The 115,343-nt window shown below is 59.7% G+C and carries 94 protein-coding genes, 1 tRNA gene and 5 pseudogenes (3 of these 100 running past the window's edge); 46 read left to right on the top strand and 54 right to left on the bottom strand.

Annotated elements, in window-relative coordinates; genetic code table 11:
- On the bottom strand, window positions 1-9 hold the 5' end (the start) of the coding sequence (locus tag EJ072_RS10040; protein WP_126079551.1) for an SDR family oxidoreductase. Its footprint begins 756 nt before the window's first position; only the first 9 of its 765 coding nucleotides appear in the window; its start codon is at window positions 7-9; its stop codon lies beyond the left edge, outside the window.
- A protein-coding gene (locus EJ072_RS10035; RefSeq protein ID WP_189343282.1) for a GntR family transcriptional regulator crosses the window boundary here: on the bottom strand, window positions 1-871 show its 5' portion. 8 nt of this gene lie to the left of the window's left edge; 871 of the gene's 879 nt are visible here — the first part of the coding sequence; it begins with the start codon at window positions 869-871; its stop codon lies off the left edge, out of view. The genes EJ072_RS10040 and EJ072_RS10035 overlap by 17 nt, the downstream gene beginning before the upstream one ends.
- Between EJ072_RS10035 and EJ072_RS10030 the strand changes: the two genes are divergently transcribed.
- The 3 genes from EJ072_RS10030 (at window position 870) to EJ072_RS10020 (ending at window position 5,495) form a co-directional block, all read left to right on the top strand.
- A complete protein-coding gene (locus EJ072_RS10030) occupies window positions 870-1,829 on the top strand; it encodes an ABC transporter substrate-binding protein (RefSeq protein ID WP_126079549.1) in 960 nt (319 codons plus the stop codon). The two genes, EJ072_RS10035 and EJ072_RS10030, sit on opposite strands and share 2 nt — an antisense overlap.
- Entirely contained in the window at window positions 1,808-3,841 is a 2,034-nt protein-coding gene (locus tag EJ072_RS10025) for an ABC transporter permease subunit (protein WP_126079548.1), read from the top strand. Before EJ072_RS10030 ends, EJ072_RS10025 begins: the two co-directional genes overlap by 22 nt.
- Before the next feature lie 223 nt (window positions 3,842-4,064).
- Complete coding sequence (locus EJ072_RS10020) at window positions 4,065-5,495, top strand: aldehyde dehydrogenase family protein (RefSeq protein ID WP_126079547.1); 1,431 nt, start codon at window positions 4,065-4,067, stop codon at window positions 5,493-5,495.
- 76 nt (window positions 5,496-5,571) lie between these two features.
- Here EJ072_RS10020 and EJ072_RS10015 read toward each other — a convergent pair whose 3' ends face one another.
- Window positions 5,572-6,345: a helix-turn-helix transcriptional regulator gene (locus tag EJ072_RS10015; protein ID WP_189343281.1), complete on the bottom strand. Its 774-nt coding sequence runs from the start codon at window positions 6,343-6,345 to the stop codon at window positions 5,572-5,574.
- A gap of 222 nt (window positions 6,346-6,567) precedes the next feature.
- Between EJ072_RS10015 and EJ072_RS10010 the strand changes: the two genes are divergently transcribed.
- The 8 genes from EJ072_RS10010 to EJ072_RS09975 all read left to right on the top strand — a co-directional run bounded on the left by EJ072_RS10010 (window position 6,568) and on the right by EJ072_RS09975 (window position 15,620).
- Complete coding sequence (locus EJ072_RS10010) at window positions 6,568-8,259, top strand: amidohydrolase (protein ID WP_189343280.1); 1,692 nt, start codon at window positions 6,568-6,570, stop codon at window positions 8,257-8,259.
- Window positions 8,259-9,395 (top strand): ABC transporter ATP-binding protein, encoded by a 1,137-nt coding sequence (locus EJ072_RS10005; RefSeq protein WP_126079544.1) that lies wholly within the window; start codon window positions 8,259-8,261, stop codon window positions 9,393-9,395. The genes EJ072_RS10010 and EJ072_RS10005 overlap by 1 nt, the downstream gene beginning before the upstream one ends.
- A gap of 4 nt (window positions 9,396-9,399) precedes the next feature.
- Complete coding sequence (locus EJ072_RS10000; protein WP_126079543.1) at window positions 9,400-10,299, top strand: ABC transporter permease subunit; 900 nt, start codon at window positions 9,400-9,402, stop codon at window positions 10,297-10,299.
- The gene (locus EJ072_RS09995; protein ID WP_126079542.1) at window positions 10,296-11,090 is read left to right on the top strand and encodes an ABC transporter permease; all 795 of its coding nucleotides are present in this window, start codon (window positions 10,296-10,298) and stop codon (window positions 11,088-11,090) included. The genes EJ072_RS10000 and EJ072_RS09995 overlap by 4 nt, the downstream gene beginning before the upstream one ends.
- Window positions 11,091-11,132: 42 nt before the next feature.
- Window positions 11,133-12,224 (top strand): extracellular solute-binding protein, encoded by a 1,092-nt coding sequence (locus tag EJ072_RS09990; RefSeq protein ID WP_126079541.1) that lies wholly within the window; start codon window positions 11,133-11,135, stop codon window positions 12,222-12,224.
- 3 nt (window positions 12,225-12,227) lie between these two features.
- A complete protein-coding gene (locus EJ072_RS09985) occupies window positions 12,228-13,814 on the top strand; it encodes a carboxylesterase family protein (protein WP_126079540.1) in 1,587 nt (528 codons plus the stop codon).
- A 109-nt stretch (window positions 13,815-13,923) separates the two neighbouring features.
- Window positions 13,924-15,171 (top strand): flavin-dependent oxidoreductase, encoded by a 1,248-nt coding sequence (locus tag EJ072_RS09980; RefSeq protein WP_126079539.1) that lies wholly within the window; start codon window positions 13,924-13,926, stop codon window positions 15,169-15,171.
- Between the two features lie 5 nt (window positions 15,172-15,176).
- Window positions 15,177-15,620 carry a DUF3237 domain-containing protein gene (locus EJ072_RS09975; protein ID WP_126079538.1) on the top strand — a complete coding sequence of 148 codons (444 nt, stop codon included), beginning with the start codon at window positions 15,177-15,179 and terminating at the stop codon, window positions 15,618-15,620.
- A 669-nt stretch (window positions 15,621-16,289) separates the two neighbouring features.
- Here EJ072_RS09975 and EJ072_RS09970 read toward each other — a convergent pair.
- On the bottom strand, window positions 16,290-17,036 hold the full coding sequence (locus tag EJ072_RS09970) for an SDR family NAD(P)-dependent oxidoreductase (RefSeq protein WP_126079537.1): 747 nt from the start codon (window positions 17,034-17,036) through the stop codon (window positions 16,290-16,292).
- The gene (locus tag EJ072_RS09965) at window positions 17,033-18,367 is read right to left on the bottom strand and encodes an aspartate aminotransferase family protein (protein ID WP_189343279.1); all 1,335 of its coding nucleotides are present in this window, start codon (window positions 18,365-18,367) and stop codon (window positions 17,033-17,035) included. The genes EJ072_RS09970 and EJ072_RS09965 overlap by 4 nt, the downstream gene beginning before the upstream one ends.
- 145 nt (window positions 18,368-18,512) lie before the next feature.
- Between EJ072_RS09965 and EJ072_RS09960 the strand changes: the two genes are divergently transcribed.
- The 7 genes from EJ072_RS09960 (at window position 18,513) to EJ072_RS09930 (ending at window position 26,480) form a co-directional block, all read left to right on the top strand.
- Window positions 18,513-19,865 carry an aminotransferase gene (locus tag EJ072_RS09960; RefSeq protein WP_126079535.1) on the top strand — a complete coding sequence of 451 codons (1,353 nt, stop codon included), beginning with the start codon at window positions 18,513-18,515 and terminating at the stop codon, window positions 19,863-19,865.
- Between the two features lie 53 nt (window positions 19,866-19,918).
- Window positions 19,919-21,049, top strand: a complete 1,131-nt coding sequence (locus tag EJ072_RS09955; RefSeq protein WP_126079534.1) for an ABC transporter ATP-binding protein — start codon at window positions 19,919-19,921, stop codon at window positions 21,047-21,049.
- Window positions 21,050-21,061: 12 nt separating this feature from the next.
- On the top strand, window positions 21,062-22,504 hold the full coding sequence (locus tag EJ072_RS09950; protein ID WP_245467269.1) for an amidase: 1,443 nt from the start codon (window positions 21,062-21,064) through the stop codon (window positions 22,502-22,504).
- Between the two features lie 137 nt (window positions 22,505-22,641).
- Window positions 22,642-23,580, top strand: coding sequence for an ABC transporter substrate-binding protein (locus tag EJ072_RS09945; RefSeq protein ID WP_245467268.1), 939 nt, complete (start codon window positions 22,642-22,644; stop codon window positions 23,578-23,580).
- Window positions 23,581-23,669: 89 nt separating this feature from the next.
- Complete coding sequence (locus EJ072_RS09940; protein ID WP_210211642.1) at window positions 23,670-24,881, top strand: ABC transporter permease; 1,212 nt, start codon at window positions 23,670-23,672, stop codon at window positions 24,879-24,881.
- Between the two features lie 10 nt (window positions 24,882-24,891).
- The gene (locus tag EJ072_RS09935; protein WP_245467267.1) at window positions 24,892-25,659 is read left to right on the top strand and encodes an ABC transporter permease; all 768 of its coding nucleotides are present in this window, start codon (window positions 24,892-24,894) and stop codon (window positions 25,657-25,659) included.
- A gap of 119 nt (window positions 25,660-25,778) precedes the next feature.
- A complete protein-coding gene (locus tag EJ072_RS09930; protein ID WP_245467266.1) occupies window positions 25,779-26,480 on the top strand; it encodes a GntR family transcriptional regulator in 702 nt (233 codons plus the stop codon).
- 61 nt (window positions 26,481-26,541) lie between these two features.
- On the opposite strand, the gene EJ072_RS09925 is transcribed toward EJ072_RS09930, so the two are convergent.
- The 7 genes from EJ072_RS09925 to EJ072_RS09900 all read right to left on the bottom strand — a co-directional run bounded on the left by EJ072_RS09925 (window position 26,542) and on the right by EJ072_RS09900 (window position 31,789).
- Window positions 26,542-27,564 (bottom strand): transketolase C-terminal domain-containing protein, encoded by a 1,023-nt coding sequence (locus EJ072_RS09925; protein ID WP_245467265.1) that lies wholly within the window; start codon window positions 27,562-27,564, stop codon window positions 26,542-26,544.
- Entirely contained in the window at window positions 27,485-27,967 is a 483-nt protein-coding gene (locus EJ072_RS09920) for a hypothetical protein (RefSeq protein WP_281061017.1), read from the bottom strand. Before EJ072_RS09920 ends, EJ072_RS09925 begins: the two co-directional genes overlap by 80 nt.
- Window positions 27,964-28,317: a hypothetical protein gene (locus EJ072_RS37275; RefSeq protein ID WP_281061016.1), complete on the bottom strand. Its 354-nt coding sequence runs from the start codon at window positions 28,315-28,317 to the stop codon at window positions 27,964-27,966. The genes EJ072_RS09920 and EJ072_RS37275 overlap by 4 nt, the downstream gene beginning before the upstream one ends.
- Before the next feature lie 874 nt (window positions 28,318-29,191).
- Complete coding sequence (locus EJ072_RS09915) at window positions 29,192-30,886, bottom strand: recombinase family protein (protein WP_126079531.1); 1,695 nt, start codon at window positions 30,884-30,886, stop codon at window positions 29,192-29,194.
- Window positions 30,883-31,356, bottom strand: coding sequence for a DUF2924 domain-containing protein (locus EJ072_RS09910; protein WP_126079530.1), 474 nt, complete (start codon window positions 31,354-31,356; stop codon window positions 30,883-30,885). The genes EJ072_RS09915 and EJ072_RS09910 overlap by 4 nt, the downstream gene beginning before the upstream one ends.
- Window positions 31,346-31,537, bottom strand: a complete 192-nt coding sequence (locus tag EJ072_RS09905; protein ID WP_281059396.1) for a DUF3489 domain-containing protein — start codon at window positions 31,535-31,537, stop codon at window positions 31,346-31,348. The genes EJ072_RS09910 and EJ072_RS09905 overlap by 11 nt, the downstream gene beginning before the upstream one ends.
- Window positions 31,538-31,546: 9 nt before the next feature.
- Window positions 31,547-31,789: a hypothetical protein gene (locus EJ072_RS09900; protein ID WP_126079528.1), complete on the bottom strand. Its 243-nt coding sequence runs from the start codon at window positions 31,787-31,789 to the stop codon at window positions 31,547-31,549.
- A gap of 242 nt (window positions 31,790-32,031) precedes the next feature.
- Between EJ072_RS09900 and EJ072_RS09895 the strand changes: the two genes are divergently transcribed.
- The 7 genes from EJ072_RS09895 to EJ072_RS09860 all read left to right on the top strand — a co-directional run bounded on the left by EJ072_RS09895 (window position 32,032) and on the right by EJ072_RS09860 (window position 41,995).
- On the top strand, window positions 32,032-32,484 hold the full coding sequence (locus EJ072_RS09895; protein ID WP_126083575.1) for a MucR family transcriptional regulator: 453 nt from the start codon (window positions 32,032-32,034) through the stop codon (window positions 32,482-32,484).
- A 299-nt stretch (window positions 32,485-32,783) separates the two neighbouring features.
- A complete protein-coding gene (locus EJ072_RS09890) occupies window positions 32,784-37,088 on the top strand; it encodes a GAF domain-containing protein (protein ID WP_126079527.1) in 4,305 nt (1,434 codons plus the stop codon).
- Between the two features lie 40 nt (window positions 37,089-37,128).
- Complete coding sequence (locus EJ072_RS09885) at window positions 37,129-37,953, top strand: transporter substrate-binding domain-containing protein (protein ID WP_245467352.1); 825 nt, start codon at window positions 37,129-37,131, stop codon at window positions 37,951-37,953.
- Between the two features lie 257 nt (window positions 37,954-38,210).
- Window positions 38,211-38,861, top strand: a complete 651-nt coding sequence (locus EJ072_RS09880) for a transporter substrate-binding domain-containing protein (RefSeq protein WP_189343277.1) — start codon at window positions 38,211-38,213, stop codon at window positions 38,859-38,861.
- 229 nt (window positions 38,862-39,090) lie between these two features.
- Window positions 39,091-39,951 (top strand): transporter substrate-binding domain-containing protein, encoded by an 861-nt coding sequence (locus EJ072_RS09870; RefSeq protein ID WP_189343275.1) that lies wholly within the window; start codon window positions 39,091-39,093, stop codon window positions 39,949-39,951.
- 96 nt (window positions 39,952-40,047) lie between these two features.
- Window positions 40,048-40,437 carry an Hpt domain-containing protein gene (locus tag EJ072_RS09865; RefSeq protein WP_126079523.1) on the top strand — a complete coding sequence of 130 codons (390 nt, stop codon included), beginning with the start codon at window positions 40,048-40,050 and terminating at the stop codon, window positions 40,435-40,437.
- Window positions 40,421-41,995 (top strand): response regulator, encoded by a 1,575-nt coding sequence (locus tag EJ072_RS09860; RefSeq protein WP_126079522.1) that lies wholly within the window; start codon window positions 40,421-40,423, stop codon window positions 41,993-41,995. Before EJ072_RS09865 ends, EJ072_RS09860 begins: the two co-directional genes overlap by 17 nt.
- Window positions 41,996-42,671: 676 nt before the next feature.
- Here EJ072_RS09860 and EJ072_RS09855 read toward each other — a convergent pair.
- Together EJ072_RS09855 and EJ072_RS09850 are read right to left on the bottom strand one after the other, a co-directional pair.
- Window positions 42,672-42,890, bottom strand: coding sequence for a hypothetical protein (locus EJ072_RS09855; RefSeq protein ID WP_126079521.1), 219 nt, complete (start codon window positions 42,888-42,890; stop codon window positions 42,672-42,674).
- The gene (locus EJ072_RS09850) at window positions 42,887-43,075 is read right to left on the bottom strand and encodes a DUF3606 domain-containing protein (RefSeq protein ID WP_126079520.1); all 189 of its coding nucleotides are present in this window, start codon (window positions 43,073-43,075) and stop codon (window positions 42,887-42,889) included. Before EJ072_RS09850 ends, EJ072_RS09855 begins: the two co-directional genes overlap by 4 nt.
- A gap of 128 nt (window positions 43,076-43,203) precedes the next feature.
- On the opposite strand from EJ072_RS09850, the gene ligD reads away from it, so the two are divergent.
- A complete protein-coding gene (gene ligD / locus EJ072_RS09845; RefSeq protein WP_126079519.1) occupies window positions 43,204-44,973 on the top strand; it encodes a DNA ligase D in 1,770 nt (589 codons plus the stop codon).
- 770 nt (window positions 44,974-45,743) lie between these two features.
- Here ligD and ctaD read toward each other — a convergent pair.
- On the bottom strand, window positions 45,744-47,402 hold the full coding sequence (gene ctaD / locus EJ072_RS09840; RefSeq protein ID WP_126079518.1) for a cytochrome c oxidase subunit I: 1,659 nt from the start codon (window positions 47,400-47,402) through the stop codon (window positions 45,744-45,746).
- 247 nt (window positions 47,403-47,649) lie between these two features.
- On the opposite strand from ctaD, the gene EJ072_RS09835 reads away from it, so the two are divergent.
- Window positions 47,650-48,516, top strand: a complete 867-nt coding sequence (locus tag EJ072_RS09835; protein WP_245467264.1) for a DUF2243 domain-containing protein — start codon at window positions 47,650-47,652, stop codon at window positions 48,514-48,516.
- Between the two features lie 348 nt (window positions 48,517-48,864).
- Here the strand turns inward: EJ072_RS09835 and EJ072_RS09830 are convergent.
- Window positions 48,865-49,599: pseudogene (locus EJ072_RS09830) on the bottom strand (MBL fold metallo-hydrolase); the annotation flags it as partial.
- Between the two features lie 8 nt (window positions 49,600-49,607).
- On the opposite strand from EJ072_RS09830, the pseudogene EJ072_RS09825 reads away from it, so the two are divergent.
- The 4 genes and pseudogenes from EJ072_RS09825 to EJ072_RS09805 all read left to right on the top strand — a co-directional run.
- Window positions 49,608-50,168, top strand: a pseudogene (locus tag EJ072_RS09825) (NADH-quinone oxidoreductase subunit D); the annotation flags it as partial.
- 1,061 nt (window positions 50,169-51,229) lie between these two features.
- The gene (locus EJ072_RS09815; protein ID WP_126079515.1) at window positions 51,230-52,090 is read left to right on the top strand and encodes an SIR2 family protein; all 861 of its coding nucleotides are present in this window, start codon (window positions 51,230-51,232) and stop codon (window positions 52,088-52,090) included.
- A 244-nt stretch (window positions 52,091-52,334) separates the two neighbouring features.
- Entirely contained in the window at window positions 52,335-53,621 is a 1,287-nt protein-coding gene (locus EJ072_RS09810; protein WP_126079514.1) for an SDR family oxidoreductase, read from the top strand.
- Window positions 53,621-54,097 (top strand): DUF2269 family protein, encoded by a 477-nt coding sequence (locus EJ072_RS09805; RefSeq protein WP_126079513.1) that lies wholly within the window; start codon window positions 53,621-53,623, stop codon window positions 54,095-54,097. Before EJ072_RS09810 ends, EJ072_RS09805 begins: the two co-directional genes overlap by 1 nt.
- Before the next feature lie 145 nt (window positions 54,098-54,242).
- Here EJ072_RS09805 and EJ072_RS09800 read toward each other — a convergent pair whose 3' ends face one another.
- The 4 genes and pseudogenes from EJ072_RS09800 to EJ072_RS09765 all read right to left on the bottom strand — a co-directional run bounded on the left by EJ072_RS09800 (window position 54,243) and on the right by EJ072_RS09765 (window position 59,379).
- Window positions 54,243-55,205, bottom strand: a complete 963-nt coding sequence (locus tag EJ072_RS09800) for a manganese catalase family protein (protein ID WP_126079512.1) — start codon at window positions 55,203-55,205, stop codon at window positions 54,243-54,245.
- Window positions 55,206-55,521: 316 nt separating this feature from the next.
- Window positions 55,522-56,294: pseudogene (xth, locus tag EJ072_RS09795) on the bottom strand (exodeoxyribonuclease III).
- 314 nt (window positions 56,295-56,608) lie between these two features.
- Window positions 56,609-57,637: an NAD(P)/FAD-dependent oxidoreductase gene (locus EJ072_RS09785; protein WP_245463172.1), complete on the bottom strand. Its 1,029-nt coding sequence runs from the start codon at window positions 57,635-57,637 to the stop codon at window positions 56,609-56,611.
- 1,400 nt (window positions 57,638-59,037) lie between these two features.
- Complete coding sequence (locus EJ072_RS09765) at window positions 59,038-59,379, bottom strand: hypothetical protein (RefSeq protein ID WP_245467263.1); 342 nt, start codon at window positions 59,377-59,379, stop codon at window positions 59,038-59,040.
- Between the two features lie 495 nt (window positions 59,380-59,874).
- Between EJ072_RS09765 and EJ072_RS35915 the strand changes: the two genes are divergently transcribed.
- Window positions 59,875-60,015 (top strand): hypothetical protein, encoded by a 141-nt coding sequence (locus tag EJ072_RS35915; protein ID WP_189343274.1) that lies wholly within the window; start codon window positions 59,875-59,877, stop codon window positions 60,013-60,015.
- Between the two features lie 864 nt (window positions 60,016-60,879).
- Here the strand turns inward: EJ072_RS35915 and EJ072_RS09755 are convergent.
- From EJ072_RS09755 to EJ072_RS09740, 4 genes are all read right to left on the bottom strand, one after another.
- Window positions 60,880-61,167, bottom strand: coding sequence for a hypothetical protein (locus EJ072_RS09755; RefSeq protein ID WP_126079507.1), 288 nt, complete (start codon window positions 61,165-61,167; stop codon window positions 60,880-60,882).
- A 148-nt stretch (window positions 61,168-61,315) separates the two neighbouring features.
- The gene (locus EJ072_RS09750; RefSeq protein WP_126079506.1) at window positions 61,316-61,558 is read right to left on the bottom strand and encodes a hypothetical protein; all 243 of its coding nucleotides are present in this window, start codon (window positions 61,556-61,558) and stop codon (window positions 61,316-61,318) included.
- Window positions 61,559-61,609: 51 nt separating this feature from the next.
- Complete coding sequence (locus EJ072_RS09745) at window positions 61,610-61,801, bottom strand: hypothetical protein (protein WP_126079505.1); 192 nt, start codon at window positions 61,799-61,801, stop codon at window positions 61,610-61,612.
- 118 nt (window positions 61,802-61,919) lie between these two features.
- Window positions 61,920-62,222, bottom strand: coding sequence for a hypothetical protein (locus tag EJ072_RS09740; protein WP_126079504.1), 303 nt, complete (start codon window positions 62,220-62,222; stop codon window positions 61,920-61,922).
- 323 nt (window positions 62,223-62,545) lie between these two features.
- Here EJ072_RS09740 and EJ072_RS09735 point away from each other — a divergent pair, with 323 nt between their 5' ends.
- Window positions 62,546-62,854 carry a hypothetical protein gene (locus tag EJ072_RS09735; RefSeq protein ID WP_126079503.1) on the top strand — a complete coding sequence of 103 codons (309 nt, stop codon included), beginning with the start codon at window positions 62,546-62,548 and terminating at the stop codon, window positions 62,852-62,854.
- A 223-nt stretch (window positions 62,855-63,077) separates the two neighbouring features.
- Entirely contained in the window at window positions 63,078-63,350 is a 273-nt protein-coding gene (locus tag EJ072_RS09730) for a DUF768 domain-containing protein (protein ID WP_126079502.1), read from the top strand.
- 459 nt (window positions 63,351-63,809) lie between these two features.
- Here EJ072_RS09730 and EJ072_RS09725 read toward each other — a convergent pair whose 3' ends face one another.
- From EJ072_RS09725 to EJ072_RS09715, 3 genes are all read right to left on the bottom strand, one after another.
- Complete coding sequence (locus tag EJ072_RS09725) at window positions 63,810-64,031, bottom strand: hypothetical protein (protein WP_126079501.1); 222 nt, start codon at window positions 64,029-64,031, stop codon at window positions 63,810-63,812.
- A 259-nt stretch (window positions 64,032-64,290) separates the two neighbouring features.
- Window positions 64,291-64,527 (bottom strand): hypothetical protein, encoded by a 237-nt coding sequence (locus tag EJ072_RS09720; protein WP_126079500.1) that lies wholly within the window; start codon window positions 64,525-64,527, stop codon window positions 64,291-64,293.
- A 261-nt stretch (window positions 64,528-64,788) separates the two neighbouring features.
- Window positions 64,789-64,992, bottom strand: a complete 204-nt coding sequence (locus tag EJ072_RS09715) for a hypothetical protein (protein WP_126079499.1) — start codon at window positions 64,990-64,992, stop codon at window positions 64,789-64,791.
- A 275-nt stretch (window positions 64,993-65,267) separates the two neighbouring features.
- On the opposite strand from EJ072_RS09715, the gene EJ072_RS09710 reads away from it, so the two are divergent.
- Window positions 65,268-65,720, top strand: a complete 453-nt coding sequence (locus EJ072_RS09710) for a YidB family protein (protein ID WP_126079498.1) — start codon at window positions 65,268-65,270, stop codon at window positions 65,718-65,720.
- A gap of 405 nt (window positions 65,721-66,125) precedes the next feature.
- Here the strand turns inward: EJ072_RS09710 and terL are convergent, their stop codons facing one another.
- The 16 genes and pseudogenes from terL to EJ072_RS09630 all read right to left on the bottom strand — a co-directional run bounded on the left by terL (window position 66,126) and on the right by EJ072_RS09630 (window position 88,014).
- Window positions 66,126-66,974, bottom strand: coding sequence for a phage terminase large subunit (terL, locus tag EJ072_RS09705; protein WP_126079497.1), 849 nt, complete (start codon window positions 66,972-66,974; stop codon window positions 66,126-66,128).
- Window positions 66,975-66,993: 19 nt separating this feature from the next.
- A complete protein-coding gene (locus EJ072_RS09700; RefSeq protein WP_189343273.1) occupies window positions 66,994-67,605 on the bottom strand; it encodes a hypothetical protein in 612 nt (203 codons plus the stop codon).
- An 806-nt stretch (window positions 67,606-68,411) separates the two neighbouring features.
- Window positions 68,412-70,709 (bottom strand): annotated as a pseudogene (locus tag EJ072_RS09695) (AGE family epimerase/isomerase).
- Window positions 70,710-70,767: 58 nt separating this feature from the next.
- A pseudogene (locus EJ072_RS36695) lies at window positions 70,768-71,028 on the bottom strand (phosphomannomutase/phosphoglucomutase); the annotation flags it as partial.
- 317 nt (window positions 71,029-71,345) lie between these two features.
- A complete protein-coding gene (locus EJ072_RS09685; RefSeq protein WP_126079495.1) occupies window positions 71,346-72,770 on the bottom strand; it encodes an HlyD family type I secretion periplasmic adaptor subunit in 1,425 nt (474 codons plus the stop codon).
- Complete coding sequence (locus EJ072_RS09680; protein ID WP_189343272.1) at window positions 72,757-75,399, bottom strand: type I secretion system permease/ATPase; 2,643 nt, start codon at window positions 75,397-75,399, stop codon at window positions 72,757-72,759. Before EJ072_RS09680 ends, EJ072_RS09685 begins: the two co-directional genes overlap by 14 nt.
- Before the next feature lie 108 nt (window positions 75,400-75,507).
- Window positions 75,508-77,151: a glycoside hydrolase family 16 protein gene (locus EJ072_RS09675; RefSeq protein WP_189343271.1), complete on the bottom strand. Its 1,644-nt coding sequence runs from the start codon at window positions 77,149-77,151 to the stop codon at window positions 75,508-75,510.
- 1,020 nt (window positions 77,152-78,171) lie between these two features.
- On the bottom strand, window positions 78,172-78,564 hold the full coding sequence (locus EJ072_RS09670) for a hypothetical protein (RefSeq protein WP_126079493.1): 393 nt from the start codon (window positions 78,562-78,564) through the stop codon (window positions 78,172-78,174).
- Window positions 78,524-79,231: an SIS domain-containing protein gene (locus EJ072_RS09665; RefSeq protein WP_126079492.1), complete on the bottom strand. Its 708-nt coding sequence runs from the start codon at window positions 79,229-79,231 to the stop codon at window positions 78,524-78,526. The genes EJ072_RS09670 and EJ072_RS09665 overlap by 41 nt, the downstream gene beginning before the upstream one ends.
- On the bottom strand, window positions 79,228-80,229 hold the full coding sequence (locus EJ072_RS09660; protein ID WP_126079491.1) for a GHMP kinase: 1,002 nt from the start codon (window positions 80,227-80,229) through the stop codon (window positions 79,228-79,230). Before EJ072_RS09660 ends, EJ072_RS09665 begins: the two co-directional genes overlap by 4 nt.
- Window positions 80,226-82,148: an HAD-IIIA family hydrolase gene (locus EJ072_RS09655; protein ID WP_145970240.1), complete on the bottom strand. Its 1,923-nt coding sequence runs from the start codon at window positions 82,146-82,148 to the stop codon at window positions 80,226-80,228. The genes EJ072_RS09660 and EJ072_RS09655 overlap by 4 nt, the downstream gene beginning before the upstream one ends.
- Complete coding sequence (locus EJ072_RS09650) at window positions 82,148-83,125, bottom strand: NAD-dependent epimerase/dehydratase family protein (protein WP_189343270.1); 978 nt, start codon at window positions 83,123-83,125, stop codon at window positions 82,148-82,150. The genes EJ072_RS09655 and EJ072_RS09650 overlap by 1 nt, the downstream gene beginning before the upstream one ends.
- Window positions 83,126-83,471: 346 nt before the next feature.
- A complete protein-coding gene (locus tag EJ072_RS09645; protein ID WP_126079488.1) occupies window positions 83,472-84,371 on the bottom strand; it encodes an NAD(P)-dependent oxidoreductase in 900 nt (299 codons plus the stop codon).
- Between the two features lie 7 nt (window positions 84,372-84,378).
- On the bottom strand, window positions 84,379-85,998 hold the full coding sequence (locus tag EJ072_RS09640; protein WP_126079487.1) for a GMC family oxidoreductase: 1,620 nt from the start codon (window positions 85,996-85,998) through the stop codon (window positions 84,379-84,381).
- Window positions 85,999-87,153 carry a glycosyltransferase family 2 protein gene (locus tag EJ072_RS09635; protein ID WP_126079486.1) on the bottom strand — a complete coding sequence of 385 codons (1,155 nt, stop codon included), beginning with the start codon at window positions 87,151-87,153 and terminating at the stop codon, window positions 85,999-86,001.
- A gap of 519 nt (window positions 87,154-87,672) precedes the next feature.
- Window positions 87,673-88,014, bottom strand: coding sequence for a hypothetical protein (locus tag EJ072_RS09630; RefSeq protein ID WP_126079485.1), 342 nt, complete (start codon window positions 88,012-88,014; stop codon window positions 87,673-87,675).
- Window positions 88,015-88,293: 279 nt separating this feature from the next.
- Here EJ072_RS09630 and EJ072_RS09625 point away from each other — a divergent pair, with 279 nt between their 5' ends.
- The 8 genes from EJ072_RS09625 (at window position 88,294) to EJ072_RS35910 (ending at window position 98,028) form a co-directional block, all read left to right on the top strand.
- On the top strand, window positions 88,294-89,889 hold the full coding sequence (locus tag EJ072_RS09625) for a hypothetical protein (RefSeq protein WP_126079484.1): 1,596 nt from the start codon (window positions 88,294-88,296) through the stop codon (window positions 89,887-89,889).
- Between the two features lie 660 nt (window positions 89,890-90,549).
- Window positions 90,550-91,356 (top strand): glycosyltransferase family 2 protein, encoded by an 807-nt coding sequence (locus tag EJ072_RS09620; RefSeq protein ID WP_126079483.1) that lies wholly within the window; start codon window positions 90,550-90,552, stop codon window positions 91,354-91,356.
- A gap of 5 nt (window positions 91,357-91,361) precedes the next feature.
- Window positions 91,362-92,507 (top strand): glycosyltransferase family 4 protein, encoded by a 1,146-nt coding sequence (locus EJ072_RS09615; protein ID WP_126079482.1) that lies wholly within the window; start codon window positions 91,362-91,364, stop codon window positions 92,505-92,507.
- Complete coding sequence (locus EJ072_RS09610) at window positions 92,504-94,486, top strand: hypothetical protein (protein WP_126079481.1); 1,983 nt, start codon at window positions 92,504-92,506, stop codon at window positions 94,484-94,486. Before EJ072_RS09615 ends, EJ072_RS09610 begins: the two co-directional genes overlap by 4 nt.
- Window positions 94,473-95,231, top strand: a complete 759-nt coding sequence (locus EJ072_RS09605) for a DUF1616 domain-containing protein (RefSeq protein WP_126079480.1) — start codon at window positions 94,473-94,475, stop codon at window positions 95,229-95,231. The genes EJ072_RS09610 and EJ072_RS09605 overlap by 14 nt, the downstream gene beginning before the upstream one ends.
- A gap of 15 nt (window positions 95,232-95,246) precedes the next feature.
- Window positions 95,247-96,509, top strand: a complete 1,263-nt coding sequence (locus EJ072_RS09600; protein ID WP_126079479.1) for a glycosyltransferase family 4 protein — start codon at window positions 95,247-95,249, stop codon at window positions 96,507-96,509.
- A 2-nt stretch (window positions 96,510-96,511) separates the two neighbouring features.
- Window positions 96,512-97,849, top strand: coding sequence for a hypothetical protein (locus tag EJ072_RS09595; RefSeq protein WP_126079478.1), 1,338 nt, complete (start codon window positions 96,512-96,514; stop codon window positions 97,847-97,849).
- Window positions 97,850-97,881: 32 nt separating this feature from the next.
- Complete coding sequence (locus EJ072_RS35910; protein ID WP_189343269.1) at window positions 97,882-98,028, top strand: hypothetical protein; 147 nt, start codon at window positions 97,882-97,884, stop codon at window positions 98,026-98,028.
- A gap of 234 nt (window positions 98,029-98,262) precedes the next feature.
- Here EJ072_RS35910 and EJ072_RS09590 read toward each other — a convergent pair whose 3' ends face one another.
- Window positions 98,263-99,030 (bottom strand): FkbM family methyltransferase, encoded by a 768-nt coding sequence (locus EJ072_RS09590; protein WP_189343268.1) that lies wholly within the window; start codon window positions 99,028-99,030, stop codon window positions 98,263-98,265.
- Between the two features lie 661 nt (window positions 99,031-99,691).
- On the opposite strand from EJ072_RS09590, the gene EJ072_RS09585 reads away from it, so the two are divergent.
- Entirely contained in the window at window positions 99,692-100,537 is an 846-nt protein-coding gene (locus tag EJ072_RS09585) for a glycoside hydrolase family 16 protein (RefSeq protein WP_126079476.1), read from the top strand.
- 338 nt (window positions 100,538-100,875) lie between these two features.
- Here EJ072_RS09585 and EJ072_RS09580 read toward each other — a convergent pair whose 3' ends face one another.
- The 7 genes from EJ072_RS09580 to EJ072_RS09550 form a co-directional block, all read right to left on the bottom strand.
- Window positions 100,876-102,048, bottom strand: coding sequence for an acyl-CoA dehydrogenase family protein (locus EJ072_RS09580; RefSeq protein WP_245467262.1), 1,173 nt, complete (start codon window positions 102,046-102,048; stop codon window positions 100,876-100,878).
- A 75-nt stretch (window positions 102,049-102,123) separates the two neighbouring features.
- Entirely contained in the window at window positions 102,124-104,136 is a 2,013-nt protein-coding gene (locus EJ072_RS09575) for a non-ribosomal peptide synthetase (RefSeq protein ID WP_126079475.1), read from the bottom strand.
- A 35-nt stretch (window positions 104,137-104,171) separates the two neighbouring features.
- Window positions 104,172-105,188: a thioesterase domain-containing protein gene (locus EJ072_RS09570; RefSeq protein WP_126079474.1), complete on the bottom strand. Its 1,017-nt coding sequence runs from the start codon at window positions 105,186-105,188 to the stop codon at window positions 104,172-104,174.
- A 92-nt stretch (window positions 105,189-105,280) separates the two neighbouring features.
- Window positions 105,281-105,892, bottom strand: a complete 612-nt coding sequence (locus EJ072_RS09565) for a 4'-phosphopantetheinyl transferase superfamily protein (RefSeq protein WP_245467261.1) — start codon at window positions 105,890-105,892, stop codon at window positions 105,281-105,283.
- A 525-nt stretch (window positions 105,893-106,417) separates the two neighbouring features.
- A tRNA-Asn gene (locus EJ072_RS09560) sits at window positions 106,418-106,502 on the bottom strand.
- 125 nt (window positions 106,503-106,627) lie between these two features.
- Complete coding sequence (locus EJ072_RS09555) at window positions 106,628-107,770, bottom strand: GNAT family N-acetyltransferase (protein ID WP_126079472.1); 1,143 nt, start codon at window positions 107,768-107,770, stop codon at window positions 106,628-106,630.
- Between the two features lie 294 nt (window positions 107,771-108,064).
- The gene (locus EJ072_RS09550) at window positions 108,065-109,921 is read right to left on the bottom strand and encodes a polysaccharide biosynthesis/export family protein (protein ID WP_189343267.1); all 1,857 of its coding nucleotides are present in this window, start codon (window positions 109,919-109,921) and stop codon (window positions 108,065-108,067) included.
- A gap of 667 nt (window positions 109,922-110,588) precedes the next feature.
- Here EJ072_RS09550 and EJ072_RS09545 point away from each other — a divergent pair.
- Window positions 110,589-111,419 (top strand): response regulator transcription factor, encoded by an 831-nt coding sequence (locus EJ072_RS09545; RefSeq protein WP_126079470.1) that lies wholly within the window; start codon window positions 110,589-110,591, stop codon window positions 111,417-111,419.
- 353 nt (window positions 111,420-111,772) lie between these two features.
- On the top strand, window positions 111,773-112,129 hold the full coding sequence (locus EJ072_RS35905; protein WP_189341961.1) for a hypothetical protein: 357 nt from the start codon (window positions 111,773-111,775) through the stop codon (window positions 112,127-112,129).
- A gap of 267 nt (window positions 112,130-112,396) precedes the next feature.
- On the opposite strand, the gene EJ072_RS09535 is transcribed toward EJ072_RS35905, so the two are convergent.
- The 3 genes from EJ072_RS09535 to EJ072_RS09525 all read right to left on the bottom strand — a co-directional run.
- Window positions 112,397-113,143 (bottom strand): response regulator transcription factor, encoded by a 747-nt coding sequence (locus EJ072_RS09535; RefSeq protein WP_189343341.1) that lies wholly within the window; start codon window positions 113,141-113,143, stop codon window positions 112,397-112,399.
- Window positions 113,144-113,453: 310 nt separating this feature from the next.
- Window positions 113,454-114,158: a Crp/Fnr family transcriptional regulator gene (locus EJ072_RS09530; protein WP_126079468.1), complete on the bottom strand. Its 705-nt coding sequence runs from the start codon at window positions 114,156-114,158 to the stop codon at window positions 113,454-113,456.
- A gap of 877 nt (window positions 114,159-115,035) precedes the next feature.
- Window positions 115,036-115,343: the 3' end of an SDR family oxidoreductase gene (locus tag EJ072_RS09525; RefSeq protein WP_126079467.1), read on the bottom strand. Its footprint extends 454 nt past the window's final position; 308 of the gene's 762 nt are visible here — the last part of the coding sequence; its start codon lies beyond the right edge, outside the window — the gene reads right to left on this strand; its stop codon occupies window positions 115,036-115,038.

Genomic DNA, 115,343 nt, shown 5'->3' with positions numbered 1-115,343 from the left:
TTTCGGCATATTGTTCCTTGATCCTCTTTTTTGCTTTTGGTTTCATTTTCTGATCTTGATCCATTTCAAGGAACAGGTTTACGCCTTTGCAGGCATAGTGCAGGGCCGAGGTCAGAATTTCTTTGGCCCTAGCCGCGTCGGCCACCTCCAAGGCGTCGATGATCGCAACCAAGGCCGCATTCAGTCGCGTGACGATGCCTCTTTCCTCGAAGGCCTCGCGCGACGGCGGAGCCGTCTTGATCCAGACGCTTTCGATCATCTCAATGAGCGCCTGAGATTCTCCTCGCACGTAGATTTTCATCAGAAGGCCGTTGAACCGAGGGGCGTATCCAACGGTGTCGCCAGCCTCGATGTCGCGCTGCATGCACTCGACTTCACTTCGGAGCGCCTGGATCGTTTCACTCGATATGCGCCCGGCGGCCCTCTCCAGGGCCAGGCATTCGAGTCTCACCGAGATCTCAAGGTATTCGTTGAAGCTCTGCCGGGAAACGAAGGGGACACGCGCCGACCGGTTTTCCTCGACGATAAGAATACCCTCTTCGCCGAGACGCCGGAACGCCGTACGGACTGGCATCGGACTGACGCCCAGCTCGGCGGCAATATCGCGGATCTTCAGTCGCTGGCCAGCCCTCCAGCGGCACTCAAGGATATCCTGACGGACAAGCTTGTACACACGGTCCGAGGCGGTCGTGCTTTGCTCGTCTTTTTTCGCCATCTGTGACTCATTTGTGATATCTGACATTCGCGCCGATACCCTATCTATCCCGATAATCTCCGGCAATGCAATCTCCTTTTCCAATTTTGTGATTGACATGTGATAATAAGTGCGCCCTACTTTGGCTCGTCGGTCATTTAAAAGGGGTTTCGCCATGCGTTTTCCACTCTCAGCAGTCACGTTGGCGTCCGCGCTTTGCGTCAGCCTGTGCATTTCTTCCGGGAACGCGCTGGCCGCCGCTGAGTCCCAGGACCCGGTGCGGATGGCGGTCGTTAGTGCGCCCGACGCGGACTTTATCACGAACGTGTTCGGGAGCTTGCTCAAGAAGGCCGGATACAACGTCCAGTACGTGCATACCGACTATACGGCGCAGTTCACGGCCATCGAACTTGGCGATCTCGAGATCAGTCCCGCAATCTGGTCGTCTTCTCCCGAATTGATCGCAGCTGCGCTTGCTTCGGGTTCTGTGACGAAGGTGGGGTCGGTCGGCGTCAAGATCAGGGAAACCTGGTGGTACCCCAACTATGTTGCCGAGCTATGCCCGGGGTTGCCGGATTGGAAGGCGCTCAAGAATCCTGCCTGCATCAAAGCGCTATCCAACCCAGAGACAGATGGAAAGATCAACTATCTAGGAACACCCGCGGATTTTGACGCCGATGACGAGCGCCGCATAGCGGCGCTCGGGCTCGATGTTCACATAACCTTGCCGGGCACAATGGCGGCCATGGTCGCCACAATGCAGGGCGCAGTCGAGAGGAAAAAGCCGATCATCGGGTTTGGTTTCGTGCCCCACTGGCTCTACGGTTCCGGCGTTGGCACCTTTGTCGATTTCCCGCCCTATGAGGACGCATGCCGCAGCGATCCCGCCTGGGGCATCAACCCTAATCTCGTGGGTGACTGCGCGTTGCCCACGGGAGATATCATCGAGTTGATCAACAATGATTTCGCCAAGCGAGAGCCCAACGTAAGCGGTCTCTTGAAGAAATTTGTTCTGACCAATGACGATGTTGCATGGGGCATCCTCAAGCAAGATAAGGGCGGGCTTACGCCCGAAGCTGCCGCGGCTGAGTGGATCTCTGCGAACGAGAAAAAGTGGTCGCCGTGGCTTCAATAAGCTTCGGCCCGACATCTTTGGCGCCGCTCTTTCGCCCCAAATGGCTGCCGAGCAGCCGTTTGTGGGTAGCACTCGGCCTTGTTTTGCTGTTCGCGGCCTATGTCGGGCGGGATCTGCTTCCCGATGGGCTGTATGTATGGCCGAAGCAATGGCTGTTGCCATTGCTCAAGATATCCAATGATGTGCTCAACCAGTTGCTTCGCCGAACTGAAATTTTTGGCGAACCTCTCCGGATGTGGACGCGTGCGGGCGGTGAGGCGTTCGGTCTTCCGATGCGTGGCCTTCAGAACCTATTAACGACCGGCTGGACCTTTCCAGGAAGCACCCCCGCCGAAACGCTTACGCTGCCGCCATTGTCGTGGGTGTCGGTCGTTCTTGCCGCAACCTACCTGGGTTGGCTCGCTGGCGGGCGTCGTCTGGCGGTCCTGGCGTTCGCTACTTTCGCGTATTTTCTCATCTTCGACCTTTGGGCTGCAGCGACATTGACGCTCGCATCCGTGGCGTTTGCAATCGTCGTCGGCGTGGTCTTTGGCCTGGTGCTTGGCGTGATGCTGTTTCGCTGGGGTTGGCTTGAAGCCGTATTGAACCCCGTCTTCGATGTCATGCAGACGATTCCGCCATTTAGCTATCTGGTGCCGGTCCTGATCCTCTTCGGCTTTGGTCCCGTCGCGGCACTCGTGGCAACACTGATCTTCGCCTTGCCGCCCATGGCGCGAGCGGTGGTCTATGGCCTGCGCCGGCTACCGGACCATACGTCCGAGCTATCCAGCATGACCGGTGCCTCCCGTTGCCAGGGTACATCGAAGATCCTTTTGCCAAGCGCGAGGGACGACCTCCTCCTGGGCGTCAATCAACTGGTGATGATGGCGCTGGCTATGGTCATTCTGGCTTCGATGATCGGCGCAGGAGGTCTGGGAGCGGAAGTGCTTCGCGCGATCCAGTCCCTCAAGATCGGCCGCGGGTTGGAGGCGGGGATTGCGATAACTCTGCTCGCCGTACTGCTCTACGGCTACGGACATTCAATTGCCGTGCGTCGGCCTTCGCATCTGTCTCGGCCTCAGCCGGTGAGGCACCTCGCGATCCTGGCCGCCATCCTGATCATCCCCACAGGCGCAGGAATCGCGATTGCACCTCTGGCGCAATATCCCGCCGCGTTGACGATCTCGACCGCCGATTTCTGGTCACGCGTCATCAGCTGGCTGAACAGCAATTGGGGCGACGGTTTCGAAGCCACCCGGCTGATCATCACGCTCGGCGTCATCCGGCCCTTGTTGACGATACTGAGAGATCTCGGCTGGGTGTCGATTGCTGCCTGCATCCTGTGTTTCGGCTTTGCGCTGCGGCGACCCTCTCTTGCTGTCCTGTCTTGCGCCACACTCATCCTCATCGCTGCCATCGGCTATTGGGATAAGTTGCTGATCACCTTCAATCTGGTGATGATCGGAACGCTGCTCTCCCTTTTTGTCGGAGCGCCTTTGGGAATCTGGGCGGGATCTTCTCGCCGCGTACACGCGGTGTCGGAGGTTATCGTCACGACCCTGCAGACGTTGCCTTCTTTCGTATACCTGGTGCCCGTCGTCATGCTTCTGGGTCCGGGCGATGCAACCGCGGTGATTGCCATCGCGCTCTACTCCGTGGCGACGACGGTGCGATACACCGACCATGCCATCCGCAATGTCGATCCCACCACGATCGAAGCCGCGGTGGCGTTCGGGGCCACTCCGCTTCAAACGTTCTGGAAGGTTCGTCTGCCTCTTGCCCGACCTGGCCTGATGCTAGGTCTCAACCAGACCATCCTCATGTGCGTTGGGATGGTGGTCATCACGGCGCTTGTTGGCTCACAGGGGCTTGAACTGGAGACCGTGGATGCCATCGCTCGCGTCGAGCCCGGCAGAGGATTGCTTGCAGGCCTCGCGATTTCCGCACTGGCGATCATCCTGGACCGCTATGTAGGCGCGGTCGCGGAGAAATTGAACGCACCCGGCTCGCCTCGCGCCAATTCATCATCATGATCTTTGGGCCGGCTGCCTCTAGGCTGCGGCTCAGCAGGGGGCTGAAGGAGGCCGATTTTGCCGGCGCAGACGTTGTCGCAGGGGCCCCGCAATACGACCCGACAAACCAACACAGCGCAGGTCGGGGCTCGGTGCTCATTGAAATTCTAAGCCTGCTCACGTTTTGCCCTTCGCTCGCATGAATCGGCTGTGAGCCCTTTTCGAATAAAGGAGGAGCCTTGTCATGCTCGATAAGCGGAAGTTCTATATCGGTGGCGAGTGGGTATCGTCCATCGCGGCGATGAACCTCGAAGTCCTGAACCCTGCAACCGAAAAGCCGATTGCCGTCATTTCAATGGGGTCCAGGGAGGATGTCGACAAGGCGGTCGAGGCAGCCAGGAATGCGTTCGCGTCCTACAGTCGAACTACTCTGGAAGAGCGGCTCCGGCTGCTCGAAAGGTTTCTGGCCATTTACAAGCGTCGCTACGACGAGATGGCGGAAACGATCACCTTGGAACTGGGCGCCCCGATCACTATGAGCCGCGAGCAGCAGGCCGATGTTGGTGTCGGCCATCTCCAGGGGTTCATCGATGCGCTGCGCGATCTGAAAGTTCGCGAGGAACTGCCAAACGGCGATGTCGTTCTGCGCGAGCCTATCGGCGTCTGTGGTCTGATTACGCCATGGAATTGGCCGATCAATCAAATCGCATTGAAGGTGGTGCCGGCCCTCGCGACAGGGTGCACATGCATCCTGAAGCCCAGCGAACTCACGCCTCTCAACGCCATGTTGTACGCTGAGATGATTGATGAGGCAGGCTTTCCCGCGGGTGTGTTCAATTTGGTCAATGGTGGCGCCGATTGCGGCGCGGCGCTTTCGAAGCACAAGGACGTCGACATGATGTCCTTCACCGGCTCAACGAGAGCAGGGATCGCAGTCAGCAAAGATGCTGCGGACACTGTCAAAAGGGTGACCCTGGAGCTTGGTGGCAAGTCTCCAAACATCGTTTTCGAAGATGCGGATCTCGAAGAGCGCATTTCCGCCAGCGTCGCTGACTGCTTCAACAACTCAGGCCAATCCTGCGATGCGCCAACGCGCCTTCTCGTGCAGCGCTCCGTCTATCAAAGGTCAATCGAGATAGCGGGTCGAGCCGCCCTGGCTGCCGAAGTTGGAGATCCCATGAAGGAAGGGACCCACATTGGACCTCTGGTGAGCGCCATTCAGTTCGACCGTGTGCAAACCTTGATCAATGCGGCAATCGATGAAGGTGCGAACCTCATCGTCGGCGGCCCAGGCAAACCGGAAGGCTTCGAAACTGGCTACTTCGTAAAACCAACAATCTTCGTCGACGTCGAGAACGGGATGCGCATCGCACGGGAAGAGGTTTTCGGGCCGGTTCTTGCGATTATCCCTTTTGACGGCGAAGAAGATGCCATCACGATGGCGAATGACACGGCTTACGGCCTTGCCGCCTATGTGCAAACCGGCGATCCGAAGAGAGCGGAAAGAGTTGCTTCGCGTCTGCGGGCCGGCATGGTGCATATCAACGGGGCGCCGCATCGCTACGGAAGTCCATTTGGCGGCTACAAGCAGTCCGGAAATGGCCGCGAGGGCGGCAAGTTTGGTCTTGATGACTTTCAAGAAGTGAAAGCAATTCACAGACCTGACGTAGCCTAACGTGTTGATTGCCAATGAGAACTGACCCGCCAACACATGGACGCGGCATCGCTTCCCCTGAGTTGGAGAACGGCTCTTAGTTCCTGGAACGAAGTGCGTTGTCGAGATGCGGCGACAGACTGATCTCATCGGCCGTGAAGTATCCGCAGTCCGCAAGGGCGCTGCGGAGGCTCGGCCTCTCTCCAAGGTGCAAAAGAACCACGGGAAAGCTCAATATTCCATCAAGCCCCTCGGGCTCGCAGCCGGTCGCATAGCCGTGAAGTTGGCTGGGCGAGGAGAAAACGCCCACACTCAGCACCAGGAACCAGGTCGACCGGCGATGCCGCTTTTCCTGTACCTGGCCGAACAGTATGCCGTAGCGGGTGAACGCGGTTCCCTCATAGACCATCCGGCGGGGCAACGAGATTGCTGGCCGCGCATAGCGCTCAATCTGCTTGATGATCAGGCCGCGCGGCGTTGCCGACAGGCGCAGTAAATTGCGGTAGTACAGATCCACTTTGGGGTCGGGTCGGAACACCATGTGGTAGTACCCCATGGCGACGCGAGGCGTTTCGTCGCCTTCTGTCAAACGGTTCTGAATAGCCGTGAAAAGATCCGGGCTCGCCCCCAACTGCGGCGGGCGGAGGCGAATGAGTTCGCGAAAACTGTCGGGGTCCTGAAGGATTTCATGTTCTTCGACACCAAAATAATCACAGATCCGCCGAAGGCTGCGGAGCGAGGGCTCGCCTTGTCCGGCGAGGTAGCGGTGGTACTGCGTGCGATTGACGCCGGTGCCGCGGCACACTTGTGAAACCGAAGCGGCATATCCGGTCAGAAGGCGAAGGTTCCGCGAAAGGGTCGTGTCGATCATCGCCTTTGGCCTGTCGCTAATTGCCCAGTTTACCATCACAACCGCGACAGCGGATTTGTCAAGAAGTCGTTGCCTGCAGCGCTTTGTCCTGTCAGCTTGAGGTCGAACGCAGACATCAACGGGGACCGTATACGTGTTGGATGGGCCGCCATCCGTCACGCGTAGAAGAATATTGCCTGCGATCAACTAGCGGCTGTGATGGCCTTGGTGGGGAACACGATCATGATGGCGAAGGCCGACATCCTGATTCGCAACGCGAAGGTGACGACCGGCGCGCTCGGGGCTCCGGCGGCAGATTGGATCGCTGTGGCCGGAAGTCGGATCATGGCTTTGGGCTACGGCGACGCCTGTGCGTGGATTGGAGCGCGGACCCGTGTCATCGACGGTCAAGGGGCCAGTCTTTTGCCCGGCTTGAACGACGCGCATGTGCATCTGTTCTCGGGTGGTCTGGCGCTGACCGACCTGAACCTGACCGGCATTCGGGGTGCGGCGTATTTGCGCGATGCGGTGGCACGCTACCGCGCGGCACGACCGGGATTGGGGTTCATCTCTGCTTTTGGGGCGGACTATAGCCTGATCTCAGACACAACGGCGCCAGATCGTCACGATCTGGATGGGGTCTGCCCCGATGTCCCTTTTATGATCATGGCGGTGGACTTCCACACTGCCTGGGCCAACAGCGCGGCGCTGGCGCTGGCGGGCATCACGCGCGGGGCCGATCTGCCGCCCGGCAGCAAGGTGGTGATAGACGACGCGGGTGAAGCGACGGGAGCGCTGGTGGAATTCGGGGCGATCGACCTGATGCGACGCTGCAATCCGGCCAGTGCGCGGCATTCAGCTGCAGCGCAGCGACCGCTGGAAAGTCCTGCGGTCAGCGTAGAGGACCGCGCTGCCGACAAGGCGGTGCTGCGTGCGGCGATTCAGCATTGCGCCGAACTGGGGCTGACTGCGGTGCAGAACATGGACGGCAGCCTCTATCAATTGGAACTGCTCTCCGAGATCGAGCGCGACGAGGGCTTGGCCGTGCGGGTGCGAATGCCCTTTCAGGTGCAGCCGGGACATGGGCCACACGATCTGGCGCATGCAGTGGCGTGGCGTCACCGTTTTGCCTCTGACAAGCTGAGCTGCGATTTCGTCAAGATTTTCGCCGACGGCGTGGTCGAGGGCGGTACGGCGTATATGCTGGCCGATTATGCCCATAAACCGGGCCACCGCGGCGCGCCGTTGATCGCAGATGCCGAATTGCAGGCGTTGGTGGTCGAGGCCGACCGTCTTGGCTTCCAGGTGGCCGTGCACTGCGTCGGCGATGGGGCGGTGCGGCAGGTGTTGGATGCCTTTGCCGCCGCGCGGGCGGCCAATGGCTGGCGCGCGGCGAGGCATCGGATCGAACATGTCGAGATGATCGACCCCGCTGACCTGCCACGATTCGCCGAACTAGGCGTGGTCGCGTCCCTGCAGCCCTGTCATGTTCCGGCGCGAGGCGAAGGCTATCTGGATTTGATCGGCTCGGCGCGCGGACGTTACGCCTTCGCTTCCGCCGATTTGCGGGCGGCGGGAGCGGCGGTGGTCCTGTCCTCGGACTGGCCGATTGCGCCCTTGGAGCCGATGGCCACGCTGCATGCGGCGTTGACGCGTGAGGCTTGGCCTAGCGGCGGACCAGACCATCGAATTAGCTTGGCAGTAGCTCTGGACGGGATCACCCGTGCGGCAGGTTGGGTAGCGTTCGATGAGGCTGATCGCGGAGCTCTGGCCCCTGGGGCGTTGGCCGATCTGACGCTGCTGGATCGAGATCTTGCCGGCGTTTTTCCCGAAGGCTTGCCCGCCGTTTGCGCCCGTCTGACCATCTGCGACGGACAGATCACCCATGACTCGGACGTTGTGGCGAGTTCCGTGCGACAGACGGAGGAGGTGTGATGGCTCGGGTAGAGAATTCCCCCTCTGCACCATGGGATGATCCCACAGCGCGCCCTCTGATCCGCTTTGACAGCGTTACCAAGCGCTTCGGCACCTTCACCGCGATCGAGGATCTGAACCTGTCGATCTACCCTCGCGAGTTCTTTGCGCTTCTTGGCCCGTCGGGCTGTGGCAAGACGACGATGATGCGGATGCTGGCGGGGTTTGAGACGCCGAGCGCCGGGTCAATCCACCTTGACGGGGCCGATATCGGCCATGTCCCGCCGCACCTGCGCCCGGTCAACATGATGTTCCAAAGCTATGCGCTGTTCCCGCATCTGTCGGTCTGGGACAACATTGCCTTCGGCCTGCGGCGGGACGGTTGGGCGAAAGACCGGCTCGCGGCGCGGGTGGAAGAGATGCTGCGGCTGGCGCGGCTGGAGAAATTCGCGCGAAGGAAGCCCGATCAAATCTCGGGTGGACAGAAGCAGCGGGTGGCGCTCGCCCGCGCCTTGGCCCGCGCGCCGAAACTACTTTTGCTGGATGAACCGCTGGCCGCGCTGGACAAAAAGCTGCGCCATGAGACGCAGTTCGAGCTGATGGATATTCAGGAGAAAACCGGCACGACCTTTGTCATCGTCACCCACGATCAGGAAGAGGCAATGACCGTGGCCAGCCGGATTGCGGTGATGGATCACGGCAAGCTGGTGCAGGTGTCAACGCCTGCGGGGATCTATGAGGCACCGAACTCCGTCTATGTTGCGGATTTCATTGGAGAAGTTAATGTCCTTCCCTCGACCATAGCGGCGCTTGAGCCAGGATTCTGTGCTTTGCAATGGGCCGAAGGCAGCTGCCATTTGCGCGCCGCGTACGAAGCGGGTCTGTCCCAAGGCCAACGGATCTCTTATGCGATCCGGCCCGAGAAGATCGACGTCTCGGCCACCCCGTCCGAAGGGCAATCCAATTGCTTGAAAGGGCGGGTTGTCGACATCGCCTACGTCGGTAGCATCTCGATCTATCATGTTGAGGTCGCCCAGGGCGTGACCATCAAGACCCAGACCACAAATGCCCATCGTCTGTCGCGCCGCGATTTCACCAGGGACGACGAGGTTTGGCTGAGCTGGGCCGATACTGCCGGCCTTGTGCTGACGCGGTGAAGCGATGATCACCCGCCGCACGCTTCTGATTGCCGTGCCCTTCCTGTGGCTGGTGCTGCTTTTTGCGGTGCCGCTGCTGATGGCCTTCCGCATCTCGCTGTCCCAGGCCACCACAGCCATTCCGCCCTATCTGCCTGTGCTAAGGCCGGGAGGCGGTTGGGCGGGGCTGAAGGACTTCCTGTCGCAACTCAGCTTCGACAATTACCGCTTTCTGACCAGCGACGGCCTCTATTGGAAAGCCTACGTCTCCAGCCTTGGAATCGCGTTCCGGGCCACAGTGCTGACGCTTCTCGTGGGCTATCCCATCGCCTATGGCATCACCCGCGCGTCCGATCCGTGGAGGAAAGTCCTGCTGATGGCGGTGATCCTGCCCTTCTGGACCTCATTCCTGATCCGGATCTACGCCTGGATCGGTATCCTGTCGAACGAGGGCATCCTGAATCAATTGCTGATGGGACTGGGGCTGACCCATGCGCCCATCATGATGCTGAAGACGCCTTTCGCGGTCTATCTGGGCATCACCTATGCCTATCTGCCGCTGATGGTGCTGCCGCTTTACGCGACGCTGGAGCGGCTGGACGGATCGCTGATCGAGGCGGCACAGGATCTGGGCTGTTCGCGCTTGAAAGCCTTTTGGCTGGTGACATTGCCGATGTCGCGGTGGGGGGTGATGGCAGGGTGCCTCCTCGTCTTCATTCCGGCGATAGGCGAATATGTCATCCCCTCGCTTTTGGGCGGCTCATCAACGCTGATGATCGGCCGCGTGCTGTTTGACGAGTTCTTCACCAATCAGGATTGGCCCGTGGCCTCGGCGGTGGCGGTGATCCTGCTGGCCCTTTTGATCGTGCCCATCGCGCTGTTCCACAAGGTGCAGGATCACCTGCAAGCCAAGGAGCAGCCATGAGACGCGGGATGTCCTGGTTCAACGTCACCTCGGTCAGCTTTGGTCTCGCGTTCCTCTATCTGCCGATGCTTGTCCTGGTGATCTACAGCTTCAACGCCTCCCAGCTGGTCACAGTCTGGGCGGGGTTTTCGACAAAGTGGTATGGATCCCTGTTTCACAACGCGAAATTTCTGGATGCGGCGCTGATGTCGCTGAAAGTGGCGCTGGTCTCGGCCATGCTGGCGACGGCCCTGGGCACGATGACGGCCTTCGTGCTGGTGCGGGCCGGGCGGTTCCCAGGGCGGACGGTGTTCGCCATGCTGGTCTTTGCGCCTCTGGTCATGCCCGAAGTGATCATCGGCCTTTCCACGCTTCTGCTCTTCATTGCTGTGGGGCTAGACCGAGGGATGTGGACGATCATCCTGGCGCAATCCACCGTGCAAATAAGTTTCGTCACGGTCATTGTCGCCGCGCGGCTGGCCAGCCACGACCGATCGATGGACGAGGCCGCGCAGGACCTTGGCTGCACCCAGTTCACCGCCTTCTGGCTGGTTACCCTGCCCCTGATCGGACCAGCGGTGGTGTCGGGCTGGTTTTTGGCCTTCTCGCTCTCGCTCGACAATCTGGTGGTGGCTTCGTTCACATCCGGGCCAGAGAGCACCACGCTGCCAGTGCGGCTGTTTTCCATGGTGCGCACCGGGGTTTCGCCCGAGATCAACGCACTCTCCACAATCGTCATCGGCATCGTCGCTACCGGCGTTATTGCCGCCGCGCTGGTGGAACGGCGGGCGAGGCGCAAGACGACTGACTAAAAAGAGCGGGGCAAAAGCCCCTTAACGCAACAGAGGGAAACGATGATGAAAAAAGCGATTGGACTGACAGGGTTATTGGTCCTGGCGGCGCTGACTACCTCGGCAAGGGCCGAAGAGGTATTGCGGCTCTATGCCTGGGATGGGCTGTTTGACAGCTGGATCGCCGATGGCTTCACCGCCAAGACCGGGATCAAAGTGGTCTATGACAGCTACGATTCCGACGAGTCGCTGGAGACGAAGCTTCTGTCGGGCAACAGCGGCTACGACTTTGTTGTGCCTTCGGCCACGCCATTTCTGGCGCGCGAGATTGCGGCAGGGGCGCTGGAACCGCTGAACAAGGATTGGGTGCCGCGTTACGCCGCACAAATCCCCGAACTGATGGCGCTTTTGAAACGCAGCGATCCGACGCTCGGCTATGCCGCTGTGGGTGGATGGGGCACGCTGGGGATGGGCCTCAATGTGGGCAAGGTCCACGAACGCCTGCCCGATGCGCCGATTGACAGCTATGATCTGATCTTCAAGCCCGAGAATGTCGCGAAACTGGCCGATTGCGGAGTGTCGATCGCCGATTCCGCAACCGAAGTGGTTCCGATTGTTTTGAACTATCTGGGGCTCGATCCGCAAAGCCAGGACCCTGCTGATCTGGACAAGGCGATGGCGCTTTTGCAGTCGATCAGACCCTATGTGCAGCTAAGCAAGGGCAAATTGCCCACTGAAATGGCTGCGGGTGATGTCTGTATCGCCATCGGCTATTCCGGCGAAGTGATCCAAGCCAAAAACGCCGCGAAGGTAGCCGCTAACGGGCAGGACATTCAATATATCCTGCCGAAAGAGGGCACGCTGGCCTGGATTACGTCGCTGGCCATCCCGAAGGGCGCGCCCAACCCGAAAGCCGGCCATGCCTTCATGGATTATCTCCTGACCCCGCAAGTAGGGGCTCACATGACGGAGGTGTCGGGTTACGGCAACGGGGTCCCGGGCTCGCGGGCTCTGCTGCCCAAGGAATTGGCGGAAGACAAGACCATCTTCCCCGAAGGCGCGGTTATGGCCAAGCTTTTTGTCTCCGGCACGGTCAAGGACACGCTGACCCGCCAGCGCAACCGCGCCTGGACGAAGTTCCAGTCAGGGGAATGAACGATGTCCGACCTTGTGGTGCAAACAGAATCGGGTGCCGTTCGCGGCACCCGATTGCAGGATGGATGTCTGGCTTGGCTCGGCATTCCCTATGCCGCACCGCCAGTGGGTGCGCTGCGATTTCGCCCGCCGAAGCCGGTGGCATCTTGGTCGGGCGTTCGCGAGGCAGACCGTTTCGGCGCGGCCCCGCTCCAGCGCTTCAAGGGGGACATGGGGCCGCCGGACGATTTCTACAACAGCCTGCCCGAAGGCCCGTTGGATGTGGTGGGCGAGGAGGATTGCCTCACTTTGAACATCTGGGCTCCTGCCAAGGACGGCAAAAAGCGCCCCGTCTATGTCTGGATCCATGGCGGTTCCAACCATGAAGGAGCTAGCCGGCTGCCCCTGTACCACGGCGATGTGCTGGCGCAGCGGGGCGATATCATTGTCGTCTCGCTGAACTACCGACTTGGCGTTCTCGGCTTCATGGATGTCGAGCCGGTTCTGGGGCCGGGCTATCGCAACGCGCAGGTAAACGGGCTGAAGGATCAGCTTCTGGCGCTCGATTGGATCAAGGCCAACATTGGGTCGTTTGGCGGCGATGGTAGCAACATCACCGTGGCCGGAGAGTCCGCGGGCGGGATGGACGTGAGCTGGCTGCTCTGCTCGGGCCGGCTGAAGGGTCTGGTTCGCCGCGCCGTGATCATGAGCTGTGTGACTGGCCCTGCCGGGATTGGCGGTGACGGGCCGCGCTGGCGGCACTCACCCGAAACAGTGCGCGAGATCGGTGTTGACGTGATGAATCGCGCCGGGGTGGCCGACGCGGACACTCTGCTGAACGCTCCGGCAGTGGATCTGGTGCGACGGGCAGCCAGCGTTGACTATGAGGACGAACTGTTCGGCCTGGACGGGCAATTTTATCCCGGCCTCGACGGTGATCTGTGGTCCGTGCCGCCCATGCAGGCGGTGGCAGAGGGGGCGATGGACGGCATCGACCTGATGATCGGCTACACCAATTACGAGGCCGGTGTGTGGCTGATGGCGCTTCCCGATCTGGACAAGGCCGATCCAGCCTGGACGGCGGCGCGGTTTGGCTTTCTTTCGGCCATAACCCAAGCCGAGGCCGTGGCTGCATACGCCGGATTCTTCCCACACGAGACTGCCGGAGTTCAGGGCATGCACCTCGTCTCCGATGTGGGTTTTACCCTGCCGACCACCTGGTTCGCCGAAGCGGCCGCCGCCCGCGGATCGAAAGTGTGGATGTATCGCCTGGACTACGAGGTCAACGCCACCTTGCGCGCCATGCATGCGGCTGACCTGCCGTTCTTCTTCGCAAGGCCTGACAGCGCCGCCGCGGCGGAGTTGATCGGCCCGACCACACCGCAAAACGCGGAGATTCGCTCCAGGCTTTGCAGCGAGATGGCCGGTGCGCTGATTTCCTTTGTCCGCGAAGGCACCCCGGCTTGGCCCGAATACAACCACACCGGCGGGCAGACGAGGATCTTTGGACCGAAAAGCCACCTCGCGTCCCACCCGCTCGGTGTGCGCAGAGCCTTCTGGGACAAAACCCTTCTGGCCCGGTTTACCGGACGGAATGCCGCGAAGGGATGACCATGTATCACGCGCCGCTGGCTAAACTCGACGGTTCCATCCGCTTCGGGGCCGAGTTTACGGTGCCGGATGGCAAGTTTCACTGGCCGATGATGCCGGGAGGCACCGCATGAGCATTCTAATCGCAGGCGGCGGCATTGCCGGACTGGTGATGGGACTGACACTGCACCAATTGGGCCAGCCCTTCCGCATCTTTGAGCGGGTGGCCGAACCCAAGCCACTGGGTGTCGGGATCAACCTGCAACCTAACGCCGTGCGCGAGTTATTCGATCTGGGGCTTGAGGTACAACTGGACCAGATCGGTATACGTACGCGTCAATACGGTTTCTACACCAAATCGGGGCGCGAGATTTGGGTCGAACCGCGTGGGCGGGTGGCGGGCTACAATTGGCCGCAACTGTCGTTGCATCGTGGGAAGTTCCAGATGCTACTGCTGGAAGAATTGCGTGCCCGTGCGGGTGATTGTGTGGAAACGGGTGCGGCGGTAGCGGGGTTTGAAACCTCGGATCATGGCGCAGCACTTCTCTTGACTGATGGTCGGCGCGTGGAAGGCGAACTTGCGATTGCGGGCGATGGCATCCACTCCGCCATTCGCCGCCAGATGGTGCCACATGAAGGCGAACCAATCTGGAACGGTGCCATCATGTGGCGCGGCACCAGCGAGGCGCCGCATTTCCTGGGTGGCAATGCGATGTTTCTAGCCGGGCATGACAGCCAGCGCTTCGTGGCTTATCCGTTGACGACGGAAGACCCGAACACAGGCCTTGCCCTGATCAACTGGATCGCCGAGCTGAAAGTCGACCCGGTGCGCGCCCTCCGCAAGGGCGACTGGAACCGTTCTGCCAACAAGGCGGATTTCCTGCCCGCTTTTGAAGATTGGGATTTTGGCTGGGTCGATTGCCCTGGCCTGATCCGCATCTCGGGCGCGGTTTATGAATACCCAATGGTGGACCGCGACCCCTTGCCGTCGTGGACGACCGGCAATGTCACCCTGATGGGCGATGCGGCTCATGCAACCTATCCGGTGGGGTCAAATGGGGCGACACTGGCGATCATTGACGCCCGCAAACTTGGCCGAGCGATCCGCGACTTTGGCCCCACGCGGCCGGCGCTTTTGGCCTATGAGGCTGAGATGCGTCCCCGCGCGGAAGGCGTCCTGCGCGCCAATCGAGGCAAGGGGCCGGATGCGGTCATGCAAATGGTCGAGGACCGCTGTGGCGGAGTGTTTGAGGATATCGAAACGGTCATCCCTCGCGCCGATCTGGCCGCCCATGCTGAGCACTACAAGCGCCTGTCGGGCTTCTCGATCGATATTCTAAACGCAGAGCCGCCAATTCTTGGTCCCTTCAAAGGCTAAGCAGCATGACCCAATTTTCCGAGTTCCGCGTGCAGGTCGGAGTCCCGTTGAAGTTGGGCGACGATGGCTTTGGGGAGGCGCGGATCGTGCCCATCCTTGGTGGCACGGCCCTCGGCTCCGGCATTTCGGGTCGCATTCTGCCTGGCGGGACGGATGAACAGCGCATCCGCGCCGATGGGCGGACCCGCATCCATGCCCGCTACGTGATCGAGGCCGAGGACGGCGCCTTGATCCGGGTGGATAGCCAAGGCCTGCGTCACGGCCCGCCCGAAGTAATGGCTGCGCTCCTACGGGGTGAAAAGGTGGATTCGACGCAAGTCTATTTTCGCACCGTGATCCGCTTCGAAACCGCAGCCCCGGCCCATGACGATCTGAATCTGCGGCTGTATCTCGCGAACGGAGAACGTCAGCACGATTGCGTGATATTGCGACTTACTGAGCTTGCCTGACGAGAGCCGACGGCACTATCACCCAGGAGTTTGTTAGCGGCGATCGCACGGCTTGATCCTCATTCTAGGCACAGCTTAGTAATCTGGTCCAAATGCAAAGTCCGAAGGTTGTCGATGATGTCATTGCTCCTTGCGGGGATAAGACAGAGACGCCACTTGCATTGAAAACTAGTCCTTCTACCGGTCTTTAGGTTCGCCAGACCATACGAGAGAATACGAGGCAAACGGGTTGGCGAACCAGCCACTAACGTATTGTTTTTCTGTAGAAAACGACGACCGTCGGGCCCACCAGAAGACCTATGTAAATAATTGATTTTGCTGTATATTTCTGAGGCGACCCACAATGTGGACTCGAACCCCTTTTTTTGACCGAAACGAACCCACCGATTTTTACTCGCGATCTCAGAATCTCCAGAGGCGATACTGCGTTGCCCAGCGGTCCGAGTCTGGAGAGCGCTACATCGCTAGACGCGCTATCGAAGAAGCACTATTCTGCTATCGCCGACGCTCAGCATAGAGGGTAAACGTCGCCGAAAACCGCTCGCAATTGGGATGGCTTGGCCACGGTCTCGACGGCTAACTGCCTCTGACAGCGCGCCGTCCCTTGTTTGTCACCTCCTTTTGCCGCCGAATTCTCCGGTCACCCCATCGATGGCTCGGTTCGGAAAGTCATTCGAAACGTAGTTGTCGAATTCCCGCGGTTTCTCCACCATCCACAGGAATGACGGCACCATTGATGAATGACGAATTGCTGGAAAGCAGCCAGCCGACCACCTCGGCGACTTCGCGCGGATCCGCGATCCGTTCCACGGGTATGGTTCGAAGCAAGGCGTTGAGAATGGTCGGATTGGCCATCGTCGATGCCATCATCCGGGTATTGACCTGGCCAGGACAGATGACGTTGAAGCGCACATCCTTGCCGTGCTCAAGAGCGAGCGCCTGGGTCAGACCTATGAGTGCGGCCTTGCTCGCGCAATAAGCAGCCATACCCTCGGCGCCTGTCATTCCAGCGACGGACGAAACGGTCACCACGGATCCTTTGGACCTGATCAGGCCGGGCAGGCTCAACCGCGTGAACAGATAAACGCTTCGGGTGTTGACTGCGAAAATCCTGTCCCATTCCTCCGCCGTCGTATCGATGAAGGTGCGCCGCATCGACATGCCCGCATTGTTGACGAGGCCAGCGATCTGTCCGTCGCCTAGCGTCAGTGCCAGATCAACCGCCGCTTTGCAGTCGGCCTCGTCGCTGACATCTGCCCGGCAGAAGGTAACTCTCGAGAAAGCGCCTGCTATCTCCGAACCCTTTTTCGCGTCACGACCGACACAAAGGACCTTGGCGCGCTTTGATGCCAGATGCTCGACGCATGCGGCACCAATTCCATGGGTGCCGCCGGTTACGATGTAAATTCCCGTCATCGCCATGCTCCTGCGCCATTGATGTCTTCGGTCAGTACCTGTTTCATCGCGTGGATAGTTTGCTGGATGTCGTTCTCGTCATGCGCTGCGGAAATCATGAAGGTCCCGCGTGCAAAGGACCAGATGCCGTGGTGGAGCAGGGCACGATGAATGCGTGCCAGGAACTCCTTATTATGCGACAGGACATCTCGATAGGTTCTGGGAATTGTCGCGGACCCATAGACGCTGACGACGGCGCCGGGGCCGCCTGCGGATAGCTGAGTTCCTGTCTCCCGGAAAACATGGTTGAAGCCGGCGATAAGTTCTTTTCCCAATCGTTGGATGTGTTTCAGAGCCGCCTGGTCATCACGCTTCAATTCGCGCAACACAGCAAGCGCGCCGGCGCAGGACAATGCGCCGGAATTGTAAGTTCCCAGATGCGAAACGGCATTGTCGACCAGGAGCGACATGATATCGTCGCGGCCGCCAAAGCCTGCAATGGGCAAGCCGCCGGCAAACGCCTTGCCGAACGTGCAGAGATCGGGGACGATCGCGTAAAGTTCCTGCCCTCCACCGAGCGCCATCCTGAAGCCACTGACCACCTCGTCGAAGATCAGGATCGAGCCATAGGCTGACGCCAGCGAACGGAGCTTTTCCAGAAAACCCGGTGCGACTTCCAGAAATCCGTTGTTCGTCGGGCACGGCTCGAGAATGATAGCTGAGATCTCGCACCCATGCCGTGCCATGATCTGCTCAATCCCCGTGAAGTCGTTCCATGTTGCGATGACAATGTCGTCGATCACACTCTTGGGCTGGCCCGGAGTCATCGGCACGGGTTTCGGATGGCTGGCGAGCCCCATATGCGCGACCGGCTTGACGCTTATGAAGACATTGTCCGCCCAGCCATGAAAATGGCCCTCGAATTTCAGGATCTTGTCGCGGCCGGTATATGCACGTGCCAGTCGCAGTGCCGACTGCACGGCCTCGGTTCCGGAATTGGTGAACCTTACCTTGTCGACACAAGGGAATGAGCTGACGACTTCTTCGGCGAGCAGCAACTCGCTCTCGCAGGCCGCACCAAACATGATGCCGGTTTCAAGCGATTGAGCGATTGCTTCTGAGAGAACGCGTGGGGCATGGCCGAGGATCAGCGGGCCGAACGCGAGCATGTAGTCTATGTAGCGTTTGCCGTCGGCATCCACCACATGCGCGCCTTTGCCCTTGGCAATGAAGAGATCGCGGTGCTCGTAGCGCCCCCCGCTTCCTATCCCTCCGGCAAGCACGTTGGCCAATCTCGCTGTCAAGCCGGCAGATTGATCCTGCTGGCCTGCCCCCCCGATTTCGTTGCGCATCGAGTTGAATCTCTCCGTTGGCTGTGCGGCGCGCGAATTTGCGAATCCGCTTCTTGTAATCTGTAATCTATAAGTTATAAGTGCGAAGTCATAAGTGCAAGCGGGTACGACCGTTGCGCTATCGGAAATCCGGGGAACCCGAGGCATGAGCAACAATCACCGCGCGGCCGAGATGCAGTTGCACCTGCATTCGCAGACGAATCCGCGCCTTCATGAAACCGAGGGACCGCTGATGGTTGTGGAGGGCCGCGGCGCAACCGTGGTCGATGATTCTGGTCGCCGCTACATCGAGGGCATGTCGGGGCTCTGGTGCGCCTCGCTCGGATTTTCCAATGAGCGGCTTGCGAATGCTGCGTATCGGCAGATGCGCACGCTTGGCGCCTATCATACGGCCAATCACCGTTCGAACGAACCGGTCGCAGAGTTGGTGAGACTGATCGAGGAGATCTCACCAATCCCCTCCTGCAAGATCTACCTGACCAGCACGGGCTCCGAGGCGACGGACTCCATGGTCAAGCTGGCCTGGTATTACAACTGCGCGCGAGGCAAGCCTGAAAAGCGCAAGATCATCAGCCGGCAAGGCGCCTATCACGGCAGCACCGTAATGGCGGCGGCACTCTGCGGATTGCCCAACATGCACCGGGCATTCAACCTGCCGACCGGGGATATCCTCTATGCCAGGCGGCCCCATCATTTCCGGGAGGCCGAGCCGAACGAATCGTTGGCTTCATTTGGTGCAAGGCTCGCCCGCGAACTGGAAGCGATGATCCTCGCGGAAGGCGCCGACAATATCGCCGCGATGATTGCCGAGCCGGTGATGGGCGCCGGAGGCGTCTTTATCCCGCCAGAGAACTATTTCCCGCTGATCCAGGAGGTGCTCGCTCGCCACGACATTCTACTGCTGGCCGATGAGATCATCTGCGGCTTTGGCCGCACGGGAAATTGGTTTGGATCCGAGACCTTCAACATCAAGCCGGACATGGTGTCGATAGCCAAAGGCCTCTCGGCCGGGCATATGCCGATTGCCGGCGTCATAATATCAGACAGGATATACCAGGCCATTGCCGACCAGGCCGCCTCGATCGGGGTGTTTGGCCATGGGTTCACGTATTCGGGCCATCCTGTGACGTCCGCCGTCGCTGTGGAGGCGCTCAGGATCTACCAGGAAATCGACATTGTGGGGCTGGCGCGTAGCGCCGGATCGCACCTGCTTTCGTCGCTTCGGCAGAAATTCTCCGATCATGAATTTGTCGGCGACATCCGTGGTGTAGGCCTCCTCGGCGGAATTGAGATCGTCGCCGATCGGAAGGACAACATTCCGTTCGCCCCCGAAGAGCGCATCGGCGCGAAAATCGAGATGGCGTGCCGACGGCGCGGCGCTCTCGTCAGGAACATGGGCGACACGATCGCCTTCTGCCCCCCATTCCAGATCAGTGAAACGGAGACGGAACAGCTGGTGGAGATCGTCCATCAGGCGCTTGAAGACGTCTTCGGCTAGTAGATTCAGACAATAAAAACATCACGTTAAGTGCAGAACTGGGAACGGCATCCATGCTTCAGCGTATCAGCGAGAGCCATAGGGACGATACACTTCCTCCGCAGACGAACGTCGTCGTTCGCTTCGAGAATGTGTCAAAGGCCTATGACCGGGACAACATCATCATCAGGGGGCTGACCCTGGACATCGAGCGGGGCGAGTTCCTCACGTTGCTTGGTCCATCCGGATCCGGCAAATCGACATCGCTGATGATGCTGGCGGGCTTCGAGGCTCCGAGCGCTGGTCGGATCTATCTCAACGGCCGGCCGATCGAAAATCTTCCGGCCCACAAGCGGAACATCGGAATGGTGTTCCAGAACTATGCGCTCTTTCCCCACATGACTGTGGCAGAAAACCTCGCCTACCCATTGCGCGTGAGGAGACTGGCGAAGGGTGTCATCACCCAGCGCGTGAACCGCGCTCTGGACATGGTGCAGATGCGTGACTTCGCTGAAAGGAAACCCGCGCTGCTGTCGGGTGGGCAGCAGCAGCGCGTCGCGCTGGCGCGCGCGATCGTCTTCCAGCCGGAACTTATCTTGATGGACGAGCCGCTGGGCGCGCTGGACAAGAGGCTGCGCGAAGACCTGCAGCTCGAGATCAAGCATCTGCATCAGGAGCTAGGTGTGAGCATCGTCTATGTGACCCATGACCAATCCGAAGCGCTCACCATGTCGGACCGTATCGCGATCTTCAACTGCGGGCGCATTGAGCAACTCGACAAGCCCGGCGCGCTTTACGATGCGCCGCAGACACGCTTCGTGGCCGGCTTCATCGGCGACAACAATGCCATTGAAGGTGAGGTCATCGCTGTCAGAGATGGGTTGGCAACGCTCATCATCGATCACGGAATAAGCACACAGGCGCGTGCGGCTACTGGTCTTGCGAAGGGCCAGCGAGCGATCATCTCCATTCGGCCCGAGAAGATCTCTCTCCGTGCCGCGGGAAACAGCTCCGCCGCACAGCTGACTGCCCGCATCCGCGATCGGATCTATCTCGGAGATCACTTCCAGTTTCACGCCCAGACCGATGCCGGCACCGGGCTGCTGGTCAAGCAATTGAACGTTGCTGAAGGGCTCGGCCTGAATCCGGGCGACCGGTGTGAACTCACATGGGCCGCCGAAGACTGCATCGCCTTTTGCGCATGAGCAGAGGACAAAATGCCGAGCAGCAATAATCTGATGGAGACAGACCTTGTTGGCCTTGCCGCGCTGGTTGCCGCCAAGGATCTTACGCCATCTGAACTGGCCGAAACCGCGCAGGCGCGGATTGATCTTGTCAATCCGCTTGTCAACGCGGTGATACGCCCGATCCACCCGGCGCAGGATCTCGCGAATCTGGCGGACCTGAACGCGGCTCCTTTATCGGGAGTCCCCTTCCTCATCAAGGATCTGGCGATCAATTATGCTGGCCTTCCCACCAGTGCAGGCAGTCCCTTGCTGGTCGACAGACCTGTGTCGCATGACAGCGAACTCATGGCGCGCTACCGGAAATCCGGCCTGGTAACGCTGGGGAAAACCAACACCTGCGAATTCGGCACGCTCGGGACGACTGAGCCGAAATTGTTCGGCCCGACACGCAACCCTTGGGACACAAGACGGTCCAGTGGCGGCTCCAGCGGTGGATCGGCGGCCGCTGTCGCCGCCCGGATGGTGCCGGCGGCACACGCCAATGACGGGGCAGGATCCATTCGCATTCCCGCCTCCTGTTGTGGCGTGTTTGGTCTGAAACCCAGCAAGGGGCGGATCACCCATGGTCCTGACTTCGGAGAGGGCAGCGTCGCGGGTATCGGCGCGGAACATGCGGTGACCTTGTCGGTCCGGGACAGCGCGGCACTACTGGACGTGACAGCTGGCGGAATGCCGGGCGATCCCTACTACGCTCCGGTGCAACGCTCCAGTTTCACCGAGCAGATGAGGCGCCGCCCTCGAGCCTTGCGCATCGCGTGTGCCGATGTCTCGATGTTTGGAACGCCCGTCGACCCTAGCTGCAAGGAGGCGGTCCACGAGGCGGCGCGTCTACTAGAAGATCTTGGTCATCAGGTTGAGTTCAACGCGCCGGATTTCTCATTTGCGGAATATGAGGAGGTGTACCGGCGGTTCTGGACGCTGACGGCGACCCGTATACTGTCCTTGCTTTCGGAGCGCACGGGTATCGCTATCGACAGCGCCGTCGAACGGTCCGAGCCGTTCAATCGCTACCTTTTCGAAGAGGGCATCAGAATCACCGCTGCGCAATATTTGAAGGACATCGTGTTCTTCAACTGCTTCGCGCGCAAAATTGCCGAGTTCCACAGCCGATATGATCTTTGGCTGACTCCGACCCTGGCCTCGCCGGCACCGCTTCTCGGTCACTTCGACGCGGGCGTGCATGGAGGAGACGCGGTCATGGACCGCTTCATTGAATTCCTCGCCTTCACGACATTCGCCAACATGACCGGACAGCCAGCCATGAGCGTTCCACTTCACTGGAACGCCGAGGGCCTGCCTGTCGGCACGCAATTCACGGCGCGCTACGGCGAGGAGGGACTGCTTTTCAACCTGGCGCGACAACTCGAGGAGGCGAGACCGTGGGCCGATAGAAAGCCCAACCTAAAATCGTGATCCAACAAAAACATCAAATCGAAGGGAACTGAAACATGCGAATGAACCCGATTTCCACCTTGCTATCCGCGGCGGCCATCCTGCTCGCCGCTCAAGTTGCCCATGCCAGCGACATAACCCTGGTCGGCGCCGGCGGCGTGCTGCAGGACGCCGAGCGTATGGTCTTCTTCGAACCGTTCGCCAAGGAGGCCGGCGTAACGTTTTCGGAGGATTCTTACGCTGGCGAGCAGGCCAAGATCCGTGCCATGGTGCTGTCCAAGAACGTAACCTGGGATGTGGTCCAGCTGGACCACGCCGAGATGATCGTTGGCTGCGACGAGGGCCTCTATCAGAAGCTCGATTGGTCCAAGATCGGCTATCCCGAAGATTTCCTGCCCCAGGCGGTACAGCCATGTGGCGTCGGCGCATTCGCATGGTCGTTTATCTTTGCCTATGATCAGGATCGCATCACCGACGGTCCGAAGAACTGGGTCGATTTCTGGAACCTGAAGAAGTGGCCCGGCAAGCGCGGGATGAGAGCATCCGCGCGCTTGACCCTTGAAGCCGCGCTCCTTGCTGACGGTGTCAAGAATGAGGATCTCTACAAGGTCTTGGCCACCGACGAGGGTGTGGCGCGTGCATTCAAGAAGCTCGACGAGATCAAGTCGCAGATCGTCTGGTGGTCGACCGGTGCTGAGCCCATCGAGCGGCTTGCAGCCGGCGACGTCGCGGTCACGACAGCCTTCAACGGTCGCGTGACGACGGCAAACCAGAACGGCCGGCACTTCGCGCTTGTATGGGACGGACAGATGTACGGTCAGGACTACTGGGGCATCGTTTCGGGCTCGCCCCACAAGGATTTGGCCGAGAAGTTCCTCACATTTGCGAGCCGACCGGAAATCCAGTCGAAGCTTCCCGAGAAGATCGCCTATGGCATCATGAACAAGAAGGCGATCGCGATGGTCTCTCCGAAGGCCGGGGAGGCCATGCCGACAGCCCCTCAGAACCTGAAGAACGCGATTCCCTTCGACGCTGCTTTCTGGGCGGAAAATGACGCGGATCTGACAGCCAAGTTCGAAGCCTGGCGTGCGCGCTAACGAGCAGGTGGCAAGGCCCCGGGATGCCTTCTCGCCCGGGGCTGGGATTTCGGCACGATCGAATGGTGCGACCAATGAATGAGTGTTCTGTGCCAGAGCAGAAGCAGCCTATCAGGCGCGCGAAACTGACGACCGCGCCGATCCTGCTGTCAGCGCCGCTCGTCGTCTTCCTCACGGTTTTCTTTTTCGCTCCGCTTGCGGTCATGCTGAGCTATTCGGTTCGCAACAACGAAGTGCCCTCGGTGCTGCCGCATCTCAGCAAAGCGATAGCGACTTGGGACGGTCGCGGGCTTCCGCCAGACTCCGTGTTTTCGGCGCTGGCCCTCGACCTGAGGTCGAACAACGATTCCATGGCACTCGGGGAAGCAGCGCGGCGGTTGGATTTCGAGGTTCCCGGCTATCGTGCGCTGCTCTTCAAGACCGCGCGTCGATTGCAAGCTGAACAAACCAGCACCGCTCCGCAGGATGAACTGACCAGCATCGATGCCCGCTGGTCGAACCCTCGCTACTGGCTGGCGCTGAACCGGGCGACGGCTAGTCTCACGCCAGCGTTCTTTCTCGCCGCGTTCGACCTCAAGATGGACGATGCCGGGCGTATCGTCCGCGTCGAGGACGATCGACGCGTCTATCTCGATACGTTCTTGCGCACATTCCAGATCGCCGGCACCGTCACGCTGCTTTGCTCGGTCATTGGCTATCCAATTGCGTTTGCGATCACTGTCCTGCCCCGTCGACTTGCCGCGGCTTTGACGTTCAGCGTCATCCTACCCTTCTGGACATCGTTGCTGGTTCGCACCAGCGCCTGGATCGTGGTCCTGTCTAAGGATGGCGTGGTCAACAGCTTTCTCACCCGGCTGGGCATCGTCAGCGAACCGCTGCAGCTGATTTTCAACCGCACGGGCCTCTATATCGTGATGGTTCATATTCTGCTGCCCTTCATGGTTCTCCCGATCCGCAGCGTCATGAACGGTATTTCACCGAACTACATGAAAGCGTCGGCGTCCCTAGGAGCCCATCCTTGCCTCGGTTTCTTCAAGGTCTATCTGCCCCTGACTTTGCCGGGCGTGGGCGCTGGCTGCTTGATGACCTTTATCATCGCCATCGGTTACTACATTACTCCCGCGCTTGTTGGCGGAGCAGGCGACAATATGATCAGCTTCTTTATCGCCTTCCATACCAACAGCGTCATCAACTGGGGCATGGCCGCAGCCCTCGGCGTGGTTCTTCTTTCAGCTGTGTTGCTTATCTTCGGCACTTTCGGCCGGCTCCTTGGATTCTCGCGAATAGTGGCTTTGAAATGAGGACGCTCCCGTGAAAACCAATCGGGTCATAACAGCTTACTCCCTCATCATGATGTTGTTTCTGCTGGGGCCGCTGCTGGCGTTCCTGCCGATCTCGTTCAGCTCCGCGAGTTTCCTGTCCTACCCACTGCCGGGATACTCGTTGCAATGGTACGAAAAGGTTCTGCAGCCGACACCCTGGATGTTCGCTCTCAGGAACAGCCTGATCGTCGGCAGTCTCTCCACGGCGTTGGCAACGGTGCTGGGTACGGCTGCCGCCTTCGGCCTTACCCGCAACAACTTCCGTGGCTCGAGCCTCGTGCTGGCGCTGATTGTCTCACCAATGATCGTGCCGGTCGTTGTAACAGCGGTCGGCACATATTTCATGTTCGCGAAGTTCGGGCTGGTAGCCACCTTCTCAGGACTTGTCATCGCCCACACTGTGCTCGGGGTGCCTTTCGTCGTGATCACGGTCTCCTCGACCCTCCAGACCTTCGACAACAGGCTGCTGCAAGCAGCCGGCGGCCTTGGGGCATCGCCGATCCACGCGTTCTTCACGATCGTCCTGCCGATAATCGCAAACGGTGTCATCGCCGGAGCGATCTTCGCTTTCGTCACGTCTTTCGACGACGTCGTCGTGGCGATCTTTATCGGCGGACCGCAGCAGAAGACTTTGCCGCGCCAGATGTTCGAAGGCATCAAGGACAATATCGATCCCTCCATCCTTGCGATGTCGGCGATCCTGCTGCTGGTGACGATCTTGCTGATGGTCTTTCTGAGTCTGCTTCGCCGCCGCTGACGGATGTAGGGGAGGGGAGCCCCTTGTATTTCGTCGCCATTCTATAACCTATGGATTGACATTGCCGCTGGTCCTGGACTGTGCTCCCCAACCAGAAGCAATCAGGAATCGGAGTACCAATGTCCAAGGCTGCATCTATGATTGCCCTGTCGACTTCGCCCGTAACCCGTCTGGAGCAGGGCAGTCTTTCCGTGCGATGCTATGTGGCGCTACGGCAGTCCCTGATGGAAGGCCGATTCCGGCCGGGCGAGCGACTGGTCATGCAGGACCTGGCGGAGATGATGGGCGCCAGCGCCACTCCGGTCCGCGAGGCCTGCCTGCGGCTGGTCAGTGAACAGGCGCTTGAACTCAGGTCAGGGCGCTTCGTCACGGTTCCCGATCTGACAGTCACACGGCTTACCGAACTGATGACAATAAGGATTGCGCTGGAAGGCCTCGCAGCAGAACTGGCCGCGAGCCGTATCAGTCAGGAACGCATAGATGAGCTTCGCAAGATCAATGAGCAATATGTTTCTGCCGAGAAAGTGAAAAATACCGAGGCCGCGATCACGGCGAACAGGCAGTTTCATTTCGGAGCCTGTGAGGCGTCGGGGCTGCGCATGCTGTTTGCTCAGATCGAAACGCTGTGGGTATCGATGGGCCCGATCCACTCGATCTATTATGGCGGTATGCCCCTGATCCATTTTGGTGGCGAAGAACATATCAATGTCCTGCGGGCTTTTGCCGACCGCGACGGAACTGCGGCTCGCGAGGCGCTTCAGCGCGATATCAAATTGGGTGCGGAGAACATTCTCAGCTTCATCCAACGCAATGGCGCCTGACGTCGCCGATGCAATCTTCGGCCTTCAAAAATGGGCGCCTCGATCGGCGCCCATTTTTTGTTCAACGAAGCGCTTCGAAGATTTTCGTGGCGGAAATCCCATATTTGTCCATGAGATAGGCAGGAGAGCCGTATTCCACGAAGGCGTCGGGCAGGCCGATACGCTGCAGGTTCCTCACGATGCCGGCGTCGAACAAGCATTCGGCGACCTGCGTGGCGAGACCGCCCGCTTTCACGTGATTCTCCACCGTTGCCAGCCGACCGAAAGACTTGGCGAATTCGATCACAGCGGCATGATCGAATGGCTTCAGCGTCGGCACGTGCAGAACAGCGGCGGATTTGCCGGCCTCCCCCAGCCGGACAGCGGCTTCCAGTGCGTGCGCCGTTGAAATGCCGGTGCTGATGATGCCGATGTCTTCACCTGTCCTGACGATCTGCGCCTTTCCCGTCTTGAAGCTGTAATTTGCGGGTAGGGCTATCGGCACATTGCCGCGCTGCAGCCGGACGTAGACTGTGCCCGGCATTTCATAGGCAGCATGTACCACCTGCATGATTTCCGACGCGTCGCAAGGATCGATGACGGTCAGCCCGGGGATTGCTCGCATCAAGGCAGAATCCTCGATCGCCTGATGCGACGCGCCGTAGGATGTCGTCAGCCCAGGCAGCGCACCGAAGATCTTGACGTTGAGATCGCTGTGCGCGCAGGCGACCGCGATGAAGTCGTAAGCACGTCGTGTGGCGAAGACCCCATAGGTGGTGACGAAAGGCGTCTTGCCAGTCTTGGCCATTCCGGCTGCTACAGCGATCAGATTCTGTTCGGCCATTCCGACATTGAAATATCGGTCCGGAAAGGCCGCAGCGAAAGGCATGATATCGGTATATTTTCCAAGGTCGGCGGTCAGCCCGACGATGTCGTCGTGATCAGAGGCGAGTTTCACCAAGGCGGCGCCGAAGGGAGCCTGGATGCTGCGCTTGCCGCTGTCCGCACGAGCATTCCTGTCTGAATTAAGCATTTTGGTCCTCCAGTTCCCGGACCAGCAGATCCCATTCATTTTGTTCGACGCGGATGAAGTGCGCTTTTTCACGTGCCTCGAGCGTCGGGAGTCCCTTGCCGGGCTTCGTTCTCAGAATCACCGCCTTGGGAATCTGGTTCACGGTGCGAGCCCAACTCAGGGCGTCGATGATCTGGGCCATGTCGTTGCCGTCGATCTCAACGACGTCCCAGCCGAATGCCCGCCATTTCTGGGCAATTGGCTCGATATCCATCACGATCGCGCCGTCGGCCTGAATGCCGTTGCAGTCGACCAGGGCGACAAGATTGTCGAGCTTGAAGGCCGATCCGGACATGGCCGCTTCCCAGGTCGATCCTTCCTGGACCTCTCCGTCCGAGATCTCAACGAAGACGCGCGCCGATCGACCATCGAGCTTGTGGGCCAACGCGATGCCCACTGCAACGCCAAGACCTTGGCCCAGGGAACCGCCGGTCATAGCACGGCGTCGAAGGTCGTCATATCGATCTGACCGCCATCGGCGCCGTATGTGGGAAGGATGGCACGATCGATAAGGCCGATTTCAGCGAAAGCCGCCCAAAGCGCGATCGCATAATGGCCAGTCGAAACCAGGAACCTGTCACGATCCGGATCGGTCATGTCCTGTGGATCGTAACGGAGTTCATGAAAGTACATGGCGGCAAACAGTTCGGCGATGCCGAGCCCCTGGCCAAGATATCCCTGTCCCTTCCCACGCGCTTGAACAAGCATGTTCTTTTTGAGCTGAACCGCTCTCTGCTCCAACAGCGCGATAGCCGCGCCGTCAGGCGGTGTTCGATTTCCTGTCATTCGTCCCTCCGGGTTGCACAGGCGTTCTCGCATTCTATAAGATATAAATCAACTCTTGCATCTTATGGATTGTTGACTAAAGTTTGCTGGACGGAGGGGGCTATGGGTTGGGCAGCGGAGAGGCTCATTCTCAACCTGGAAAGTTAGCTGCTTGGTCGGCTACCAGGAATTCGGCGTTCTACTGCTAGGTCCGCCTGCCTCGCGCCGTCTCGTTGCGAGGCCGGCTAGACAGTTGAAGTGCCCATCCGTCAAGTTGGAGACTCGAAAGTAGCGGTGTGCTAGCTGAAAGCCGCGCCGTGAACTGGTAGCGCCACAGCTTTCTTACTCCGCGGTGCCATTTGTCTGCGCCGGTTTGTGTGCGGCTGCGACGGCGATTTTCAGCGCCGGCGGGATCTCCGGCGGCGGCGCATTCCCCGTGCGGGTTCTCCAGCCGTTGAACGCCGATAGTCGGGAACGGCAGCTCGATGCTCTCGGCAAGGCCCCCAGTCGGCGGCAGTCCTGCCGTCAATGGGCTCACCGAGCATGGCATGGTTCATTGCCTTGCGGAGGCTAGTCCTCGTCGTGGTCCTTAGGTTCGCCAGACCATACGAGATCATACGAAGGAAACGGGTTGGCGAACCAGCCGCTAACGTATTGATTTCCTGTAGGAAATGATGACCCTCCGGGCCCACCATTCAGTCTGCGAGTTCTGGCGCGTTTTCGACCATCTCAGAATAGTGTCGACATTTCCGTAGGTTACCGGCGCACTTGCGGCAACGCTTGGCTGAGACAACCCCGTCTGGGCCTAGAATGGCTCGATTTCGGACCTTCGTCTCTGCAGCCCCATTTGCGTAGCCAACTGTTTGGAAAAGCGATGCTCGGGCGATGGTCGGAATCAGAAGCCGAGGAGGGCAGATTGATCGGACCATGCGAGGGGAAGGCGGGACAGGCGCGACAGCCCATGGGCTGTGAGTTCGACTGGCTGGATGCCGGCGATAATCTTCGACACGATCTTCGGCGAGAGAAACGCCAGCGGCAGCAGCCTGCTCACCTCAGAGACGGTGGTCGCGTTCAAGCTGGCGATCTCCGTCAGGCTTCGACCCGAGCCATCGGTGAGTTGATGGAGATAAAGCTGAGAGCGATAGACCACGTCGATCAACGCTGCATCCGGCTCCGAGCCGTTGGACGAGGGATCGGTTAGTACGATGCGCATCTCGACGCCGCGTCGCTTGATTTCAAATGGGCATGTGATCGACAGCGTTTCAGCGCCGCCGTCGGATGGCAAAGCCCTATCGAGCAGATGTTCGGATAGTCCCCGGCAATCAATGTCGACGGTCAATGCCTTCTGACCAAGTGCGATGCGGCGAGCGAGTTTCTGAAAAAGCGATCGCTTAGCGTCGGCAGTCTCGAAGCTCCAGGCAGTCCTGACTTCAGCCGCGCGGCTCATCGCGTATTGAATCTCGCCGGGACCTCCCCAACGCCGAATCAAATCAGCGATTTGGCTGTGATCGCTGAGAATACGATTCAGCTGAAGCTCAACGACTGATTCAACTGCATCGGCAGGAAGACGCCATCCGTCGGAGCTGCGGCGCCGCTGATCAACAAACTGTTTTGAGACATAATAGCGATAGCGAACGCCTCGCTTGTTGGCATGCACCGATCGAAGGTTCTCGCCATGTTCGTCAAAGAGAAGTCCGGTGAGAAGGTGCGGCTGAGTGACGTTCGATTTGCTCCTCCGGCGTGGTGCTTGAGACGCCAGGAGCGCCAGCGCCTCTTTGAACACCGGGCCTGCGATGATCGGCTCGTGCTCGCCGTCGTGGACCTGATCCTTGTGCTTGATCTTGCCTATGTAGATGGGATTCGAGAGCAGGTGATAAAGATTGCCGCGGCCGAACGGCATCGTCACAGCAAGGGTCCCATCCTGGCGCTCGCGGGTGCGCGTCGTGAGACTGTCCCGCGCCGCTTCGTCAGCAAGGTCGCGCACTGACTTCAGCACAAGGTAGCGCTTGAAGAGAAGCCGAACGATCTTCGCCTCGCCGTCGTCGATGACTAGCTTGCGATGCTCCACGCGATAGCCGAGCGGCACGACACCGCCCATCCACATGCCCTTCTTCTTCGATGCCGCGATTTTGTCGCGGATGCGCTCGGCTGTGACCTCGCGCTCGAACTGCGCAAAGGACAGAAGCACGTTTAGCGTCAGCCTGCCCATCGATGTGGTGGTGTTGAACTGCTGGGTCACAGAGACGAATGACGCCGAGCTGGCATCGAAGATCTCGACGATCTTCGAAAAGTCCATCAGCGAGCGGGTGAGGCGGTCGATCTTATAGACGACCACTACATCAATCTTTTTGTCGCGAATGTCTTGAAGCAGCCGCTGCAGAGCGGGGCGCTCCATCGTTCCACCTGAGATGCCACCATCGTCATAACGATCAGGGACGAGCTTCCAGCCAAGGCCGACCTGTGAGGCAATGAACGCCACACAGGCCTCGCGCTGGGCGTCGAGCGAGTTGAATTCCTGATCGAGGCCTTCCTCGCTCGATTTACGAGTGTAGACCGCGCAGCGCAGGCGACGTGTCGCGTTGCTGCTCATAAGCCAAAGAACCTCGGACCGGACCAATGTGCGCCGGTGATCTTGCGCGCGATCGACGATAGCGAGGGATAAACCTTGGCCTCAAAGACGAAGCCATCCTCGAGCACGTCGACGATGTGGGTCTTGCCGTTCCAGTCACGGACCAACCGTGCGCCTGGCAAAACTAGTTTGCGCTTTGGAGCGGCAGTCACCTTGATGTCGTCAGTGCCAACGCTAGGTTGCCTGTCACGGTCGGCGACCTTCTTCTCGACCCGGTCTATGGCGGACCTGAGCATGCGACGCGTCTCGGTGGAAAATCCACCGAGACGTTTTGCCTGAAGATGCCAGGCTGCTGCCCTGATCAGAAGCTCACGCCTGACACCTTTCGGTGGCGAGCATCTGTAGATCTTCTCCCATTGGGCTGCGAGATCCTCGCGGGAGAGGTCGCCTAAGGCGGCGACCGCTGCTTCGATGTCGAGCTTAGCGCGCATGAGGCTTAGGCGCCCTCGCGCCGTCATCGATGCGGTAGCGGCGGACGCCATCCTTGCCGACATCGCTGACCAGGTTGAGGCCAAGCTTCTTCTTGACCACCGCCGACAAGAAGCCCCGTACCGAGTGTGCCTGCCAGCCTGTGACCTCCTTCAGCATCTCGATGGTGGCGCCTTTGGCCAGGCGAAGTTTCTACAGCACTAGGTCCGATTTGCTCTGCTTGCTCTCGTTGCGGGCCGCAGCCTTCGGTGGCTTTGCCGGTCCCGCCTCCGCACCAGCGTCAACGTCACGAGCTCTCTTCTTGGGCGACTTCGCCTTCTTCGCCCGCTTGGGCGGGGTCTCGAGCGCGTCCCAAATGTGCTCACGCGGCTCCGGCGGGATCTGAAGCTTGTCGTTGTCGGATTCCGTGCTTTGATCGGTGCCGAGTGTTGCCATGATCGTTCTCCTTCAGTGTCAGTGCCGGCCAATCCGGCGCCTGTACTGACTTGAGCCCGGCTGGCGGGCTGGAGAGAGACCTTGGTTTTGGTGGCGATGGATACCGCCTCTTCGTTCCCCACACCAATGCTTGCGCGCGCAAGGAAGTCCAGCCGAATGTGCCTTGACGGCTAGCTATTTGCGAAATGGCAGGTAAGAAGCAGTTGGGCTTCGATTGTTTCAAAACTGAGGAATTTTACACGATGTCGGACGAACACGATCACGCTCACGCTGCTCTGATCGAACTGACCGCAGATATTGTGTCTGCGTATGTCAGCAAGAATGCCGTTCCGGTGGCGGGACTGCCAGAGTTGATCGAGAGTGTGAACGCGTCGCTGTCAAAGATTGGGCAGCCGTTCGAAGAGCCGAAGCCTGCACTGACGCCCGCCGTGAATCCGAAGAGGTCGGTGACGCCGGACTACATGGTCTGCCTTGAGGACGGAAAGAAGTTCAAGTCGCTCAAGCGCCACCTGAGCACGCACTACGGTCTAACGCCCGACGAATACCGCACCAAATGGGGCTTGCCCGTCGACTACCCGATGGTTGCGCCGAACTATGCTGCAACCCGCTCACAGCTGGCTAAGGCTAGCGGACTAGGGCGCAAGGCGTCGACCAGCGCCGTGAAAAAGCGTTCATCTGGGCCAAAGGCCAAGTAACGGGAAAGCCTAAGGGCGACGCCGCTTTGGGGCCGAGAACAGACCGGCAGCTTCGGTCTACGACACTTCACGAGCGGACAGTTAGATTGGGCGTGCGCACGTCGCGGTGTGACCGTTGCTGACCATCGTAGGCGCTTTGCGTCCAAAGCAATTCGGCGAGTGACGCGTGGCGAGCCTATCGCCCGCGTACTCCGCCAGTGGGCCCGAAGAACGGCCTGATTGACGAATTCCCCCGGCGGCTCCAGATTGGGATACAAGGTGTGCCGCTGGGACGCACGATAGCGGCGTGGGCGGGATATATGAGCGAAGCGAGCGACGGCAAGCGGCCCCATCGTCCCTGGCATGGTCTTGCCGCCCGGGCGATGATAGGTCTTGTCGCTCTCGCTCTAATGGTCGGTGCGATCAGCGTCATCGCTGTCCAATCCTTCAACGAATTGCGGCAAAGCTTCGACTCGGTGGCCGACGTCCAAGTCGAGGCCATCCAGACCGCCGCCGAGCTGCGGCAGCGCGCCCAAGCAATCACACGCCTGGCGCCATCGCTGTACGCAAAAGGGCTGGAGCAGGATGCCTTGCTCAACTTCTCGCTCCTCAGTTTCAAGGAGCAGTCAAAACTTCAGGAGCTGACCGGCAAACTCAAGTCGCAGACAAGCAAGGACCTCTCGGAGATTGAAGAGACGACGGCGGAACTGTTCCGGAATCTCGATACGCTTGCCACCACACTCTACGACCGTGCTGCAACCGAAGATGCGTTGGAGGGGTTGCTCCAGCGTATCTTTCGCATCGCCGTATCTGGAAAGGCCGACGGCGTCCTAGCCCTGCATGGTGCCCTCACGAATGAGGTGACTGCGACGGCCCTTGGGCTTGCTACGGCGGGCAAACCTGAAGAGCTGCAGACTATGGCGAATGAACTGCGGCCAAGGATTTCCTTGCTGGCTACGGCAGACCCCAATTTGGCAAGGCAGTTTGAAGAGGCCTTGCTGGGCCCCCGGGGCGTCGTGGAACTGAAGGGCAGACTATTCCGCTTGTTCGATGATATTCGCGGCCAGTTGGCTGACAACGAGCTTTTCTCCGGCAAGCTGGTTGCGGCCGCCGACGTCATTTCTCAAGAGATTGCTCAAGATGTTGACCATCAACGCAGCGCACTTGACGGCCGGCTGACGGCGCGTGCCCGGGTCCTCTCGTTGATTGCCGTCCTGGCGGTGGTTGGAGCCATACTCATTGCTGGTTACTTGCAGGCGTCGGTCGTCGGCCGCATTCGCAAGTTGAGCCTCGCCATGCTGGAAACGAGCCCTCCTGCGAAATTGGAGACGCTAACAAAAGGCAACGACGAGATATCGGATCTAGCTCGGGCCTTTGTCTATTATGCGCAGGAAATCAATCGGCGCGTGAAGGAGCTCGCTATTCTCAATTCCGTCGGCGAGGCGATGGCGAAGACGCTCAATGTGAAGACAGTAACCCGCATTGTGGGAGACAAGCTGCGCGAAATATTCAGCGTTGAAGTCGCAGAAATCCTTTTACACGATGACAAGTCCGATCTGATCACCGTCCCCTATGCTTATTACAATGGGTATCGACAGCCTGAGCCATTTGCGATGGGCGAGGGTCTGACCTCGAAAATCATCCTGTCCGGCGAACCGCTCGTTATCGGCTCAAACGATCGCGCCGATGAGTTGGGCGCTCTTGCGCCGACGGAAGAGGACGAAACGGAATCCTATCTGGGCGTTCCGATCATCGCAGCCGACAAGACTCTGGGCGTCGTCAGCGTGCAAAGTTACGAGAAGAACGCCTTCAATGAAGCTCAAATGCATTTGTTGCAGGGGCTCTCAACCAGCATGGGCGTTGCGATTGCCAACGCGCGCCTTTTCGATGAGACCCAACGCCTTCTCAAGGAGACAGAGGATCGGGCCGCGGAACTGGCTATTCTAAATAGCGTAAGTGAATCGATGGCGAAATCGTTGAATCTTGAGACTATCGTTCGCCTCGTGGGAGACAAGGTTCGTGAAATCTTCGGAACTGAGGTGGCAGAAATACTATTGCATGATGATGCGTCGAACCTAATACGTGTTCCATTCGCATACTATAGAGATAAATATGTGTCTATTGAGCCATTTCCGATGGGCATAGGAGTAACTTCTAAGGTAATAATAACAGGCAAACCCTTGGTTTTTCGTACCTCAGCGGAGGGAAGGGAGTTAGGCGCATATTTCCCAAAAGAAGAAGACAGAACTGCCTCTTATATTGGCGTGCCAATCAGCGCCGGTAACAAGACTATAGGCGTCCTCAGCGTACAGAGTTATCAGGCCAGCGCCTTCAATAATGGTCATTTGCGCCTGTTGCAGACGCTGGCGTCCAATATGGGCGTAGCCATCGCCAATGCCCGCCTGTTCGACGAAACTCAGCGCTTGCTCAAGGAAACCGAGGATCGGGCAGCCGAGCTGGGTGCGATCAGCAAGGTCAGCGAGGCGCTCATCGCGGAAGCCGAATTCGATAGCACCATCCGGCTGATCGGCAACCAGATGCGCGATATTTTTCAGGCCGACATCGTGTATGTGGCGCTGCTCGACCCGAAAACCAACCTCATTCATTTTCCTTACCAATTCGGCGAGTCTTTCACCACTCTCACCCTCGGCGAAGGTCTGACAAGCAAGATCATCGAGACCGGCGAGCCGCTGCTCATCAACCAGGACGTAAACGAGCGCAGCGTCGAAATCGGAGCGACTCCCGTCGGCAGGGATGCCCTTTCCTATCTGGGCGTTCCGATCAAGACAGGGCTTGGCACCATGGGTGTGATCAGCGTGCAAAGCACAGCGCGGGAGGGCATGTTCAACGACAACTCGCTTCGCTTGCTTTCGACTATCGCCGCCAATGCAGGTGCTGCGCTTCACAACGCACAGCTGTTCACCGAGCTCAAGCAGCTGTCGCTAGCGCTACAGCAGGCCAAGGAAGCCGCCGAGGCCGCCAATGAGGCCAAGAGCACCTTCCTAGCTACCATGAGCCACGAAATCCGCACGCCCATGAACGGCGTTATCGGCATGAGCAACTTGCTGCTCTCCACCAAGCTCGACCAGGAGCAACGGGAAATCGGCGAGACGATCAACAGCAGCGCAGAGGCACTTCTGACGATCATCAATGACATACTGGACTTCTCAAAGGTTGAAGCCGGCAAGCTGGAGCTTGATCCCAAGCCGTTTGAACTGCGCGAATGCCTTGAGAGTGCGATTGACCTGATCGCCCCAAAAACAGCGGAGAAGGGGCTGGACTTGGGGTATGTGGTGGAACCCGGAACCCCCGAAGGAATTGTCGCGGACAATACCAGGTTGCGGCAAGTTCTAATCAATCTCCTCAACAATGCCGTCAAGTTCACCGACCGGGGAGAAATTGTACTTTCAGCAATGAAGGTTTCACTCGGAGCCGCAGAGACGGGTGGGTCACAAAGCCAAGATCAGGCGGCCCCGTGCATGTTGCAGTTCGCGGTGCGGGACACGGGGATCGGCATACCCAAGGATCGAATGGACCGCTTGTTCAAGTCGTTCAGCCAGGTCGATGCATCGACGACCCGGCGCTACGGCGGGACCGGACTTGGCCTCGCGATCAGCAAGCACCTCGTAGAACTCATGGGAGGCGAGGTGTGGGTGGAAAGCGTCGAGGGCACGGGCACAACCTTCTTCTTCACGATCCGCGCTCCAACTGCCCCGGCTCCCAAACGGGCTCAGATGTCGCTGGCCAAGGTTGAACTGACCGGCCGGAGACTGCTGTTTGTCGACGATAATGCAACGAACCGCCGCATAATGTCCCTGCAGGCGCAGGCCTGGGGCATGATTCCGTATGCAACCGGGTCCCCTTCTGACGCCATTCGCATGATTGCAGACGGCGAAACCTTTGATGTCATCGTGCTCGATATGAACATGCCCGATATGGACGGCATTGAACTGGCGAGGGGAATACGCGCACTCGGTGACAAAGGCAGCATTCCGCTGGTGTTGCTGAGCTCAATGGTACCCATCTCCGAACAGAAGAAGATGGAGATGGAAGGAGTCAACTTCGCGGCGGTGCTTTCCAAGCCGATCAAGCCATCGCCTCTTCTTAATGCTTTCATGGCGGTCTTTGCCGGGGCTCCCACGCGCTTCGCCAAACCCGATCAGCCGAAGAGTCCTGTTCTTGATAGCGCGATGGCAGCCAAGTTTCCGCTTCGCATCCTGCTGGTTGATGACAACGCCACCAATCGAAAGCTGGGCTTCAAGGTGCTCGAGCGACTAGGTTACAGGGCGGAGCTGGCGGGAGACGGACAGTCGGCAATTTCCTCATATGCCGAAGGGCGGCATGACATCATTCTGATGGACATCGAGATGCCGGATATGGATGGCGTCAAGGCGACAAGGCTGATCCGTGCATCCGGTTCCCGCGAGCAACGCCAACCTTACATCGTAGCTCTCACTGCCAATGCGATGGCGGGCGACCGCGAGCGATATCTGGATGCAGGGATGGATGATTACCTCAGCAAGCCATTGCGCGTCGAGGAGCTCGTGGCATCACTCAAAAGAGCGGTATTGGTCAGCGGACAACGCTCCAACAACTTGTCTAATGGACCTGGCGAAACCGGGTGAATCCCCGGAAGACCAATCAAAAAGGAACGAGATCGTGTCGATGCTGTCGCGGATGTCAATTGCAACGGTTTCGTTGCTTCTCTTATGTGCATTGTCAATGCCCGGCTCTGCCGGCCCCGTCCTCGATCGAGTCAGGCAAAAAGCGGTTCTGGTGGTAGCGGTAGATCCGGCGTGGCCACCCTTCTCCTGGCGCAAGGACGACGGCAGCTTCGATGGATTTGATGTCGACGTCCTGACGGGAGTTGCACGGCGGCTTGGCGTCGAAGTCCGTTTTGAGGTGGCGGAATTTTCCGCCGTTATATCTGGAAGGTGGCAGGGCGCATGGGACGTCTCTCCGAGCGTAACCCCAACGAAACAGCGCGCGGAAAAACTGGACTTTCCTGCCGTTTATGCCTTCGGCCTTGGTTCGCTGGCGGTACATCGTGACAACACGACAATTCGAACGCCTGCCGACGCGAGCGGGAAGAGAATCGGAGCGGTGAGGTCCTCCGAATATGAAAAATATCTGACCCGCGAGCCATTCGATATTCTTGATATTCCGCCGATCAAATATCAGATTGACCGGCCTGTCGTCGTGCCGTTCGAGACAAGCGAAGGTGGCTACGAGTCGCTCGCAAAGGGCAATGGTGTAGAACTGGATGGCATTGTGGACTCGCTGTCCACACTCATGAGTGAGATCGGAAGGGGTCGTCCGATCAAGATTATCGGTCAGCCGCTGCTCTATACGCCGACCGCAATCGCCATTGAGAAGGGCGATCCAGAGTTCGCTGCCGAACTGAAGGGAGCCATCGATCGACTTCGGGAGGATGGAATGCTTAAGTTCATTTCTCTGAAGTGGTTCGGAATTGACACGACGGCGCGATGAGCCGCGCTCATCAGCGCCGCCGCCGGCGATTGCTCGTCAGACATTCTCGACATTTGCTCAAGAGGCCGAGGGCCGTGTTGGCCTGCCCCGTGGATGCTCGACATGCGTGCCGAGCGAATATGCGCTATCGCTAAATTACGGCCGATGCGATACGATTGCTAGAGGATTCCAAAAGGTGATTGCCTTGACCGGGGCGGTAGCCGAGGCCGACCTACCTCGCAGACCCGGTGCATAAATACTCCAGGGGGGTGAACCCAGTGACACGGTTTCTCGTTGCAGTCGCCATTGCTTGGGCGGTTTTGTCGGTTCCACTCGCAGGGTTCAGCGTGGCGGGTGAGGCACTCGACCGCATCCGAGCAACGGGGATTCTCCGCGCTCCGTTTCCAGACATCTGGCCTCCGGCCGTCATCCAGCAGCCAAATGGTGAAATCGACGGGTATGATGTGGAGGTATTGCGAGAGATCGGCCGCCGCATAGGTGCCAAAGTCGAATACGTCAAAAACTCTGACGGCTCCGTCATCACGTGGAAGGAGCAAACCTCTGGCCAGTGGCAGGGCAAGTACGACATAGTCGTAGGTGGCATGTCGCCTACTGCAGAGCGAGCCGAACATCTCTCGTTTCCTGCCATTTACCGGTATGGAATGGGTGTCCTTGCTGTCAATCAGAGCAACAGCCAAATCAAGACCCCGGCCGATGCCAGTGGAAAGCGGATTGGCGTGCTGAAGGCTTCGGTTCACGAAAAGTACTTGGAGAGAGAAGACTTCGGTATTCTTGGAATGCCGCCGATCACGTACCCAATAGGCGATCCTGTAATCGTCGAGTTTGATCACGAGGAAGGCGCGTATGACGCTGTCTCGGACGGGAAGATAGATGGTACGATAAACACCCTTCCAGTTATTCTGAGTTAATCAAGCAGGGAAGGCCCATAAAAATTGTCGGCCAACCGTTGTATAGAGCACCCTCATGTATCGCCATTGTGCCGGGCGACGAGGAATTTGGCACGCTGGTGAAGAAGACTATCGATGAAATGCGCTCCGACGGTACTCTGATGGAACTTTCACTGAAGTGGTATCAATACGATATGATAACTCCCTGAACGGCTAGGGTTTGCCGAATACTTCTACGATGGAGGTGAGAATGCATCCTGTGAAGCGCCTTCTTATTGCCATCGCAATTGCCTGGGCGGCCTTATCGGTTCCACTTGCGGACCACAGCCTGGCAGGTGAGGTGCTCGACCACATCCGGTCGACCGGAACCCTGCGTTCTCCAGCCCCGGACATCTGGCCGCCACAGGTCATCAAGAACGAGAAGGGCGAATATGACGGGTTCGACGTCGAGGTATTGCGTGAGGTCGCACGGCGGATGGGAGTCAAGGTCGAATACGTGACCAACCCGGATGGTTCCATCATAACGTGGGATGAACAGGTCTCGGGGAATTGGCAGGGGAAATACGACATTGTCGTTGGCGGGATGACACCGACCAAGAAACGCGCCGAGCACATCGCTTTCCCGGCAACATATCATTATGGCATCGGCGTGCTGGCCGTTCATCGGGATAATACGACGATCCGTACGCCGGCCGATGCAAGCCGCAAGCGGATAGGGGCGCTGGCCGGTTCGCAATACGAGAACTACCTGAAGAAGGTGCCGCCTGGGATCGTTGGAGTCCCTGATTTCATCTACAAAATCGACGATCCGGTGACCGTTTCATATGAACATGAAGAGGACGTGTACGCCGCCTTGGAGAAGGGCGACGGAGCCGAGATCGACGGGTTGGTCAATCTCCTCCCGGCAGTCATGGCGCTTATCAAGGAGGGCAAGCCGTTCAAGATAGTCGGCCAGCCGCTCTATCGCGTGCCCCATGGCGTGGCGATCTTGCCGGGCGACAATGAGTTCGCGGCACTCATCAAGAAGACCGTTGACGAAATGCATGCCGATGGAACCCTGAAAACAATCTCCATGAAGTGGTACGATTTCGATCTCACTTCCCACGAATAGTGGAGTTGGGGTGATTGCGAGGCAGTACGGGCCCGTTGACAATCGGGCGAGGGTCATACCAGACTCACCCCGCAAGCGCCCGCATGAACTTTACAAGTGGCGCTGCGCTTCGGGGATGTTTTGGCAATCGACAGGCGAGCACTGGACAAGCTGCGGGAACTCGTCGGTGGCGAAGAATCCGACGTGGTCGAACTCGTCAGTTCGTTCCTCGACGAGGGACCGTCGATCATGGAGACCCTGGCAAAATCCGGGTCGACCTCCGATTTGCCCGCGACGCGCCGGGCCGCGCACTCCATGAAATCCAATGCAAGAGACATGGGAGCAACCGAGCTAGCCGAAGTCTGCGCCGGTATCGAAGCCCGATGCGCGAAGGGTGAGCCGCCCGACGTGGTAGATATCGAGAACGCGAGACGCGCTTTCAACTCGGCGGTGGCGGAGCTTCAAGACATTTTTCACCTTGGGGATAGTTATGAGCAGCTTCGGTAGGATTCTCGTTGTCGACGACTCCGCGATGGTGAGGATCAAGCTGAAGAAAGCGGTCGAGACCCTCGGTCACGAAGCGGTGGCAGTGGAGAGCGGTGCGGCCGCTCTCGATCAGACCGCTGGCGCTCCGTTCGACCTCGTACTGCTTGATATCATGATGCCGGAAATGGACGGCTTCGAGGTGCTCAAAAGGCTGAAGTCGTCAGCCAAGACACGGGACCTGCCGGTCATCGTCATTTCCGCGCTCGACGAGGAGATGAACAGCGTCGTCCATGCCATCGAGCTCGGCGCCGAGGACTTCTTGCCCAAGGACTTCGAACTCGCCCTTCTCAAGGCGCGGGTTGCTACCTGCATCGAAAAGAAGAGGCTTCGCGACATCGAGAAGGAGTATCTGCGCCAAGTCACCAAGTTGACAAGGGCGGCTGCGACCCTGGAGTCAGGGCGGTTCAACCCCTCAAAGCTGGGCATCCAGGACGTGGCAAGCCGGACGGATGGTCTGGGCAAGCTCGCCACTGTGTTTTCGACGATGGCCCAGAAGGTTTACGAGCGCGAACGCAAGTTGCGACAGAACATCCGCACCTTCCGTGGGGGCCTGCTGCTGTTGGCGTGCGGCGGCCTGTGGGGCCTAGTCGTGCCGCTCTCGAAGATGGCCTCGATCATTGAGGCGCATCCAGTGGGATTGGCCTTGCTCATCGATACTATCGGCGCTGCCGTCTGCATCGGCATCAGCGTGAACCGCAAGACCATGCCGAATTTGAAGGGCCTCACACGCACTGACTGGATCTTCATCCTGCTCCTCGCGCTTATCAGCTCCGTGATAAATCAGGTGCTGGTTTACTGGATGGCCAGCAGGCTTCCCGCCTTCATTGTCTCTATCGTCATTGTCCTTGAGGGTTTCGTCGTTTTTCTGTTCGCGGCGGTTATGCGGACCGAGGCGCCAAATGTTAAGCGTTTCCTCGGATTGGGCCTTGGCCTCGCCGGTATCGTCATCATTCTGATTTATGGTCAGCCGGCGGACATGACCGCCAGCTGGCTCTGGATTGCGATTGCGATGGTCATCCCCGTCACCTACGCGACCGAAGATATATTTTTGGCTGAGCGGAGGCCTGCTGCGATCGACAGCGTCGCTTTGTTCGGGATCACCCTTGTCGTTTCCGTGGCGCTGCTCATCCCGATTGCGGCCTATTACGATGATTTCATCCCGCTTGATCTGTTAACGGGACGCCTCGGCGTCATCGTGGTTCTGATGGCCGTGGCTGCCAATCTGGCAATGCTGCTCTTTATGGTCCTTATCTCGACAACAGGTGCAGTTTTCGCCAGCCAGAGCGCTTATGCCGTAACAGCGGCGGGCATCGGCTGGAGCATGCTGTTGCTCGGTGAAGCAATACCAATACTGACCTGGGCGTCCTTGGCGCTGATCATTGTCGGACTGATCATGGTGGAGCCGAAGCAGGAAGCCGAAGAAGAACCGCCGCTACTGGACGATACAATAGAGGATCTGGTCCCGCGCCTTGACCCACTACCGGCAGCCACGGAACAATCGCGGCCGATGCCGGTATAGTCCAGCGAGCGGCGCAGGGTGGCACCACGCCACCGAGATGTGTTCTCGCCTTTTCTCGAGAGCGGCTAAGGCGGCTTGCGACCATCACTGGGGCCAGCGAAAAGTCGGGAAGTGGCGCGACCGCGACCTCCAGGGTGGTCGCCGGCAGTGTCCGCTATAAGGCGGTGGCAAGCGTGACTTCAACGTCCCACATGGGGCGCGTTTCAGACATTCAGTCTGATGAGATTGAGCGAATGGCAGCTTTGCGCCCCGATTTCCGACGTTTAGGCCTTCCTGGTCGTTTCCCGAAAGCAGACGGTTTATTCATGCCGGGATGAACTCCGTTTTGAGCTAATTCGTTACACCTGAGTACCACGAGGTCCCCTGAGTTCATTCTCACGAAACTCGAGGAACGCACCTTCTGCGGGGCGAGGTCCAGCCGGGAGCACCGCGAGCGCTTCTACCCGGATCCAGCGAATAGCCCCGCCAGAGCCGGACCAGTTAGAGGTGATCATAGCAATGCCAAGACCGTTGATTGCGCTTGGAAGCCTGCCGCGGCGCCGATCCCGTGGTCACACGACCGGAGACGTCGAAGGTTGCTTCTCCTTTCAGAACGTCGACCGGCGCGGTCGATTTGCGAGGAGCCGCAATGCAAGATGACTCGTTAGGTCGGCCGGTGTTTAGGTCCGGCGGCGGGTTACTTGCTGAACACCTTGGCTGGAGCGGCATCGACACTGAACTCATGGATTGTGCCGCTCTCGTCTGTTACGCGGAACCAGTGCTCCTGCAGCGCGCGCGGCGAGATGACTTTGCCGGTTACATCTTCCACTGCCTGTAGTGCGTTGTCAGCATCAGCCTCATTTGTAGAGACGACATCTTCGCCGAAGAGTTCGTCTACGCGGTAGCGAGCCATCATCGTACCCCAAGGCGCTTCGCCTCTGCCTCAAGGGTCTCGCGGTCGTTGCCATGCTTGGCGATCAACTCGCGCACTTGAGGGATCGAAAGCCCAAACTTGCTGGCGAAATAGCCAACTTCGTATTCTTCATCACCCGAGACACGGTCCCGGTCACGGAAATCCGTTTTGCTTTTGTCGTCTGCCATGTGTCTGTCCTCCGCTCGTGAAAAGAGAAAGCGGACATAGGCAAAATGTTCCACCTCGATGCTTCAGCGACTGCTAAGGAACGCAACCAGCTCCCGGCCATTTCCTCAGCTCAGAGAGTTCCGAGTGCATGAGTAGGCGGAAAGGCCAACTCACCTTCATCGAGTTCCAATCGCCGACGCTGGTCGAGAGAGCTCCCGCCGATTCCGACTGGCTGCACGAGATCAAGTATGACGGTTATCGAACAGAGATCGTCATCGAGCGCGGGGAGGCACGAGCATTCACCCGACGGGGCTACGACTGGTCTCACCGCTACAAGCGCATAATTCAGACGGCTGCCAACCTGCCGGTCAAGTCGGCAATCCTAGATGGCGAGGTGGTGGTCCTCGGCACCACTGGGCTGCCGGACTTTCAAGCCCTCGAACGGGAGCTGGGAAACCCGAACTCGCTAAAGCTCATGTTCTTTGCATTCGACCTTTTGCACCTCAACGGTCGAGATCTGCGACAGATGCCTCTCATAGAGCGCAAGGCTGCTCTGCATGGCTGGCTGAAAGAAACGGCTCCGACGCTGACCTATGCCGAGCATTTGGAGGCGGGCGGTAGCGACGTGTTCGACCATGCCTGCCGGATGGGCTTGGAGGGCATTGTATCGAAGCGAGCCGACTCTCCCTACCGTTCCGGCGTTCAAACAAGCTGGCTCAAGGTGAAGTGCATCAATAGCGACACGTTCTCGATTGTCGCCTTCGTTGAGAAGCTCGGGGCTCAGCCGCGCCGCATCGCCTCGCTTTACATAGGCAGGCGAGACGGCGACCGCCTGCTATATGCCGGGAAGGCGCAAAGCGGCTATACCTTGCAAGCAGCCCAACGGGTTCGGGAGCGGCTGGACCCGCTGATCATCGAGAAGTCGCCGTTGTCGGCACCCATCAAGAAACCCAAGGCAACGTGGGTCAGACCAGAGGTGCTGGCAGAGGTGCAATTCAGCGGTGTGACGGACCGCGGCATCTTGCGCGAGGCGGTGTTCAAGGGATTGCGCGAGGACCTTCAGCCAATTACGGCCAAGCCTCCGGCTCCTTCCAAGCGCCGGGTGGAAAGCAAGCACGGCGTCCCGCGAAAGAACATTCTTCAGTTGCTACCGGACGCGGTCGCGCCATCCAAGGACGAGCTGACGGGATACTGGCGGCGAGTAGCCGACCGGGCGCTGATTCATCTAGGCCGACGACCACTGAAGCTCGTCCGCCACGCCTACGGTGCCACGTTCTACCATAAAGGGCCGTTGCCCCCGATTCCACGGTCGGTGCACCAGCTAAAAGTCAAAAAGCGCGAAGGCGGCGAAGGTGTCCGGGTCTGGGTAGATGACCTCGATGGTTTGCTTGGCTTGGTCGAAATGGACGCCGTCGAGCTTCATCCATGGAACGCGACCATCGACGACATCGAACACGCTGACCAGCTCGTATTGGACCTTGATCCCGGCGAAGGCGTGCCGTGGGATGTGGTCATGGAGGCCGCGCTGTCGCTCCGTATGATTTTTGAAGCCGCTGGCTTGGAGAGCTGGCCGAAGGTGACCGGCGGCAAAGGCGTCCATCTTACGGCCCCGCTGCCGCCAAACATGACTCACGATAGCGCGCGGAAACTAGCCAGATCGCTGGCTCAGTGCCTTGTGGACGCCGACCCCGAGCGGTACCTTCTATCAGCTGGTCCATCAGCACGCGCAGGACGCATCTTCCTTGATTACCTCCGCAACGGCCGAGGCAACACTGCCGTAGGCGCATTTTCTCCGCGAGCCCGCCTCGGCTACCCGATCGCGCATCCCGTGACGTGGAAGCAGGTTGAGGCAGGTGTCCGGCCGGACACTTTCAGTGTCGCGAGGCCGTTTAGAGCCGGTTCTTGGATAGCAGCTTAGACTATGATGGGGTCGGTACACACGGCGCGTTTGGGGGAGTTCACTTTGTTGCCTCCGGTCAACGTTGAGAGACTCTTGCTCGTGTGAGGAGAGTGAGTTCTTCGTTGCATTCCTCAAAGCGAACACCTCGAACAATAAGATCTAGAGTTAGCTATCGCGTATTCCAGCGAGCGTTCGAGGAGATCCAAGTTGATCATCCCAAGACAGGAACGTCCCGCTTCGCGGAGCGTTGTTCCTCAGATCTTTAGAGCCGGAAGAGTGAGATGATCCGTCAGGTTGATAATGACCGGGATGAACGCGCAAGGCGGGCGGCTGACGAAATCATGCGGGTTGAGCGGCAGGAACGCGCAGAGAAAACAGCGCGATTGAGGGAAGCGCGTTTAGCCCGGGAGACTCAAAACAGGACCAAAACGGACGCAAAGAAGCGCGGGCACAAATAGGAAGAGAAGCGGTCGAAGACGGTCAATCGATCCGGTTCCCTTCTTGGCGACTGTCAGGAGCCTCCTTATCAGAAGGTGGGTGGGTGCGACCTTTGTGGAGATCGCCATGGGCAAAGAATATCCATTCACAGAAGCCACGCTCGGCGGCAAGTTGCGACGGCACAGGCCTATGCGTCCACTGCCTCACATGCAAAGCGCAGGGCGGTACTCGACGTCGCCGCATTGGCCAGGCGGAGCGGGCCAAACCAGCCCTGCCTTCAGTGGGATTTGCTCAAGATCATCTTCTGCAGCGAGTGCCGTGGCGTCCTCAGGCTTCGAAAAAGGCGCCGGTTATTTGATCACCGGCAGGCTATCCCACTGATGGAACGGAGGGGGTGAGGGCAGCATCCATTCCAACGTTGTGGCTCCTGGACCCCAAGGATTGCTGCCAACTTGGCGTCTCCTGGAGAAAGCTTCTATCACACAGGCCAGGAAGAAGAGCAAGCTCGCGCCAGAGATGTACGAGCCGTAAGAGGACACCATGTTCCAGCCGGCAAATGCGTCAGGGTAGTCGATGTAGCGCCGTGGCATCCCTGCTAGGCCGAGGAAGTGATGCGGGAAGAACACCAGATTGACGCCAACGAACGTTGTCCAAAAATGTACCCCGGCAAGAACGGAGTTGTACATATATCCGGTAATCTTGGGGAACCAGTAGTACCATCCTGCGAAGATACCGAAGAGCGCGCCGAGCGATAGGATGTAATGGAAATGGGCGACAACGAAGTAGGTGTCGTGCAGCTCGCGATCGAGCCCCGCATTGGCCAGCTGGACGCCGGTTACGCCACCAATCGTGAAAAGGAAGATGAAGCCGAGAGCCCAGAGCATCGGCGTCTGTAAGCGTATTGATCCGCCCCACATGGTGGCGATCCAGGAGAAGACCTTGATGCCCGTCGGAACGGCGATGACCATCGTGGCAAAGGTGAAGTAGCGCTGGGTATCGAGGCCGATCCCGCTCGTGTACATATGGTGCGCCCACACGACAAAGCCGATCGCACCTATGGCGACGATTGCATAAACCATCCCCAAATACCCGAAGATCGGCTTGCGGGAAAAAGTAGAGATGACCTGGCTGACGATGCCAAAGGCCGGAAGGATCATGATGTAGACTTCCGGGTGGCCGAAGAACCAGAAGAGATGTTGGTAGAGGATTAGGTCCCCGCCTTGGTCCGGCACGAAGAAGGCGGTGCCGAAATTGCGATCGGTCAGCAGCATTGTCAGCGCGCCGGCCAACACTGGTAGAGCGAGTAGCAGCAGGAAGCCGGTAATCAAAACCGACCAGGCAAACAGGGGCATCTTGTGCAGCGTCATGCCAGGAGCGCGCATATTGAAAATCGTGGTGATGAAGTTGATGGCGCCTAGAATCGAGGACGCGCCAGCGATGTGCAGGGCCAATATAACAAGGTCGACGGCAGGCCCCGGGTGCCCCGACGTTGACAGGGTCGGGTAGAGAAACCAGCCGGTTCCAGCGCCGAAGCCGCCAGGCACACTGGGCATGAAAATGGAGAGCAGGAGCAGGAGGAAGGCCGGTGGAAGAAGCCAGAACGAAACGTTGTTCATCCGCGGGAACGCCATATCGGGCGCGCCGATCATCAACGGGATCATCCAGTTTCCGAAGCCCCCGATCAGCCCTGGCATGACGGCGAAAAAGATCATGATCAGCGCATGGGCAGTGGTGAACACGTTGTAGAGTTGCTTGGCGCCGTCGATCGCCGAATCGCCCTGATAACCGTAGATGAATGAAGCCAAGCCTGGGAAAATCTGAATTCCGGGCTCCTGTAGCTCCATTCGCATCGCCACCGATAGGAGCATTCCAACGATGCCCGCGATGATCGCAAAGACAAGATACATCGTTCCGATGTCTTTGTGATTGGTCGAGAACAGCCAGCGCGCGGCTCCGGTGGGATGGCGGACTCCAGAATGAAGTTCTGCACTTGTCTCGGTGGGGGACATGGCAACTCTCGATCTTCAGCCGGATGACTGGCAGCGAGTTGTGCACGCGCCAAGCGCACCGAACCGGGCAATCGGAGCATTGTTCCCGGCTGACGGAGGGTAAATTTTTCGGCCGCTGGAACAACCGAACGAACGGTCTGTTCGGTTCCGACTGGAGCGACGCCTATGTTGGAGATGTTTGCAGCCCTACTGGTGCTTTTGGCGATCGCCGGGGGATTGATTTTCGTGTTCTGGCTGGAGGCCCGTCATGGCCTTCATGGCCCTGCTGAGAAGGGACCATATGTGCCGATCCGCGGCACGGACGTGCGGGGACCTGATGTCAGTCCATGATGCCGTTAATCGCTCGCGTCATGATGTGAATCGCCAAGCGCTTTGCGGTTGGCTGCTGGTCGGCTTCGCGCTGGCGGGTTTTTTCGATGGCATTGTGCTGCACCAGATCTTGCAGTGGCATCACTTGCTTTCAGCCTTCTCTCCCGGATCCGACCTGCGGTTCCAGGTAATGAGCGACGGCCTTTTTCATCTGGTGATGTACCTGTTGCTTGTATTGGCCAGCATCTTGCTGGTGGCGGCTCGAGCAACGAATTCACGCGTCGTCACGACGAGTGAGATTCTGCGGCTTTCGCTGGTCGGGTTTGGCATGTGGCACGTTGCCGACGCGGTTGTATTCCATTGGCTGCTCGGGCTGCATCGGATCAAGATCAATAGTGATGCTCCGCTTGCCTGGGACATCGGGTGGCTCGTTATCTTTGGCCTCTTGCCTTTGCTGCTCGCCTGGGCGTTCCCGAGCCGGAGCGGAGCAGCCAGTGGAGGCATGGGCGCCGCCCTGATGAGCATTGTCTTACTGTCAGGGCTGGCGGCAGCGGTGGGACCAAGCTTCACTCGGAACTCCGAAGTGATAGTAGTATTCCAGAAGGGGATGAACCCGGCTTCCATGATGCAGGCGATTCTCAGAGCGGGTACGAGCACAAGATGGAACAGCTCTGACGGATCTATATGGGTCGTTGGGCCGGTCTCATGGGGAGGACTCTTCAGTCTGCATGCCAACGGTGCCCTTGTCGTCAGCACATCGCCGTTGGTCGGCGGCTGCTTGGCCTGGTCAAGTTTCAAGGTCTGAACGGGGTGGAGGGCCAAGGTCCGCTACTTCAATTCGCAAGGAAAGCGAATGATCAGCGTCTAGGGTTCTTCATCTCGCTTGCCTTGAGCCGATCCATGATTGTACGCAAGTGGTCGGGTAGCCATCCCTCCGAGCGAAAAACCGGGAGCGCGCGCAAGTGGCGCCGCATTATTTCGTTTGTGAATTGCTGTCTCACAACGCTTGCAACCTGTTCCGAGCGCTTGCTACGCTGCATGGTATTCCGGCAAACCTGATCCCTGAGATGCGCAGAAACCGGCGGTCTCTGAAAGGTTCCTCGGCTGTGTTCGGGCTTTTGGAGGGCAACCCTGAGTATCAATGCTGGTTTTGTCAGCCAGTCCTGTGCGGCATCTGGTAGGCGCGGCCGTTTCTAACCGTCGCTGGCTTGCGGACATATTTCGAACCTGCGGGCACCGCGAACTGGTCGAACCGCTCCGCGAGCCGATCGAGACCCTGGCGCATTCCCGCGCCAGCCGCCGCGGCTCCATGGCCACTGATCACCAGTTCCGGTTTCAAAGCGGCCAGTTCGCGGACCGAGCCCTCGGCGGCTTCCCAGTCGGGCGTGAAATAGCGTGGCGGGCCGTGCATTTCGAGCTGCTGCACGGCGACTTCGTAGGCCGATTCCTGGCCTGTTGTTATGAAGGCGTCGCCGGCAATCAGTGCACGGTCGGCTTCGCGCCACAGTGAGATGTGACCTGGGGCGTGCCCGGGCGTGTGCAGCCACTGCCAACCCGGCATGCCTGGCACCGACGCATCCTCAGGCAAGGGTCTAAGCCGGGTATCGAGATCGATCGGGCCACACGGGAAAAGTGGCGAAAGCAACGCCATCAGGCCGCCACCAACCCAAGGATCGGGTGGAGGATAAGATGCGGTCCCGTCGAGGTACGGATGCTCATCCGGGTGGGCATAGACCGGCACGTCCCACATCTTGGCCAATTCCAGCACGGTGCCGACATGATCGAAATGGCCATGCGTCAGAATGATGGCAGACGGCCGGGCGTCTGGGCCGAAACGTGACTGCGCAACGCTGACGATGCTGCTCCTCGACGTTGGCAATCCCGTATTTCTCTGAAAAGGATGCCTGGGGATGGGGCTTCTCAGGCGTGATGGTGCGCGGCTCGGGCGCAGCGTGGGATTTGCGCAAAGCACAACCTTATGAATGCTACTCCGAAATGAACTTCGACATTCCGGTGGGCAAGAACGGCGACTGCTACGACCGGTATCTCGTGCGCATGGAAGAGATGCGCCAGTCGGCGAAAATAATGCGCCAGTGTATCGAACTGCTGGTGAAGGAGGGGCCTGGCCCCATCTCCAATCCGGACCGAAAGATCGTGCCGCCCAAGCGTGCTGCGATGAAGCGTTCGATGGAAGCGCTGATCCATCATTTCAAACTCTACACGGAAGGTTTTCGCGTGCCCGCGGGGGAGGTCTATGCAGCGGTCGAAGCACTCAAAGGCGAGTTCGGGGTCTATCTGGTGGCGGACGGCACCAACAAGCCTTACCGCTGCAAGCTGCGAGCGCCGAGCTTCGCGCACCTGCAGGCGATGGATCTGCTGTGCCGCGGTCACTTGCTTGCCGACGTTACGGCTGTCCTGGGATCTATCGATATCGTGCTGGGAGATGTCGATAGATAGTCTCCAGTCCGACAGGGCGAGGCCAATCGCGGCCTCTCCCTGAGCTGGTAAGATCACCAGCATGGCACCCTGTGAAATTCCCGCTTGAACGTTGTTCGTTTGCTTGGCTCCTTGCCCAAACAGGCTGCTCTATACCGAGGGGGTTCGGAAGCGGCCGTCGACGATCTAGTTGTCCTAACACTCCAGGCTGCGATTGCGGAGAAAGCAACCCGCCCCGCCAGAATTAGCGTTAGATGGCTGCACAGGATCCATGTTGCGACATCTCAATTGAGTGAAGCGCTCACGAGTGTTCTGGGCTTCATTAGGTAAGCCAGGCGATGCCAATTGGCGCCATGGCTTGGCAAGTTTCGGCGTATGCGTGCTTCCGAAGTGGACTGACCGGCTCTTAACAAGCTCGCGGGCCTGTTTCGGCAAGGCCGGGCAATCAAACAAGATCGTCGACTGGAACAATGTCTCTCGGCCGTTGTTCGGTCGCGTTGCAGTGGAGAGCTGCCAGCTATGAGCTTGCGGCAAACAAACAGAATTTCGCGGCCCAAGCCCAGATGGCGAACCGGGATCATGTTTGTTGTGTGTGCAGCCCGATTCTCTAGCAGCCCTGGACGCCAAGCCTATGCGAGGACGTCATGCGCCCCCGTATGAATATATTTAATTTCGGAAGTGACAGCGCTGACAACGATGTCCGACATGCAAATCGCATTTCGACAAGCGATGTAGACCAACTCGCCTATTTCGCCGCAGTGAACGGCATCACAGAGCAACAGGCGCGGGACCTGATTCAAAGGCATGGGGACAACCTTGCCGTGCTCGTCAATGAAGCTCGGAAGCTCCGAGAGCTAGGATGATAAAGCGCATTACCGCCGATCGCCAATTACAGCACCGGAACAAGCGATGAGCGGCGTCGGGGGAAGCTCTCGCGTGGCCGCTTGGCAGATAAACTTGTATCGAACGAGAAGAGGGATGATGGCAGGACATGATTGCGGAGCATGCGCAGGGTGTCGACGCCGCTGCTGCGGCGGCCACCGATTCGGTGATGGGCAGCGCTCGTCTCTCCTCGGTCTGCAATGAGCGATCCTCTTGTGCCGCTCGCAAAATCCGTTCGAGAACGGGACGCCGTCCTGTTCGTCGGGGCGGGCGTCTCCATGAGTGTCGGACTGCCTTCCTGGGAGGAACTGATCCAGCGAATGGCGGATGAGCTTGGCCTTGAGGTGGACCTTGGCAGGCAGCGTGATCGCTTTCAGACCCTTGCCGAGTATTACCGCATCAAGCATGGCAGCATCGGACCGCTTCGCAGTTGGATGGACCGGCACTGGACCGTTAGCCGCGACAAGATCGAAAAATCCGAATTGCACCGTCTCATCGTCGCGCTGAACTTCCCGGTGATCTATACCACGAACTACGATCGGAACCTCGAAGTTGCCTTTGAGATACATGGCGTCGAATACGTCAAAGTGGCCAATGCGCGGGACGTGTCGAAGGCGCGCAGGGATGTCCCCTACATTGTGAAATTCCACGGCGACTTCGATGACGATTCCTCCCTGGTTCTCACAGAGACTGACTACCTCGACCGGCTGTCATTCGACTCGCCGCTCGACGTGAGGTTCCGTTCGGACCCCTTGGGCAGCACGGTCTTGTTCTTTGGCTACAGCCTTTCCGACCTGAACATCCGGTTGCTCCTGCACCGGCTCTGGCAAACTTGGAGCCGATCGGGCTACGAGGCGGATCGGCCTCCCTCCTTCATTTTCATGGCGCACCGTGATCCGGTCGAGGAGGCGGTGCTGGCGCGTTGGGGCATCACAGTGGTCACGGGCGACGACGATGATCCTGAAAAAGGGCTACTCGGTTTCCTCTCTCGCCTTGCTGCCCTCGTCGAGGCGAACCCAAGCGACCCACCGACGCTGGAGTCAGGAGGCGAACTACCCTGACCGGTTCGCAGTGGCCACCCGCCGAGTGGAACAGCTTGTCGCGTTCGCAAGTTCGGGTGCGCTGGTTCAGCGTACGAAACCCTACGTTCTGATTGCTTTTGCGTACGGACAGGCCCCAGGTTGGAAAGGCGAAGTTGAAGGATTGAGAAAGTGCGGTTCGCGAAGTGGCGATCGCCGCGCCGCCTGAGATCCGGGAGAATGCGACGTGGTCGAGACGGGAGAGAGCGCGATGGATCAAGCAAGGATGATCGTTCTGATCACTGGCGCTTCAGGTCTGATTGGCTCGACATTGTGCGCGCGCCTTGCGGCGGAGGGGCACGAAGTCGTCCGGGCTGTCCGTGGCCGCACACCAAATGGCCTTTTTCAGGGGCGGAGCGTCGTCATCGATATGGCGAGGGCATTGGAGGCGGAAGACTGGCTCCCCCACCTTCGTGGGGTCGACGCTGTCGTGAACTGCGCGGGCGTGCTTCAGGACAGTGCTCGGGAGAATACGCGCAACGTTCATGCTACCGGCGCCTCGGCTCTCTTTGCTGCCTGCGAACGCGCAGGCGTACGAAGGGTTATCCATTTCTCTGCAGTCGGTGTCGACCGGGAACAGCCTTCAGCTTTCTCGGCCAGCAAGCTGGCTGGGGACCATGCGTTGATGGAGCGTGATCTCAACTGGTTGATCCTGCGGCCCTCGGTGGTGCTCGGTCGGCCCGCCTTCGGCGCAAGCGCCCTTTTTCGAGGCCTCGCGGCCCTGCCGCTGGCTCCAGCAATGCCCGGCACGGGGCTTCTGCAGGTGGTCCAACTTGACGATGTGGTCTCCACTGTTTCGATCCTGCTCGGTAGGCAAGGCCCGTTCCGCCTGACGCTCGAACTGGCAGGACCCGAGGCACTGACGATGAGCGAAGTCGTCGCCCGGTACCGCCAATGGTTTGGGTGGGGCAGAGCGAAGGAGTTTGTCCTGCCCGGATGGATGGCCGCAACGCTTTACCGGCTCGGCGACGTGGCGGGCCTCCTCGGCTGGCGGCCTCCAATACGCACCAACGCCGCCAAGGAAATCGCGCGCGGTGCGACCGGCGCTTTGGAGCCGTGGAAGCTTGCAACCGGGCTCCAGCCGTCCAGTCTCGCGTCCGCCTTGGCCGCCAGCCCTCCCACCGTGCAAGAGCGCTGGTTTGCCAGGCTCTACTTCGTGAAGCCGGCAATCTTCGTGGTTCTGCCGTTCTTCTGGATCGCGACCGGTATCATCTCCCTCACCACCGGTTGGCGCAGCGGAGTGGAGCTTCTGCTCAACACCGCCTTCGAGCCCTTGGCCGGCCCGGCTGTTGTCGCAGGCGCGTTGGCCGATATGGTCGTCGGCGCGATGATCGCATGGCGTCCGGCCAGCCGGGTAGGGCTCTGGGGGGCGATCTCGATTTCATCCTTCTATGCGATTGCTGGAACAATTCTTCGCCCGGACCTGTGGAACGAGCCCCTCGGCCCCCTGATGAAAATCCTGCCGATACTCGTCTTGCACTTCTGCGCGCTGGCGATCCTGGAGGAACGCTGATGCTCTACTTTGCGCTGAAATATTTGCACCTCATCGGCGCTGCCGTGCTGCTCGGCACCGGTGCCGGCATTGCGTTCTTCATGCTCCTCGCCCACCGGACCGGCAGCGCCGCCACGATCGCCGCCGTGGCCCGGATCGTCGTCATTGCCGATTTCCTGTTCACCGCCACTGCCGTCATCGCGCAACCGATAACCGGCGCCGCATTGGCCTGGCAGTCTGGCTACTCGCTCCGCGAGGGCTGGATCGTGCTGTCGATCCTGCTCTACGTCGTCACCGGGCTGTTCTGGTTACCGGTGGTGTGGATGCAGATGCGCATGCGGGATCTCGCTGCGCAAGCCGCATCCGCTGGCATCCCGCCGCCCGAGCGCTACAAACAGCTCTTTCGGCTTTGGTTCGCTTTCGGGTTTCCAGCATTCGCATGCGTGGCCGCGATCTATTGGCTCATGATCACACGGCCCGCAATCGAGCTGTTCTGACGAGCTCCCGAACTCTGCGCGATACGGACGCGCAACGACAGTGTCTTGCGGCCAGCGAGGGCTGTCTCTCCCGCCTTTGGCATCTCGTGTACCCCGTAAGGACGCACCGGGCCTCGTCAAATTGGCAGGGCCCAATCAGCCCACTTCATCTTTTCTTGCGAGGGGTGGCCTCTGCCCGCGCAGGCGCCTCTTTGATGCTCGCCGCGCCGCCCATGTCGCCATTCTTGGTTCGTCCGGCCCCCGGTCCGGCACCTAGATCCGCGCCCGTGGTCGGAGCGGAGGAGGGGTCAGAAAGCGTGCGCTCGCCCATCTTGGCTACGATCTTCATGTCCTTGGCCGCCAGCTTGACTGTTGCCGTCCCATCGCCATCGTCCGCCGGCATGACTTCCTCAAGGTCGTCCACGCGGTCCCATTCATCGCCCGAGTTCCACGGCCCGTTTATGTCCCCTTCGCCCTGCGACGTGTTGACGTACATGCTGGCAAATCTCTCGATGCCGGGGAGCTTGCCGGTGGGGAAGTTGTTCTCGATCGCGTACAGCGCTTTCTCGAACGATTTCTGATGCGCGATTTCGCGCGTCATGAGGAACCCTAGCGCGTCCTTGACGCCGGGATCATCGGTGATGTTGATCAGCCGCTCATAGACGATCTTGGCCCTTGCCTCCGCCGCAATGTTGGACCGCAGGTCGACGGTGGGCTCGCCGCGGGAATCGATATAGGCGGCAGTCCACGGCACCCCAGCGGAGTCGCACAGCGCAGGTGCGCCGCCGAACAGGATGGACTCCTTGGCCGTCGTGCCGCTGGCGCCAACCATCAAGTAGAGCTCTGCCTCCTTCATCTGCCCTTCGGCAAGCTGTGCTTTCAGGCCTTTGTTGAGCATGGTGACAATCGAGCCGACGACCTCCAGGTGGCTCAATTCCTCGGTTGCGATGTCGAGCAACATGTCTTTGCGGCCGACATCGTCTTCGCCCAGCCCTTGGGTGAAGTAGCGCATGGCGGCGGCAAGCTCGCCATCGGCGCCTCCGAACTGTTCCATGATCATACAGGCGAGACGCGGATTGGGTTCCGAGACACGGACGGTGTACTGCAGTCGCTTGTTGTGCATGAACATGGGGGGCCTCCAGGGTTGAGGCTCCCTAACATCGCGGCGCGGTGATTGTTCCTCGCGGAAATAGAATGGCGGATGGTCACCCGCTCTTGGCTCAGGGCGAAAGAACCTTCTGGTGGAATTTTTGCTTTGATGAGCCTTGAGGGCGATCACGCCGCGCCCGCGGCACGCTCGACTAGCGCGACAATATCGTGCCGGCGATCGGGAGCGCGTCTGACCGGTCAATCGACGCACCTCGGGACGACGGGTCAGTGATCTATCGGCGCGGGCTGAACAAGCACAAAGGTCCAGGCCGGAAGGGGGGGCAAGCGCGGCGGTTTCATCGGTCGACGTCGATCCAGGCGGGAGCGTGATCGCTGGGCTTTTCCCACCCACGGGTCTCGACATCGACACCTGCAGCTTGGATCGTCTGCGCAAGCGATGGGCTTACAAGCAAGTGATCCATGCGCAGGCCGGAGCTGCGATCGTAGCCGCCGCGATAGGAGAAGTTCCAATAGGTGTATATGCCCTTGCCTGGGTGGATCCGGAGAATCGCATCCACCCAGCCCAGGTCCAGCATGCGAGCGTAGGCGCTCCGGCTTTCCAGGAAGAAGACGGCATCGCCCAACCAGCGCGCAGGCACTACAGCGTCCATCTCGGTGGGGACGACATTGTAGTCGCCACAGAGAACGGCGTGCTCGTCTAGTAGGGATTTGATGTAGGTCAGGAGACGTTCGAACCAGCGGAGCTTGTAATCGAACTTGGGGCCTGGCGCCGGATTGCCATTGGGGAGATAGATGCAGCCGACGACAAGGTCGTCGATCTCCGCCTCTAAATAGCGGCTATGCGTATCATCGGGATCGCCCGGCAAGCCGCGGCGGCGCTCGACCGGGTCCGTTCACGCGCGAGGATTGCCACGCCATTGTAGGATTTCTGGCCGTGCCAGATCGCGCCGAAGCCGGCATCTCGAATTGCCTCGATCGGAAATTTGTCGTCCGACGTTTTCAGTTCCTGGAGGCAGACCACGTCATAGGCAGTCTCGCCAAGCCACTTCAGCAGCACCGGCAAGCGGCCATTGACGCCATTGACGTTGAACGTCGCGATCCGCGTCATCGCTATATCCCAGGGGTATTTCGAACACCCTCGGCCCCCATTCTCCACAGCCCATCCGCAGGAGCCTGGAGGAAAGCGGTAACGCCGTCGAAACGGCCAGCCAGCTCTTCCTTTACCCTCTCGAATTCTTCCTGCCCGAAAGGCTGCCCTTGGTTGTCCATGCATGGGAGCAGAATTTGAACAAGGTGCATGGCATCAACGGTGGCAGGTACGGTTTCCGCGTTCAAGGCCATTGTGAAACGTCGGTGGCCGCGATGAGGGCGTGACCGAAGGCTGATAGGCATCAAAGCCGGTAATTGACCTGTGGATTATTATCATCCGCCAGGTCGTGGATTTGGGGACTGATGATGCGCTTCTGGCTCTTTCTCGCATCGTGAGCCGGCTCGCTCCGCTAGCATGGCATTGTGGATATGAGTGGATGCCAAAGCCGCCTGACCAAATCCCACCGCTATCTGGTTCAGTGCTTTGGCCACGTCTCCGACGGCGTAGACCCCCTCGATCGAGGTTTGCGCGTGTGGTCCAATGAGAATGTAGCCGTCCTCATCACAGTGCGCGCCAACTTCCATGGCGAGTTCCGATCGAACGTCGCACCCCATGGCGGCATAAAGCACGTCGATCCGCTCCGTCGATCCATCCGCCATGACGAGATCGAGGCCGGAGTTCCGTGGAACAAGATCGTCCACGAAGTCCCGGACCGCAATGCCGGCGGCGCCAGCCTTCGCACGGGTAGACCCTGAAACGTCTTCGGGATAGTTGCATATGATGCAAATGTCCCGACTGTAGTGCCGCAGGTACAGAGCCTCTTTAAGAGCCGAGCGTTCGGGGCCAACAACCGCGATGCGCTGTCCCTGAACCTCATAGGCATCGCAAACAGGACACAGCCGAACAATCCCTGCCGCAATCGCCTTGCGCAGGCCATGCATAGCGGGGGCCCGATCGACGACGCCCGTCGCGAGCACAACGCGGGACGCATGAACGTGACCGGTAGTCGTTGCGAGAACGAAAGCACCGGGTCTTGCTGTCAGAGACTTTACGCCCGCCGCGACTATTTCGGTTCCGTATGCCATCGCTTGCGCTCTCAAGCGGGCCAGCAGATCCTTGCCTGAAACGCCATCGGGAAAGCCTGGGCAATTGTGGGTCTTGGGAATGAGTTCCGCCCGTCCGTCGCCGGCGTCGAAGAGCAGCACGGATCGCAAGAAGCGAGACAGATAGACGGCCGCGGCAAGACCGGCAGGACCGCCCCCCACAACAGCGACATCGCAAAAGCGATTGATGCCCGGATTGATCATCGCCGCCGAACAAGCACAGGCCCTTGTTGTTCCGCTAGCGTGCTTGTGCAGCATCCAGTCAAGTTGCTGCTGGCGGGAGGTCAAAAAATGGAGCAGTTCGGCGGCGCGGTTGGCGAGCTTGCTGCATGCGCTATTTCACCCAATGCCGGGGCGAAGACGATCTCGGCCGCAAGAACATGTTGCTCGACGTAACGACCGAAGAGACTCAGCCATCTCGAGGATCCAGGCTCGATTGTCACAATGCTCGACAAGGGCCTGAAACCGGAGCTTCGAGGGCAGATGAAGAAGGCCGAAGTGAACTGGATGGTTGTCGCCAGTGGCACGATGGCGGTAACTCGAGGTGGTTAGTCTGAGCATGACGTCTGGTCGGCGAAACTATCTGGTTCGGTGTGTGGCTTGTCGAATGATCTTAGCGGCTTCGTGGATGGTGATACCGCACCTGCGGGCGTAGTAGGCTGCTTCCGCGATGAGCGCGCTTTCTAAAGGCTTTTCAGCTCTATGTTTGGCCCTAAGCTTTTCCTTCTTCCCCATATCAATCATGTCGCGTTTAGCCGGAGTGGCCGCTGCTAGTGATGCCTCAGCCAAGAGAAGTAGCAGCGGGCCGCTTGGGCAGATTGGAGCCTGCTGCCCACTACCGAACTCCGTCAACGGTCATCTGTTCCAGAAGCAAGCTCGGCGCCAATCGGGACCAGTGAACTGTTGAAAGGTGAAGGGACCTTCTGGTCATGCCTATGGCGGAAGGGAACCCCCTCATTCTGGCGTGAAGTCCAGCTCAGGCGTCAATCGTCGACAGTAGGCGCAAACCAGATCGACGGTAGCTTGCACGTCGTCGAGGCAAAGAACTTCCGACGGCGTGTGCATGTAGCGCACTGGCACTGAAAGCACGCCGCTCGCGACGCCACCACGAGTCTCTTGAATTGCACGCGCGTCCGTCGGACTGGAACTACCCAAGCTCTGGATTTGGAAAGGTATGTTCTCTTCCTCGGCAGCCGGACCGAAACACCTCGAAGACTGCGGGATTGGTTTTCGCTCTCTGCCGAGGGCGTCACCGGTCGCTAGCTTGTTCACCCCTCTGAAGCCGGCGCTCTAATTCGAACCTTCACGAGAGGGCTTCAGTCGCGGTTCTTCTTTTGATGAAGGAACAAGCGGTAATTCAGCTTGTTGAAAAGAGGTCTGCGATCGTCCCCTCAAGCGACCGCAGATTGGTGGAGACACCGGCCCGCGTCCTTGCCGAGGGGCGCGGGTTCCACTCGAGGACGATTGCCGGAACCAACAGGAGTTGCTCCGGCTGCTCTGCCCTGAACGGAGAACAATCATGCTCAGATTTCTGATAACTCTCGGCGCAGTCTATGCCGCTTTCAAGCTTGGACGCGAGGTCGGGCGTGGAGAGGCTCGAATATTGGCAATGCCCCAGTAGACTACGAGCGCCGGCCGTCAGCACGGAGGTACGAGGATTAGCGTTTAGCCGGTGGGATCGGCAATCCCAGTTTACTGCAGCGCGCCCGCGTCCGGCATTCAAGGCTGGAGCAAGGCGCCACCGTATTGCGACCACAGGCGGTCGCAGCCCCATTTCCTGAGGCTTGGCGTGCCCGGTAACCCGTATGGACCATGGCACCGCGAACATCGTAACCGAGCACCGACGCGTTGGCGACGAACTGGATGGCGTGCCCCAAGCTTAAAGCGCTGATCCGCGTTTCAATTTTGCTGGTGAGGTCGACCACGCCGAAGATTTCCACATCTGCCCCTCGGCCGGCCAAAACAGCCGACGAGATCGCATCGTCCAAGGCAAGGAGCATAGCGAAGTCCCCGATAAGCTCTTCCTAACTTGGGCGCGCGCGATTGGTTCCAGGTCCGGCACGGATCGTGGCACGCCACGGAAACCCGGCAGACGGGGCGGAAGGCGCTACTTTCCGACCGGCGTGATGCACAACGAGTGGGTGCGGCGGAATCGGGCGACCGGCGGACTTCAAATTGCCGCATTGACGAACTGTCAGGACTTCGGCGCGCGTCGTGACGTCATCCAGGACCTGAAGCGGGAGATCGACGAGCTGCGCCTGAAGCAAGCCCTTCCCTAAAAATTTGTAGGCGCGGCCCGTGCACATGATTGGTCGCTCGGTCCTGGTGGGTCCGAGACCAACCACCTCTCACCCGCTGGCTTCGGCCAGCGGGTTTTTTGCTTCGCCCTCTCGCGGAATGTAAAGGGCCTGTCCAGATGGCACCTTTGCAGCGAACTGGAGAGTGAACAGAAGCCGATTTTGGTCATCCGTTACGTTCATGATCCAGGGGGTCATATGCTCCCAAAAAGACTGCTTGCTGTCGTTGATCATCTCGCCGGCCGCGCGCACTGCTTCCAGGCGCGCGGCATCCAGATCGGGAAGATCGACGCCTTCATCATCGGGGTTGAATTCGCCGTTGTCGACGTGGAAAAATGAAAAGTGGGCATGCCGCTAGCCTTGTTGAACAGCAGAACAACGCTCGCTCCATCGCTTTGTTTCGCAGCGATCGCCTGTGCTCGTTGCAAGGCGAAGCTCACAGCCATTGTTGCTGGACCATCGGGGCCGCCGGTCCTTGTCCGACTGACAGCCCACCCACGGAGATTGCACAGCCCGCTAGCTCCCAGCCAGCGGGCTTTTTGTTGCTGGAACATTCCAGCCAGGCGGCGGTTCGGATAACGGCGACGCATCTTTTGGTTAGGCTGTGCTGGCGTCGCGGTCGGGCTTGCATCACCCGACATAGAGCCCGCATCGTTCCCCTCGATGCGGGCTCATCGCTAAAGCGGAACCTGATAGGCTTATTTCGCTTATAGCCGGATGAGCACGCGAGGGGCTCGATTCATATATCGATGGATGGCTGAACACCTACCGATTTCGGATGATCCGGTGGCATTGAGCGATCTGGCTTGATTGATGAAGGGGGCCGAACGCGGAGGCATTTCACCCAGGGAAATTTAACGAAGAAGTCGATAGCGTTGCCGAGCTGATCTTTGAGGCGATGGAGCACGCCGAGGGCGCATGGCGTAGCAAAATGGAACAACATGCGATCACACCGAGTTCTACAGGCAGTGGTCGGTCCCTCGGGGGTGTTAGCCACGAATTCAGAAAGCCCGTCGCTCACGCTTATTAGCTGCGACGGGCTTTTCGTGAGCGATACCTAAAATTGTTAATGTCGAGGGATCAACGCTGGCGCATAATGCGAGTCTGCCCCGCACTTCATCGGGGTAAGGGCCCGGCCTGTCCGCCCGAAGTCCCCCCGACTCCCCGAAGGCCGGGCATCGTGTGTCTGGGGTGCCAGCTAGTCTAGTTGAGCGTCTTGTCGGCAACGAAGGGTGCCAGGGCTTCGGCAACGCGCTGTAGAAACGGCTCCAGATTGAGCACTACGCCGTTCGGCTCGACAAAGGTATCTTCCTCGTCCTGCTGCTGCGGATGCTCAAGCGTCACGGTAAACGTAGAGTCGGGCATCGCGGCCGATAGAGCAGCCGCCATCTGAGCCCGATAGGCTGCGCTTTCGTAGCGGGCTTCCCGGGGCGGCACTACCAGAAATTCTCTGGCGGACATGGCCGCCTTCATTCGCTCCAGCCATTGCATGATCTCGCCCCCGCGAAATCCCAGGCCTAAAAATCTGGCGGCCGACGCATACTTTGGTTGGGGTCCCGGATTGAAAGCGTCGGGCCGCCGTTTGGGTGGGGCGCGTCTCAATTGACGCAGGTCCAGATTAGGCGCGCTGTTTGCGCCTTTAATTTGGATGCCCTGATATGGTGAACGAGGGCTTACTATCCACAGCCATGCGCAGCAGCCGCGATAAATGCAGGCGGTGCAGAGCTTGCATGTCCTCTAATTGGTGGAGCAATTCGATGGCTAGACGTGTCGGCAGGTTGTCCCGCTCCAGTTGGGCAATGAGTTCGTGTTGACGAAGCAGATGCTGCTCACCCAGCCTCACATGGCCTTTCACCATTTCGATCTCGTCGGCGAGAACCATGAAGAGGAACGCACCTGTCCTTTGCTCGTTCCGCCGGTCCGGCGAGGGCAGCTATTTGAACGCGTATTTGTATACCGCGCGGCCGCTTTCTTCGGTAACGCGAACCCATAGCCGTTCTTCTCTGCGCGCCTGGACCTCTTTCTTGGTACTGAGGGTCGCAGCCTCCCACGGCGACTTGGCGGTGACTGTGTTACGGGAAACCGGCGTCTCGCCGGCCATCTCCTCGACTTGGTAGGTTTTCATGCATAGCGCCCCGTTTCGGTCACCGCTCCAACGATGATCGCCAGGCCTTGTTGCGGCTCAGAGGTGCGAGCGCGCGAGCCGACCTAGGCGAACGGCGCTCCACAGGCGACTAAGTTGCCTAGTTAGCGGAGGGTGCCTTCCTCATAGGTGGAACGTGGCTCGTCACCAGCCGCACAGTGTTCGTCTTGACCGTTATCCCGAGATCCTTGCCGCCGATCGTCACCGTGTCCTCGTCGACGCGTGTGACCTCTCCCACAATCTCGATCTGCTGCCCGCTGCTGATGTGAGGCGTGGTGTCCACGATCGAATGTGGTTGATGGTACGACGGGATCAAAACGCTGATCCTGTCCTCTGTCACGCGCTTGCGCACGGTTGCCGTTATGGCGACCTCGTCGCCGACCTTTATGCTGCCCTTGGCCATGCCATTACAATGCCGGAGCGGCAGATAGGTTCGCAAGCGCCAGCTAATGGAACAATCCGCCAGCCGCCTTGTTGTGTTTCGCTGCGCAGCTCGTGCCGAGGTCCCAGCGCAGCCGGGGGCCCAGACCCCGGAGCCCGTTCGACCCTCCCCAGGCGAACGGGCTCTTGTGATGGAACGTGCGACTACTGCCATATCAAATGTGGTTGGTGGCGATGCGGCACGGGCGCATAAGTGACCTATCGCCGGTAACGACCTTGTGGACATCGGCGGCTGAGAGACACACCGACCGCGCTCTTGTCTGAACCCAGACCGGGAGCAATTCGTTGGCCGATCCAGTCTCCACTTGCCCAAACCAAACAGCGCTCGACGTCGTACTCATCGCAAGCTCGAAGGAAGCGATCGAGCGGTCGCGCGAATTACTGATTGAGACGAGACCGTTGCTCAATCCCTATAGCGCAGAGCATTGCACCGTGAATTCCGTCTCGATAACCGAGGTTTGTGGGGAATGGCACGTCCTCGTCCAGGAGGACGGGAAAGAAAGCGCCCGCACCTTTGTGAGCGAGCAATATGCTCTGAACTATGCTGAAGGCCAAAGGCTGCGACTGCATCTCGACAAGGTGACGCGGATCTAGTCGCCGGCCGGTTTCTCTTCCACTGACTTGCCGCCGAAGCTCACGGGTGGCAACACCGAAGCGTCGTTCACAGTGGCGTCACAACGTGCCGAGCGACCTTGCATCGGCGAAGAGGCTGCGCCACGAAGCGTGTTGATGCGGTCTCGGGGAACATCGAGGACGCGAAAAACAAAGCCAAGGCCGTCGCCGACAAGGCAGCGCAACATCAGCCTTGATTGGCGCATTGGCGCTGGTGATTGGGCGTCGCCAAGGCCCACGCCAAAAAGCCATGTGCGGTATCGCGGAAATAGACCTCGTCCGTGTGAGTGTTGACCCATTTCGTTCGCAAACGTCCGGCGAGGTAGCCGCCGGCGGCGGCCGAGAGCCACTGAAGATGACTAGCCAGACCGCGGCACTCACCGCGAAGGCGGTGGCAGACGGCATCAACAGCAACGAAATCGAGGAAGATACCCGCAGCGTTTATCAGGCCGTGCTTGAAGCAATTCGCTCCGATTGATGGAGTTTGGGTCAACCTGCCCGGGGATTTGGACCGGCGGAGCGATGACGTGAAGGTTTCCGCCCGGTCCGCATCTTCAAAGCATTCCGGAAAGCCTCCGCTCCCACTTCGCAGCCATGTCTCGATGGGCCGTTGGAACTGATGACGATCTTAGCCTGCCCGATTGTTAGACCGTATTTCTGGGCAAGCTCAACTGGTTTGTACGTATCGTTCCAGCTCTCGATCGGTTTGGTCGTTTGCACTCCCTGGCGATAGGTCTTGGTCGCGCTCAACGGTCGTGGGACGTGGAGGTTCAACGGCAGGAGCGAAGTCCTTGCATTCGGGGAGGAGACGGACGCTGCGCCTCCAGAGAAGCGGCACGAACGACTTTGTGTCGGGAGGCCTCCGGCTTACGGATACCTGAAGAGATTGCAGGGATGCGGTACCTCTCTGCAACCCAGATTGAGGGAACAGGCCCGGCTAGTCAGCCGTCTTAGGCGGGATTTGAAATCGATAGATTATACCGCGCTCGCTATCTGTCACTCTGACCCATTTCTCGTCGGCGCCGGCTTCCCAATTTTCCGTTACAACAGCGTCGCTAATCACGCGGGCGACGGCCTCTTCAGGCGTCTCCGCAGTAATTTCGCCGCTTGCGGTCGACAAATCGCCGGCCATCTCTTCGACGAAAAAGCTTTTGGACACGTGGTCCCTTCCTTGTTGGAGCTCGGTGGCTTGTCCCGTCTCCTTGGCATTGGCAACGGGCTTTTTCGCTCATGAAGTAATCCGCAACTTAGAGCTATCTACGCAGCTGCCGTTTCCGACCTCTGGCCGTCTCCGCTAAGAACGGCCGGCGCCTTCGTAGGGTGAATTCCTGAAAGCAGGCGCCGGGCCGAGATCCTGGGGAGTTAACCGGCGTCGGGCGGTTCTGTAAAAGAAACCCCGCTTTCGCGGGGTTCTTTCGTCAGTGGACTGCATTCTTTTTGGCGGCCGCCTTGCGCTGCCCTGACTTACCCTTTGAGGCAGAGTCTTTCGAGTGGGCTGACATCGCCGGTGCGGCACCGGCTTCCTTGGCAGCGGACGCTTTAACAGCGGCTTTCTTCGGAGCTGCATTCTTCGGCGCAGCAGCCTTTCTTGCACGCCCCTTTTTCGGCTCTTCCTTCGATGAGAAGATGCCGGTGATGCTTTCAATGATGGACATTGGCTGGCCCTCCGTTGAATTCGACAAACAATGCCGAGCGCCCAGAAATTGTTCCATGGGGCGGTACTCAACGTCGCCTCATTGGCTAGGCGGTTCGGGCCGGGCCAGCCCTGCCTTCATTGGGATCTGCTCAAGATCAACTATTGCAACGAATGCCGCGCCGCTGGCCGCGATGATCGGAACTTGCAGTTCACAACCATGCTCTGACGCCGGAGCGGCGGAAGGGCTGGGCGCCTTACCCAAATAGGCGAGTTTCCGCTCTTACAGAAGCGGGCGGCTTGGCTTCCTCGGTTCCGGCAAGCTGTTACAGGGATTTGCGGCCAACGCGGCTAAGCGCCAGTCTTTTTGGCACATCTCCCTTGCGAGTGACTCATTGCGATCATCATCAGCGGTCGCTCGACCTTTCTTCGCGGCAAGCAGATAGTCAGCTCTGTTCGTGCGGTAGTCTTCTTTTTTTGCAGTCATCGTTTCCTCCCGGATTCCGCAGGCATGCCCTCCTTCTGGCCTGACGGCGGAACACACTAGCTGCCGATATATCGCGGGAGTCCACCAATTGAGGATTGTGTAGAACGATATATCCGGGGCAGCGGCTCAATCATAGGCAATTGGCTGCGTAGCCTTCTGTCTAATGAAGCTGATATGCCGCCGATCTTGCTCCAACACGCTGCCGGCTACTTTTCGTCCGCTACGGAACCTTTCCGCCCACAACTGCTTCCCTGTGATTGCTGGGAGGATGATCAATGGCAAATCTGGGCAGATTGGCTGTGGCCATATTAGGCGTGCTCGCCTACCAAAATCGCGACAAGATCGGGGAATTGCTGCGCGGGAGTCGCGATCCGAACAATCCGCAGGGCGGCATACTGGACCAACTATCCAAAGGCGTTTCCGGGACAGCGCTAGGCGATATCGTCGAGCGATTCAGGAATGCGGGAGCCGGGTCTAAGGTGGATTCCTGGGTCAGCCCCGGCCCGAACCAACCCATCGAGCCGAAAGAGGTCGAGACGGCGATCGACGATGAAACGCTGACTTCGCTTTCAATGCAGACGGGCTTGTCCCGGGATGAACTGATCGCCAGGATAACGCGTGATTTGCCTGAGGCGATCAACAAGTTGACTCCGAATGGCGAAATGCCCGCTGCAGGCTCGGAGGACATTACTCTTCTTGATCGGGTGCCGCCACGTACCGGGGCCTAGCCGGCCATTAGTCGAGCTGTGTCGTCCGAACTGCCTCCGCCTCAGCGCACAGCCGTCCGCCAGGCGCCAAGCAGTGCTCACCAGAAGGGCGATTGCCATGTACTAGGGTCGCCCGGTATTCAAACCAGAACAACGTGTCGAGAAGGAAATCGACAGCACCGTAGCAGCCCGAGGGCGATTAGGCTGGAACACGAGGCGCATCTCGTAGTTCGGTGTCGGGCGGCCGATCCAACGTCCCTCAGATCGGCTCTCCATTCCTAGTGCCATGTCAGGCCCACCACTGTGCTCCGGTGGTGGGCTTTTCATTACAAAAAGGGCCACTTTTGTCCGCATTCGACGGGCGACGCCATAAGCTGACCATCCGCTTTCGGCCCCTTTGCAGACATCGATCGCTCGACGGGCCGGCTAGCACTTCCCGATGTAGAACCCACCCGTCGGCTTGTCGTCTTTCATCCAGATCAAGGCCTGGGACATGGAGTCGACCTGGTCGTCGTGCCTGCCGTTCGGAAAGGCAAGCACCTCAAGGATAAAGTTGTCCTTCCAGTGCGCGTCTTTCGGCAGGTAGACGCTGCCATTTTCAATCATCGCTGCTGCGCGGATCAAACGGGCCTCTTTGTCGATCCGAGCTTTTACCGGGGTGGTGGCGATGGCTTGGCTATCCAGATCCGCGATCAGGCTCGAACCTGAGCCTGCATCTTCGATCAGGACGATGTCCGGGTTGTGCTCATCGATGGATTGGCGGACGACCTTGACGAGGTCGGGGTAAGACGCTCGAATACGGACGAGGTCAAGGAGGTAGTACTTGGTATCGTCTTTCGCCCAGGTCGAGCCGACCGAATAGTCGCAACTCGGGTCGCCCTTCAGAGCGGTATCCCAGCTCTGCACGATCGTCATTGAACGACGATCGAACTGAGCCAGGTCGTAGTAGCGAAACCAAGCGCGTTTGACGAGGTTGCCATCCGCCGGGGCAGGGGACTGCTGGTATTGGGCGGAAAAGGTGAGCGACCCGAGATCGCGCTTAAGCCTGTCAAGCTCAGGCATTCCGAGCCGAGCGGGATGGAGCAGGTCACCGATCTTGCGCTCCTGCCAGCGACTTGCGCTCATTGGAATTCGGGCGTCCTCGTCGGCAATTGCGGAGAGATTGAGGTGATCCCAGCCGCCCGCCTCCAAAAGGACACCCGCCAGATCGTCGACATGGAGACGCTGCATGACAAGGATAACGGCGCCGGTGGCCGGGTTGTCGAAGCGCGACATCAAAGTCGTTCGGACCCATTCAGCGCACTTGTTGCGCGCCGTTTCGGAATGTGCATCCTCCGCCTTCAGGGGATCGTCGATGATGATGTCGCCGCCGCGGCCAGTCAGCTGACCGCCGTTGCGTCGAGGCGCGCAACTCGGCACAGCTCGCTTTCCAGCGTTGGAGATATTGGCTGGCTGGAACAGCTGTGCGCTCTGGCCAGCAGTTGAATGCGCCAAGCGCCTCGACACTGTCCGGAGCCTGATGGTACTGGGCAAGAATGGTCAGGGACTGGCTTGGGCGAACGGCGCTGCGGTTGTCGGAGAACCATGCTGCAGAATCGCGGGCGAGCCCCTGGCTGTCGGCGAGCCTGCTATAGCGTATGATGATATCCTCGCGATATCCGGCAATGGCGTCGCCGAAAGCGTTGTCGCCGGCAAAGGGCAGGTCCGTCTTCCAGCTTTTTGCAAAAAGTCCCAGACCACGCGGCGAGAAGGCCTCCACCATCGCCTCCTTGAGCCACTGGCAAGGAGGTGCCGGCTTGGCGTCCGCCTGCCAGTTGTTGGCTGTCACATGGCTGAGTTCATGGCCGAACTGGTAGGCAAGCTTCGACCAGTCCCGCTCGCCGATGTCGACGATGATCCATGCCATGCTGTTCCCATCAGGATGTAGCCATATGGAGGGCGGACCGGCGGTATGCTCCTCGACGCGGAGCTTTGTCGGTTGACGATCGGAGACGAGGCGGACACCGTCAAGACATGCATGGCGCATGCGCTCAAGGATCTAATCGGCGGAACGAGGGATCATGCGGCCCCAGTCGCCGGCGAGTTCGATAGGGGCGGAGAGGAGGGTACCAATGGTCGGCGATGAAATTCGCTGCAGCATCGGAGCGTCATTCCTGTCTGACCCAACGCGCAGGCGAGCCAGTGCGCCGGTTCGGGCCAGACCAGCCATGCCTTCATGGGACTTGCTCAAGATCATCCTTTGCAGCGAATGTCAGACCGACCGGCTGTGACGATCGGAATCTTCAGCTTACAAACCGCGCTATGACGCCGGAGCAGCGCAAGCGTTGGATGACTTGTCCGTAAGCGGCCCGACAATCTTGCCGTTTGGGTGTGCGGGTATGACTGCCGGGCCTTGAGCCTGCCGTTGTGAGCCAGCCGGCTCCGTCACCCATGTATCAGCATTTGCTAATGTTTACAACGCATGGCGTCGGGGTGACGCCGGAAAATGAGCGCCCGAAGGATCTCAGCAGGGGCGACCAGGCACGAAAAGCTTGAGCGCTGGAGGCAGAAGCCTACGCCTGCCAATCTGTCTAATACATACATGAGCCGCTGGTCGAAGGCTCGACTTCGACGAAGATAGGCGCCAAACGACCTTTTCAGTCCGAGCAGCGTGAAGCCCTTCGGCAGCCCAGCGAGCTTGCACTGCATTCCGCCTGACGAGGGACCGTCAAGTCAGGCGTAGACCTGCCTAAGAGAGGACTTACCGGTTTCCGAAACTGGCAGCGGGAAAGCCTCGACCTGTCCCCCGGTCTTGTCCAGGTACTGCATCAAAGCTGTGACCAGATGGTAGAAGATGCTCGCGGGGACCTCCGTCGCTACTGACCTTCCGCGCTCATCAATCCTGTCGATCCATAAGCCAAGTGGTGCGGGATCGATATGCCATCTGAAGAGCCGGGCAACGCGCGCTTCGATCTCGGGTTTCAAGTCAGGCCCGCCAATACCATCAAGCGCAACTGCCGCCTTGATCGCCTCGCACTGCGGCCAGCTTCGCGAAAGACGGTCGAGGGGCAGTCCGTGGCGCGAGACGGCTGCATAGGCCAGACCCGTGGCCCGGTTCAAACCGCTGGCAACCGCCGACGAATAGAGCTTTCTCGCAAACGCAACTAAGTCCTTCTGGCCGCTCGCCCGCGCGAAATCGACGAGGAGGAAGGCCCATTCGAAATGGTGGCCTGGTTCGGTCCACTGTCCCTCGTCTCCCGGCAACGGCAGCCAATCGACGTCGAAGCGTTCTCCAAGTGTCCAGCTCTCCTGGTCGAAGAAATGGCATCGAAAGAGATCGATGACGCGTGCCGCGCGACGCAGGTATGCGCGGTCGCCCGTGACGCCATGCCAGGCAAGGAAGGATTCCAGCATGTGCATGTGAGGGTTCGAGAGCCGCACCCCGCTCCAGACGGGGCTCTCGAGGAAGCCGTTCAGGCTGGCATCCTCGAGATGCGTGTCGATGAAATGAAATGTCTCTTGTGCAAGCCGTAGGGCATCCTGGTGGCCGCATCGATGAGCATGGGCAAGCGCCAGCAGCACACAGGCTTGGTCGTAGGCATCCTCCGCCGGATCAGCCACGCCGCCGTCGCATTTTAGGGTGCGTACCCAGCCGCCACGGTCGGTACGACCGCATTTCGCGATGAAGTCGATCCCGTGGTTGAGAAGTTTGTCGGCGGGCCCAGGCCAACCGCGTTCCTTGGCCACCGCGAAAGCGTAGATCTGACGTGCCATTGTCCGCATGCGTTTGGGCTTGCGTAGCGGCCTCGCATCAAAACCGAGCGACTCATGAAATCCGCCATACACATCGTCGACCCCTGCAGTGGACCATACCGGCAGTGTTTCGTCGAAAAGCCAGTGCTCGACGCGCTTGCGCCATGACCCACTGACGATGACCCGGTCTTCCGACGCCGTGAACTTGGTTTCGAGTCGTCCGCTCTTCTCCAACTGCTCGACAACCTTCTTGACGTTCTGGCTGTGGCTGACGGGGGCAACAAATACCGCGTCCGGTGTTGCCACCACCGCCACATCCTTCATTCCGACGACGGTCAGCAGCCTGCCCTGGCTTCGAAGGTAGGACCTGCTGCAGTCCATCGCGACGACATCTCCCATCACAACGTTGCCGTCGCTGTCGACAGGGCTGGCTTCGAGCAGCGATTGCCACGATCCAAGATCATTCCAGCGGAAGGAGGCCGTAACCATCGCGATGTCGTGGGCACGCTCCATGACGGCGTAGTCGATCGAACTCGACGGGACAGCTGAGTAGAAGCTCCGTGGTAGGTAGATGCCTGAAACGTCGTCCCGTGCGGTCTTATAGGCCCGTTCGGCGCTGTCCCAGATATCTGGCCGGAACTCAAGAAATGCCTGCGCATCGTGTCCGCTCGAAACAGGAACAGGCCGGCGTTCCAATAGAACCTCCCCGAAGACGCATATTGGCGAGCTGTCTCGGCATCGGGCTTCTCGACAAAGCGCGCAACGGCGGCCACGCCGTCAGCATTTGCCGCAACCTCGATGTAGCCGTACCCGGTTTCCGGATGTGTCGGCTTGATGCCGAATATGACAAGGCGTCCTGACTCGGCCACAGGCCGGCCCATCTCGACGGTTTCCCAGAATTGCGCCTCGGTTGATATCTCATGATCGGAGGGGACCACGAGCACAAGCGCGTCGGAGCCATGCTCGAAGATCGTCTGCAGGGTTGCTATGGCGACTGCCGCGGCGGTGTTGCGGCCAACTGGCTCGAAAATCGGTCTGCCGCCGTCCTATCCGAGTGGACTGATGTCGGAGATGACGCGATCGGCATGTCGCTCGGACGCTATCAGGTAGATTGGGGTCTCACCTTCGGACCGGGCCTTGAGGCCGAACGGTCTTCGCAAGCATGGATCCGTCGCCGGAAATGTCGTGGAATTGCTTGGGATTGTCTTCGCGCGAGAGCGGCCATAGCCGTGAACCAACGCCCCCGCTCATGACAAAACATACGATCCGGCCCGGCATGGTCCAGTTCCTCTCAGAATGTTTGGCTGTAGGCGCCGACTTCTGGATTGCGGCGCAGGGCCATGGCATGGAGCTCGGCAGCACGCCTTTTGATGCAGGAGTGCCCGGTCCTCCAGTAGTCGCTCATGGAATTATTTTGCGCGAGAGCCGGGTCCGTCATGAAAAGCCCCGTCGGCGTCACGTCCATGACGAACGTAGATTTCGGATCCAGCGCGGAGATGTTCCGCGCCAGCATGACGCCAAACTTGTCTGCGAAAATCTCGCGGCCTCCATCGACGTCGCAATCGCGGTCGCCGTCGTCATCGAAGCCGAGCCCCATGCCGAGCGCCTGTACCACCATCAAATTGAACTCGGGCTCTTTCTCGGAGCCTGGATGCCCCAACCACCAACACGTGTCGCATTCCCGGAAGCCAGTGGCTTTGACGAGAGCGCTGGTTTCGAAGGCGAATATGTTCGACTTGGCTTGACCGACTAGGTTGAGCGTCACGTTTCCATCCGCAATTGCGCACGGAACGATCCTAGCACGCTGTGTAGCCTAAGCTCTCTTCATGAATTGGGGTAGTCCGAATGCCCCGGTTTGCCCCCATCCTATTGAAGCACCCCTGCGACGGCCGCAAGGATGTCTCGTGCGCTTTCTTAACGGTCTCGCAGCGCTTCGTGTTTGTATTTCGCCAGCGGCGAGAGAAAGTAGCCAATGATACTGCGCGCGCCAGTCTTGATCTCGATCGTCACCGCCATGCCCGGACTGAGCTTGACGAGCTTGTCGTCCACCTGCATGTACGCACGGTCAAGCGAAACGCGCGCGGCATATTCCAGTTCCTGACCCCTCGGCTCACTGTCGCTCTGCTCTGCGCCCGATGCGCGGTCGTTCGAACCGCTCTGCCTCTCGCGAGGTATGGCGTCCGGTGACACGCTGAGCACTTCTCCATGAAGAAGCCCGTAGCGGGTGAAGTTGAATGTGTCGACCTTGATTTCTGTCTTCTGTCCCGGGTGGACGAATCCGATATCTCGGTTGGAGAGCATGGCCTCGATTTCGAGATGGCTCTCGCTCGGAACCACCACGGCCAGCGGCTGAGCAGGCGTGACCACGCCTCCTATCGTGTGAACGGCGAGTTGTTGTACGACGCCGTCGACCGGCGCGGTCAATCGTTGGAACTTCGTGCGCTGCTCTGCCTTGGTCTCCTCCTGCTCGGCACTCTCAACCCTTTGGTCGGCTTTCGCGAGTGCGTCATAGGTCGCGCGCCGATACTCCGCGACGGTCTTTTCTCTCGTTTCCCTTAGCACCGCGATGGCTGCATCGGCTTCGCGCAGCCGGCTCTGCTGCAGGTTGAGATCCTGCTGAAGGCCGACCAACTCCTGATACTCGGAGAGATAGTCGACCTTCGAAGCAAGCGCGTTGTCGACGAGCTTTTTGCGAATATCGACTCGCTCCTGCAGCACCGGTGTTGTAGCCTGGAGCTTCGCGACGCTTGCCAAGGTCGTTGATCGTTCCGCTTCTCTCTGATTCTGCTGGCGCTCGATCTCCGCGAGCTTGGCGTTCTGTTCGGCGACCTGACTGATCAGAAACTGACGATGCATCTCGATGTCCACTGCGCTCGCGCCCTGCGGCGGCCGGAAGGCCGCAAGTGGATCCTCGGCGAGCGCGGCGCGCAGCCGGGCGACGTCGAGTTCGGCCGAAAGGAGATCACTTCTCTGGCGCTGCTGGTCGGCTTCCGTCATGGTCGGGTCGAGCTCGATCAGCACGTCACCGGCCTTCACGTTCTGTCCATCGCGTATATTGATGGCGCGGACAATGCCCGTCTCGAACGGCTGAATCAGCTTGGTGCGCCCGTCTGGCACGATCTTGCCCGTCGCCGTTGCGACGATATCGATGCTGCCTAACGACGCCCAAATCAGCGTGACGCAGAAGACTGCGACGATACTCGCCGCGATCGCGCGACCGATCGGCGACGGTGGCGTTTCGGTGATTTCGAGCGCTGCCGGCAGGAACGCTACTTCGTGCTCGTGGCGGCGAACTTGGGCTCTCGGAAATGGGACGATGTTTCGGCTAGCGGACTTCATGGATGCCAGCCTGCAGATAGTGGAGGTTTGCGTAACGCCCGTTCGAGCGGATCAGGTCATCATGGGTACCATCCTCGACGATACGGCCATGCTCTATCGTGATGATCCGGTTCGCGTGGCGCACGGTCGAGAGCCGATGAGCGATGACGAAGACGGTTCGGCCTGCAGAGATTCGTTTCATGTTCTGCTGAATGGCGCGCTCGCTTTCGTAGTCCAGGGCGCTGGTCGCCTCATCGAGGATAAGGATGCGCGGATCGGCAATGAGTGCCCGAGCGATTGCGACACGCTGGCGCTGCCCGCCGGAAAGACTGCTGCCGCGTTCGCCCACGATGGTGTCATATCCCTCCGGCAGCTCGAGGATGAAGTCGTGAGCGCCGGCCAGCGATGCCGCTGCAATGACGCGGTCCATCGGCATAGCCGGATCAGCGAGCGCGATGTTCTCGCGAATGGATCGGTTGAAGAGCACGTTCTCTTGCAAGACGACACCTATCTGGCGTCGAAGCCAGGTTAGGTCGACCATCGCCAGATCGACGCCATCGACCAGCACGCGTCCGCTCTCCGGCACATAGAGCCGCTGTATCAGCTTGGCGACGGTGCTCTTGCCTGACCCCGAGGAGCCCACGATGCCGATAACCTGACCGGGCTCGACGCTGAACGAGACATCGTGCAGCACCTCGGGGCCGTCGACCCGGTAGCGGAAAGTCGCATGCTCGAATGTCACCTGCCCGCGGATTGCCGGCAATGCGGCGCGGCCAGGATTGAAGCTTGGCTCGGGAATGGTGTTGAGGATATCGCCAAGGCGATCGATCGACAGGCGGGCCTGATGGAAATCCTGCCAGATCTGCGCGAGCCGCAGCACCGGCATGCTCACGCGCCCGGCCAGCATATTGAATGCGACGAGCTCGCCGACGGTCAGGTCGCCGCCGATCACGAGCTTGGCGCCGAAGTAAAGGGTTGCGGCGACGACCAGCTTGTTGATCATCTGCACCGCCTGGCTCGCAGTATTGTTCAGGCTGAGCACGCGGAAGCTTGCGGTCACATAGGCGGCGAGCTGCTCCTCCCAGCGGCGCTGCATCTGCGGCTCGACCGCCATGGCCTTCAGCGTCTCGACGCCCGTCACGGTCTCGACCAGAAAAGCTTGATTCTCCGAGCCGCGATCGAACTTCTCATCGAGGCGCCGGCGAAACAGCGGCGCAGCTCCCGCAGAAATGCCGATGTAGAATGGGAACGACGACAGGACGATCAGAGTCAACGGAGTTGTGTAATAGAACATCACCGCAAGGAAAACGACGGTGAAGACGAGATCAATGACAAGCGTGAGCGCCGAGCTCGTCAGGAACTGCCGGATATTCTCGAGCTCGCGGACGCGTGCGACTGAATCCCCGACGCGGCGTGTCTGGAAATATGCGATCGGCAACGCCATCAGGTGACGAAACAGCCGGGCGCCGAGCTCGACGTCGATGCGGTTCGTCGTGTGCGCGAACAGATAGACGCGCAGCGTGCCGAGAACAGTTTCGAAAACGGTCAGCGCGATAAGGCCCGCGACCAGGACGTCGAGCGTGCTCATGCTTCGATGCACGAGCACCTTGTCGATGACCACCTGGAAGAACAGGGGCGAGATGAGGGCAAAGACCTGAAGGAAGAATGACGCGATCAGCACTTCGCCGAGAAGATGGCGGTATTTGTGGACCGCGCCGAGAAACCAGCCGATGTCAAACCGCCGGGACAGGTCCGTAAGGGCAGCGCGCCGGGTCATCAGGATGATATCGCCGTCCCAGATGGACTCAAGTTCGGCCTGGCTCATTGTAATGGGTTGCGGCGACGATGGGCGCTGAACGAGGAGCTTGTCGTCGACGACTTTGCCGAGGATCAGGAATCCACCGTCCCGAAGCACGGCGATTCCCGGCAGCGGAGTAACCGCAAGCCGATTCCAGCTCGTCCTCTGTGCCCGAGCCTTGAGTCCGAAATCTTTTGCACAGCGCAGCACTTCGGTAACGCCCACTCGCGCCGCGCCCATGCGATGCCGAATTTGGTCCGGCTCGGCCGCGATGCCATGGCAACGCAGCAATATCGCCAAGGCGACGAGCCTTGGGTCATCGCCGCACTCAGACGCAGTGCCCGCCGTCTGGGCGGCCTCATCGCGTCGATCGGCGAAACGAACACGCATCAAGGTACTGCTGGCGCGCCGTACCAGATCACGCCCACGGCCAATAAGGGCATGGAGCGCCCGCTGCGCGACGTTCTGTGATCCAGCCAAGATCAAACGGCCGTCCCACATTGCTTCGAATTCCGCTCGCGTGATCAGCTTCGCATTTGAAGAGGGTGGATGCAGCACAACCGCGCCTTTGTCGCTGACCTTTCCGAGAAGCAGAAATCCACCATCATGCAGTGAAGCGATGCCGGGCAACCGGATATCCGCAAGTTGTTTCCACTGTGTCTTGCGCGAACCGACCTTGAGCCCGAACTCGCGGGCGCAACGAAGCATCGCGCGGATGCCGATTGCACCGCCGCCGCCACAGCGATCGCGGATCTGGTCGGGCTTAACGTTCACGCCATGAAAGCGAAGGAACAGAGCCAGGGCTCGAAGTCCAAAGTCTGCGGCGTGGGCATTCTCGTTCTGCATCGCCATTCTGGCTTAACCCTTCGCGGATACGCGTCCGCGTTCGATGTTCCTTCTCAGATTCACAAACTTGACGGTGCCGCACCCAGGCGCTGGAGCCCCTGGGTGCGGAGGCGATCAATGTTGCGGTCTGGTCAGGTACGAGTCGTGATTCCAGTTGGTTCCATTCGACAAGGACGCCACGATCTGACCGTGATCGACGTGGCCAGAGTTGCCGGCCAGGTACTGGTTCAGCAGCGCAAAACTCTGGCTTGCGAGGGACGCTCTACTCGTGCCGGACGCAAGCGGATGATCCGCCATAGTAATGTTTTGCGACGCCAAGGTCTTAGCGGTGCCGGCGACCAAGTCCCTGTGCTCGTTCAGCCAAGCAAAGCGCCGGGTTGACAAGGACGCTAGCGACCTAGCGGGAGCATGCTCATGATCCGTCTGGGCGATCACCCGCGGCGAAGTCGTGGTGGCGGCAGGCCGAGGATCCGTTACGGCGATGGTCTGCGGCGAGGCTGTCGAGACGGCGCCTGTGGCCGGATCCTTCGCCGTTGCCGTCAGCGTGAGTGTCGCAACCGGATGAGCCGCGCCCCTGTAGTTCGATTGCAGCGTCAATCCGCTGTCGACCTGCGCGGCCGTCAAGGTGATACTCTTGCCACTGAACGTCTTGCCGTCGAGTTTGTCGGTGATCGTCTCGTACTTAGGCAAGCCCGTCACCATCACGGTCACGAGATCGTTGGGGTCGGTCGTTGTCACCTTGACCCCGAGGTCGACCGTACCGCCCAGCCCGTTCACGTCGAGCGTTGGGTCGGCGATGGTGAGGACCGGCGCGATCACTGACGGGGTGGTTGGTCTCGTTGGGGTGGTTGGAGTCGTCGAGGTCGTTGGGGTGGTTGGTGCTGTCGTAGGGGTCTGGATCGATGACGTCGTCGAGGGAGCGACGTTGGCACCCGTGACGGTGTCGCCGCTGCCCGCCTTCTGATAAAGCTGAACCCCGTCGATCTGCATTTGCATCGACGATGGGGTCGAACCATCCAGAGCCGTATGCCATCCGCTCGCGTTCGAATTCGCGACCCCCATGTTCATCATCAATTGCATCGGTTCATCCGGGATCGCGACCTGTGCGCTGGTCACTTGCGCCATTTGTTGCCCGTCCAGATACCAGGTGATCGATTCACCAGGCACCCAGTTGATGCCGTAGGTGTGGAAGCCGCCCGTGAGGTTGATGCCGCTGTCGATGGTGTCGCCGACCCACCCTGACGGTCCGTGGAGGTGCCAGGAGAAATTGTTGTCCGCCGGCCCAGAACCGGTAAATCCACCCTCCTGTATATCGAGCTCGAAATTGTCGCCGCTGCTGCCCGCGCCGTCGCCGGGCATCAGCCAGAGGCCTGGCCATGCGCCTCCGCCGCTCGGCGCCTTCATGCTGATCTGAAGGTAGCCGCCGTTGAATTCGAAGTTGCCGTAGCTGCTGACGGCGCCGGACGTGATCGGGAATGTCTGTGCCACCCCACCCTGATTTATGCCGCTGATGGGCTGTTTGATCGCCGTGAGATCCAAGGTCCCGTTGCTCACCGACACCTGGCTCGGCATATCATAGTCGGCATTATATGGGCCGCCCGGCGTGCTTCCTCCCGACCCATTGCTATTCCAGGCCCAGCCGTTGGCGGCATTGCTGGTGATATAGGTATGCCAATCGCTGTCGAGCGCCGTGCCGGAGAAGTTTTCCTCATAGACGAGGTCGCTCGAGGCAAAGCCTGTTGGTGCGGAAAGAGTCATTCCGTGATCCTTCTTGGGCGTTGAAAAAAATTCACTGCCGCGCATCGCCAAAGTGCGTGAGACGTCGCACGCGCAGCTAGGCAACGCGAACTGATTTCAAACTCGTAGCTGGGCTACGAGAACTGATTTCAAACTCGCATAGGCAACGCGACTGATTACAAAGTAGCGGAGATTTGGGTGTCTTCGCCCCAGACACTGATGTCGAGCGGGCTCAACGTTGATTTCACCATCGAAGACGAGTCTTGTCGACGGGAATGCTTGTCAGGTTCTCGCCCCTGAACCCGTGTACGGTGTCGCTGCCAACGCGCACAAGGCTTTCAACGATTTGAGCCGCAGCCGAATTGAAGTCGACCGCATGTCTCCCGGCGGGCGCGCCGCCGAGCTTGCTATTAAGTATAAGCACAGTAGTCCCTTAGTTCATTGCGTCTTTTTTGTTCTCATTCCGCCCGCACCCCTAAGTAAACACAGGCATTTCCGCATTTAAACTTGCTCAGACACCGTCTTGTACCTGCGTAAATTATTCGAAGACGATGTATATGACACAGGCGACCATACTACGATTTGCGGCGAGAATGAGGCTCGGCGGGTGATTGTTAACACATTCCTAATGTAACTTATTAACACGTTCTAATATGGAAAGTGATCAACGGACCGCGCCGGGGCACCCTCCCAGATGGCCTGCCACGATCGTATCTGTCGGTTTAAATGTTGCGGTCGCTTTGGGTGCCCGTTGGCTCGCGCGGGTCGTTCGCATTTGAGGTAGTCGAAAGGGATGGGTGGGATGTCTTGCGATGGCGCATCGCTGACGAGCCTTCGAGCCTGTTGTCGCACCCGGCCGGATGTTCGACCACCATTTGCGCGCCGATGTGCTTGGCCGAGCTCAGCCGTTAAGGCGTTGACCACGTTCCAGTCTCTATAAATGTCACTGCGTCACGTCGCTAGCCACGCAGCCGCAATGCCCGCGTCATCCGCTGGCTGGTATCGTGATCGAGCGCGGTCTCTACAGCGCCGCGCAGCCGTTCAATCGCAATGCCAAAGTGCCTGAATCGGGATCATATTATCAAGATCTGAGCAGCGCCAAGACGCGCAACCGCATCCAAGGGGAGAGTGCGAATGCTTGGGTACCTTGTTGAAATGGCTGGAGCGTGGCGCCACGGCGCGCATGCGCTTCGTCGCCGCGGGACGGCTCCGCGGATTGTCAGATTTGAACCGCGCAACGAGTCGCCAAAGCTCCACTTCGTGGCCATCTGCTAACAGCCTGGCCTGCTCTTTCGCCGCAACGTCGTCTATGCAGGTAAGGTTGATGCCGCCCTTGAACTGGCCGCGGTCGTCCAGAACGTAGAGCCGATAATGCTGCATCGCTTGTTCTCGATCAGGATTGCCAGCTCGTCTCGGCGCCAGCTGGATTTGCATTGAAGCCGCCAGCAGCGCTGCGCCGCTCTCGCCGATCGCTCCACTTTTGTGTACCCGCAAGACAAAGACGCTGCATGACGACATGCCCGAACATGGAATGTATGTCCTCCGCAATTTGCATGTCATTCACATTGACCCAAACCACATGTTGGGCGATCTGCCTGAGCGTTCCTCCGCCATATCCGCAAAGCCCTAGCGTAACTGCGGCATGATCATTGGCGTATCGAACGGCACGCAGAACGTTTTCCGAATTTCCGCTTCCCGAAATCGCGATGACCAAGTCGCCCTCGTTCAGGATGTTCTTTAGCTGCTCGACGAACACATCCTGGAAAGAAACATCGTTCGCGTATGCAAACGTAAGGCCCACATTGTCGATCAGCGTCCGGCCACGAAACGGGCGCTTCGTGGAAAGATAGATGCTCTTGTTCCAGTCCGTGATGAAATGCAGCGCCGTGAGCGAACTGCCACCATTTCCAAGCGTGATTATCTGCTTGCCATCCTCCTGTGCCTGCGCGACCAAGGCCACTGCATTATCGATGCTTTCGTGGTCCAATGAAGCCAGGACGATCTCGAGTTTCTTGAAATAGGCTTGAGCACTGCCGCCAAGATTTTTTATTGGGCGGGCTCCGATGTCGGTTGATTGAGTACTGCCGCCAAAATGCTTCATTGGATGGACTCCGATGTCGGTTGATAGTGAACGATGCGGCTCCCGGCGAAGTCGAACTTGACAGGGAAGTGCTTCAGGTCCCTAAGGGCCGCTTTGATTGCGTCGTGGCGATCGAGAGGTGCGAAGAACATGAGAAAACCTCCTGCACCTGCTCCCAGCAGCTTGCCGCCCGTGGCACCCGCCCGCATCGCGGTCTGGTACCAGTGATCGATTGCATCGTTCGTGATTTCCTCAGAGAGGCTCTTTTTTAAGAGCCAGTTCTCGTGGAGGATTTCGCCGAAGGCGTCGAGGTTGCATCGATGCAGCTCATCACGAAGCTGATAGGTGAGCCCGACCATCCGCCTGAGCGCTTTGCGCTTGTCCGGAGCTCTTGCGATGCACTCCGACTGTCGCACGAGAATGTCCGAAGCACTGCGCGTAATGCCGGTGTAGAACATGAGAACTTGCTTCTCGATCGAAGCGATGAAATCACGCGGGCATATGAGCGGTGACACCGAAACGCTGTCATCGCGGTGAAACTCGATGAGATTCAATCCGCCGAAGGCGGCGGCGTATTGATCCTGCCTTCCAATGGGCGCGCCACAAAGTTCGATCTCGATGCAACAACTATCGGCGCCGAGCTTTGCCTTCGAGACATATTGCCCCCGAAACGCGTTCAGCGCGTGCAGAAGGCCAACCGTAAAAGCGCTCGATGATCCAAGTCCGGTGCCCTTGGATGGAATATCGGCAATAGTCGTTATCTCAATGCCCCCGCATATCCCAAGGTATCCCATCGTCGCCTTGACAATCGGATGCTGGATATCCTCGACGCTGTCGACTTCTTCCGTTCTTGAATAAGCGATTCGAGTGCCGTTATCGAACTTGCGGTTCACATTCACGTAGACGTACTTGTCGATAGCAACGCTTAGGACGGCGCCGCCTTCCTCCCGATAGAAGGCAGGCAGATCGCTGCCACCTCCCACGAAGCTCACTCGAAGCGGCGTCTGACTGATGATCATCCGACGGCCTCAATCAGCTCGATCGCCCGCAATCGGACGCACTGGTTGGCGCTCGACCGCGATGCCAAAACGATTGGTGTCTCGTCCTCCTGGCGGGAACTATAGATACGCGCTGCAGCCTCCCGATCCACGCCTCGACGCGAGTATTCCCGCGTCACTCGGTGCCTCCTCAGCTCCTCATCGATATCAACGAAGAATGTGTGTGCACGACCCGGCAAAACCACATCGGACAGCGAAAGAGCGACGGCTCCTTCCACGACCAGGACGGTTTCCGGAGAAATGCTTACCTTTTCCGATCTTGGATGCGATACGCGGCTCAGCTTTTCGTAATAGGGCAGATCGAGCGTCTCGCGAGAACGAACGCCCACCAGGCGGCTTACAACCTTCCTAATCTCGTTCATGTCGTAGCGACCCATCACCGTTGCTTCGCGATCGGCGGCGGACCGTATCCAGCGATCAAGGGCAACGACTTGCGCATCAAAGCCGCGGCCGCGAAGTACCTCGGCGATAGCGCTGGAAAGGACGCTCTTTCCGCTTCGGGAGAGCCCTGCCACGAAACACACGTCACCCGGCTTAACATGCGCGATCAGATCGGATGCCGTGTCCACCAAGGTCGGATGAACGGTGAGAATGAACTTGGCAGCCTCGAACAAATCCGGGACGGTATAGTCGGGCATGACATGATACTTGCTGTCCAGCCCGCCCGCGCCCGTCTCGACCAGGATCGATCTGATGCCGGACCGTTTTGCGAGCGCGACGTCGGTAGAGGAATCGCCGATGACCCAGGATTGTCTGCGATCGATATTGAACGCCTCGACCGCCTCGTCGACCAACCCGGTGGCGGGCTTGCGGCATTCACAGTGGACCTTTAGCGCTTCCACCTCACCGGCAAAGCCGCGATCTGGATGGTGCGGGCAGTAATAGATGGCATCGACAAAAGCCCCCTGGCGGCCAAGCTCGGTCTCCATCTTGTTATGGATCATCCGCAAGTCTCGTACAGAGCAATCTCCTCTCGCCACAACGGGTTGGTTTGTGACGATGATTGTCCGGTATTCGGCCTGGTTGAAACAGGCGATCGCGGCCGCGGCCCCCTCGATCAGTTTGAAGCGTTCGGGACGATCGATATGCCCATCGTCGATATTGATGCACCCGTCCCTGTCCAAAAATACTGCTTTCTGCGGAGAAGCGAGTGAAGCTCGGGCTATGCGGCCGGAGGCAAGGTCGGCGCAGACCTTGTCAAGTCTCGCCGGGGTTCCCGCGTCCTTAATGTACTCAGGGCTGCTATAGCTTCTGATCTCCGCGCCGGCCCGAAGCATTTCAGGAAAGAGATCCTTGCCAAAATCGAGCGGAGTTGCCGCGGCGCGCCACGGGAACAAGGCTTGTCTTCGAATGTAGTAAAGAGCTGCGCTGACTTTGTTGGGATAAAAGCAACCGGGATCGTGTGGATATGGATGGAACGCGGTAACCACGCCATCTTCCGACGTCTCGATCAGATCGGAATCATGCGGGTGATCATTCGGATGGGTGAAAATAGTCGCGGCTGCTGCCTCGTGTCTTTCATGGAAGCACTTGAAGCGGGTGAGATCGACGTCGAGCATCGTGTCGCCGTAGATCGTGAGGAAGTCCTCGTCGAGCAGATGCAGAACGGACAGAACCGCCCCGGCAGTCCCGCGAGGCGCACCGTCATCTACGCAACGAACTTCAATCCCCCAATTCCCGCGCTGATTGCAAAAATCCACGATTTGCTCGGCTGCGTGGTTCACCAGGATCAAGATCCTCTCGATCCCGTGTTGCTTGGCTAGGAGGATTTGATGCTCGAGAAGTGGCTTGCCACCAATGTTGGCCAGCGACTTGGGCAGATCACCGATCCGGCCCCTGAGCCGTGTCCCCAGACCACCGGCAAGTACAACGGCCTGCATCACGGGTGTCCTTCCTGCCGTACGATTTCCACGACGGCTTTTCGGACAGCGTCGGCCGATCCAAGCTGGGGCCGCCAACCGAGTGCACGGAGCTTTGCTACGTCATAGGAAAACCGGGGAACATCCCCCGTCCAACCGCGATCTTCAAATCCGTATTCGATCCCCGCGCCCGGTGCGACAGCCTCGACAGTGGTTTCCGCTATGAAGCTGACGGTTACCCCTTTGTCCTCGGGGCCGATATTGTAGCAGCCAAGCCGTTCGGATGCGTTTGCACGCAGGTAGACGATCGCATCGATCAGATCATTGACGTGAAGATAGGCCTTCCGTTGCCGGCCCGATCCCAAAACGTTCAGCTTGTTTGGTGTGATCTTTAGCTTTCTGACGAAATCCAGAATGACGCCATGTGTTGCCGGAATGCCGATCACGTTCGGAAAGCGAAAGATCAAGGCCCGCCCCAACCAGTTCTCGACGGCCGCGCTGATTAGCGCTTCCGATGCTAGCTTCATGGCGCCGTAGTTGGAAATCGGCAGCAGCGGCCCGACATCCTCTCTGATCGGAGCCTCCCCCAAATCGCCGTACACGGCTGAGCTGGATGCAAAAGCAAGGAACGGAACTCCCGCCTCCCTCATTGAGTCCAACACGTTGAACGTCGTTAGAAAGGTATCGCGCAGATCGACAGAGGCATCGGTGATTCCTGCAGGAATGTCCGAATTGGCAGCCATGTGCCAGACTTCGGAAATCGGAATGCGACTGTGACAGTTCATAAAGCGGCTTCTCACCGCAGCCGCGTCTGAGAGATCCACTTTCTCAAAAATGAACCTCTCATGCGTAAGAAGCTCGTTCAGGTTTTCCCGAGAACCTCGCGACAGGTTGTCAAAGCCAAAGACCGAATATCCACGATCAATAAAGATCCGTGCAAGCCTGCTTCCTACAAAGCCGGCCACTCCCGATATGAAGATGGCGCGCGGTTCAACCAATCGGATTGCCCCTTAGCCTCTTGTGCGCAAGCTTTCGCGCCAAAGTCTTCCGGATTCTGCAATGACTTCCGTTTGCGAGCCTTCACCGCTGGACAGCCGCGAGTTCGACCGGGGCTCGGCATTAAGCTCTGCGCCCGTCTTTGAGGTCATGCGTCTCTTGCGTCTCTGTGAATCATTGCATGGTTTTCTTCGATCCGCGATTATTCCTCGGGGGTAGCCCCATTTTGCTGATCCGGACTGAATCGCATCGCGCCCGCTGTGGGGCGACGCTGCTGCGGATTCTGGCGGTCGTGCCGGCCGCACAATCTCGCCGTTTGCGTCTCTGTCGGATCGAACTGGCCCTCGACTAAGCATACCGACGCAATGTCCCGGATGAGGGGCGGTCGCCATCCATCGAGAAGCTCCGAAACTCGATACCGAGCTGCTTGAGCCGCTCTACGCCGGGAACCTCTCGCGCCGGGCGCACGAGCCCGAGGATGGAGTCGGATCGGAAGGGCAGGGGGACATGCACCGCCTCAGCTGCCTTGAGGGCGCCACTGACAAGCTGCCAGGGCACGGCGACGGCACGCAGTGTTCTGCCTTGCGATGCGGCGATCTCGTTCATGAGCCGTCGGAACGGCACCGGTTCGGGGTTGGCCAGCCCTACCGGTTCCGGCAGGGGCATGTCCGACTCGGCAATACGCACCATAGCGGCTGCCATGTCCGCCTCATGCACCATGAACTGATGGGATTGCGCCCCGATGAGAGGTGTAACCGGCAGCGTGGTGAGCTTGCGGAGCGCGCCTGCCATCCCGCCCCAACCGGGGCCGTACACTAGGCCGAGCCGGGTGGAGACAGCTCCCAGACTGCCCGCCGTGCGCTCGCAGGCCAGTTTCGCCTGACCGTACAACTGTTGGGTTCCCTTATAGGCGGACATCGAGGAGATAAAAATAACCCGGCGAACCCCTGCGGCGGCGACATTGCGGAGGAGGTGCTGCGAGCCTGACACATTGGTGCCCCACACATCGCCGGCGCTGACGAGGGTCAGGTCCCATGCACCGTGGATGAGCACATCCAGGTCGCTGAATGCGGCCCCTGACGGCGGGCGCTTGATCTCATATGGGCGCCACTCGGCGACGCTGGCGGCAGATTCGGAGGCCACCCGGTTCGGACGGGCGAAGGCGATGACCTTATGCCCTTGTTCGGCGAAGGCGGCGCGCAGGATGGTCCCGACATATCCGTTCGCTCCGGTGATACCGACCCGCATCGAACGCTCAAGCCGTCAGCTGCATCGCTTCGCGGGCGATGCGATGCGAATTGGCCATCACCGTCAGCGTAAAGGTGGTAGCCGGAACATTTGGGAAAACCGACCCGTCGATGAGATGGATCCGGTCCCAGCGCGCCAGCCGCCCAAGGCGGTCTGTCGTCGCACTCCCGGAATCCGGCTCATTGGCGTGAGGAAAGCTGCCGCCAAAGTGGTAGCTTTTGGCTCCGCCCGACCACAGCATCCGCGGCGTGACTGGCCACAAGTCAAGGTAAGGTGCCGCCCTGCGGATCCGGCTTATCACGTCAGGCAGCATTGGAGGCACGCATTTGCCCCTGACCTTGGCCTCGCTGAAGCCCTCCGAAGTGAGAGTGATCTGGGGGAGCTCGTCAGGAGCTGCTGCGGACAGCTGGGCGCTCACTCGGATCTTGGGTGACGCCCAGGACGGCAAGTAGCCCAGGCCTACCGTCAACCGGCTGAGCAGCCGATCGGTCGCGAAGGCGGCGGCGCGGTGTTTGAGGAAACCGGGAAGCGCATCGTAATATGCCTGATTGAACGGATAGAAGTGAATCTGTGAAACATCCAAGCCTTCGTCGTCCCGGGCGATGACCATGGTGAACTGGTTGAGTGTGAACTCGCGCCTTGCACGTGGGTCGGGAGTTGGCTTCATGGAAATCATTGGAAGAACGAACTGAGCAGATTCCGAAAGATGCACCGGCTGGTTCGATCCGAGCGAGCCCAGCATCAGCCTTGTGGTCCCGATTGCTCCGCAGCCCACGAAGACCCGGTCGGCCGTGAATCGCTGGATCCGGCCGCTCGACAGCTCCCGTGCGTGCACGACGGCCGTGTCGCCCTCCTGTTCGACTCGCACCGCGAGCAACCCGCTGCGGTAGTCGATCCTCCCGTTGCGCCGGAAGCGATCGAAGCTGTGCGAGGCCGAGAAGATCAGCGACCGTGGGCACCCGGTCATGCACAGGCTGCAGGGCTGGCATTGAGGGGCAGCGAAGGCGAGCCGGGCGCGGCCTATCGTTATTCCGGTGGAGCGCACTCGCTCGCGGTGCCGGTCGTAGTTGGCCAGGACCATTTGTGTCCGCGGCGCCAGCGGCGGAAGCGCGTCCGGGGATCCGATGAGGGGAAACCACTCCTCGAGATCGTCGGACTCTCCCGCGAAAGGTATGTGACCCAGAATCGTCCGATAGTGCTCTTCCATATCCGAGAAGCCGAACGGCCATCCCTTGAACGTGGCGGCGCTGAAGGGCATGATCTGGGCCCCCCAGACATTGCTGAACCCCCCGTAGGCGCTCGATATGACCGCCGGGTTCACTCTGCTCACGGAATGGACGCCGTCGAGCTGGCCCTTGTTGGCAAACGGGAAATCGGATCCGTAGCTTCTCTTTTCAGGCAGCGAGTCGGACTGGACCGGCTTGGGCTGCTGGCTGATCCGGCGGACATCCTCTTCATCCCAGTCGTCGACACGCAGCCTAGACAGCCTGGCTATGACCTCCTGGGTCTCCGCGTTCAGCACGGTGCCCGGGTCGAACACGGTTATCTTCTCGTCCGGTTTTTCGGACAGCGCCAACACGGCGGCGGCTGCAGCCGGACCCGACCCGATGATTAGCGAAGACGGCATCTACTTCCCACGCCTAACGCCTTGCGCGGCTGCGTCCAGGATCTGCTTGTTTGCCTGTTGGCGCAGCTGGCGCCGGCGGCGCAGCAGCGCGATCCGGCCGGTGACATGGCCTGCCGCGGCAAGGCCCACGCCAACGATTATTGCCGCGCACCGCGCCAGCCCGTGGGCGTCGCCCTTGGCCGCCTGCAAAATCTCGCGCGGCACGCCCCTGGTCAGCGCGTGCCAGACGAAGCGGGTCTCGGCACCCAGTGTGGCGGCTTCGCCCATCTGGGCAAAGGCCTCGACTTTCCCCTTGTTGACGAAGAAGCAGCGGCGCCAGAAGTACTTCCAGGTCGGCCGTGAGGCGGGCACAAAGTGGCGGACGGTCGCCGCCGGTTCATAGATGACCGCCTCGCTGCCCTTGATGTGCGCCACGCGGTGGCACATGTCCATGTCGTCGTGATGGTCGGAATGGAATCCTCCTACCTGCTCGAGGAGGGTCCGCCGCACCGACATGTTGGCTCCGATGAGGTGAGCCAAAGGGCCTCGGCTGGTCGGAAGGCCATCGTAAGCACATCCGAACACCCAGTCGAACTGTAGAGGGAACCAGTCCGGGCGGCCAACCTCGAACACCGGAATGGGACGCCCGCCGACGGCGCCGATGCGCTCGTCCTGGTACGGGGCGGTGAGAACCTCGAGCCAGTCCTTGTCGGCCGCCGCATCGTCATCCAGGAACGCCAGGATCTCTCCGGCAGCCGTCTCGGCTGCCGTGTTTCGGGCCGACCCGAGATGCCCATCCCATTTGTTCTGGATCACTCGTATTGGGGGGGTGGATGCAGCGAAGTCAGCCCATTGGGCGGCACAACGGCGGAATAGGGGCTGGTCGACGCATACGATGATCTCGCAGGGCTGCAATGTCTGCTCCTGAGCCGAGGCCACCGACCTCAGCAGCAGTGCCCATCTGTCCGCAGTGTAGGCACAGATAATTACTGAGATCGTAGGGGGGCGGCGTTCGCTGCTGACGCCATCCTCGGACTGCCCGGTTTTCGACCGCGGCTGACCGGTTTTGGCAACGTCATTAACGCCGCGGGCGAGATCGATACTTGGGTTCCGGACGTGGCCCTCCTGGCCAACGCCAGTCGACGGATAGGATTGCGCAAGCTTCAGAATACGCATCTAGGAATTCTCCCGACTTGAGCTGCCCGTGTCTGTCCAAACTCTTCGATAAGGGTGCGATGGTCCAGGTTTTAAACGCCAGGCTTCCGCGCACCGGATTCGGCCTGCCCGGAGGGCGGTTCTCACCACGGAAGATCACCAGGGCTCGCGGGCGCGGCGGGCCTGGCGGCGCACCGCCCTGACGGCCGCGTTCAAATCGTCCCAGCGATCGAGTGTGGAGGCGCAGATCACAATGCAAGCTTCAGTCATGGCAGCTAGTGAGTGGCTTCTGAGGCCGAGCTGGCATCGCGTGTCTGCGTCGCCCGAGCCGTGGCGGCTTTGAGGATGTTCCAGAGCGCACCACCGTCACGGTGGATATCGAACTGGTGTATTCGTCGACAGGATAGCGTCCGCTGTCCTGCAGCGAGGAAATCAACCTTCTGCATGCCGTAGGCGCCGTCATTGATAGCCATCCTGTTTTGACTCGGATCCCAGTACAGCGGATACGTACCGTTGACTGCGAGATTGCTGGTTTCGCCTTCAAGCCGCCAATTCCAGATCGTTGGGGACGCTTCCGTCGAGCGACCCGATCACAGGTTTATGGAAGACGCGGACCACATTGGCGCCCATCGCCACCGCGTCGTCGAGAACGCGAGTGACCTCATAGTGCGAACCGTAGGTCAGATAGTGGTTGTTTACGCCGGTCACGAAGAACAGGCGGCCGTTCAGCGTGAAGTTCGTTCCGGAAGTCTTGATGAAGGATGTTGCCGACGGATCGTTCGGGGTGCTCGCGAGTGCCGGAACGGATATGAACGCGAGCAAGAGCGCAAACCACCACGCGTTACGCAGTCCATATCTTGTCCGTTGCCAGTCGACATTCATTCCTCCACGTGACTCCTGCCGGAGGCACAGCGCAAGCGCCCCGAAGGACTACCCCTTCTGACCTCGCACAGGCGAGCGTCGATCGGGCATAGTAGTGCCTGGCCGCTTCCAGCCGCTCGAGTGGGGACCCGTGCTGTCAGCCATCTCCCAAATCAGATATTCGGTGAGCCTCCGGAATGCACTGGGCGGAAACCATCCTCGCGCTGCGGGGCGCGCTGCTGCTTTGTCATCGTGGAGTTGTGAGCTGGCGTCCTTTTGAAATCGGTTGCGAGAACAACAATGCGCATCTGCCTCAATCTCGATCCGTCCCGGCTACTGCGATGGCACCTCTGGCTGGCAGAAGCGCTTACTGAAGTGCCCGGCAACGATGTCTCTTGCGCATTCTCGGCCGGTTGCCGCCCGCTGCCGTTGATCTTCCGGCTGCTGCTCGAACTCGAACGACTGCTCTATGGCTACCGCGCCAACGGTGTCACCGACTCCGTAGAGGCGGAGCTGCGATCCCTGCCGCCACCCCCGGCCGACCAAGTGGATGTGGTGATCAACTTGAGCGGCGAGGAGCCGCTCCCGTCGGGACGGCGCGTGCTCACTCCGCTCTTCAACGGGCTACCGGGCGAGATTGGAGTCATGACGGCCTTGGCGAATGATCAGGACCTTCTCGTCGAACTGCACGACACGGCGCGCCCGTCGCAGCCGTGGATGGCACGTCCGGCCAGTGTGGACCGTAAAGTATTCACGGCGGGCCTCGACAGCGTTCTCTCCTGCGCTGTGGCGCTGATCCTAAAAGCCTTGCGCGGGGAAACCAGTTCAGCTTCGTCCGGTGTCCCCGGTCCACCGACGGCGGCGCCTTCCCTTGGCGCGGTTTCGGCCATTGCATGGGAGACCGCAACGGCGGTATCGAAGGCAATCGAGTTCTTGGACAGATTGTCGAGAGGCGGCAGGTCATGGGGGATTGGCTGGCGCTTCGACCAGGTAGCGAGCCTGCTCGATAAAGGCCAAGCAGCTTTCAGCGTGCTTACCGGGGACACCGGCAGCTTCCTTGCCGACCCGTTCCCGTTCCGGCATCAGGGGCAAGATTTCATCTTCGTCGAACAGTACCTCTACTCAAAGAACCGGGGGTGCATTGCGGTCGTGACAGCGGACCGGAGCGGGGCCGCCGGCGCACCTCAGATCGTCCTGGAGGAGCCGCACCACCTCTCGTACCCGTTCGTGTTCGAGCAGGACGGGCAGGTCTGGATGATCCCCGAATCGGGTGCGGCAAGGAATGTCAGTCTCTACAGGGCGGTCGAATTCCCGTACCGGTGGAAGCGGGAGGCCTGCCTCCTGGAAGGCATTGAGGGGTACGACACCACGCCGCTGCGCCATGAGGGCGGCTTTTGGTTTTTCGTCAGCCCAAGGCTGTGGAGGTCCACGTCCTGGGATGTTCTTAGCCTCTACCATGCCGCGAGCCTGACGAAACCTTGGACGCCCCATGCCGCAAACCCCATTCTGCTCGATGCTGCGCTCAGCCGCCCCGCAGGCGCCGTTATCCGACACGGCGGACGCATGCTACGCCCAGTCCAGAACTGCGCTCGCAGCTACGGCGGCGCGGTGACGTTCTGCCGGATCGATGCGCTCGGCGAGTCGGAGTTTGCCCAGACCCCGATTGGTGGCATTTCGTCCGGAGCGTTCGGGTGTCACACCTATAACCGCCGGTCTGGCCTGGAGGTGATCGACCTATTCGGTCATGTCCGTGGCTTGCGCCAGGTCACAACTTCGTATCGGCTGTTTGCGCCCGATGTGCCGCCCTCAGCGTCGCATGGGCGGCCCCTTTCTCGTCCAGAACAGTTAGCGTGGCCAGGCGGTCGGGCCCTCGACCCTTCTGGCGCGCAAGATTAAGGGGTAGCTCGGGAAATTACGGCCGGATGAAGAAGCGAGCCCACATGCGGGGCCCCGCGGCTTCTGGCCAGTGGCAATGTCGACGTTTCGCGCGAGGTTCATCGCGCCGGCGATCTTCGCTGCCTTCTACCCTGCTTGCTCCGAGAGCCTGTCGTCCGGGGATTTGGATCCCAGCCGCAGCTCGATGATTGTCCTCGCGGGCGTGAACGCATCGCGCTGCTGGCGGCTCCTCAGGTCTACCGGCGGCAGCGCTGCTGCCGCAGCCGCTGAAGGTGATCGTGCCACTGCCGTGCCATCTGTCATGGCGGTTGGCGCGAACTAACCTGAAGGGATAACCACAAAGAGCTAATCACCTTTGGTGCCTTCTAACCATCTATTGAAGCTTCCATTGCGGCGTCGCATCAGCAATCCTTGCTTAACTCAGGCCAAGGAAGGTTCAATCATTTCAATCTCTCAGTCTTGTTTCATCTCATCTTTCGTCACGTCCGGGAGTCTCCATATGATCAACATAGCTGAACCCGGGGATATGGCCGCCATTCTGGGGCAGGTTCTTTCCGGGACCTATCATTCCTCTCATCATCGCGCCGGACGCCTATCGGCAGTCTTGGTGCGTTTCCAACCCGCCCCTTGGGTCCCATCGCTCGATCGTGCAGCGCTACCATGAATGCCGGTCTCTCCAGTGCTAGTGTTCTCGCCCCTGTCAGTGCCGTGTCGCCGCCTGACCCAATCAAGTTCGGGCTGCGGCAATCGTTGGCCCTACCCCGAGTCAGCTTCATCGTGCCGACGCTCAACGAAGCCGAGAACCTCCCTTGGCTTCTGCCGCGCATCCCCAACTGGGCGCACGAGATCATCATCGTGGATGGCCGTTCGACCGACGACACGGTCGCGGTCGCGCGCCGCCTACGCGGGGACGTAAAGGTTGTCTTGGAGCCCCGCCGGGGCAAGGGTGCCGCACTGCAAGCGGGATTCCGGGCCGCCACAGGCGACATCATCGTCATGCTGGACGCTGATGGCTCCATGGTCCCTGAGGAGGCGATCGTCTTTGTCAGCGCGCTGATGGCCGGCGCGGATCTCGTCAAAGGTTCACGCTTTATCCAGGGCGCCGGCACCGACGACATGTCGCTTTTCCGGATGGTCGGCAACAGAGGGCTGACCCTATTCGTGCGACTCCTCTATGGCGGTTGGTTCTCCGACCTATGTTACGGATACATTGCCTTCTGGACCAGGCATGTCAGCACGCTCAATTGCGACTGCGATGGGTTCGAGATCGAGACCCTCATCAACGTGCGGGCCTTGAAGAACCACCTCAATATCGTCGAGGTGCCGAGTTTCGAAGCTTCGCGCATCAGTGGTGTGAGCCATCTGCGTGCCATCCCGGACGGTTGGCGCGTCCTCAAGACCATCTTGCGTGAGTGGGTGTACCAACAACACGGGCGGGGCGCGACAGCCTTTGATGACGGCGGGTAGGCCTGATGCGAATCCTGATGGTTGCCGCTCGCTGTTACCCCTTCATGGGCGGCATTGAAACTCACATCCAGGAAGTCGGACCCCGCTTGGTGGCGCGTGGCCATGCGGTCGACGTGCTCACTACCGATCCCTCAGGGGAGTTGCCGGTTGAGGAGGAGGTGGGCGGCATGCGTGTGCGGCGTGTCCCAGCCTGGCCAAGGGAACTGGACCTCTATGTGGCACCCGGCATTTATACCGCGATCCGGCGCGGGGCTTGGGATCTGATCCACTTCCAGGGTTACAGCACTTTCGTGGTGCCGATCGGACTGCTCGCAGCTGTGCGCGGGCAACTGCCGTTCGTCCTGACCTTCCACAGCGGCGGGCATTCCTCCCGGCTTCGCAACGCCATTCGCAGCACCCAGCATATGCTGCTCCAGCCGATGGTAGCCCGGGCCGAGCGGCTGATCGGCGTCTCCGAATTCGAAGCCGATTTCTTCAGCAGGAGGATGGGCGTGCCGCGGGAGCGGTTTGCCGTTATCCCGAATGGCGCCTCGATGCCGGCTCCGAGCCCCGGCGTCAAGGTCGATCCTCACCTGATCGTCTCGGGCGGTAGGCTGGAGCGCTACAAGGGCCATCACCGGGCGATCGCGGCCTTGCCCGCCCTGATCCGCCGGGTACCGGACGTGCGACTGCACATCGTCGGTACTGGCCCGTACGAGGGAGAATTGCGGCGCCTAGCCGCGACGCTCGGCCTTGAGAGGCGGGTCACAATTGCTGGTATCCGCGCCTCAGAGCGGCAGAAAATGGCAGATCTATTGGCGAGTGCCGCGCTGTTCGTGCTGTTCAGCGAATACGAAGCCCATCCGGTCGCCGTGATGGAAGCCCTGTCGCTGCGCCGTCCGGTCCTCGTCAGCGACACGTCCGGTCTGCGGGAGCTGGCTGCCAATGGTCTGTGTCGGGCGATTTCGTGCAACGCCGATGCGGGAGAGCTGGCCGCCGCCATGGCCGAGGAACTGGAGGCCCATCGGGAGGTCCCGGATTTGGCGCTGCCCGACTGGGATGCCTGCGCGCAAGCACTGAGTGACGTCTATTGTAACGTCCTGGGCAGCCGATCCGCGGTCCGCTCAGCCTCCGGCGGCGTGACATCCTGGCCTCCCGCGACGAGGGTATGATGCTGATGACGCAGGCTCATTTCACCGCGAGAACCAGGATCAAACCACTCCAGGCCGGGATACGGCTCTTATCGGCCGTTATCGGTCCGGATCTTCACGGCGGCAGCGCCGATGCCCCGCCGCAACGGGCCAAATACGGTTGGATCGCGATACTGTGCCTGACCGTCGCAACGGCTCTGCTCCTGGTCGTGGCCGGGCACGCAACCGGGCGCCGGGGCTATGACGTGCCGCCCGCGCTCTTCTGGTCCGGTATGGTCCTACTGATCGTTCCGACCAGCCTCCGCATCGCCTGGCCAACGACAGCCCGAGGTGAGCGCCTGTTCCTCCTGTTCCTGCTTGTCGAAGCTCTGTTCTATTGCAAGAAGGTCTATTCCCCGACGAGCTTCAGCGGTTACGACGAGTTCTTGCACTGGATCGCAGCCGACGATCTCATCACGGCCCGCCGGCTGTTCCTGCCCAACCCGCTTTTCCCGATCGGGCCAACGTATCCCGCCCTGGAAATCTTGACGACGGCGATCGTCGATCTGACGGGACTGCCCTTGTTAGTGGCGGGAACGCTCTTATTGGCCATCCTCAAGGGCACGTTCATCGGTGCCCTGTTTCTGTTCCTCGAAAGCATCGTCGGATCGCCGCGTATCGCAGCTATCGCCTGTCTGGCCTACATGGGCTGCTCAACCTTCTTCCTGTTCGACTCAAGTTTCTCCTACCAGAGCCTCGGCATCGTGCTGTGTGTGCTGGCTTTCGCGGTCGAAGCGGCGTCCAAGGATCTTGTCGGGCGACCGAGGCTGAAGTCGCTCGGGCTGATAGCCTTGCTGTTGGCAAGCCTCGCGGTCACACATCACGTCTCGGCCGCCTTCGCCGCCATCTATTTCGGAGCGTTGGCGGGTCTCGAAGCTTTGCGCCGTCACGATCCCATGCGGATTGAGACCAGGATCGGCGTGGGTTTCACGGCGATCTTGGCCATAGCCCTGCCGTTCCTGTGGATGCAGTTCCGTGGCATCCCACTCGCAGGCTATCTCGGCCCGGTGATCGGGGCCGGCTTCCACTCATTGATTGGCATGATCCTTGGCACCGCCACCCCGGCGACGGAGCATCTTCAAGCGCCGGCCAAGGCCCTCTACCTGCAACTGACCACCTTGCTGGCGCTCCTGCTGCTGGCACTCGGACTGGCAACAGGATTCTTTCGGTCACTTGCCATCGCAGCGCTCGGTGGTGCGCGGCCGCCGGGTTGGCTTCCGATCCGGGACATTCTCAAATGCCGCTGGCGTGACAGCCGCGTCCTGCTCCTCACCTTGCTGGCCTTCGGGCTCCCGGTCTCCGTGGCCTTCCGACTGACCAGCGCCGGATGGGAAATCGGCAACCGCATGGGAACGTTCGTGTTCATCGGCGTTGGGCTGGTCGTCGCAGTGAGCATCGTCCACTTCTGGCAGGGCCGCGCGCCGCACGGGTGGCGCCGCATCGCGCCGACCCTCGCTCTGGCGGTCATCGTCCTGGGCGGCGTCGCGAGCGCCTCGATTAATCCGATCGATGGGCGCTATAGGGTGGCGGCCGATCAGGAATCAATCGAGCCCATGGGGATCGAAACGGCACGCTGGGCCAAGCAATGGCTCGGCGCGGGCAACCGCTTCATCTCCGACCGCATCAACAGCATTCTGCTTGCGAGCTACGGCCGGCAGGACGTCAGGGTCAAGATCAGAGAAGGCATCGATTCCGCGAGCATATTCGAGGTCGACACATTGGGGCCAGGGGAGTTCTGGGCCTTGGCGGGAAGCAACATCGATTTCCTGCTGGTTGACCGGCGCCTGAGCACGGCTCCACCAGTGCTCGGCTTTTACTTTCAGCCGTGGCAACGGCGGCAGGGAACGCCGATCTCGGGTGCAGCGCTCCTCAAGTTCAATGACGTCAAGGGCGTCACCCGCGTCTATGACAATGGCTGGATCGTCATCTACGACGTGAGGGAATTGCATGAGAACCATTAGCAAGCGGGGCCTTCTGGCCGCCTGCCTGTGGGCGGGGGCCGCGGTGGCGGCCGTTGCTTTCAGCGACAGCGCGCTCCTCCGGGTTGCCCTCGGCGCACCCGTGGTGTTCCTCGTCCCAGGCCATACGGTGTTGCGGGCCATTGGCGTCAGCACGACCTCCGCGTTGCAACACATCGTCTACGCGGTCGGAGCAAGCCTCGCCGTCGGCATCGCCGGGGGCTTTGCACTGAACGCCGCAGGCTCCCTCACGCCGCTCGGCTGGGCGCTGTGGTTTTGGACCGTGACGGCCGCCGCGGCGCTGGTGGCCGCCGTCCGCCGCGACACTCCCGATCTGCCAGCTTGGCCGGCTCTGGCGCGGGTCCGGGTTTGGCAGGGGGCCGTGCTCATGCTAGCGGTGCTTGTGGCGACCGGGGCCTATGCGTTTGCCGTCAGAGACGAAGCGGTCCACCGGGAATTCAAATATACCGAGTTCTGGTTGTTGCCATCAGCCAGTGGCGAGCACGGCCGGATCACGGTCGGCATCAGGAGCGCCGAGACCCAAACTCAGCGGTTCGACGTGGAAATCACCCTTGATGGGCAACCGTTCGCCGTTTTCCGATCGGTCCCCGTCGCGCCGGGCGCCACCTGGGCGCAAGAAATCCCGGTGCCCGTCGTAGCAATCCGCCAGAGGGCCGAAGCAAGGCTCTATCGACCGCAAGACAACCGGCTGTATCGCAGCGTTTCGACGCTGGTGCCGCGCTTCTGAAATGAAGGCTCGACCATGCGCATCCTGCTGCTATCGCAGTTCTATCCTCCGGTAATCGGGGGAGAGGAGCGTCACGTCCGCAATCTGGGCGCGGCGCTGGCGCGGCGAGGCCATCATGTCAGCGTCGGGACATTGTGGCATCCCGGATCGCCCGAAACCGAGCTGGACGGCGCGGTCCGCGTGCATCGCCTGCGCGGCACGCTCCAGCGTCTGTCGGGCCTTCACGCCGATCCCGAGCGCCGCCATGCGCCGCCCTTCCCGGATCCCGAACTGATGCTCGCCCTGAAGCGGCTGGTAGCCCAGGAGGAGCCGGACATCGTTCACGCCCACAACTGGATTTACGCGTCCTTCCTGCCGCTCAAAGGTCTGAGTGGGGCACGCCTCGTGGTTACGTTCCATGATTACGGCCTTGTCTGCGCGAAGAAGAACTTCATGCACTTGGGCGCCCAGCTCTGCAGTGGCCCCGCGGCGGCCAAGTGCCTGCCTTGCGCCACTGGGCATTACGGGGCGGTGAAGGCAGCTGTGACCACCTTGGGCAATTGGGCGTCGAGCTTCGCCGCTCGGCGCGTGGTGGACCGCTTTATCGCGGTGAGCCACGCGGTGGCCCGTCACAACGGACTCACCCAAGGCCACGCCCCTTACGACGTTATCCCCAACTTCGTGCCCGACGATGTCGGAGTGCTTGGCCCAGAAGACGCCTGCCTGCGGGAGCTCCCCGGGGATGGATTCATCCTGTTCGTCGGTGACTTGACGCGCCTCAAGGGCATTGACGTTCTCCTGCAAGCCTATGCCAGCCTGGAGCGGGCGCCACAACTGGTCCTGATCGGGCGCCGGGTCCCCGATACGCCAACCAAATTTCCGCCGAACGTTCAAGTCTTCAGCATGTGGCCGCATTCTGCCATCATGCATGCATGGCGGCGCTCACTGTTCGGCGTGCTGCCGTCGGTGGGGCCAGAAGCCTGCGCGACAGTGATCATGGAAGCGATGGCGTCCGGAAAGGCAGTTGTTGCAACCGACATCGGCGGCATGCCGGATATCGTCGATCATGGCGAAACAGGCCTTCTCGTGCCGAGCGGCGACGCGCACGCCCTCGCCAGCGCAATGCAGAGACTTCTCGAGGACCGCGCCTTGCTCGCCCGGCTGGAGGCGACAGGCCTCGCCAGGATCGAGCGCCTCAAGGCCGGAGCGGTCGTGACCCGGATCGAGCAGGTGTATCGGGACGTCCTTCGCCCAGCCCCTGGAAGGTCCGTGGTGCCGGCACAGCAAAGTTCGGGATAGTAATGATGTCGGTAGACCACTCCTGGACGGCATTTGCTCGCGTGCGCCGAGAGCTTCGAAAGAGCGCCGCGTTCGTGATGAATTCCGGCGCCATGGCAACCGGAACGGTTGCGGCGGCCGGTCTCGGGTTCGTCTATTGGTGGCTCGCGGCGCGGCTGTTTCCGCCGGAGGTGATCGGCAACACCTCTGCCTTGCTGTCCGTGATGGGACTTATCGGCACGCTGGGGGAGGCGGGACTCGGGACTATGCTGGTGGGTGAGATCGTCCGGAATCCCGGCAGGGAGCGCGGCCTGGTGGCCGCAGCACTGTGCTTCGGGGTGGCGCTGGGGGTCGGGCTGGCCTTGTTGTTCGTCTTCGGGCATGCGTATTTCGGCAGCTCTACCGAGCTGATCGGCGGCTGGTTCGTGGGAGTTGCATTCGTCCTCGGCTGCGGTCTGACCGTTCTCGCCATCTTGGCCGACCAGGCGTTCCTGGGCACCCTGCGCGCCACCGGCAGGATGATCCGGCAAGTGCTGTTCTGCACGTTGAAGCTGATGCTGATCGCCACCGCCGCGGTTGGCGGCTACACCTCCCATACCGCGCTTATTCTGAGCTGGGTGGCCGGTCTTCTGGCGTCCATCATCGGCGTGGACCTGTTGACCCGGGGCGGTGCGCGTCGTCTCGTTGGGCCTCCCGATTTCCAGCTGCTCCGTACGCTGCGGGGCAAGGTCTTCGACCACTACGTGCTCGACGTGGCCTTGCAGGCTCCCGGCATCATCATGCCCTACGTTGTCCTGGTTCTCCTGTCTCCGGCCATCAATGCCGCTTTCGTATCCCTATGGATGCTGGTCACCATCGCCTCATTGATTCCCGCGGCCATGGCCACGGTCCTGTTCCCCGTGGTGAGAGCGAGCCCGAAACAATCCAGACACGACATCCTTGTATCGGTTATGGCGTCATTGCTCTTTTCGCTGGTCTGCGCCGTTTTCATCTTCACCTATTCGCAGAAGATCCTTGCGGTCTTCAATCCGGCCTATGCTGAGATCGCCGGTTCGAGCCTGCGCTTCCTTGGCTTCAGCCTGCTGGGAACAACGCTTAAATTTCATGCCTGCACGCTGGCGCGGTTGGGCGACAGGATGCGCAAGGCATCTCGCTGGTTCGCGCTTGGCGGATTGCTGGAGCTGGGCTTGGTGATAGCTGGAGCGAGGCTTGGTGGACTTGAAGGCCTGGTCCTGGGCTGGACGCTCGCCACCAGCATCGAGGGCGTGTGCGCGGCCCTGACTTTGACCTTCGCAATAAAATCTGATTCTGCCGCCGGCGTCGTGAACGAAGAATCGCCCCCGTCGCCGCTCCTGACTTGAAAGACGGATCGCCTTGTGCGGATCCGCTTGTGATGCTCGAACGCGCAAGCCTGAGCGACGTGGTCGAAGCTTCAATTGCCCAAAGTGGTGTGATGACGTCGCCGGCGCGAAGGGCTGCGGTCCGCAAGCCGCTCGATGTGATGCTGGATAGCGTCAAATCGGTGACGGGCCGTGCTTGAGGATTTCTATGACACGCTGAATGACCAGCGGAGGGCGCAATTCGAGGCGATCCTGCGCGAGCATGTGAGCGAGCAAGCGCGACCGGGAAACCAACATCCAGCGCTAGCTACCAAGGCACTGCCAAGGCCGCTATGGAAGTCGCGATGAAATTCTAGGACGCTGATGCGCGATTCCTCCGTCACTCAGAAGTACGACGAAGAAGCCGGTTTCCGAAAAAGGCTAACGAACGGCGTTCAGTTCAAGGAGCTGTGCGAAGCGCTGTTCGCCGGCCTGTCAGGAAGAAACAGCACATCGGCAGATTCGGTTCCGGTTGTTCTGGCCTCAATCTCGGCTTGGCTTGCCTTTCGACGCCCGGTCCGGGACAGCAAGTATCCCTCGTATCCGTTATCCGACAAGAGGCGCAGGACTGCCAAAACGGACGCCCCGAACTTGTTCAATCCCTGGTCGGAAAGTTCGACGAACAGGGCCGGCCGGGCGAACCTCAGGATCTCCATCATGCCCTGAAGCGTCAGCAGTTCGGCGCCCTGCACATCGATTTTCACGAGCGCCGGGCGCCGGGCTCCTTTGTCCGCGAGCAGCCCGTCAAGCGTGACGGCGGTGACCGGCACGCCGGTGCCGTTCCGGGAAAGCTTGTGGTCGGACGGGTAAAGCGGGTTGATTTCGAGAAAGGTCGTGCCGGGCTCGGCGGCGGCGACCACCCTCAGCGCCTCAACGCGGCCAAGGAAACCTGCGTGCTCGAGCGCGGAAATCAGGCCGCTGTAATTCTGGTCCTCAGGCTCGATGGCGATCACCTTTCCGCCGTCGCCGACCCATTCAGCGAAGCGGAGCGTGAAGAAGCCGACATTGGCGCCGACATCGATGACCAGCGATCCGCCTGGCACGAATTCCCTGAGCTGATCGATCGGGCCTGCTTCAAAATACCTTTTGTAGAGGGGATAAAGCGCAAGATAGGCGCGGTGGAAGATCGCAAGACGCTGCAGGCCGAGCTTGGCGGTCAGCACATACAGCTTGATAGCCGAATCTCTGAGCAAGACTGCGAGCATTCAGGAACCATCCAGCAGATTTATTGCCAGTGGCTTGTCGAGGGGCCCGCTCGGAGGGGAGTCGCTCGGGCGACGGCACCGCAACGATCTTCGTTCAGTTGTGCAGACTTTATCACTCGATCAAGGTCTGATCGCGAGAACTAAAGAGGTACCACCCGAAGATCAGCATCGACACGCCGCCCCAAGGCCAATGGGCTGGATAATTCAACGGCGACCGATCGACGAAGGTCAAGCCTTGCCCGGGCCGCGGAGTACCTCACGACGGCGCCGAACGAGCCGATTCATCCCAAGGTCATGTCGAGTTCACACGGGATGAGGAGCGCGACGTTTGCCGTGCGACATGGAATGAGGCGAAGGCGTTGCGGCGGTCGGATAATGCGCGGCGAGGACAAAGAGGGTAAGGCAGCAGCGCTAAACCGACTGATACCTCTATAATCTCGTGCCCCTATGATCGCGTCGAGGCCCACCTGCCGCGCAATATAGTCGAGCTAACCTGTCATAGTTCACGATCGACTATCTGCTCCTCGTCGTTTCGCTTTAAGATTGGCCGTGCCATCGGTGAGCGGCGGCGACCATCGCAATTGCATCTTGGTCAAGCCCTCGTTACGAGTAGGGCAATATGAAAAGTATATCGAAGTACATTTCTTTCACAACGCTTATGATCGTCTCGTGCGACACGGGTGGTGGGGGCGGTGGGTCGTCGCTGCCGCCGCCAGCTGGGTACACTACCAGTCAGCTGATATTCGAGGACACCTTCACCGAGCACTCGCTCGACTCCACGAAGTGGATACCGGCGATCGCGGACCAGAACGGTATCTGGCAGCAGAGCGTGCCGTCGCCGTACTCCGCGATGAACGCTGGCGGGTTCGACGCCGAGTACTTCGACCCGGCCCAGATCAGCACTGGCCCATCAGGCTTGAAGATCGTTGCGACGAGAAGCAACCGGTTCGCCGGGTACACGTGGAAGTCGGGCGCTATCTGCACGCACGGCAAGTTCACGTTTGCCGGTGGCTACGCTCAGATACGCATGAAGCAACCGGACGTCAGCACTGGCGGATGGCCAGGCTTCTGGCATCTCGAGGGCGGGGCCGAGATCGACACGCAGGAGGGCGGGTTCCTCAGCGGCTCCGTGTCGGCCAACGCGGTGCTGGCAAACGCTTTGTTGGCTGCCACCAACGAGCAGCGGTTCTTCGATGCTGGTGTGGACCTGTCGGTCGGCTATCACGTCTGGGGCATGGAGTACATACCGGGGGTGTCAATCGAGTTCTATTTCGATGGTGTGCTCAAGCGAACCGTCACTACGAACGTGCCGACCGGTGCCATGACCCTGCTCATTAGTCTGAGTGTCGCCAACAGCAGCGCGTCTGGCTGGCACACGGCCTACGACAGTTCGACCCCGGCAACGCTCGAACTGGAGGTGACCGACGTTCAGGTCTACCACCTGAACATGGACCGACAGCATTGAGGAGTGACGACACGAAAGTGAGCGTATGTACCGCTCGACAGAACGGAGCAGGAACTAAGCTGCGAGCAGCGAGACGGCCAGCGCAACGGATGCAAGCCGTCGGTGGGCGCCGGATCGGCGACCACCGACGTGACGCAGTCCGCCCCTGCCGGGGCCTGCATCGACGGGCGCCCATGACAATGACCGCTTATGCTTTCCTTCAGCGCCGCCTGAGAGCGGGTGGGGAAAAACAGCCGAAAGACCCCATCAGCTACCCTACCCACCGTCCGAAGGGCCCTTAACGCAGCCCTCCTATAATCAACGCCAGAGAGCGATGTCCTCAGTGCCGCGCATTGGGCTCACGCCATCGAGGCGACTACCTCCAGCATCACCTCCGTCGCGCCGCCGGCGATGGATAAGACGCGGGCGTCACGCGCTATGCGCTCGATCGGACTCTCTCGCATAACGCCCATGGCGCCGTGGAACTGCACGCACGCATACAACACTTCGTTGACAAGTTCGCCGCAGATGGCCTTCAACATCGAGATCTCGCGCAGGCAATCATCGTCCGCCGCCATGCGCCAGGCGGTGGCATAGAGAAACTCACGGCTTGCCGCCACTTTCGCAGAGAGCATCGCAAGGCGTTGTCGGATCGCCTGCATGTCCCATAGGACGCCCCCGAATGCGCGGCGAGTTTTCACCCAGGAGAGGGTCATGTCGATCGCGGCCTCGGCCATCCCTATCGCCATACCTGCGAGAACAAGGCGCTCATTCTGGAAGTTGCGCATGATGGAGTAGAAGCCCTGTCCCTCCGTGCCGAGCACGTTCTCGGCAGGGATGCGGCAACCATCAAAGACGAGCTCCGCCGTATCGGAGGAACGCCAGCCGAGCTTGTCCAACTCGCGCGCGACACTGAAGCCTGGCGTCCCCTTCTCGACGAGGAACATAGTGATCCCGTGGCTTCCTGCCGAGGGATCAGTCTTGGCTGCGACACAGTAGAGATCCGCGTGGACGCCATTCGTGATGTAGAGCTTCGTGCCGTCGAGCACGTAGGAGTCGCCATCTCGCAGCGCGCGTGTGCGGATGGCCTTCACGTCCGAGCCCGCATCAGGCTCCGTGATGGCGACCGCGGTGATCACCTCGCCGCTGATTATGCCCGGCATCCAGCGCGCCCGCTGGGCTTTGGTGCCGTCATGAAAGACGTATAAGGAAGCCATGTCGGCATGGACCAGCATTGCATCGGCGACGCCGCCGTAGGTCGAGCGCCCGAGCTCCTCGGCGAAGACCGTTGATGCGACCGCGTCCATCTCGGCGCCACCATACTCGGCAGGGTAGCGGATGCCGAAGAAGCCGAGTTCGCCCATGCGGCGCAGGATCGGACGAGGAATGAATCCGTTCTCTTCCCAGGGATCCGCACAGGGCTTGATTTCCTCATCGACGAACCGGCGCACTTGGTCGCGCAAGAGCTCATATTCCGCCGCCACCCAAGGCAGTCCGGGTTCTCGTGCCGATACCCAAGCTTTGTCCATCATCTTCGTCCGCTCTGCATGCATCCAATGCAAAGGCACCGCCTGGATCGGTGCCGAAGGCCGGGGCATTCCGGCAAGCTAGAGTTCGATCTCCTCTCTCGGTCCCTCCGAGAGTGGGGAGCCTTTGGAATTTGCCACCCAACGCATTCCGTCGATCGCTTCCGCCAGTTCGGCGAGCGTCGGGCGCTCAAAGAGATTGCGAAGCTGCACGTCCACGCCGAAGATCTTGCGCATGCGCGCCACCGCCCGCATCACCAGGAGCGACTCCCCGCCCAAGTCGAAGAAGTTGTCGCGACGGCCGATTGCCTCGACCTTGAGGAGATCGCACCACAGCGCGGCCAGCGTCTTCTCGGTCTCCGTCAACGGGGCGGCGAATTCTTGCGCAGGCTGGAAGTTCTCCGCCGTCGGCTCGGGAAGCGACCAGCGGTCGATCTTGCCGTTGGACGTGAGCGGCATCCGTTCGAGGCAGACGTAGTGCGTCGGAATCATGGATCCCAGGAGTTCTTCGGCGAGGTGCGCGCGCAGCTCCGCGACGGTCAGGGGTTTCGACGAGACATAGTAAGCCACAAGTCGCGCGATGCCGTCTTCTGCCGCTGGCGGTTTGAGATCGCCCGTTTCGACCGTCCTTGGTGTCGTCGCCGGGTTGGCGATGGCGGTGACAGCGCATTCCTGAACGTGCGGATGCTTGAGAAGCCGGGCTTCGATCTCGCCCAGCTCGACACGTGCGCCACCGATCTTCACCTGATGATCGGCGCGGCCGAGAAAGTCCAGGCGCCCTTCCGAGTTCCAGCGGGCGAGATCCCCGGTCTTGTACAGCCGCAGTTTCGAAAACCCATCGCGAGGATCGGTGACCGTAAGGAAACGCTCGTCTGTCAGGTCAAGGCGATTGAAATAGCCCCTCGCGAGACCGTCGCCGGCAATGAACATCTCACCGATGGTGCCGGGGGCGGCCGGTCGATGTGCTTTGTCGAGGACGTAGATGCCCGCATTGGCGGCCGGAACGCCGATCGGCACCGATGCGGATTGATCCCGGTCGATGTCGAAACGGTGAATCATGCAGCCCACCGTGGCTTCGGTTGGTCCGTACTCGTTGTAGATCTCGATGGGATGGGGGATGGCGTTGGTGATATCGCGAGCCAATTCGGTTTTGAAGTCCTCGCCGCCCACGATGAACTTGCGCAGCCTTGTGGTCTCGAGATTGCGGTCGCGGATCATCGCGAGATGCGCCGGCGTCAGCTTCATGATATTGACGGCATTGTCGTCGATGACCTTGAGCACGACCATGCTCTGGACTCCGGGATCACCGCGATAGACCACGATGCGGCCGCCGGTGACGAGTGGCGTATAGAGCGTGGTAACGGTCAGGTCGAAGGCCAGGGATGAGAAAAGGGGCCATGCGTCACCTTCGCTGGAACCGTACACCCGAGCGGCCCACCAGATGTAGTTCACCAGGTTCCGGTGCTCGATCACAACGCCCTTGGGCGTGCCGGTCGAGCCGGAAGTGAAAATGATATAGGCGGCGCTGTCCGGAGTGGCAGCGGACGGCCGGGCCGAATCCGGCTGATTCAAAATCGGCCCGAAATCGGCGTCGAGCAGGAAAATGTCGGCAAGGTTCGGGGAAATGACGGATTGAAGGCGCGCCTGTGTGATCGCCACCGGCGCCCGCCCGTCGGTCCCGTTGGCAATGTCCTTCAGGATCGTTGCGAGACGCCCCTTCGGCGTCGCCGCATCCACCGGCACGTAGGCCGCGCCCGACTTCAGGACGCCCAAGATCGCGACGACGACCTCAATGGAATGCTCCATGAACACAACGACAATCCGACCTGGCCCAGCGCCGGTCGAGCTCAGATGCATGGCCATCTGGTTGGAGCGTTCGTCGAGCTGCCGGTACGTCAGCGTTGCGTCGCCGAAACGGATCGCTTCGGCGTTAGGACTGCGCCTCGCCTGGTCCCGGAAGAGATCGATGATCGTCCTGTCCGACGGGTAGGGTGCTGCCGTAGCGTTGTACTCGACAACCAGCGTCTTATGATCGGCATCTTTCAGCGGGGAGAGCGCTACGCCCTTCACCGCGATAGGCAGGACCTCGTTCATCAGATACGCTCCCCAGTGCAGAAATCAAAGATCAATCACGTCAATCGCCCAGCCCTTCGGGTTGCCTGGCGATAGAGTTCTGCGATGGCAGGCGCATCCGGCTCCTCCAGCATACGGCTATCGTTGCAGTCCTCGGGCCCGAAATAAAATTCGGCTTGGGGCATCACTCGAAGCCATTGGCGCGGTGCCGCACCCGATCGCATCCAAGCCTTGTTCGGAAGGAATATGAATACTCGACCCGAATACGGAGTGGGGATGTACCGCCGCAAAGCCGTGATCGCCGTGGATTTGAGTCGAGCTCTGCTCGCCAGCACCGGATCGGTCGTGACAGGCTCTTTGGGGGTCACGAGGGCGCCGACGTGCCCGCCAAGGTTCTGGAGACGCCTGCCGAAATACCGGAGACGAGCTCCGAAGGTCGGCAGCTTTGCTATCTCTCGCAGGAATGAATCGGCGGTGCGATTGGCAAAGAAATATAGTTGACGCGGCAATTCCTTAAAGATGATGGGGTGCAGAGGGCCAAAGAGCGCCATGCACGGGACCTCCGCTCCGCGTTGACGCAGGATTTTCGCCAGCTCGAGAGCGGTTGCAGCGCCGGAGCAGTAACCGGCGATGATGTAGGGACCGGTGGGCTGATATGCGACGATCTGGCGGGCGAAATACTCGGCAATATCTTCGACGCGTTCCATCGGTTCGCTCTGCCCATCGAAGCCGGACGGTTGGAGTGCGTAGAACGGCTGATCGCCACCCAGGTGCTTCGACAGGTCCGAGAATGAGAAGGGCGCCCCGATATGCCCGGGCACGGCATAAATGGGCGTGCGTGTTCCGCGAGACTGCAGGGGAATGATTGCTGGCTGTTGCTGAGCTGCCGCCGTGGCCATGTTCAGAAACGCGATGATTTCGCCCTTCCGCTCACGCAACTGGTTGGAAGACTCGGCAGTCAGTGCGCCAGCCGGGGCGTTGCAGCGCAGCCGGTCACCCTCTACCCAAACCTTGATGTCCTTGACCGCGAGGTCTGCGAGAAACTCCGGGATCTGCATCACGTCCGCCAACATAGGGCCTCTCGAGTTGGTTGCCCTCCTCGCTTATCTGTGGTGCATCGTAAGTGAATGACGGCATCGCCGACATTTCGATTCCGGACTACCACTCAATTCCGGACTGCCACGGTCCCGATGTACCCGGGTTTCGGTACGAAGCTATGGAAAGTCCAGTCCTCTTCCTCCCAAGAAAGGGGCTGTCCTAAACCGCACCCAAGGGCCTTTGAGACAGCCTCCAGCCGGGTCCAGCGCCGGAGGAAGCCTTCCGGCCGGTCTTGCGGGCCAAGGGCGGTGTAAGACTGGTACTCGGAGGCGGAAAAGCAGAGCGCTGCGATCTCGTCCGCTTCGGGCACAGGGAGAACGGCCTCGATGTCCACCCCAACCTCCTCCCGGGTCGAGAGGGCGACGACCGCGACATCTCCGGATCGTGAGACGCTGAAGTGCAAATCGCGAGCAGGCATGCGTCGCGAGAGGTAGGGTTTGCCTAGGCTTCCATATTCTATCTCGAGGTCGGACGGCGAGATTCCCAGTTTGGAAGCGAGGACCCGGCGCAGCAGCCCACGGGTAGTTTCAAAGCGGCGGCGATCCCGCTCCAGTCTCAAACCATCGGCGCGCCGACGTTCCTCTTCGTTGAGGCAAACGCCTATCTCGCGGATGACGTTCTGCTCCGTGTCGAGCATGAATGCCAAGACCTCTAAACCATCTTTCTCGAAAATCGGCATTATGATCCCGGGTCTCAGCCCGACTTTATCCAAAGAGTATGAAGGGGGCGGTTCCGGCTCCACGGGAGCGCCAGAAAATTGGATGAACTCGAGCACGGGGCAGACAGAAGTCATACGTGGCTCCCGATCGCTGGGAACGCTCATGCGCATAAGAACGGCAGCGCCGTTCATGCGATTCCCGATGAAACAATCACGTAAGGGCGAAAGCAAGGAGCGGCGGGTGGGTATTTTGATGTATGGATGGGGGGCTATAAAGCCACCTAGAAATGCTGCTGCTGCGAGGGGCTGTCGGAGGCGAAACGGCCAAATTTATCTTGACACCAATCTTGGCAATGAACTCGCGCCCAGTGATCTCCCTGTTCTGACGAGTAGGCTGCTGGCCGAAGTTACTTGGATGCGGAATCGCGTCAGATCAAAGCAGTCTCCGCGCGTCGCTTGCGATGCCATCGTCAGTTAAGATCCAATTCGGATTACCTCTTCTGACTATCGATCGGTTATGGTCGCTACGTTGCGTTTTAGAATCTATGGCTCCAGCGGTAGGAGTCGAACCTACAAGCCTTGCGGCGTCGCATCAACAGTGCGGTGCGTCTACCAATTCCGCCACGCTGAAACATAGATTAGACAAATTCAACCTCTCCTTGCCTCCCTTGCCAAACAGCCGACCTGCCGCTTCAAGGTCCAAGAGCCGGCCTCAAAGACTCGATCAGAATGGCAGCTCCCTTTTTGGTCGACATCTCAAGCCGCGGCCTGTCTCACATGAGCAGCAATGGTCCCCAGCACCCCCTTGGCCCCGCGCAGCTTTGCCTCAATGCGGCGCTCTGGACTGTCTCTGCCTATCGCGATCCACCGCAAAGGCTGCTCCGCATTGGCCAGGTGTGACTTGTGCCCGGCGGAGCCTGCCAGAAAATCGTAGCCGCACTCCCCGCGTCCGATGCTATCCTCAATCGCCAGCACATGGCTGATAAGCCCGGGTTTGAGCCGGCCGTCGCGCTCAAACACAAAGCCGCTTTGATAGTTGAGAACACGCCCGTCATGGACGAAGTTGTACAAAACACCAATTGTCTGCTCCCCAACCAAAGTCCGTGAGATGCGGACGGTCCCCGTGGGAACTCCCCGCGCAATAAGGTCCTCGTGAAAGCGACGGAAGCTCGGGTTGGCAAAGGATCCCTTATGTCTCCACCGCGCCTGATGGAGCTCGGCGAGCAAATCAAACGCGACGAGCGCGTCAGCTGTCGCTTCCTGCGTCCGGAACTCAATGGGGCCGCGTTCCGCATATAACCGCATGGCACGGCTTACCGCTTGACGAGTATTTCGGCCCAACGTGGCGCGGTAATTTCCGCCTTTCTGGCGGACTTTGGTGAAATCGATCCATCGTGCCGTATCTACCGCTTTGACCTCGGCAAGGAACCCAGCTCGCCCCGCGGTGCGACAAGCGGCTGAGTCAAAGTCCTGATCAATTCCAGAGAGCACCAGCTGGTCGGAGTAGCGCAAGTGACGTGCCAAGGCCTCGAGGCATGCCGCTCTAACGGCATCGGCCAGGGATCGCTCCGCTAGAATATTGTTGTACTCGATGAACAGTCGATCGAAACGAACGTCTCCGGTTTCATTGAGCAGCCAACGCGCTCGCGCATGCGGCCCGAAACTCCACGTCCTCCGACGGCAAATAATCGCCAAGCCGACAATCTTGCCTGACGTCCGAGCGACTAAGACGTGTGGTTGCGCACCCGCCGGGAGATGCCGTAGCCACGTTCCGATCCACAACCAGGATAGATAGAATGAGTGGGTGGCTCGCGCTTCGAGCTCCTTCCAATCGGTCTCAAGTTTCTCGATGTTCTGCAAGGTCTCCACACTAACGTCGATCACCGTATCCTGAGGCATGGCATGCTCGTCTGAAGCCACACGATAGCGCTTCGCATTGAAATCTGAGATGTAGCGATTGATAACTGAGAGACGTAGCGAGATCCTGACATGCTCCCCTCTTTCAAATACTTTTCCGACCGAGTAGCTTCCATTGCGCTATTGCGTTGAATCAAGGCAAAATAACAGGCAAATGAGGCTCCTCGAAAGAGGCAGCTTCAGTCTTCAGCACGATGCCGTCAGTACTTTGCCAACGCTATAGCTCGGGCTGCCGTTGGGAATTGCCACCCCGACGGCAAACCCGTTTGTTAGGCGTCAATTCGGATTGATCATCTGATCAGCCAGCACGCGCCCAGGCCCTGCTTCGTTGAGAGTGCTCGCGGCCGGCAGGTTGTCGCCGGTCGGCAACGAGGTTGGAACCGGCGAGCCGGCTGGCTCTCTTGGCTGGCTTTCGTCCATGCTTATGTTGACGAGGTCGCCTGGCCGCAAAAGGGTCATCCCGTCGGACTCGATGCTGACCGGCCCGGCTGGCGATTGCCGCACGATTTGATAGGTCACCCTGTTCGCGTTCGCTGTGAACTGGGCCGCAAACTGGGCGCGGGTCACCGGCAACGTGTACAGGACGCCTTCGCTGGCGTTCAAGTCGTGCACATTGGTCGCGATCTGATTCTCCGTCGTCTCAAGCTCGACCTCAAGATCGTTCGTGTGGTCGGCGCGGGCTTGCATCACCTCAGCCTCCAGCGAAGCGACGCGCTGCTTGGCGCTCGAGAACCGGTTAAGGGCGTCCTGCCGACGTTGTTCCGCGTCAGACAGCTCGGCCTGGGCCTGGTCCATCATGGTCACGTTGAGAACTTTGCGGTTCACAAGCGTTTGCATGGTGTTGACGCGCTCCTGGCGCAGCTTGACGAGCTCGTCCAGCGATTCCATGTGTCCATACGCGACGACATCCTGCTTGGCTGCCTCCAGCGCCGCCAGGCTCGCGCGTTCGCGATACTTGCGGGCCATGGCGAGGGCATTACGGCGGTCGCTCTGCTCATTGACGAGATTGGCGGCTTCGGTCGGGCCGGCCAATTCCAGCAACTGGGACGGGATCTTGGGCGCCGTCCCGTCGCGCTCGGCTTCCAGGACGGCCGCGCGCGCGAGCAGTTTCACCATGGCATCGATCGCCCCGCTCCGCTTCTGGGTTTCACGCACGGCTTCGATCTGCTGCCACGGCTCGCTCGAGCTCTGGTTCAGTCCGCCGGCCAGCGCGACGGCATGTAGGATCGTCATGCCGGGCGCGTACTTGAACGAGCCTGGATTCTTGACCGGCCCCAGCACGTAAATAGGCGAGCGCTCCAGCGACAGGATGTTGACCAGCCCCTTGCGGCCAAGAAGTTGGTTGAAGGTTTCCACCAGGTCGTCCTGTACTTGCTGCGCCGACCGGTTGGCGACCGGAACGGAGCCAAGCAAGGGCAAGGAAATCGTGCCGTCCTCCTGAACAGTATATTCGCCGCTCAGTTCCGGACGCTGCAGGATGCCGCCCAGGGCCGAGGCCGAGGACGTGCCTCCCCACTTGTCTTCCTCGACGTCGACTCGCTCGTAGAACGCGAGCTTGAGGCGGTCGCCGACGCCGAACGGGCTGCCGGTTGGCGCGTTTGGTTCAATGCCGCGTGTTCCGGAGCGCTCGGAATTGGTGGCGACGGCAGGGGCTGCGTTCCTTTCGATCGACGCAGCAGGAGACGAATCCGGTCCCGTTCCGGGAGTTTTGGAACCCTCAGCGCTAAGGATGACAGGCGCGGCACTCGGTGCGGTGAAAGCGGCGGCCAACGTACCCGATCCAGGCATGACCGCGCGGGACGGTTCGGCTATGGTTTGAGCTGGTTGATCTTGCCAGCTGTCAATAGCAGAAGAGACTTTCTGCGCCAGGGCTCCGAAACCCTCCTCGACCCGCTGCGCCAGGGTTCCGGAGACCTCCTCGACCCGCTGCGCCGTGGTTCCGGAAACCTGCTGGACCCTCTGCGCCAGGGTTCCGGAAACCTCCTCGACCCTCTGCGTCAGGGCTCCGGAGACGTCCTCGACCTTCTGCATCGCGGGTCCGGAGGCATCCCTGAGGGCCTCCCAGTTTCTGATCGCGCCCGCTCCCAGAGCGGCGACGCTGGAGAGCCCCATGACAAGCAGGACGCCCTTCATGCCACTCCGGGCCGAATTTGACGAGGAAGCGACGGGTTCGGAGGCGGGTTCGGAATTGTATTTTGTCTCTATTGCCATGGCACGTGACCTTCACTTTTTCAGTGGTGACCATCCCGTCTCGAACTGGTCGAGCCGAGCAAAGGCTGCGCCTTATCGTGACCCTTCACCTCCAACGGCACAACTATCCTTTGTGGGCACTCCTTCCGGATAAACACCGCCTGCGCGGGCTCGTTCAATGATGAGATTGCTGCGCCGCAGACGAACCTCTTTGACGGCAAACGAGACAAGGCGATCGAACGCGGCGAACAGCCGGGATTGGTCGGCCGACAAAGCGTCTCGAACCGCCTGCGGCCCAACATACATCTGCAGGACGGCTGGGACATCCTCCCGATTTCATCGTCCAAGCTTTGGAGAACGAGGAGATCACCATATACGCCTCCTAGCCGCAAACCCGATCGAGGCTTTGGGTTTGAGAATCCGGATAGTCCTCGACGATGCTGCCCTACGCCTAAAGAGGGTATTTGGGCGCCTAAAGAGGGTATCTTGGCATGGGATATCGTGGCGTAAGGTAATTTAGGCCAAGGAATTAGGGCGGTTGGCGCGTTGCGTGCCGGGCACTACACCGGGTCTTAGGGACGTCGAGCGCCACAGGTTAGAGGAAGTTGTGATGACAAGGCAATCGTTTGTAACAGTGCTTGTCGGGGCGAACGAATTACTTCGAGAGGGTCTTATTCGAATCCTGGATGCAGAAAAATTTCGTATTCTCTCCTCTGCGGCTTGTGTTCACGATCTTCTGCAGAAATCGCTACCCCAGCACCGGTCCATCTTGCTCATCGTGGATGTAGACGGCACTGGGGGGGATGCCGGATTTGGGCAAATTGCAGACTTTAAAGCAATGTATCCGACCAGCCATGTCGTGGCGCTAGCCGATCAGTGTCGATCGAACGATATAGTTTCAGCCTTTCGCGCGGGGGCTGACGCGTATTTGACCAAAGCCGCTGCTCGTGAAACCTTCATCAAGGCCATCGAATTGGTTATGCTTGGCCAGACCGTGTTACCTGCGGAAACATCGACTTTTATTCAAGAAATTTGGCCCATTATGAAGTATGATGCGGTGCGTGATTTGGCAAGCGTGGCTGTTGAAATCGAGGACGAGGATAGAGAGCTGTCAGTTTTGTCGAATCGAGAAAAATGTATCCTTCGTTGCTTGATCGAAGGAGAGTCTAACAAAATCATCGCGCGCAAAATTGACATCGCCGAAGCTACGGTGAAAGTACACGTCAAGGCAATCCTTCGAAAAATTCGGGTCCGCAACCGTACTCAGGCTGCAGTTTGGGCGATGAATCACGGCGTGCTCACTCCCTCGTCCGGCAATGGCCTGTCAGGGAACGAAAAGATCGCCATTCAGCCCTCCCACGATCAGCAAGAGCTGATTGGAGCACAAAAGGGATACCGCTTCCTCAAGCACTCATCCGATGTGACCGCCGCCTCTTCTTGATATAGTCCCGCCGGGCTGCTCGTGGTCGCAGGCCGAGCTTCGTGCGAAATCACAATGTGCCTGCAGCTAACTCAACGCTCGAAGGACTGGGTTCGACCGGGAGACATTCGCTGGGCTCGCCGGGTTGCGCGGAGTCGACTATTTTGCCACGGCTTTCAGCTCAGGCAGGCCAAATTCTTTGGCAGTTACATCTCGCGAAAAACGAGCGGTGGATCATCGGTGAAAAGGCTTGAACTCGCCCGACGGTGTGCTAACAAAAATTTGCCTGTGTCGTCGGGCGAGGGACAGAAGCAGCCCATTTAAAGCTAACAGATTTTCAACATCCTTTTTTGAAGTTGAGAGGATGCATCAAGGTGGATAACGCACAAATTGCTCCTGGATTTTCGCTCAACGAAGCCCGAATTGGAACGGTCGTGGGCGGAGAGTCGGGGCTCCTGGTCTGGAAGTTCGATCAACTGGTTGCAGTCCTTACTCGCATCGACGAGGAAGCCTACTCGACAAAGGGCAAATGGTTCCTCGAGACAGGCTTCGGGTTGCTAAGCGGGCAGCACAAGAATTTCGATACGATCGAGGAAGCCCTGAGCTGGGTGGGCAGACATACCTTCTCTAGTTCAGCGACTGAGCGGTTGAAGCGGATGGACGAGACCGGGGGCGGCGCTGCGCCAGGCCAGCGGCTACCAGCCGAAGATTATATCGGGAGCTTGGCGTGACCGGCTGGTCGGGCGCTCCCGAAGAAAGACGTCACCTTGCGCGGGTTTATGACCGAATTTGACGAGCGGCCTGAAGGTCGCGCGCTCGGTCTGCGAATTCGTGCACACCCACAAAAAAGGCGCTGACCAGAACTGAGCAGGATCGTGTGGACGCGCCGCGCCGGCGGGCGCGGTGGGTCCAGCATCGACACCAGGTTGAACTCGCCCTCTTGGTGACCGGAGGCAATTTCATTCCGCTCTAGTCACTGCAATGAGGATCCTCGACCTTCACTTTCGCAGAGCTCCTTCCGCGAAGAGATCGTTGACCTTGTAGGCGACTTCCGTGCGGTTGGTCGCCTTCAGTTTCTTCATGATGTTTCGGATATGCACCTTCACGGTGCTTTCACGCAGGTTCAGCTCATAGGCGATGACCTTGTTGGCTTTCCCGCGGCAGAGCGCTTGGGCGACCTCGGCTTGCCTTAGAGTGAACATTCTCGACAAAGGCTGCGTGTCGCGGCTTTCTGACTCGATCAGATGCCGCATGGAGAGAACGCTGCTTGCCGGAACAAAGATACCTCCTGCTGCAGCAAGGTTGATTGCTTCGACACACACATCGATACCGACTGAGGTCGGAATGTAGCCTCGTGCGCCACATTCGAGTGCTGCCAATATCTGTGCAAGGTCCTCATTGTCCGCCAGGACAACTACAGGGATCGATTTGAACTCAGACGATATGCGCCTGATCTCGTCGGCCGTGACATGATCGGTGACCTTCCGACCGCCAAGGTTGAAGAGTATGGCGACCAGGGGAGGGGCTGAGCCCTTCTTCATGCGCCATTCTTCGATCGAACCCATGGCTGCGACCGCCATGCCAAGTTCGTGGTCTACGAGGGCCGATGCAAGACATTCTCGGTCCAAGGCCCTTCCATCCAGTATGAGAAGGCACTGCTCATGACGAGCATTTTCGGTTCCGTTACTCGAAACCCTTGGCTGATTCAAAGAGGTGTAATTAACCAGTCCAGCTGAGGAACTCATATTACCCACCCTATTGCCCACGAGCCGCCCCCGGCGGCCGACCATCCCTTGTTCCAGAATTTGGAATTTTTAGGCTGGATCGCTTCATCCTGACCACACAGCTGTTCCCGCCTACCCCAGCGAAGAACGGCTAACGTACTCTAGGGTGGTATTATTAGCGGTCGCTAACCTAGGTTAATTTTTGGTAAATTTGCAAATAGGCGGTGCCGACCAGGCCTTGAAGACGCCGCGCCACAGGTTCCCAGGCACGCCGCTATGCCTGCTGATTGAAAACCGATCGCGGGAGCAGGCTGGATTCGCCAGGAGAAATCTAGCTGAGGTACTCTTTCTCAAACCCGGCCGATTTTACGAGGTTCTTGCGGTTGAGAATCTCGACATGGCCAGCCTTGAACGAGACAAGACCGGCACTGCGGAGTTCCCTCAATGTCCGGTTCACGTGAACGGGGGTCATTCCGAGGATGTCCGCCAGTTCATTCTGAGTGAGAGGGCAGTCATACTTCCCGTGAGCGGACAGGCCAACGTTGGAGAGCCTTTCCTCCAATTCGAGCAGGAAATGGGCGGTCCGGCTCATTGCATTGCGCCGCCCGACATTCACTAGGTGCTCGGCTAGAATGGCATTCATCCGTGCCAGGGAGTGGGCAATCTTGCTGCCGAAAGTAGCCTCGGACAAGATTCCCTCGACCAAGGCCTTCCTTGGTATCGGGTAAACAGTCGCATCGGTTATGGATGCTAGCGAAGCGAACCGTGGTCCGTCTACGGAGCGGAAGCCGACAATGTCTCCCCAAAGGGGAGTGTCAATGATCTGCCGTTCTCCGTCCGGCAGCCCGCGGTAGAGCAGGGTCCAGCCTGACTTTACGATGAATATCGTATCGTCGTCGTCATCCTGGCGACATATGATCGAATCGGGTTTGTAGGCTCTTGGGGTAACACCGAGAAAATGGGTGTTGACCCACTCAGCCTTCGACCACGTCTCCCCAACCGGACGTGGGCCTATGAATTGCGACAATGTCTGCATGGAGATCAGCAATTTCCCCAACCCTACCACAACCTACAATAGTTAATTCTTGAACGCCAGATGTGAGCGGCTTCACAATGAGCTGGCTATGGTAGCAACGCTCGATGGAAAAGAACACTTCTCCGACCTCTGCAACGCCGCAACGACTTCGAAGTTCCGTATCAGCCTCCTAAGGTGGAGAGAGCCGATGTCTTCGCCGGGGATGGTGCGGCCTTCAGCCGAGGCGTCATTTGCAACCGCCTGACTTTGCGCATTTCGCGTCCAAAACGCGATTTGGCCGGTTGCGGAAAGTTGCAATTGGGAATTTGCACGCCTGGCCTCAAGAATGGTCGGGCAGGGCGGCTACTGTGCATGTCTCCCAGAAATGTGCAGCGATTGTGGGAGACATGCATCAAAACAAACGGCGGCTTGTCGGCAGCATCATCCCGAAACCGGTCGGGCACTTCCGGCCCCATTGCGGTCATTTTGGAACATGGCTCCGAAGGGCCGCGTATGTTTGCAAAGGAGGCATTGGGGTTAGCTAAAGTCGACTGCGTCACAGAACCATACGGAACGATGCGGGAAGATTTCTGATTTCGACCCACGAAAAATAAATAATCAATGTACTCAATACGTCCTCCGGGCCCACCAACTATTACATATCAATGCCTTGCGCTTATGCCTCGGGAATCAAGCGAGCGCTGCCAGATAAATTGATGAGTTTTAGATCGAATGATTTTGGGCCCGTTGGTTAATTTCTCGGTAGGTTGATGTCACCTGTGAGACGTAGCGGGACGGGGCATTCTCTTGGATGTCCATTCGGACCCTCCGACGCGTGCTGAAGCCTGGTAACTCCAGTCTCCTCGGTCCGGTCCGAATAACCTCCCGAAGCCCACGCCTAGATCACCGTCTCTCCTCCATCGACAACCAGAATCTGGCCCGTCATGTACGAAGACCGGTCGGACACAAGAAACAGCACCGCCTCCGCGATTTCTTCGACGCTTGCCCAACGACCAAGCGGCACTTTTTCGCGGATGTAGGCTTCGATGGCTTCCCGCCCTCCCATCTGGGCGATGAAAGGGCCATTGAACGGCGTGTCGACCCAACCGGGGCAAAGCGCGTTGACGCGAATGCCAAAGCGGCCGTAGTCGCCCGCCATCTGCTTCGTCATCGCGATCACCGCGTGCTTGGTCGTCGTATAGGCGA

This window comes from Mesorhizobium sp. M2A.F.Ca.ET.046.03.2.1, assembly GCF_003952425.1.
Lineage (GTDB): Bacteria > Pseudomonadota > Alphaproteobacteria > Rhizobiales > Rhizobiaceae > Mesorhizobium.
Note: the sequence above shows the minus strand (reverse complement) of the source record. Positions and strands in the feature narration are given on the sequence as shown.

Coding starts and splice junctions, on each gene's coding strand:
- EJ072_RS09645 (WP_126079488.1), bottom strand. CDS start 84,371: ATGCGGGTCGGTATCACCGGAGCGAACGGATATGTCGGGACCATCCTG.
- EJ072_RS09985 (WP_126079540.1), top strand. CDS start 12,228: ATGTCCGACCTTGTGGTGCAAACAGAATCGGGTGCCGTTCGCGGCACC.
- EJ072_RS09810 (WP_126079514.1), top strand. CDS start 52,335: ATGATCGTTCTGATCACTGGCGCTTCAGGTCTGATTGGCTCGACATTG.
- EJ072_RS09975 (WP_126079538.1), top strand. CDS start 15,177: ATGACCCAATTTTCCGAGTTCCGCGTGCAGGTCGGAGTCCCGTTGAAG.
- EJ072_RS09665 (WP_126079492.1), bottom strand. CDS start 79,231: ATGAAGCATTTTGGCGGCAGTACTCAATCAACCGACATCGGAGCCCGC.
- EJ072_RS09700 (WP_189343273.1), bottom strand. CDS start 67,605: ATGGCATGGATCATCGTCGACATCGGCGAGCGGGACTGGTCGAAGCTT.
- EJ072_RS09920 (WP_281061017.1), bottom strand. CDS start 27,967: ATGACCGGCGGTTCCCTGGGCCAAGGTCTTGGCGTTGCAGTGGGCATC.
- EJ072_RS09630 (WP_126079485.1), bottom strand. CDS start 88,014: ATGAATGTCGACTGGCAACGGACAAGATATGGACTGCGTAACGCGTGG.
- EJ072_RS09805 (WP_126079513.1), top strand. CDS start 53,621: ATGCTCTACTTTGCGCTGAAATATTTGCACCTCATCGGCGCTGCCGTG.
- EJ072_RS09835 (WP_245467264.1), top strand. CDS start 47,650: ATGGCCTTCATGGCCCTGCTGAGAAGGGACCATATGTGCCGATCCGCG.
- EJ072_RS10015 (WP_189343281.1), bottom strand. CDS start 6,345: ATGATCGACACGACCCTTTCGCGGAACCTTCGCCTTCTGACCGGATAT.
- EJ072_RS09910 (WP_126079530.1), bottom strand. CDS start 31,356: ATGCGCGCTAAGCTCGACATCGAAGCAGCGGTCGCCGCCTTAGGCGAC.
- EJ072_RS09625 (WP_126079484.1), top strand. CDS start 88,294: ATGCGCATCTGCCTCAATCTCGATCCGTCCCGGCTACTGCGATGGCAC.
- EJ072_RS09670 (WP_126079493.1), bottom strand. CDS start 78,564: ATGCAAATCCAGCTGGCGCCGAGACGAGCTGGCAATCCTGATCGAGAA.
- EJ072_RS09640 (WP_126079487.1), bottom strand. CDS start 85,998: ATGCCGTCTTCGCTAATCATCGGGTCGGGTCCGGCTGCAGCCGCCGCC.
- EJ072_RS09745 (WP_126079505.1), bottom strand. CDS start 61,801: ATGAAAACCTACCAAGTCGAGGAGATGGCCGGCGAGACGCCGGTTTCC.
- EJ072_RS09970 (WP_126079537.1), bottom strand. CDS start 17,036: ATGACGGGAATTTACATCGTAACCGGCGGCACCCATGGAATTGGTGCC.
- EJ072_RS09530 (WP_126079468.1), bottom strand. CDS start 114,158: ATGCAGACATTGTCGCAATTCATAGGCCCACGTCCGGTTGGGGAGACG.
- EJ072_RS09895 (WP_126083575.1), top strand. CDS start 32,032: ATGTCGGACGAACACGATCACGCTCACGCTGCTCTGATCGAACTGACC.
- EJ072_RS10000 (WP_126079543.1), top strand. CDS start 9,400: ATGATCACCCGCCGCACGCTTCTGATTGCCGTGCCCTTCCTGTGGCTG.
- EJ072_RS09620 (WP_126079483.1), top strand. CDS start 90,550: ATGAATGCCGGTCTCTCCAGTGCTAGTGTTCTCGCCCCTGTCAGTGCC.
- EJ072_RS09610 (WP_126079481.1), top strand. CDS start 92,504: ATGATGCTGATGACGCAGGCTCATTTCACCGCGAGAACCAGGATCAAA.
- EJ072_RS09565 (WP_245467261.1), bottom strand. CDS start 105,892: ATGCCGATTTTCGAGAAAGATGGTTTAGAGGTCTTGGCATTCATGCTC.
- EJ072_RS09585 (WP_126079476.1), top strand. CDS start 99,692: ATGAAAAGTATATCGAAGTACATTTCTTTCACAACGCTTATGATCGTC.
- EJ072_RS09595 (WP_126079478.1), top strand. CDS start 96,512: ATGATGTCGGTAGACCACTCCTGGACGGCATTTGCTCGCGTGCGCCGA.
- EJ072_RS09960 (WP_126079535.1), top strand. CDS start 18,513: ATGAGCAACAATCACCGCGCGGCCGAGATGCAGTTGCACCTGCATTCG.
- EJ072_RS09900 (WP_126079528.1), bottom strand. CDS start 31,789: ATGGCAACACTCGGCACCGATCAAAGCACGGAATCCGACAACGACAAG.
- EJ072_RS09740 (WP_126079504.1), bottom strand. CDS start 62,222: ATGGCCAAGGGCAGCATAAAGGTCGGCGACGAGGTCGCCATAACGGCA.
- EJ072_RS09710 (WP_126079498.1), top strand. CDS start 65,268: ATGGCAAATCTGGGCAGATTGGCTGTGGCCATATTAGGCGTGCTCGCC.
- EJ072_RS09955 (WP_126079534.1), top strand. CDS start 19,919: ATGCTTCAGCGTATCAGCGAGAGCCATAGGGACGATACACTTCCTCCG.
- EJ072_RS37275 (WP_281061016.1), bottom strand. CDS start 28,317: ATGACAGGAAATCGAACACCGCCTGACGGCGCGGCTATCGCGCTGTTG.
- EJ072_RS09765 (WP_245467263.1), bottom strand. CDS start 59,379: ATGCTCCTTGCCTTGGACGATGCGATCTCGTCGGCTGTTTTGGCCGGC.
- EJ072_RS09535 (WP_189343341.1), bottom strand. CDS start 113,143: ATGAGTTCCTCAGCTGGACTGGTTAATTACACCTCTTTGAATCAGCCA.
- EJ072_RS09655 (WP_145970240.1), bottom strand. CDS start 82,148: ATGCAGGCCGTTGTACTTGCCGGTGGTCTGGGGACACGGCTCAGGGGC.
- EJ072_RS09550 (WP_189343267.1), bottom strand. CDS start 109,921: ATGAAGGGCGTCCTGCTTGTCATGGGGCTCTCCAGCGTCGCCGCTCTG.
- EJ072_RS09715 (WP_126079499.1), bottom strand. CDS start 64,992: ATGACTGCAAAAAAAGAAGACTACCGCACGAACAGAGCTGACTATCTG.
- EJ072_RS09930 (WP_245467266.1), top strand. CDS start 25,779: ATGTCCAAGGCTGCATCTATGATTGCCCTGTCGACTTCGCCCGTAACC.
- EJ072_RS09850 (WP_126079520.1), bottom strand. CDS start 43,075: ATGGCAGACGACAAAAGCAAAACGGATTTCCGTGACCGGGACCGTGTC.
- EJ072_RS09800 (WP_126079512.1), bottom strand. CDS start 55,205: ATGTTCATGCACAACAAGCGACTGCAGTACACCGTCCGTGTCTCGGAA.
- EJ072_RS09950 (WP_245467269.1), top strand. CDS start 21,062: ATGCCGAGCAGCAATAATCTGATGGAGACAGACCTTGTTGGCCTTGCC.
- ctaD (WP_126079518.1), bottom strand. CDS start 47,402: ATGTCCCCCACCGAGACAAGTGCAGAACTTCATTCTGGAGTCCGCCAT.
- EJ072_RS09890 (WP_126079527.1), top strand. CDS start 32,784: ATGAGCGAAGCGAGCGACGGCAAGCGGCCCCATCGTCCCTGGCATGGT.
- EJ072_RS09860 (WP_126079522.1), top strand. CDS start 40,421: ATGAGCAGCTTCGGTAGGATTCTCGTTGTCGACGACTCCGCGATGGTG.
- EJ072_RS10005 (WP_126079544.1), top strand. CDS start 8,259: ATGGCTCGGGTAGAGAATTCCCCCTCTGCACCATGGGATGATCCCACA.
- EJ072_RS09685 (WP_126079495.1), bottom strand. CDS start 72,770: ATGAAGTCCGCTAGCCGAAACATCGTCCCATTTCCGAGAGCCCAAGTT.
- EJ072_RS10020 (WP_126079547.1), top strand. CDS start 4,065: ATGCTCGATAAGCGGAAGTTCTATATCGGTGGCGAGTGGGTATCGTCC.
- EJ072_RS09605 (WP_126079480.1), top strand. CDS start 94,473: ATGAGAACCATTAGCAAGCGGGGCCTTCTGGCCGCCTGCCTGTGGGCG.
- EJ072_RS09990 (WP_126079541.1), top strand. CDS start 11,133: ATGATGAAAAAAGCGATTGGACTGACAGGGTTATTGGTCCTGGCGGCG.
- EJ072_RS09580 (WP_245467262.1), bottom strand. CDS start 102,048: ATGATGGACAAAGCTTGGGTATCGGCACGAGAACCCGGACTGCCTTGG.
- EJ072_RS09615 (WP_126079482.1), top strand. CDS start 91,362: ATGCGAATCCTGATGGTTGCCGCTCGCTGTTACCCCTTCATGGGCGGC.
- EJ072_RS09815 (WP_126079515.1), top strand. CDS start 51,230: ATGAGCGATCCTCTTGTGCCGCTCGCAAAATCCGTTCGAGAACGGGAC.
- EJ072_RS09545 (WP_126079470.1), top strand. CDS start 110,589: ATGACAAGGCAATCGTTTGTAACAGTGCTTGTCGGGGCGAACGAATTA.
- EJ072_RS09750 (WP_126079506.1), bottom strand. CDS start 61,558: ATGGTTCTCGCCGACGAGATCGAAATGGTGAAAGGCCATGTGAGGCTG.
- EJ072_RS09965 (WP_189343279.1), bottom strand. CDS start 18,367: ATGCGCAACGAAATCGGGGGGGCAGGCCAGCAGGATCAATCTGCCGGC.
- EJ072_RS35910 (WP_189343269.1), top strand. CDS start 97,882: ATGCTCGAACGCGCAAGCCTGAGCGACGTGGTCGAAGCTTCAATTGCC.
- EJ072_RS09755 (WP_126079507.1), bottom strand. CDS start 61,167: ATGCAATGGCTGGAGCGAATGAAGGCGGCCATGTCCGCCAGAGAATTT.
- EJ072_RS09660 (WP_126079491.1), bottom strand. CDS start 80,229: ATGATCATCAGTCAGACGCCGCTTCGAGTGAGCTTCGTGGGAGGTGGC.
- EJ072_RS09570 (WP_126079474.1), bottom strand. CDS start 105,188: ATGTTGGCGGACGTGATGCAGATCCCGGAGTTTCTCGCAGACCTCGCG.
- EJ072_RS09915 (WP_126079531.1), bottom strand. CDS start 30,886: ATGAGCAGCAACGCGACACGTCGCCTGCGCTGCGCGGTCTACACTCGT.
- EJ072_RS09675 (WP_189343271.1), bottom strand. CDS start 77,151: ATGACTCTTTCCGCACCAACAGGCTTTGCCTCGAGCGACCTCGTCTAT.
- EJ072_RS09980 (WP_126079539.1), top strand. CDS start 13,924: ATGAGCATTCTAATCGCAGGCGGCGGCATTGCCGGACTGGTGATGGGA.
- EJ072_RS09575 (WP_126079475.1), bottom strand. CDS start 104,136: ATGAACGAGGTCCTGCCTATCGCGGTGAAGGGCGTAGCGCTCTCCCCG.
- EJ072_RS35915 (WP_189343274.1), top strand. CDS start 59,875: ATGCTCCCAAAAAGACTGCTTGCTGTCGTTGATCATCTCGCCGGCCGC.
- EJ072_RS09600 (WP_126079479.1), top strand. CDS start 95,247: ATGCGCATCCTGCTGCTATCGCAGTTCTATCCTCCGGTAATCGGGGGA.
- EJ072_RS10030 (WP_126079549.1), top strand. CDS start 870: ATGCGTTTTCCACTCTCAGCAGTCACGTTGGCGTCCGCGCTTTGCGTC.
- EJ072_RS09555 (WP_126079472.1), bottom strand. CDS start 107,770: ATGCCTCAGGATACGGTGATCGACGTTAGTGTGGAGACCTTGCAGAAC.
- EJ072_RS09720 (WP_126079500.1), bottom strand. CDS start 64,527: ATGTCCATCATTGAAAGCATCACCGGCATCTTCTCATCGAAGGAAGAG.
- ligD (WP_126079519.1), top strand. CDS start 43,204: ATGAGTAGGCGGAAAGGCCAACTCACCTTCATCGAGTTCCAATCGCCG.
- EJ072_RS10010 (WP_189343280.1), top strand. CDS start 6,568: ATGATGGCGAAGGCCGACATCCTGATTCGCAACGCGAAGGTGACGACC.
- EJ072_RS09885 (WP_245467352.1), top strand. CDS start 37,129: ATGCTGTCGCGGATGTCAATTGCAACGGTTTCGTTGCTTCTCTTATGT.
- EJ072_RS09870 (WP_189343275.1), top strand. CDS start 39,091: ATGCATCCTGTGAAGCGCCTTCTTATTGCCATCGCAATTGCCTGGGCG.
- EJ072_RS09785 (WP_245463172.1), bottom strand. CDS start 57,637: ATGCTGCACAAGCACGCTAGCGGAACAACAAGGGCCTGTGCTTGTTCG.
- EJ072_RS09635 (WP_126079486.1), bottom strand. CDS start 87,153: ATGCGTATTCTGAAGCTTGCGCAATCCTATCCGTCGACTGGCGTTGGC.
- EJ072_RS09855 (WP_126079521.1), bottom strand. CDS start 42,890: ATGATGGCTCGCTACCGCGTAGACGAACTCTTCGGCGAAGATGTCGTC.
- terL (WP_126079497.1), bottom strand. CDS start 66,974: ATGTCGCGCTTCGACAACCCGGCCACCGGCGCCGTTATCCTTGTCATG.
- EJ072_RS09680 (WP_189343272.1), bottom strand. CDS start 75,399: ATGGCGATGCAGAACGAGAATGCCCACGCCGCAGACTTTGGACTTCGA.
- EJ072_RS09995 (WP_126079542.1), top strand. CDS start 10,296: ATGAGACGCGGGATGTCCTGGTTCAACGTCACCTCGGTCAGCTTTGGT.